Genomic DNA, 115,343 nt, shown 5'->3' on the forward strand with positions numbered 1-115,343 from the left:
CGGAAGCTAAGCCCTCCAGCGCCGATGGTACTGCACTCGTGAGGGTGTGGGAGAGTAGGACGCCGCCGGACAATCTTCCAGTCGAGGGCCGCCCCATCCGGGTCGGCCCTCGACTGCGTAGCGCCATTGGTGGCGCAATCAGGAAGGATGTACCTGTGAGTTCAGGACCGCAGGGCGGAGATCGTCCCCGTCGTTACGAAGACCGTACTGACGGTGCGGGCGGACGCGACCGCGGCCCGCGCCGCGACGACCGAGACCGGCCTCCGTACCGGGGAGACCGTGACAGCGGCGGCGCCCGAGGCGGATACGCCGGCGGCCGCGACTCTGGCTCCCGTGGTGGTGACCGGGACAGCTCGCGCTCCAGCGCCCCGCGTGACGGCGGTTTCCGCGGCGGCGATCGCCGTGACGGTGGCTTCCGCGGCGGTGACCGGGACGGTTCGCGTTCCAGCGCCCCCCGCGAGGGCGGCTACCGCGGCGGTGACCGGGACGGGTCGCGCTCGGGTGCTCCCCGTGACGGTGGGTTCCGGTCCGGACCTCCCCGCGAGGGCGGTTTCCGTGGCGGCGATCGGGACGGTTCGCGTTCCAGCGCCCCGCGTGAGGGTGGCTTCCGTGGTGGTGACCGTGACGGTGGTTTCCGTGGTGGTGACCGTCGTGAGGGCGGGTACCAGGGTGGCGACCGCACTCGCTCCGGCCCGTCGCGTGAGGGTGGTTTCCGCGGCGGCGACCGTGACGGTGGCTTCCGTGGTGGTGACCGCCGTGAAGGTGGTTTCCGTGGCGGCGATCGGGACGGTTCGCGTTCCAGCGCCCCGCGTGAGGGCGGTTTCCGCGGTGGCGACCGCGACGGCGGGTTCCGTGGCGGTGACCGCCGCGAGGGCGGTTTCCGTGGCGGCGACCGGGACAGTTCGCGTTCCAGCTCGCCCCGTGAGGGTGGCTTCCGCGGCGGTGACCGTGACGGTGGTTTCCGTGGTGGTGACCGCGATGGTGGTTTCCGTGGTGGCGACCGTCGTGAAGGCGGGTACCAGGGTGGTGACCGCACTCGCTCCGGCCCGCCGCGCGAGGGTGGCTTCCGCGGCGGCGACCGTGACGGTGGTTTCCGTGGTGGTGACCGCCGTGAGGGCGGTTTCCGTGGTGGTGACCGCGATGGTGGTTTCCGTGGTGGTGACCGTCGTGAGGGCGGGTACCAGGGTGGCGACCGCACTCGCTCCGGCCCGCCGCGCGAGGGTGGCTTCCGCGGCGGCGACCGTGACGGTGGCTTCCGTGGCGGTGACCGCCGCGAAGGCGGCTTCCGTGGCGGCGACCGGGACAGCTCGCGTTCCAGCGCCCCGCGTGAAGGCGGCTTCCGCGGTGGCGACCGCGACGGCGGGTTCCGTGGCGGTGACCGCCGCGAGGGTGGTTTCCGTGGCGGCGACCGGGACAGCTCGCGTTCCAGCGCGCCGCGTGAGGGCGGGTACCAGGGTGGCGACCGCACTCGCTCCGGCCCGCCGCGCGAGGGTGGTTTCCGTGGCGGTGACCGCCGTGAAGGTGGTTTCCGTGGCGGCGACCGGGACAGTTCGCGTTCCAGCGCGCCGCGTGAAGGCGGTTTCCGTGGTGGTGACCGCGACGGCGGGTTCCGTGGCGGCGATCGCCGTGAGGGCGGGTACCAGGGTGGCGACCGCACTCGCTCCGGCCCGCCGCGCGAGGGTGGCTTCCGCGGTGGCGACCGCGAGGGTGGTTTCCGTGGCGGTGACCGCCGCGAAGGCGGCTTCCGTGGCGGCGACCGGGACAGCTCGCGTTCCGGCGACCGCCGTGAGGGCGGGTTCCGTGGCGGTGACCGCGAGGGCGGCTACCGGGGCGGAGAGCGCACCGGCGGTTCCCGGGCCGACGAGCGGCCACGTCGCGAGGGGGAGTTCCGTCGGGACGACCGCGCGGGTGGCTCCGAGTCGTTCGAGGGCGGGCGCAGTTCGGCCCCGGCGTTGCCGGACGACATCGTCGCGACCGACCTCGACAAGGACGTCCGCGCCGAGTTGCTCTCGCTGAACAAGCCGGTCGCCGAGACGGTGGCCCGGCACCTGGTCGCGACCGGGCAGTTGATCGACGAGGATCCCGCCGAGGCGTTGGCGCACGCGCTGGCCGCCCGGCGGTTGGCGTCGCGCATCTCCGCCGTCCGTGAGGCGGTCGGTCTGGCCGCGTACCACGCGGGGGAGTGGCAGTCGGCGATCGCCGAACTGCGCACGTACCACCGGATGAGCGGGTTGCAGAGTCACCTGGCCGTGCTCGCGGACTGCGAGCGGGCTCTCGGCCGGCCGGAGCGGGCCATCGACCTGTTCCGGGGCGCGGACCGGGAGAAGCTGGACCAGGCCGTGGCGATCGAACTGTTGATCGTCGCCGCTGGGGCACGGGGCGACCTCGGGCAGAAGGACGCCGCGGTCGCGATGCTCCAGGTCCCGGACCTCACCAGCGAGGCCACCGTGCCGTGGACGGCCCGGCTGCGGTACGCGTACGCCGACGCGCTGCTCGCGGTGGGTCGGCGCGACGAGGCCCGCGAGTGGTTCTCCCGCGCCGCTGACGTGGACACCGAGGGCGAGACCGACGCCGCCGAGCGGCTGCTCGAACTCGACGGTGTGGTCATCGAGGGTGACGACGAGGACGAGGCCGCCGAGGAGATCGCCGCGGGCCCGGGCGCTCCCGGCGCGGTGCCGGCCCGACCCGACGCCGACCTGACCGGTGACGACGAAGACGACGACGAAGACGACGACGAAGACGACGACCAGGACGACGACGAAGACGACGACGACGAAGACGACGACCAGGACGACGACGAAGACGACGACGACCAGGACGGCGACGAGGACGACGCGGACTTCGACGACGACGAGGACGACGCCGCTGTCAGCCGTCCCGGCGACGACGAGGACTTCGACGACGAGGACGAGGACCGTCACCCCAGCGGAAGCGGCAACGCCGACGCGGGCACCGCTGGCGACAGCGGTGTGACGTCCGGCGACGCGGCGGACGGGGACACAGCGGACGGGGACACGGCGAACGCCGCCGGGACCGTGCCGGCCGAGGGCGACGAGTCAGGGTCGACGCGGCGGTGAGCGCGGGCGTGGGGGAGCGGCTGGTCGACGGGTACACCCTGGTCGTCTTCGATCTGGATGGCGTGATCTACCTGATCGACCGGCCGATCCCCGGCGCCGTCGAGGCGGTGGCCCGGCTGCACGCCGAGGGACGGGCGGTGGCGTACGCGACCAACAACGCGTCCCGCCGCTCCAGCGAGGTCGCGGACCTGCTGACCGGAATGGGTGTGGCGGCCCGGCCGGAGGAGGTCCTCACCTCCGCCGCGGCCTCGGCCGAGTTGCTGCGTGACCGGCTGCCCGCCGGCGCGTCGGTGCTGGTGGTCGGCGCGGAGGCGCTGCGCGCGGAACTGCGCGCGGTCGGTCTGACCCCGGTCACCCAGGCCGACGAGAAGCCGGCGGCGGTGGTGCAGGGGTACGGCCCGCAGGTCGGCTGGGCCGAGTTGGCCGAAGCGTCGATCGCGGTGCGGGCGGGTGCCATCTGGATCGCCACCAACACCGATCGGACCCTGCCCAGTGGGCGGGGTCCGTTGCCGGGCAACGGTTCGCTGGTCGCCGTGCTGCGGACGGCGCTGGAGCGGGACCCCGACGTGGTGGTCGGCAAGCCGGAACCCGCGCTGTTCGAGACCGCCGCTCGGCGCAGTGGCGGTGGGCGGAGCCTGGTGGTGGGTGACCGGCTGGACACCGACATCGAGGGCGCCTGTCGGGCGGGTTTGGACAGCCTGCTCGTGCTCACCGGCGTGCACGGCGTACCGGATCTGCTGGCCGCCGAGCCGCAGCGGCGTCCGACGTACGTCGCGAGGGACCTGGCGGGGCTGTTCGACCCGGCTGCCGCCGTGCGGGTCCCGGGCCCGGCGGACGCCGGCGGCTGGTCCGTGACCGACCGGGACGGCACGCTGGAGCTGGCGGGGACCGGTCGACAGCTGGACGCCCTGGCGGCGCTCTGCGCGGTGGCCTGGTCGGCGCCGGTGCCGGCGCTGCCGAAGATCCGTCCGGTGGGCCCGGACGCGGCCCAGGCGATGGAGAGCTTCGGTCTGACCGCTGCCGAGTGACGGCAACAGTTCAGAGCAGCTTGCGCAGCTTCAGCAGGTCGAACGGGTTGGCTTTGATCGACACCCGGCGGGAGGTCACCGCGTTGGTGACGTCCAGGTCGCCGCGGACCAGGGCGAGCAGGTCGTCGCTGGACGTGCTCAGCGCGATCTTGGCCTTGGGGTCGTCGCCGTCGGTCAGCTCGACCAGCCGGCCACCGGTGATCCGGCCGTGAAACGCGGTGTCCAGGTCGGTGATCCGGCAGGCCAGCGTCCGGTCCAGGTCGATCCGTTCGCGGACCGTCTCGGCGTTGCGATCCAACCGGGCGGCCAGCTCCTGCAACGCCTGGCGGCACTCGTCCACGCTGGCCACATCTCCCCCTCGCTGATCGCCACGCCGTCCTCGGCACCGTACCGCACGGACCGGTCCGGGGTGCCCGGTAGCGTGACACCTGCACACCCCGCCCCGTGGAAGGACTCAGGCATGCAGGACGCGTGGCGCGCCTACCTCGAGCTGGCCATGGGCCTGACGGAGGCGCCCCGGAAGAAGGCCCAGGACGTGGCACGTCGCCTCGTCGGCTCCGGCGGCGCGACCGCCGCCCAACTCCAGGCCCTCGGCGAGGAACTGCTCACCACCAGCGCCGCCAACCGGGAGGCGTTGACCAAACTGGTCCGCTTCGAGGTCGACCGGGCCCTCGGTGCGGTCGGTCTGGCCACCGCCGACGAGGTGGCCGAGCTGACCCGACGGGTGCACGACCTGGAGCGGCAACTGCGGGAGGCGCGGTCCGTCGACGCGTCGACCGTCGGCCCGACGGCAGCACCCGACCCGACTGCCGCCGCGCGGCCCGGCACCGGCCTCGTGCCGTCCGACGCCCCGGCCGGTGCGCCGGTCTCCGCGCCGGTGGCGAAGAAGGCGGTGGCGAAGAAGGCGGTCGCCAAGAAGGCCATCGCGAAGAAGCCGCCGGCGACGGTCAGCCGGACCGCCGACGAGGACGTTCCGACGCCGGCGGCGATGCCCGCCAAGAAGGCGGTCCGCAAGCAGCGGCCGGACGACGCCGAATGACCCGGCCCGGCCCACCGCCCGGCGGGTCTTTCCCGGCCCGCCCCGGCCCACCGGCGGGCAGCTCCTTCCCGGCCCGGCCCGGGCCGCCGGCGGGTGCCCGCCCCGGGCCGCCGCCGGAGTTCGGGGACGACGACGACACGCGACACCCGGCGGTGGACGCCGCCGTGCAGTCCCTGGCGAACGCGGCGACGCTCGCCCCCGCCGACCAGATCGCCCAGTACGAGGCGGCCTACGAGACGCTGCGGGAAACCCTCGCCACCATCGACCAGACCTGAGCGGGACGACCAGGCCTGAGCAGACCGGAGAACCACCCATGGCACGTCGTAACCGGCTGGACGCCGAACTCGTCCGGCGCGGTCTGGCCCGCTCCCGTGAGCAGGCCGCCGCGTTGGTGGAGGCCGGCCGGGTCCAACTGCGGGGCGTGGTCGCCCGCAAGGCGGCCGCGATGGTCGACCCCGCCGATCCGCTCCTGGTGACCGGTGCGGACCCCGCCGAGGAGTACGTCTCCCGGGGCGGGCACAAGCTCGCCGGGGCGCTGGCCGCGTTCGCCCCCGGAGGGTTGCGGGTCGCCGGGCGGCGCTGCCTGGACGCGGGCGCGTCGACCGGCGGGTTCACCGACGTGCTGCTGCGCGCCGACGCGGCCGAGGTGGTGGCGGTGGACGTCGGGTACGGGCAGCTCGCCTGGCCGCTGCGCACGAACGAGCGGGTCCGCGTTCTGGAGCGCACCAACGTTCGTACCCTCGACGCGGACACCATCGGCGGTCAGGTCGATCTCACGGTGGCCGACCTGTCGTTCATCTCGCTGCGGTTGGTGCTGCCGGCGTTGGCCGGCTGCACCCGCGACGACGGTGACCTGGCGTTGATGGTCAAGCCGCAGTTCGAGGTCGGCAAGGAGCGGGTCGGCGCCGGCGGTGTGGTCCGCGATCCGGAGCTGCGCGCCGAAGCGGTGCTGGATGTGGCCGCGGCGGCCGCGCGGCTCGGCCTCGGCCTGGCGGATGTGGCGGCCAGCCCGCTGCCCGGGCCGAGCGGCAACGTGGAGTTCTTCGTATGGTTGCGCCGGGGCGCACCACCGGCCGACCCGCAGCGGGTGCGGGCCGTGGTGGCGGCCGGGCCGGACGGCCCGACGACGACCGGCGACGTGCCGGACGGGGCGGCGGAGGAGGTCGCAGGGTGAACGCGCGCAGCGAGGGCACCGCGACGACACGCGGTTGTGGCGGGGCGACGGTGTCGCGGTGCCGCCCGGTCCAGGATGGGCGGGCGACCCGATGAGCCGGACCGCGCTGCTGGTGACCCACACCGGTCGTCGGCGCAGCACCGAGCACGCCCGGTCGGTCGCCGCCGACCTGATCGACGCGGGTTTCGAGGTACGGGTGGTCGCCGATGAGGCCGAGGACCTCGACCTGCCCGGCGTGGTGCCGGTCGGCGGCCCGCAGGCCGCCGAGGGCGCCGAGATCGTCTTCGCGCTCGGTGGGGACGGCACCTTCCTGCGCGCCGCCGAGCTGGCCCGGCCGGCGAAGGCGCCGCTGCTCGGCATCAACCTCGGCAAGGTGGGCTTCCTGGCGGAGGCGGAGATCGACGACCTGGACACCGCCGTCCGGGACGTCGTCGGCCGCAACTACACCGTCGACGAGCGGCTGACCCTGGACGTCACCGCCGAGTTCGACGGCGGGCCGACCATCGAGTCGTGGGCGCTCAACGAGATCAGCATCGAGAAGGGCGAGCGTGCCCAGATGCTGGAGCTGCTCGTCGACGTGGACGGCCGGCCGCTGTCCCGCTACGGCTGCGACGGTGTCGTCTGCGCCACCCCAACCGGCTCCACCGCGTACGCGTTCTCCGGTGGCGGTCCGGTGGTCTGGCCGGAGGTGGAGGCGCTGCTGCTGGTGCCGATCAGCGCGCACGCGTTGTTCAGCCGCCCGTTGGTCACGGCCCCGACGTCCACCTTCGTGATCACCGTGGACCCGTTCACCACCCTCGCCGTGCTCTCCTGCGACGGCCGGCGGGTCTACGACCTGCCACCCGGCGCCCGGGTGACGGTGCGCCGCGGCGCCCTGCCGGTGCGCATCGTGCGGCTGCGCCCCCGCCCGTTCACCGACCGGCTGGTGGCCAAGTTCGACCTCCCCGTGCACGGGTGGCGCGGCAGCCGCCGGTGACCGCGGCACACACTGTCGGTGGATGTGCGGTGTCCACCTGACGACATGTCGCCGCTGCGGCGGCTGGCGACTAGTGACCTGGTGACGCGCGCCGTCGCAGACTCCGATCGGCCCTCATCTACGGATGGTGGGCCTGGAGGAGTAGAGGAGCGCATCGCATGCACTGGTCCCCCCGCTGGCTCGCCGTCGGCGCGGTCGGCGCGTTGGTGGTCGGCGTCGCCGCACCGGCGTCCGCCGACCCGCCCGCCCGGCCCACCGGCCCGACGTCGGGCACGCCCGCCCAGCACGCACCCGTCCGCATCACCCTGATCACCGGCGATCAGGTCGATCTGGTCCAGGCGGCACCCGGTCGGGTCGCCGCCACCGTCCACCCCGGCCCGGGGCGCAACCGGATCACCTTCCAGACCGTCGAGGCCGACGGCGGGTTGCGGGTGCTGCCCAGCGACGTCGTGCCGTACCTCTCCGCCGGGGTGCTCGACCCCGACCTGTTCGACGTCCAGGAGTTGGCGGCCGACGGGTACGGCGACGCCGCGCAGGCCACGTTGCCGCTGATCGTGCGCTACCAGGAGCCGGCCGCCGGACGGGTCAGGCCGCTGGCCGGCGCCACCGGCGCGCGTCCCCTGGGGAGCATCAACGGCGCCGCGATGCGGGTCGGCAAGGGCGAGCTCGGCGGTCTGTGGACGTCGCTGCGCGGCGCGCCCGGGCAGCGGGTCACCGCCGGCTCACCCGCCCGGCTCGGCGCGGGTGTCGCCCGGATCTGGCTGGACGGGAAGGTCCGCCCGACGCTGGAGCACAGCGTTCCGCAGATCGGCGCCCCGGCCGCCTGGGCCGCCGGCCGCGACGGTGCCGGCGTGACGGTGGCGGTGCTCGACACCGGCGTCGACGCCACCCACCCCGACCTGGCCGGTCGGATCGCCGAGGCGCAGGACTTCTCCGACAGTGGCAGCGCCCGCGACGGGCACGGTCACGGCACCCACGTGGCCGCTACCATCGCCGGCAGCGGGGCGGCGTCCGACGGGCGACGCAAGGGCGTCGCCCCGGGCGCGCGGTTGCTGGTCGGCAAGGTGCTCGACGACGCGGGCTCCGGCTACAGCTCGTCCATCATCGCGGGGATGGAGTGGGCCGCCCACTCCGGCGCGAAGGTGGTCAGCATGAGCCTCGGCGGCGACCCGACCGACGGCACCGACCCGATGAGCCAGGCGGTGAACGACCTGACCGCCGAGACCGGCGCGCTCTTCGTGGTCGCCGCCGGCAACTCGGGTGCCGCGCGTACCGTCGGCGCGCCCGGCGCGGCCTCGGCGGCGCTCACCGTCGGCGCGGTGGACCGCGCCGACAACCTGGCGGAGTTCTCCAGCCGGGGCCCGCGCCTCGGCGACAACGGCCTCAAGCCCGAGATCACCGCGCCGGGTGTCGGCATCATCGCCGCCCGGGCCGCCGGAACCGCCATGGGTACGCCGGTGGACGACGCCTACACGACCGCGTCGGGCACCTCGATGGCCACCCCGCACGTGGCCGGAGCGGCGGCGATCCTCGCCCAGGAACACCCCGACTGGTCCGCCGTGAAGCTCAAGGACGCGCTGGTCAGCACCACGAAGGCGAACCCGGCGTTGACCGTCTTCGAGCAGGGCGCCGGCCGGGTCGACGTGGCCCGCGCGCTCGGCCAGCGGGTGTACTCCTCCGCCACCGCCGACTTCGGTCGGCTCAGCACCGGTGGCGCGACGGTCGAGCGGACTGTGACGTACACCAACGGCGGCACCACCCCGCAGACCCTGCGGTTGGCCCTGGAGCTGCGCAACCTGGACACCCGCGCGGCCGAGACCGACGGGGTGGCGGTCGGCGGCACCGAGGTGACGGTGCCGGCCGGCGGCAGCGTCGCCGTGCCGCTGCGGGCGGACCCGGCGAAGCTGGACCGGGGGGTGCACGGCGGGTGGCTGGTGGCCACCGGCGCGGACGGCGTCGCGGTGCGTACCGCCGTCGCGCTGACCCTCAGCGGCCCGCTGCACACCGTCACCGTGAAGGCGCTGGACATGAAGGGTCAGCCGGGTCTCGCGTCGGTGCTCACCCTCTTCGGTGAGCAGCCCGAATCCGACTGGCTCGGCTGGGTCGGCGGCGAGGTGCAACTCCAGGTCGAGGAGGGCCCCTACCTGGTCGAGGCGTTGATCGAGCACGGTGCCCCACTGGACGAGCAGATCACCCTGGTCACCGACCCGGAGCTGCTGGTCGACCGGGACCTCACCGTCGTGCTCGACCCGCGCAAGGGCACCCCGGTACGGATCGAGACGCCGAAGCCGACCGAGCAGCGGTCGACGATCAGCTTCTACGAGCACCGGGTCTTCGGCAACGGCCGGCAGGTCGACCACGGGGTGATGACCTACAGCACCATCCAGCAGGTCAACGTCACGCCGACCCGCCCGGTCCGCCAGGGCGAGTTCGAGTTCGCGTCCCGCTGGCAACTGGTCGCTCCGATGGTGGACGCGAAGATCAGCGGGGTGTCCGGACCGCTGGACATCAACCTGCTGGGCTACTCGCCGGCGCCGGCCGACCGACGCAAGCTGCCGCTGGTCTGGGCCGGCACCGGCACCCCCGCCGAGCTGACCCGGGTACGCGGCGCCGCGGCACTGCTCACCAGCAGCCCGGACGCCTCGGAGGAGGAGCAGATCGCGGCCGCGGCCGCCGCCGGCGCTGCCGTGGTGCTGATCGTCCGGCCGGCGGACTTCAGCGCGTGGACGGTGTGGCAGCCGCTCGGGGAACGGCTGCCGATCCCGTCGATGGTGGTGGCCAACGACGACGGGCAGCGGCTGATCGCGGCGGCCCGGAAGGGCCGGGCGACGCTGGACCTGACGTTGACGGTGGACAGCCCGTACCTGTACGACGTGTGGCAGGTGTCGAAGGGTCGCGTGCCGGAGCGGATCACGCACACGGTCACCGGGAAGAACACGGCCGAGGTGACCGCCAGCTACGGCGACGTCGGCGGTACGCCGTGGGCCAGCGAGCAGCGGTTCGGCTGGCGTCCGTGGCAGGAGACCTCCTGGAACGACGACCAGCGCCCGGTGCGTACCGGCACCACCCGCCAGGAGTTCGTCAGCGCCGGGGACAACTGGTGGCAGCACCAGGTCCTGCACAAGGTCACCTGGTCCTGGGGGCGGCTGCTCGGCGGGCTCACCCAGCAGCCCCGGCAGTACGCCGCCGACGACCGGGTCGCCGAGACCTGGCACGCTCCGGTGATCCGACCGGCCGTGCCGGCCGGCGGCGGTGTCCCGGTACCGACCCGTACCGGGGACACCTTGAACCTGCGGGTGGCCGAGTTCGTCGACGCCGACGGGAACTTCAGGGAGGCCGGCGGCAGCGACGAGTCGGACACTGTCGCGATCCGGGTCAGCCGCGACGGGCAGCAGATCGCCGACCTCTCCGGCGGGTGGGCGCCGGTGCCCACCACCGCGAAGTCGGCCCGCTACCGACTGGACCTGACGACGCAGCGGTCCTCGGACGAGTGGCGCTACGGCACGCGGACCGACACCGCCTGGGAGTTCACCTCGGCCCGGCCGGCGGGCGACGCCGCCACGCCGTTGTCGCTGCTGCAGGTGGACTACCGGGTGCCGGCCGACCTGTCCGGCACGGTCCGCGGCAACCGCTCACACCAGGTGGGGCTGACCCTGCGGCAGCCGGCCGGGGTGCCGGCGCCGACCGGCACCAGCGTCCGGGTGCAGGTCTCCTTCGACGGGGGCGTCACCTGGCGCACCGCGCCGACGAAGGGGTCGGGCACCCGGTACACCGCGACAGTGCCGGCGGGGCGCGGAACGGTGTCGCTACGGGTGCACGCCGCCGACCGGGCCGGGAACACCGTCGACCAGACCGTGCTCCAGGCGTACGGGCTGCGCTGACGCGGCGTGGGCGGGGCGGCCTGGCCGTCCCGCCCGGTCGGCGAGGGTCCGCCGTCGGGGTCGACGGCGGGCCCTCGCGGCGTCAGAGCCAGCCGCGGCGGGCGACCTGGAACGCCAACCCGGGCCGGGTGTCCACGCCGGCGGCGGCCATCAGGTCGGCGATGCGCCGTTGCACGGTCCGTCGGCTCACCCCGAGCTGGGAGGCGATGGACTTGTCCGGTACGCCCGCCACGAACAGCGACAGCAGCCGCGCCTCGTCGGCGTCGGGCTGGTAACCGTCGCCCGGATGGCACTCGGGCTCCGGCCGTCGACCCTCGGGGGCCGCGACGGCGAGCGGGTCGTCGAGCCGCAGCCGGGTGGCCACCCGCCAGTGACTCTCGAAGAGGGCGAGCAGGGCGTCGAGCAGTTGACTGCGCCCGATCACGGCGGCGCTCGGTTCGCCGCCGGCACGGTCGGGCACCAGCGGGCAGATGGCGGTGCGGGCGTCCACGATGGCCAGTCGGACCGGCAGCCGGTCCAGGACGCGGGCCTGCTCGCCGGCGGCGACGCCCTTGGCCAGGTCGGCCAACGCGCCCGGCTCCAGCAGCAGGTCACGCTCGTAGATGGCCCGGTAGCTCACCCCACGGGCCAGCGCGTCGAACTCCTCGACGTTCTCCGGGCCGGCCATGGCCAGGGGATTGGCCCGGCAGAACCAGAGCACCTCGGTACGCGCCGAGTTCTGCAGGTCACGCAGGCGGTCCCGGAGGACCCGGCCACCGGTGATCACCTCCACGAGGTGGTCGACGTGGTGCCGGCGCAGCCCGGAGCGGTACTCCTCGGCCAGTTGGGTGACCAGCCGGCGGGCCGCCTCCAGGTCCTCCTGGCGGCGCAGCAGCGTCCCGCCGAGGGCGACGTCCGGGGCGGTCGGGCGCAGCGGGGCGTCCGGGTCGTTGTCGGTGGGCTGCACGAGGCCCTTGCCGCGCAGCGCCTCGACCTGGGCGACGACCTGCTCACGGGGGCGGTGCAGGCGATGGACCAACTCGTCGATGCGGGCCGTGGTGAGCTGGAGCAGGCAGCGGTAGAGCTCCTCCTCAGCCGGGGTCAGGCCGATCACGTCCAACACGGGGCAGAACTGTACGTCGGCCGGGTGCGGGCCGTGCCCGGGCCCGTCGGCTGGTCAAGTGTCGGGCCTCGCGTCTACTGTCGGTGGCTGTGCTGGAAGAGCTGCGCATCACCGGGCTGGGCGTCATCGAGGACACCACGCTGCCGTTGACCGGCGGCATGAACGTCATCACCGGCGAGACCGGTGCGGGCAAGACGATGGTGGTGACCGGCCTCGGCCTGCTCTTCGGCGGCCGGGCCGACGCCGGGCGGGTCCGCGCCCAACCAGGCCGGGCGGTGGTGGAGGGGCGGTTGCGGCTGCACGGGCGGGTCGCCGACGCCGTGCACGCGCGGATCACCGAGGCCGGTGGCGAGCCCGACGAGGACGGCACGGTGCTGCTGAGCCGCACGGTCACGGTGGAGGGGCGCTCGCGCGCCCACGTCGGCGGCCGGAGCATGCCGGTGTCGATGCTCGGTGAGGTCGGCGAGCAGGCGGTGGCCGTGCACGGTCAGTCCGACCAGTTGCGGCTGCTGCGCCCGGCCGAGCAGCGGGCCGCACTGGACCGGTTCGCCGGCCCCGCGCACGAGAAGCTGCTCGACGCGCTGCGGGAGGCGTACACGGGGTGGCGTCGGGTGGTCGACGACCTGGCCGACCGGCGGCGCAACGCCCGTGAGCGCAACCAGGAGGCCGACCTGCTGCGGCTGGGCCTCGACGAGATCACCCGGGTCGATCCGCAGCCCGGCGAGGACGACGAGCTGAAGACCGAGGCGCAGCGGCTGGAGCACGCCGAGGGCCTGCGGACGGCCGCGCAGATCGCCCAGCAGTGCGTGGCCGGTGGCGCGGAGGCCACCGACGAGACCCCGGACGCGGCGGCACTGCTGGGCACCGCCCGGCGGACCCTGGAGGCGCAGTCCGGCACCGATCCGGCGCTCGGTGAGCTGGCGGCCCGCCTGGAGGAGGCGGCCACCCTGGTCACCGACGTGTCCGCGGAGCTGTCGACGTACCTGGCGACGCTGGACGCGGACCCGGCCCGGTTGCAGCACGTCTACGAGCGGCGGGCGGCGTTGCGCGCGTTGACCCGCAAGTACGCCGACGACGTGGACGGGGTGATCGCCTGGGCTGACCGGGCGCGCACCCGACTGTCCGACCTGGACATGTCCGACGACGTGTTGGACGAGTTGGAGCGGGAGGGTCAGCGGCTCGCCGTCGAGGTGGCCGACCTCGCCGGCCGGGTGTCCGCCTCCCGGCAGGAGGCGGCGATCCGCTTCGCCGACCAGGTCACCGTCGAGCTTGCCGGGCTGGCCATGCCGCACGCGCGGATCGAGGTGGCGGTGCTGCCCCGTCCGGCCGGTCGCGCGGAGCCGACGTTGGCGGTCAACGGCGTCGAGGTGGGTGTCACACCGGACGGCGGTGACGAGGTGGAGCTGCGGTTGCTGGCCCATCCGGGCGCGCCGTCGCTGCCGTTGCAACGCGGCGCCTCCGGCGGTGAGCTGTCCCGGGTGATGCTCGCCATCGAGGTCGTGTTCGCCGGCTCGGGCGGCCCGCCCACACTGGTCTTCGACGAGGTCGACGCGGGGGTCGGCGGTCAGGCGGCGGTGGAGATCGGCCGCCGGTTGGCGCGGCTGGCCCGCAGCCACCAGGTGCTGGTGGTCACGCACCTGCCGCAGGTGGCCGCGTTCGCCGATCGGCACCTGGTGGTGGCGAAGGACACCGGCGGCGCGGTGACGACGAGCGGGGTGCGGGTGGTGGAGGACACCGAGCGGGCCCGGGAGTTGGCGCGCATGTTGGCGGGTTTGCCCGATTCGGATCTGGGTATCGCCCACGCCGAGGAGTTGCTGGCGGTGGCCGCCAAGGAAAGGCGGTTGTGACGCCGCGTATTGTGAGCGCAAGCACACCGGCTTGTGCCGGTGTGTGCTTCCCTGGGTAGGCGGCCCTGCTCAGGCATGTCGCGACAGAAAAGCCTGCCTCACATGCCAGGATGGTCACGATGCGTCTACCCACGTTGCGCCGGAACCGGAACTCCGAACCGGGCAGAGTCCTCGGCACCGCGCGCCTTGATCGCCGGACGAAACGCCTGGTCGGTCGGCTGCGACCCGGTGACATCGCGGTCATCGACCACGTCGACCTGGACCGGGTGGCGGCCGATTCGCTGGTCGCCGTCGGGGTCGCGGCGGTGCTCAACGCCAAGCCGTCGGTCTCCGGCCGTTACCCGAACCTCGGCCCGGAGGTGCTGGTCGCCGCCGGCATTCCGCTCCTCGACGACCTGGGTGAGGGCGTCTTCGAGCGGATCCGCGAGGGCGACCAGGTGCGCATCGAGGGCAACACGGTCTTCGCCGGTGACGAGCCGGTGGCCCACGGCAGCCTGCAGGACGCCGAGACGGTCGCCAAGGCGATGGCTGACGCCCGGGAGGGTCTGTCGGTGCAGTTGGAGGCGTTCGCCGCCAACACGATGGACTACCTGCGCCAGGAGCGCGACCTGCTGCTCGACGGTGTCGGGGTGCCCGACATCGAGACCCAGATCCAGGGTCGCCACTGCCTGATCGTGGTGCGCGGCTACGACTACAAGGCCGACCTGGACGTGCTGCGCCCGTACATCCGGGAGTTCAAGCCGGTGCTGATCGGCGTCGACGGTGGCGCGGACGCGCTCGTCGAGGCCGGCTACACCCCCGACATGATCATCGGCGACATGGATTCGGTCACCGACGACGTGCTGCGCTGCGGCGCCGAGGTGATCGTGCACGCGTACCCGGACGGTCGGGCGCCCGGCCTGCCCCGGGTCAACGGCCTCGGTGTGCCGGCGATCACCTTCCCGGCCGCGGCGACCAGCGAGGACCTGGCCATGCTGCTCGCCGACGAGAAGGGCGCCTCGCTGCTCGTAGCGGTCGGCACCCACGCGACACTTGTCGAGTTCCTGGACAAGGGTCGAGGCGGGATGGCCTCGACGTTCCTGACCCGGCTGAAGGTCGGCGGCAAGCTGGTCGACGCCAAGGGGGTGAGCCGGCTCTACCGGCAGAGCATCTCCGGCTCGTCTCTGCTGCTGCTGGTGCTGTCGGCGATCGCGGCGATGGCGTCCGCGGTGGCCGTGTCGACAGTCGGGAAGGCGTACCTGGGCGTGGTCGCCGAGTGGTGGGACAATTTCGTGTTCCAGCTGTACCGGCTCTTCTAGTTCCCGACCGATCAAGAGGCTGCAAGCGTGATCAACTTCCGCTACCACGTGGTGTCCCTCACCGCGGTCTTCCTGGCTCTGGCGATCGGCCTGGTGGTCGGCACGGCCGCCCTCAACGGCCCGGTCGCCGACTCGCTCGAGGGGCAGGTCACCGGGCTGCGCAAGGACAACCAACACTGGCGCCAGACGGTCAGCAACATGGAGAAGCAACTCGCCCTGGAGGAGGAGTTCGCCGAGGAGATCTCCCAGGTCGTCCTGCCCGGCACCCTCACCGGGCGGCGGGTGGTGGTGCTCAGCCTGCCCAACGGCCGTGACCACACCGAGGGCGTGCTCAAGAAGCTCCAGCAGGCCGGGGCCACCATCACCGGTCAGGTCGACCTGCAGGACAAGTTCATCAACCCGGACAACAACTCCAACCTGCTGGAGTTGGCGGTCACCGCGGCCCGACCGACCGCGCAGACCACCGGCCTGCCGGGCAACGGGCACGGCGTGGAGACCTCCAGCGCGCTGCTGGCCAGCGTCCTGCTGGACCGGGCCCAGGGCGTCGCGCCGGTCAGTGACGCCGACCGGCGGGCGGTGCTCGCCGCGTACAACAACGCCGGTTACCTGACCACCGACAGCAACAAGGTCACCGCCTCGGCGGAGGCCGTCGTCGTGGTCAGCGGCCAGCCGTACGTCGACAAGGACTCCGACAAGCGGGACGAGTCGGTCGTCAAGATCGCCGAGCAGTTCGACCGCACCGGGTCGATAGTGGTGGCCGGCAACGGTTCCGTCGGGGGCAACCTGGTCGGCGTGGTGCGCGGCGACCCGGTGCTCACCCAGACCATCTCCACGGTCGACAACGCCAACACGGTGCAGGGGCAGGTGGTGACCACCCTCGCCCTGGTGGAGCAACTCACCGAGAAGAAGGCCGGACAGTACGGCGTCGGCGACAACGCCCCGTCGCTGCTGCCTAGACTGCCCCAGTGAGCGAACGACGTACCCCCGTGTCCGGATCCGACCAGGCGGCGCGTGACCGAGCGAGCGAGGTGGCGGCGTGAGCGCGCTGGGTCGGCTGTTGATCGCCGCCGCAGGTGCCGCGGCGGCCCGCTACGCGCTGCGTGAGGTGCGTACCTCACCGGCCGGGCCCGCGTTGGAGCGCACCAACTTCCGCGGCCGCACGGTCAGCCTGGCCGCCGGCCCGGCGCTCGCCGCCGGCGCTGCCGCCGCCGGCGCGTTCGGTGCCACCGGCGGTGCCGCCGGTGGTGCCGCACTGGTCGCCGGGCTCGGTGCGGGCGGCGTCGGGCTCTACGACGACGTGGTCGGCGCGCGCCCGGAGCAGAAGGCCGCCAAGGGTTTCGCCGGGCACCTCGCCGCGCTGCGTGAGGGACGCATCACCGCCGGTCTGGTCAAGGTCGTCGGGGTGGGCGCCGCCGGGCTGGGCGCCGCCGCGCTGCTCGCCGCCGACCCCCGGGTCGCCGCGCACCCGCGCCGGCAGCGGCACCGGGCGTTCGGCCGGGGGGTCGACGTGCTGCTCGGTGCCGGCGTGATCGCCGGCACGGCCAACCTGCTGAACCTGCTCGACCTACGACCGGGCCGGGCGATCAAGTCCGGTCTGCTGCTCGCCGCGCCGCTCACCGGCGGCCCGCAGGGTGGGATCGCCGCCGGTGCGGCCGGCGCCGCCGCCGGCCTGCTCCGCGACGACCTGGCCGAGGACGTGATGCTCGGCGACAGCGGCGCCAACGCGCTCGGGGCGCTGCTCGGCGTCGCGCTCGCCGCCCGCACCGGTCCACTGGGCCGCGCCGGTCTGCTCGCCGTCCTGGCCGGGCTGACCGCCGCCAGTGAGAAGGTCAGCTTCACGGCGGTGATTCAGCGGACCCCGGGGCTCCGCGAACTCGACGCACTGGGCCGACGCGCCGACTGACGTGAACAGACCGGCACCCCTCGCCGGCGCCGGCCGGCTGGCCGGGGCAGCCGCGCTCATCGCCGTCCTCACCGTCGCCAGCCGACTCGCCGGCTTCGGCCGTACCGCCGTGTTCACCTGGGTGGTCGAGCAGAGCGACCTCGGCGGCATGTACGTCATCGCGAACACGGTGCCGAACATCGTCTTCGAGATCGTCGCGGGTGGGGCGTTGGCCAGCCTGGTCGTGCCGCTGCTGGCCGGGGCGGTCGCGGCGCAGGACCGGCGGGCGGTGGCGGCGACCACCGGCGCCCTGCTCACCTGGACGGTGAGCCTGCTGGTTCCCCTCGCCGTGCTCGTCGCCGTGTTCGCCGACCCGATCATCTCGCTCATCAGCGAGGGACGATCGGCGGCGGAACTCGCCGCCGGCGCCCGGATGTTGCGCGTGTTCGCCCCGCAGCTGCCGCTGTACGGGATCGGCATCGTGCTCACCGGCGTCCTGCAGGCGCACCGACGTTTCGCCTGGCCGGTCATCGCGCCGTTGCTGTCCAGCCTCACCGTGGTCGTCGTCTACGTGGCCTTCGGCGCCGCCCAGGGACGGGGGGTGTCCGTCGCCCAGGTCGGCCGCAGTGGCGAACTGCTCCTGTCCGGCGGCACCACGCTGGGCGTGGTGGTGCTGTCGCTCTCGCTGCTGATCCCGCTGCGGGGGCTGCGGCTACGGCCCCGGTTCGGGTACGCCTTCACCGATGACGCCCGGGCGCGGATCGGCGGACTCGCCACGGCCGGCGCGGTGACGGTGGCCGCGCAGCAGGTGGCGCTGCTGGTGGTGCTGAACCGGGTCTCCGGCGGCCCCACCGGCTCCCCGCAGGTGTTCAACCTGGCCCAGGCGATCTACCTGTTGCCGTGGGCGGTGCTCGCCGTGCCGCTGGCGGTGGCGTCGTACCCCACCCTGGCCACCGCCAGCGCCGCCGGTGACGAGGACGGCTACCGGCGGACCCTGTCCAGCGCGGTGCGGGGCGTGCTGCTCTTCAGCTGCCTGGGCGCCGCGGCGTTGATCGGTACCGCGCGGCCGGTCGCTGCCCTCTTCTACCCGGACAATCCGGCGTCCACCGCGGCGGCCATCATCGGATTCGCGCCGGGTCTGCTCGGCTACGGCGTGTTCGCGATCCTGTCCCGCGCGCTGTACGCGCGCGGCGACACCCGGCCGGCGACCGTGGCGATCACACTCGGCTGGCTGGTCGTTCCGGCGGTGGCGCTGCCGTTGACGGCACTGCTCCCCACCGCCGACCGGGTGCTCGCGGTGACGTCGGCGAACTCGGTGGGGATGCTGGTGCTCGGTGCCCTGCTGCTCCTGGCGGTGCTGCGCGGCGCCGGCAGTCGCGCCCTCGCCGGCGCGGGGCGGGCCGGGGCGGCCGGTGGCCTCGGCGGTGTGCTCGCCGGGCTCGCCGGGTGGGGCCTCACCGGTTGGCTCGCCCCGTCGGACGGCGGCACCCCGACGATCGCGGCGGCGTTCGGTCAGGGCATGCTGTCCGGGGTTCTGGTTGGGGTTGTGTTCCTCGCCGTGGTCTGGTTCGTCGACCGGCGGGACGTACAGCCACTGCTCGCCGGGGTGCTGCGGCGTCTGGGCCGGCGGGGGCCGTCCGGCGGTGCGCCGACACCGGGCGCGGACGCCGCGGAGCGGGGCGACGGGAAGGAGACGGCGACGCGATGACTGAGCCAGCTCTGCCCACCGGCTGGTCGGGCACCGTCGCGTTGGTGCTCGCGTCGAGCACCGGTGGCGTCGGCCAGCACGTCCGCTCGGTGGCCGGTGGCCTCGTCGCGGGCGGCACCAGCGTGCTGGTCTGCGGGCCCGCGGCGACTCAGGAGCAGTTCGACTTCACCGGTGTCGGTGCGCGTTTCGCGCCGGTGGAGATCCCGGCCAGTCCGACTCCGGCCGACGCCCGGGCGGTGCTCGCCCTGCGTAGGGTGCTCGCCGCCGCCAGCGTCGACGTGGTGCACGCGCACGGCCTGCGGGCCGGGTTGGTCGCCGTGCTGGCCCGCCCCACCGCCCCGCTGGTCGTCACCTGGCACAACGCGGTGCTCGCCGGGGGACTGCGCGGCGGGGTGTCCCGGCTCGTCGAACGGGTGGTGGCCCGGGGCGTGCGGGTGGCGCTCGGCGCTTCGATGGACCTGGTGCGACGGGCCGCCGAGGTGGGCGCCACGGACGCCCGGCTCGCCCCGGTCGCGGCGCCGACGTTGCCCGCGCCGCGTCGACGCCCGGCGGCGGTACGCGCCGAGTTCGGGGTCCGCCCGGACCAGCCGCTGATCGTCTCGGTCGGTCGACTGCACCCGCAGAAACGCTACGACGTGCTGATCGACGCGGCGGCCCGCTGGCGTACCCGTACCCCGCCGCCGGTCGTGGTGATCGCGGGCAGCGGGCCGGCCTACCTGCCGCTCGCGGCACGGACCTCCGCCGCCCGCGCGCCGGTGACCCTGCTGGGGCACCGTACCGACGTGGCCGACCTGCTCGCCGGCGCGGACCTGGCGGTGGTGACCAGCGACTGGGAGGCGCGGCAGCTCTTCGCTCAGGAGGCGCTGCGCGCCGGTGTTCCGCTGGTGGCCACGGCGGTCGGTGGGCTGCCGGATCTGGTCGGTGACGCCGCCACGCTGGTCCCCGCCGGTGACGTGGACGCTGTCGACGCGGCTGTACGCGCGTTGCTGGACGACCCGGCGGCGCGGGCGGAGTTGAGCCGGCGCGGCGTCGAACGGGCGGCGACGTGGCCGACCGAGGCGGACACCGTCGCCACGCTCGTCGCCCTCTACGCCGAGCTGGCCGGGAGTCCGGGTGGCCCGACGGCCGCCCCGGGCTCCGACGCCCCGAGAACGGGACACCGGTGATGCTGCGCCGAATCGCCCCCGCCCTGTTGACAGTGCTCGTGGTGGCGTTGGGCGTCACCGCGCTCGCCGCCCGCCCACCCCAGGGCACCCCGCAACGCACCGCCGACTTCGTGGTGCTCGCCGGGATCGCCGGGCTGCGCTGGGAGGACGTGGATCCGCAGCGCACCCCGACGTTGTGGCGGATGGCCCAGGACGGGTCGATCGGCTCCCTGTCGGTGCGCTCCGCCCACCGGCCCACCTGCCCGGTGGACGGCTGGCTGACGGTGGGCGCGGGCAGCTTCGCCGCCTGGAACGGCAGCCGGGCGGCCGGTGGTTGCCCGGCGGCGGCGGTGACGGTGGAACAACCGGACGGCATCGGCGCGAACCTGCCCGACCAGGAGAGCGTGGTCCAGTACAACCAGCAGCGGTTGCCCTGGGGGGCGCTGCCCGGCTCGTTGTCGGAGTCGGTGCGGTGTTCCGTCGCGGTGGGCCCGGGCGCGGCAGTGGCCGCCGCCCGACCGTTCGGCCGCGTCGACCGGTACGCGTCGGCGCTGCCGGCCGATCCGCGGCCGCTGCTCGGCTCCTGTGTGCTGAGCATCGTCGACCTCGGCACGGTCGGGGGAGCCGACCCGGCGACCCGCGCCGCTGAGGCCCGCGCGGCGGACGCCGAGCTGGCCCGGGTGCTGGCGGCGCGACCCCCACGGTCGTTGGTGCTGGTCGCCGGGATCTCCGACACCACCCAGCCGTCGCGGCTGCACGTGGCGGTCGCCGACGGGCCGGGCTGGGAGCGGGGGTGGCTCACCTCGGCCAGCACCGGCCGCGACGGGTACCTGCAACTTGTCGACCTCGCGCCGACCGCCCTCGCCGCGTTGGGCCGGCCGATGCCGGAGCGGCTCTTCCTCGGCCGCCCGGCGATCAGCACCGGCGACCGTCCGACCGACCTGGCCGAGGCCATCGCCGCGCCGGCGAACGCCGACCGGGAGGCCGCCGCCCAGCGTGCGGTCTCCGGTGGGTTCTTCGCGCTGCTCGCCGGGGTGCAGGTGCTGCTGGCGCTCGCGATCCTGCCGCTGCTGCGCCGGGCCCGTCCGCATGCCGGCCCGGCCGGTCCGACGCCCGTCTCCGGACGGATCGTGGCGGTGGTCGAGCTGCTGCTGGTCGCCGCGGCGTTGACGGTGCCGGCGGCGCTGCTGGCCGACGCGGTGCCCTGGTGGCGCGGCGAGCACCCCGGGTGGATCTTCGCCGGGGTGACGGCGTTGCTGGTGGCCGCCGGCACCGCGGCGGTGCGGTTCGCCCCCGGGTACGCGAACACCCTCGGGCCGGTCGGCGCGGTGGCCGGCCTCACCACGCTCGTGGTCGGGCTGGACGTGCTCACCGGGGCTCGACTCCAGCTCAACGGCGTGGTCGGCTACTCGGCGTTGCAGGGTGGCCGCTACGCCGGGCTGAGCACCGTGGGGCTGGGAGTGTTCCTCGCCGGCGCGTTGGTCACCGGCGGCTGGCTCGCCCAACGGGTGCACCGGGGTTGGCGGCCAGCGGTGATGGTCGCGGTGGGTGGTCTCGCCGTGGTGGTGGTCGGCAGTCCGTACCTGGGTGCCGACCCGGTCGGCGCGATCGCGCTCACCGCCGGGGTGAGCGTCGCCGCCGTGATCAGCGCCGGCGGCTGGTTGACGATCAGCCGGTTGGCCTGGGCCACCATGGCCGCGCTGGCGGTCGGTATCGGGTTCGCCGTGGTGGACCTGCGGCGTCCGGCGGGGGAGCGGGGCAGCCTGGGCCGGTTCCTCTCCGCGCTCGGCGACGGCACCGGCGGGTTCGCCGTGCACCGGTCCAGCACGGAGAACTTCGAGACGTTGGTCAACAGCCCGCTGACGGTGCTGGCGCTGGCCGGCGGGTTGCTGGTGTGGTTCGCCCTGTTGCAGCCGTGGGGTGGGCTGATGCGGCTGTTCGGCATCTACCCGGCGGTCCGGGCGGCGCTGGCCGGCACTGTGGTCGCCGCGGTGCTCGGTGGGGTGCTCGACGGCGCGGCACTGGATGTGATGGGTGCTGCCGCCGCCCTGGTGGTGCCGATGGCGGCCCTGGCGTCGCTGCGGGTGCTCGGGCACGCCGCGGACCGGACCCGCCCGGCACCGGCCCGTTCCCGGGCCAACGGCGCCGAGGACGAGTCGGGGCCGGGTGGGATTGGCCCGGTCGACGGGGGCGAGGGCCCGACCGGCGGTGGCGGACCCCTGGGTGCCGCGCACCCCGCGCCGATCGGCGACCCGCCGACGGGCACGCCGGCGACCGTCACCCGAGCGGGCTCGGACGCTCCGGGGGAGCACGGTGGGGACGCCGACGACCCGGCCGGGCCGACCGCGAGCGGGTCGACGCCGGACGGCACGCCGCCGGTGCCCGTGCCGCCCCGGCAGGTCTCCCGCTCATCGACGGAGGTTGCCGCGTCCTGAGCGCCGGGCCTCGTCCGGATGTCCCGCAGGTGGCGCAGCCGGGGTGCGGCCTGCGGGTACCTGCCCGGGAGGTGTTACCGTCGAATCCCGTGGATCGCGTGATCACTTTGCTGATCAAGCACGGCGGTCTGCATGACCGCGACAGACGACACGGGAGCAGGCCTTGGCCCCATCAGCACGGACGACCAGGCACATTTTCGTCACCGGGGGCGTCGCCTCCTCGCTGGGTAAGGGCCTCACCGCCTCCAGCCTCGGCAACCTGCTGACCGCGCGCGGGCTGCGCGTGGTGATGCAGAAGCTCGACCCCTACCTGAACGTCGACCCGGGGACGATGAACCCGTTCCAGCACGGTGAGGTCTTCGTCACCGATGACGGCGCCGAGACCGACCTCGACGTCGGGCACTACGAGCGCTTCCTCGACCGGGCGCTGTCCGGCAAGGCGAACGTCACCACCGGCCAGATCTACTCCGACGTGATCGCCAAGGAGCGCCGCGGCGAGTACCTGGGCGACACCGTCCAGGTCATCCCGCACATCACCAACGAGATCAAGTCCCGGATCGTGGGGATGGGTGACCCGGACGAGGACGGCCAGCTCCCCGATGTGGTGATCACCGAGGTCGGCGGCACCGTCGGCGACATCGAGTCGCTGCCGTTCCTGGAGGCGATCCGCCAGGTCCGCCACGACCTGGGCCGCGACAACTGCTTCTACCTGCACGTCTCGCTGGTGCCGTACCTGGCGCCGTCGGGCGAGCTGAAGACCAAGCCGACCCAGCACTCGGTGGCGCAGCTGCGCAACATCGGTATCCAACCGGACGCGATCGTGCTCCGCTGCGACCGGGAGATCCCGGTGAAGCTCAAGGAGAAGCTGTCGCTGTACTGCGACGTGGACGCCGAAGCGGTCGTCGCCGCCCCGGACGCACCGAGCATCTACGACATCCCGAAGGTGCTGCACCGGGAAGGGCTCGACGCGTACGTGGTGCGCCGGCTCGGCCTGTCCTTCCGGGACGTGGACTGGACCAGCTGGGACGACCTGCTGGAGCGGGTGCACCGCCCCCGGCACACGGTCACCGTCGCGGTGGTCGGCAAGTACGTCGACCTGCCCGACGCGTACCTGTCGGTGAGTGAGGCGATCCGGGCGGCCGGGTTCGGTAACCGGTCGCGGGTGCAGATCAAGTGGGTGCCCAGCGACGAGTGCGTCACCCCGGCCGGCGCGGCGGCGGCTCTGGCCGGCGTGGACGGCATCCTCATCCCGGGCGGCTTCGGCGTTCGCGGCATCGAGGGCAAGATCGGCACCGCCCGGTACGCCCGGGAGGCCGGCATCCCGCTGCTCGGCCTCTGCCTCGGTCTGCAGTGCATGACCATCGAGGTGGCCCGGCACCTGGCCGGTCTGGACGGCGCCAACTCGGTGGAGTTCGACGAGCAGGCGACCCACCCGGTCATCGCCACGATGGCCGACCAGGAGGACATCGTCGCCGGCCGGGGTGACCTGGGCGGCACCATGCGGCTGGGCGCGTACCCGGCGACGCTGACCGAGGGTTCGATCGTCGCCGAGGCGTACGGCAGCACCGAGATCAGCGAGCGGCACCGGCACCGGTACGAGGTGAACAACGCCTACCGGGACGCGCTGACCAAGGCGGGCCTGCACATCTCCGGCACCTCCCCGGACGGCCGGCTGGTCGAGTTCATCGAGCTGGACCGCGGCCTGCACCCGTTCTTCGTGGCCACCCAGGCGCACCCCGAGTTGAAGAGCCGCCCGACCCGCCCGCACCCGCTGTTCGCCTCGTTCGTCAAGGCCGCTGTGGCGTACTCGCAGGCCGACCAGCTGCCGGTGGACCTGGACGCGGCGGCGGAGGCTCCGACGACGCGCAAGGCCGCCCGCAACGGCGCCGCGACGAAGGCGGCGTCCCCGTCGTGAGCGGGCGCAGCGAGCGAACCAGCAGGCTCAGTCGGGTGCCGCACGCCGGCGCCGCGCGCAGCGGGGCGGCGGCGTGAGCGGGCTTGAGCACCGCTACGAGGTGCGGTCCCGGCAGGAGCGGTACCAGGGGCGCATCTTCGACGTGGTCACCGACGAGGTGAGCATGCCGGGCGGTGGGACGGCGCTGCGGGACCTGGTCCGGCACGTCGGGGCGGTGGCCGTGGTGGCGCTCGACGACGCCGGCCAGGTGGTGCTGATCCGCCAGTACCGGCACCCGGTCGGGCGGCACCTGTGGGAGCTGCCGGCCGGTCTGATGGACGTCTCCGGCGAGGAGTTGCCGGCGGCGGCGCTGCGGGAGCTGGCCGAGGAGGCCGACCTGACCGCCGGGCGGGTCGGCGTGCTGGTCGACCTGCACAGCTCGCCGGGGTTCACCAACGAGATCGTCCGGGTGTTCCTGGCCCGGGACCTCGCCGACGTGCCGGCCGACGAGCGGCACGAGCGCCACGACGAGGAGGCCGACCTCCAGGTCGTCCGGATCGACCTGGACGAGGCGGTCGCCATGGTCCTGGCCGGTGAGGTCACCAACGCCGCCGCCGTGGCCGGGCTGCTGGCCGCCGCCCGCGCCCGGGACACCGGCTTCACGCGGCTGCGTCGGGCGGAAGCGCCGCTGCCACGCTGAGGCGTCCCCCGCCGGTCCAGCCGGCGGGGGAGTACGCGCGAAAGGGGCCCCGCGGTCAGCCGCGGGGCCCCTTGTCGCTGTCCGGTCCGTCAGTCGCGCAGCGGACGACCCTGCGCGTCCGTGCCGCCGTTGACCAGGATGAGGATGCCGTCGATGAGGCCCCAGATGCTGCCGACGCCGCAGGTCACCACGCTCACGACGAGCTGCAGCACGCCGGTCTTGACGTCACCGATGTAGAACCGGCCGGCCCCGAAGAAGCCGAGCAGGATGCCGAGGACGCCCGCGACGATCTTGCTCTTGTCGGAAACGCCCTGGGGGTACCCCGGCTGGGGGTAGCCGGGCTGATAAGGAGGAGTGGTCATGGCCGGACACCTTAGTGATCCACTCGCCGGCTGTCCGCACCGCCACCCGGCAGATGGGACGATAATGGTGGAACACTGTCCTGTCGGCTGAGGTGACGCTCGACCGCTCGATCCGGGCGGTGCCCTGACACTTCGTCAGGACACCCGCGCACCGGATGCCACTGTGCTGGCTCTCGGCGGCGTCGGGCGCGCCTAGACTGCCGCCGCGGGACCGGTGTACCGCGGTGGCAAAGGGGCCGCCGCGGCACCGAGCAGTCGGGGGAGAGCAGCCCCGAAGAGAGGTGTCTGCATCGTGAAGGTCGGAATCCCACGCGAGGTCAAGAACCACGAGTACCGCGTGGCGATCACGCCAGCGGGCGTCAACGAGTTCACCCGCAGCGGCCACCAGGTCTTCGTCGAGTCCGGCGCCGGGGTTGGCTCCAGCATCACCGACGAGGAGTTCGCCGCCGCCGGCGCGAAGATCCTCGCCACCGCCGACGAGGTCTGGGAGACCGCCGAGCTGGTGCTCAAGGTCAAGGAGCCGATCGCCGAGGAGTACCACCGGATGCGCGAGGGGCAGGTGCTCTTCACCTACCTGCACCTGGCCGCCTCCAAGGAGTGCACCGACGCGCTGATCGACCGCAAGGTCACCGGCATCGCGTACGAGACCGTCGAGCTGCCCGACCGGTCGCTGCCGTTGCTCGCCCCGATGTCCGAGGTCGCCGGCCGGCTCGCCCCGCAGGTGGGCGCCTTCTACATGATGCGCACCGGCGGTGGGCGCGGTGTGCTGCCCGGCGGTGTCTCCGGCGTGTACGCGGCCAAGACCGTCGTCATCGGCGCCGGCGTCTCCGGCATGAACGCCGCCGCCATCGCGCTGGGCCTGCAGTCCGAGGTGCTGCTGCTGGACAAGAACGTCGCCCGGCTGCGGCAGGCCGACGCGATCTACCGGGGCCACCTGCAGACCGTCGCGTCCAACGCGTACGAGGTGGAGCGGGCCGTGCTCGACGCCGACCTGGTCATCGGCGCGGTGCTGGTGCCCGGCGCGAAGGCCCCGACGTTGATCTCCAACGAGCTGGTGTCCCGGATGAAGCCGGGCAGCGTGCTTGTCGACATCGCCATCGACCAGGGTGGCTGCTTCGAGGACTCGCGCCCCACCACGCACGCCGACCCGGTCTACAAGGTGCACGAGTCGATCTTCTACTGCGTCGCGAACATGCCCGGCGCGGTGCCGAACACCAGCACCTACGCGCTGACCAACGTCACCCTGCCGTACGCCCTGGAGCTGGCCAACCAGGGCTGGCGCGAGGCGCTGCGCAACGACCCGGCGCTGGCCCTGGGCCTGAACACCCACGCCGGTCAGGTCACCTACGGCCCGGTCGCCGAGGCGCACGGCATGGACGTGCTGCCGCTGGCCGACGCGCTGGCCTGAACGGTGGCGGCCGAGCGGTAGCGAGCCGAGGAGCATGGCACTGACCGACGACTTAGCCGGCGCCGGCGTGGGCACGGCACCCACGCCGGCGCTGCGCCGTGCCGTTCGCGGCTACCTCGACCACCTGACCGTCGAACGTGGCCTCTCCGCGAACACGCTCGCCTCGTACCGGCGGGATCTGGACCGTTATCTCGCCACCCTGGTCGACGCCGGCGTCACCGACCTCGCGTCGGTCGGCGCCGGCCTCGTCGAGACGCACCTGGCGCGGCTGCGGGCCGGCGACGACGCGCACCCGCCCCTCGCTGTCTCCTCCGCCGCCCGCGCCGCCAGCGCGGTCCGCGGCCTGCACCGCTTCGCGCTGCGTGAGGGCCTGACCGGGGCCGATCCGAGCCGCGACGTCCGCCCGCCCACGCCGCCGCGGCGGCTGCCCCGGGCACTGCCGGTCGACGACGTGGTCCGGCTGCTGGAGACCGCCGGCCCGATCACCGCGACCGGCGACGACGCGCCCCTGGCGCTGCGCGACCGGGCGTTGCTGGAATTCCTGTACGGCACCGGCGCGCGCATCTCCGAGGCGGTCGGCGCCGCCGTGGACGACCTCGACACCGACGAGGGCACGGTGCTGCTGCGCGGCAAGGGCGGCCGGGTACGGCTGGTGCCCATCGGCGGGTACGCCGTCGACGCGGTCCGCGCCTACCTGGTCCGGGCCCGCCCCTCGCTGGCCGCCTCCGGCCGGGGAACACCAGCGGTGTTCCTCAACGCCCGCGGCGGCGCGCTGTCGCGCCAGGGCGCCTGGGGCATCCTGCGCCGCGCCGCCGACCGGGCCGGGCTGCCCGTCGACGGGGCCGCCGCCGTCTCCCCGCACACCCTGCGCCACTCGTACGCCACCCACCTGCTCGACGGCGGCGCCGACGTCCGGGTGGTCCAGGAACTGCTCGGGCACGCCTCGGTGACCACCACCCAGGTCTACACGTTGGTCACCGTGGAGCGGTTGCGCGAGGTGTACGCCACCGCCCATCCCCGCGCCCGGGGCTGAACCGGTCGCGGTCGGCGCCGACACGCCGGGCCGGTGCCGAACCCCCTGCTGGTCGGTGGCGTACAGTCGGCATCGGCGCGGACCTCCTGGAGCGACACGACCGGGGTGCGCAGCGGCGCCGCGAAGGACGTCGGACGGCTCCGACGCCGGGTGGGTCGTCGGGAGGGGGCAACGAGCACATGGCTGGCAACGGTGACCGTGCCGAGACCTGGACGTCGGAGCTCCGCGAGCAGCAGGCCACGCTCGGCGCGGATCTCGGTCCTGCGGACCCGGCTGCCTACACGATGCGCAAGCCCATCCCCGAGCCGATGCCGACCGACCGGCACGGCCCCGCGCGCATCATCGCGATGGCCAACCAGAAGGGTGGCGTCGGCAAGACGACCACCACCATCAACCTGGGCGCGGCCCTCGCGGAATACGGCCGCAAGGTCCTGCTGGTCGACTTCGACCCGCAGGGCGCCCTCTCGGTGGGCCTGGGCGTCAACCCGCACAACCTCGACCTGTCCGTCTACAACCTGCTCATGCAGGACGACGTGACCGCCGAGGACGTCCTGATCAAGACCGACGTGGCGGGCCTGCACCTGCTGCCGGCCAACATCGACCTCTCCGCCGCCGAGATCCAGCTCGTCAACGAGGTCGCCCGGGAAATGGCCCTGGCCCGGGTCCTGCGCACCGTCCGCAAGGAGTACGACTACATCCTGATCGACTGCCAGCCGTCGCTCGGCCTGCTGGCGATCAACGCGCTGACCGTCGCGCACGGTGTGCTCATCCCGCTCGAATGCGAGTTCTTCAGCCTGCGCGGTGTGGCACTGCTGCTGGACACCATCGACAAGGTGCGCGAGCGGCTCAACTTCGACCTGGAGCTCGAAGGCATCCTCGCCACGATGTACGACAGCCGCACCACGCACTGCCGCCAGGTCCTGCAGCGGGTGGTGGAGGCGTTCGGCGACAAGGTCTACCAGACGGTCATCACCAAGACGGTGAAGTTCCCCGAGTCCACCGTGGCCGGTGCCCCCATCACGACGATGGACCCGGCATCCTCCGGGGCACGTAACTACCGTCAGCTGGCCCGCGAGGTGATCGCCGCCCAGTCGGAGCGGTAGCCGGAACGCCCGGTGCCCGCCTCGTGGACTACGGTCGTCCGGTGACCGCGCCACCCATCGACCCACCCGAGACCGCCACCGCGGCCGTGGTCGACGGTGGGCAGCCCGCCGACCCGGCCGCCACCGGCTTCACGGTGCGGCTGGCCAACTTCACCGGCCCGTTCGACCTGCTGCTGCAACTGATCGGCAAGCACAAGCTCGACGTCACCGAGGTGGCCCTGCACACGGTCACCGACGAGTTCATCGCCTACATCAGGGCGATGGGCGACAACTGGGACCTGGACGAGGCCAGCGAGTTTTTGCTCATCGCCGCGACCCTGCTCGACCTGAAGGCGGCCCGCCTGTTGCCCGCCGCCGAGGTCGAGGACGAGGACGACCTCGCCCTGCTGGAAGCCCGGGACCTGCTCTTCGCCCGACTGTTGCAGTACAAGGCGTACAAGGAGGCGGCGGCCCACATCGCCGAGCTGGAGGCCGTCGGCGGCCGACGGTATCCGCGCGCGGTCAGCCTGGAACCCCGCTACGCCGAGGCGTTGCCCGACCTGGTGCTCGGCATCGGCCCGCAGCGGCTGCTGAAGCTGGCCGTGAAGGCGATGACCCCGAAGCCGGTGCCGGAGGTGTCCATCGCCCACGTGCACATGGTCCGGGTCAGCGTCCGGGAACACGCGGCCATCCTCACCGCGCGACTGCGCCGGGCCGGCACGGCCACCTTCTCGCTGCTCTGCGCCGACTGCGAGGCCACCCTCGAGGTGGTGGCCCGGTTCCTCGCGCTGCTGGAGCTGTACCGGGAGGGCCTGGTGTCGTTCGTGCAGGAGCAGGCCCTGGAGGAGCTGACAGTGCGCTGGACCGGCCCGGCCGACGGCGACACCGAGCTGCACGTCGACGAGTACGCCGGCACCCCGGCGGACGACGCGGAGCCGGCCGGGATTGCGGTTGCGCCTGCGCCGGGTGGGCCCGCGCCGGTGCTGGCCGCGCCTGAGTCGGCGGGCGTTGGGCCCGCGTCGGTGGGGGAGGCCGGCGGGCCGGACGGGACGGAGACGACGGAGGGTGCGCGGGATGAGTGACGAGGAACGCCGGGACTCGCTGGCCGACCAGGCCGCCGCCTGGGTGCCCCCGTGGGCCCGCCCGCGCCCGCCCGCCACTGACGCGCCCGCGCCGCCGGACGAGCCGGCCGCGGACACCGACGAACCCGGAGCGGCACAGCCCCGACCCGAGGCCGAATCCGCCGCCGGTCCTGGCGAGTCGGATGCGGTCGGCTCGGCCCCGGCGCCGGGCGATCCGCATGAGCGCGGCCCCGACGACCCGCGCCCGACTGAGCCAGACCCGGACGGGGCCTCTAACGAGGTGGACCTGACGGCGCCGGACCTCGGCGCGGTGACGGAGGACACGGCGGGGGAGTCGGGCGCGGCGGGGGACGTACCCCGGCGGCAGTCGGCGGGGCGGCGGCGGGCGACGGCCGCGCCGGAGCCCGCGCCCGAGCTGTCCGACGCCGAGCTGCGCGGCGCGTTGGAGGCGATCCTGCTGGTCGTCGACGAGCCGGTCAGCGAGCTGGTGCTGGCCCAGGTGCTGGACCAGCCCGCCGAGCGGGTCGGGCCGATGCTCGACGAGATCGCCGCCGGCTACACCACGGCCGGGCACGGGTTCGAGCTGCGCCGGGCGGCCGGCGGGTGGCGGCTGTACACCCGGCCGGAATACGCTACGTACGTTGAGCGGTTCGTGCTGGACGGGCAGTCCGTGCGGCTGACCCAGGCGGCGCTGGAGACGCTCGCCGTGGTCGCCTACAAGCAGCCGGTGACCCGTTCGCGAATCTCAGCCATCCGGGGTGTGAACTGCGACGGGGTCATCCGTACGCTGGTCACCCGTGGCCTCGTCGAGGAGTGCGGCACCGAACAGGACAGCGGGGCGTTCCTCTACCGGACCACCACGTTGTTCCTGGAGAAGCTCGGGCTGAACACCGTCGACGAGCTGCCGCCCCTCGCACCCTTCCTGCCCGACGACGTAGAAGAGCTTGCTGATGCGACCCGATAACCGTGTCCCCAAACCCGACGCCCCCGTGTTCGAGGGGGCTGAGCGCCTGCAGAAGGTGCTCGCCGCCGCCGGCGTGGGTTCCCGGCGCGCCTGCGAAGACCTGATCTTCCGCCGCCGGGTCACGGTGGACGGGCGGGTCGCCAAGCTCGGCGACAAGGTCGACCCGGCCAAGGCCGTGATCCACGTCGACGGAGAGCGCCTCCAGGTCGACACCCGACTGGTCTACGTGGCGATGAACAAGCCGCGCGGGGTGGTCACCACCATGGCGGACGACAAGGGCCGCAACGAGCTGGCCGACTTCATCGGCAGGCGGCTGGACCAGCGGGTGTACCACGTCGGGCGGCTCGACGCGGACAGCGAGGGCCTGCTGCTGCTCACCAACGACGGCACCCTCGCGCACAAGCTCATGCACCCCTCGTACCAGGTGCTGAAGACCTACCTCGCCGAGGTGGTCGGCCCGATCCCGCGCAACCTGAGCAAGCGGCTCCTCGCGGGCGTCGAGCTGGAGGACGGGCCGGTCACTGTCGACTCGTTCAAGGTGGTCGGCACCCTGGGCAAGAGCGCCCAGGTGGAGCTGAGCCTGCACGAAGGGCGCAAGCACATCGTCCGGCGGTTGATGGACGAGGTCGGGCACCCGGTCACCCGTCTGGTGCGTACCTCCATCGGTCCGATCCGGTTGGGCGACCTGCGCACCGGGCGTCTGCGGCGCCTGACCAACGCGGAGGTCGCGGCCCTGTTCCACGCGGTGGGTGACTGACCCCCGAGTTCGGGGTACGGCAGCCGGTAGGCTCCACCGACGGCCAAGACGCGGTCGCCCGGGTGGCGTGGGTCGCTCCGGCGGCGTCGCGCGCGGGTTCGCCAGACGACCCGGGCATGATTGATGACGATTGAACAACCGCTTGCGGCGCCAGCTCACCGGGCGATCCGTGAGGTACGGGCTGAGGAGGACACGGTGGAGGAAAACGTACGGTTCGGGCGATGTGTGGTCGCTGTGGATGGGCCGTCCGGTTCGGGGAAGTCAACCGTGTCGCGGCGGCTCGCCGCCGCCCTCGGTGCGCGCTACCTGGACACCGGGGCGATGTACCGGGCGATCACGTGGGCCGTGCTGCGCTCCGGCGTGGACCTCACCGACGCCGCGTCGGTGGCGAAGGTCGCCGGCGAGGTCGACCTGCGCATCGGCACCGACCCGCAGGGGTACGGCGTGACCGTCGACGGGGTCGGCGTGGACGCGGAGATCCGTGGCGCCGAGGTGACCGGAGCGGTCTCCGCCGTCGCCGCCGTACCGGCTGTTCGTGAGCTGCTCGTCGGCCGGCAGCGCGAGATGATCGCCAACGCCGGTCGGATGGTGGTCGAGGGCCGCGACATCGGCTCGGTCGTGGCCCCGGACGCCGACCTGAAGGTCTTCCTGACCGCGTCCGAGGCGGCCCGTGCGGCCCGGCGCAGCGCCGAGGACGCCGCCGACGTGGCGGCCACGGCCGCCGACCTGGCGCGGCGGGACCGCCTCGACTCGACCCGCAAGGTCAACCCGCTGGCCCAGGCGCCCGACGCGGTGGTGCTGGACACCACCGAGCTGGGCATCGACGAGGTCGTGGCGCGGATGCGCGACCTGCTCACCGAGCGGGGCGTGGCATGAGCGAGCGGAGCGAGCGAATCATCGGGCTCGGCGTGGTTGTGCCTCATGGCGCTCCGGAGCGAAGCGGAGGAGTGGCATGAGCGAGCGGAGCGAGCGAATCATCGGGCTCGGCGTGGTTGTGCCTCATGGCGCTCCGGAGCGAAGCGGAGGAGTGGCATGAGCGAGCGGAGCGAGCGAATCATCGGGCTCGGCGTGGTTGTGCCTCATGGCGCTCCGGAGCGAAGCGGAGGAGTGGCATGAGCGAGGGTTCCTGGGTGGAGCTGCGGGAGCCCGACGTCGCCGTCGAGGAGCCGAGCGGCCCGCAGCCGGTGGTGGCCGTGGTCGGCCGTCCCAACGTGGGTAAGTCGACGCTGGTCAACCGGATCATCGGCCGCCGGCAGGCGGTCGTCGAGGACGTTCCCGGCGTGACCCGCGACCGGGTCCCGTACGACGCGCAGTGGAACGGCCGGGCGTTCACGGTGGTGGACACCGGCGGTTGGGAGCCGGACGCCAAGGACCGTGCGGCGGCCATCGCGGCGCAGGCCGAGACGGCTGTCGTCACCGCCGACGTGGTGCTCTTCGTGGTCGACGCGATGGTGGGCTCCACCGACGTCGACGAGGCCGCGGTGAAGATGCTGCGGCGCAGCGCCAAGCCGGTGATCCTGGTGGCCAACAAGGCCGACAACAACTCCATCGAGATGGAGGCCACCTCGCTGTGGTCGCTGGGTCTCGGTGAGCCGTTCCCGGTGTCCGCGCTGCACGGGCGCGGCTCCGGCGACCTGCTGGACGCCATCCTCGCCGCGCTGCCGGAGGCACCGGCGATCGTGGAGAACCGTCCGCGGGGGCCGCGCCGGGTGGCGCTGGTCGGTCGGCCGAACGTGGGCAAGTCCAGCCTGCTCAACCGGTTCTCCGGTGAGGAGCGGGCGGTCGTCGACTCGGTGGCCGGCACCACTGTGGACCCGGTGGACAGCCTGGTCGAGATCGGCGGTCAGACCTGGCAACTGGTGGACACCGCCGGGCTGCGCAAGCGGGTCGGCAAGGCCAGCGGCACCGAGTACTACGCCAGCCTGCGTACCGCCGGCGCGATCGAGGCCGCCGAGGTGGCCGTGGTACTGCTGGACTCCAGCGAACCCATCAGCGAGCAGGACCAGCGGATCCTGTCGATGGTGACCGAGTCGGGCCGGGCGTTGGTCATCGCGTTCAACAAGTGGGACCTGGTCGACGCCGACCGTCGGTACTACCTGGACAAGGAGATCGACCGGGAGTTGCGCCGCATCCCCTGGGCGATCCGGTTGAACCTGTCGGCGATGACCGGCCGTGCCGTCGACAAGCTGGCCCCCGCCCTGAACAAGGCGTTGGCCAGCTGGGAAACCCGCGTACCGACCGCGCACCTCAACCAGTGGCTGACCGCGCTGGTGCAGGCCACCCCCCACCCGGTGCGTGGTGGACGGGCACCGCGGATCCTGTTCGCGACGCAGGCCGGTGTGGCCCCGCCACGGTTCGTGCTCTTCACCACCGGCCCGCTGGACGCCGGCTACCAGCGGTTCGTCGAGCGCAAGCTCCGCGAGGAATTCGGGTACGAGGGCAGCCCGATCGAGATCTCGGTCCGCCCGCGCAAGAAGCTCGGCCCCGGCGGCCGAGGCAAGGCGCACGGCTGACCCCTTCCAGTTCTCCCTGAAAAATGCCGGATGGCCTCCCGCCATCCGGCATTTTCCTGCCCACCCACCACCCCACCCTCCTAGGAAGCTTTAGGGGTTGTGGGGTGGTTCGCCTGCCCCGCAACACTGGTGGGGCCTGTGTGGGGGACCCGCAACCGCTGCGCTAAGCTGTACCGGCTGCCGCGGGGGAAACCACGCGGGGGCGGGACGTGGCGCAGCTTGGTAGCGCACTTGACTGGGGGTCAAGGGGTCGTCGGTTCGAATCCGGCCGTCCCGACAGACAAGAAGCCCTGACCAGCGGAAATGCTGGTCAGGGCTTTAAGTTTGTCTATGGGGTTTTGAACCGCCCCCCCGAAACCCCCCATTTACCGGGGTCGGGAACCAGGTTCGTCATCCCTGCGCATCGTTGGGCAGTGCGGGTGTGGGGCGGCGCCTGCGGTCGGTGCCGAGTCGCTCGAGGATGTCCGAGACGTCCGGGGCTTGGGCGGGTTTGGCGATGTAGTACGTGGCGGTGACCTCCTCGCTGGAGTGTCCGAGCTGTGCCGCGGCGCTTTTCGTGTCGGTCTCTTTTTGATGAGGGTGGCGACGGTCTTGCGGAAGGTGTGGGGGGTGACCCAGGCGAGGTCGGTGTCGGCGCGGGCCTCACGCCACTGGCGGCGGACGTTGTTGGGCGACAGACAGGTGCCGCGCCGGGAAGCGAAGATCGCGTCGTGGGGGTTGTCGGCGGCGACGAGCTTGCGGGCCATGATCATGCCGACGGCGAACCGGGGTAGGGCGACCATCCGCCCCGCGATTGTCTGCCGGTGGCATGGACGTTGCAGACACTGTGTCGGTGAACGTCGCTTCCCGGACGCCGGCATTTCCGGCGGCCGTTGCGGAGGTGGCGGGGAGAGGGTTGCCGATGTTTCCCACCGTCGCAGCCCGGGGTCGATGACCGGTCAGCCGAGGCGGTGGGCTCGGCCGAGGAGGTATCGCCGTTCGACCTGGTTCTCTGTCAGGGCCGCTGCTTCGCGGTACCGTGCCGCCGCGCTGCTCGGGTTGCCGGTCATCTCGAGCAGGTGGGCGCGCACGGCGCGTTCCCGTTGTCGGGTCAGGGGTTCCTGATCGAGCTGGTAGCGCCGGTTGAGGTCGTCGAGCAGCGCCAGTCCTCGGGCCGGCCCGTAGGCGTGGGCGACCGCGACCACCCGGCTCAGACGTACCGGCGCGGTCGGGTTGAGCCTTTCGAGCCACAGGTACAGTGCCGCGATCTGTGGCCAGTCCGTCTGTTCCGGCGACGTGGTCGCGGCATGCACGGCGGCGATCGCCGCCTGTAACTGGTACGTGCCGATCTCGCGTCGGTGCCAGACGCTGTCGATCAGTTCCGTGCCCTCGCGGATCAGGGCGGTATTCCACTGTGTCCGATCCTGCTCGTCGAGCCGCACCAGCTCGTCGCCGTCGGTACGGGCAGTGCGCCGCGACTCGGTGAGCAGCATCAGTGCGAGCAGGCCGATCACCTCGGGGTCGTCCGGCAGGGAGTCGCGGAGCATGCGGGTCAGCCGGATCGCTTCGCGGGTCAGGTCGATGCGGGCGAGCTCGTCGCCGGTGGAGGCCGTGTAGCCCTCATTGAAGATCAGGTACAGCACCTGCATCACGGCGTTCATCCGACTGTCCCGATCGGCGTCGGTGGGCGGGGTGAAGCGGGCGCCGGCACGGGCCAGTTGCTGCTTGGCGCGGCTGATCCGCGCACCCATGGTGCTCTCGGTCGTCCCGTGGGCGTGTGCGATCTCCGCGGTCGTCAGGCCGCCGACCGCGCGCAGAGTGAGCGCCACCTGGGAGCTGGGGCTCAGCGCAGGATGGCAGCACAGCAGCAGGAGCGTGAGACTGTCGTCGGTCTCCAGCGGAGGGTGCGCCTGGCGGGCCGGGTCCTGCATCGCCAGCTCGGTCATGCCCGCGTGCTGCTCGCGCCGGCGTCGGGCCTGGTCGGTGCGGAGCAGATCGACCATTCGCCGGTAGCCGATCCGGATCAGCCAGCTGCGCGGGTTCTCCGGCACGCCGTTGGTCGGCCACGTCCGGCTCGCGACGAGCAGTGCTTCCTGTACCGCATCCTCGGCGATGTCGAAGTGGCCGAAGCGCCGCACCAACGCGCCGAGCACCTGCGGCGCCTCCGTGCGCAGCAGGTGCTCGACGTCCGGCGTCACGCCGGGTCTGCCGTTCTTGTGCCCTCCCGGTTTGTCGCTTCCGGATGGCAGCATTCAGCTGAATCGGTCATGCCGCGAAGTCCGTGCCCATGATCGGCCGGATCTCCACTGGTTCTCCCAGCACCTCGACCATCCTCGAGACGATCTCGACGGCGCGTTCCTGGCTGGCCACGTCGATCACCGCGAAGCTGGCCAGGACCTCCTTGAGCTCGATGAATGGCCCGTCGGTCGCCACCACGCCGGCCGGGCTCTTGCGGACCGTCGTGCTGATGGCCGGGTGGCCAAGACCCTCGCTGCTGACGAACTCGCCGGTCTTGATCAGTTCCTGTTCGAACTGCTGGTACGCGGCGAACGCGGCCAGCGCCTCCTTGGACGGGGTGTCGGCGGTCGCGGCGTCCCAGGCGGCGGCCGGCGTGTAGCTGAGCAGCAGATACTTCATGGTCATCCTTGTTGTTGCGCGGGAGATCACGTTACGCCGGTCAGGACGAACGGTGCAGGGAGAGGGCGAGGACCGTCGTCCAGGTGAAGGCGACCAGGCCGTTCACGGCGATCTGGATGCTCATGTGGCTCGGCGACATGGGCAGCAGCAGGATGAGCGCGGCGACGCCGTTCAGCACCGCCGGCAACGCGGCCCGACGACGGACGTGGCGGACGGTCAGCACGATGGCGGCGATGGCCAGTGCGGTGAAGGCGATGGCGGCCGCGGCCGAATGCGCGATGCTGTGCCAGGACATCTGGTCGACCGGCCCGTCGGGGGTCCCGACCGGGAAGCCGCGCTCCGGATCCATGGTGAACACGCCGGCCGCGACGAGACCGGCACCGAAGATCCCGACGAAGATCGGCAGCACACGCCGGCCGGTTCCCTCGGTGAGCGTGCGCCGGATACCGGCGGCGAGCGCCAGGCCGCCGAGACCGGCGAGCACGAACGTGGTGATCTGGATCCAGCCGAGGCTACCGGTGGCGAGCTGGCTGATCGGGTGCCGCGTGATGTTGTAGCCCTCACGAGTGAGCATCTGCGTCACGGCCGAGGCGAAGAAGACCGGCCCGGCAAGGGCGCCGGCGAGGAGCAGCCGGTCAGACGAGCGGCGGACGGCGGGAACGGTGGCGGCGACGGGGGCCATGACTTCCTCCTTGGTGAGTTCCTGCCGCTACCTCGTGGCCGATCCGGGGATTCCGACACGACCACGATGTGACCTGAGTTACGCCCAGTGGGTGTCAAAGCGTGGGTGCCGCCTTCGAGGTACCGGCAAGCATCCACCAAGGAGGACACGATGTCTGAGAACACCGAGCCGAGCGTCGAACTGCAGGCCCTGGACCGTCTGGTCGGCACCTGGTCGGTGACCGGCGGCGCCGAGGGAACCGTGCGGTACGAGTGGATGGCCGGCCGGTTCTTCCTGCTCCAGCACGTGGAACTCAGCCAGTTCGGGCAGCCGGTCACCGGCTTGGAGGTCATCGGACACCTACACCCGTTCGGCGAGCCGGTCGGTGCGGACGTGGTGTCGCGGTTCTACGACGCGGCCGGCAACACTTTCGACTACGTCTACGAACTCGTCGGCGACAAGCTGACCATCTGGGCTGGCGCGAAGGGCGGTCCCGCCTACTACGAGGGCACGTTCAGCGCCGACGACACCACGGTTACCGGCGCATGGACCTACCCCGGTGGAGGCGGATACGCCTCCACCATGACCCGGATCTGACATCGGAAGGCCACGCCGACCTGAACGGCCGGAGGCAGTGTTCCGCGCGCATCTCGGAGGTCATTGCTCTCCGGCCGATTCGGCCTACCGTTCCCGGCCTTACCCGTGGAGGACCCAGGGCCGAGGCCAGGGTCTCGTGCCAACAGGTACTGCATACCCGCCAGTTCTTTCGCAGCCACGCCACCACGACCTATGCGGGGATCCCCGGATAGCACCACCGTGTGTCCTCGCTCCACTCCTCGCGCAGCGGCGTCGGGGTCATCACCTCGCGCAGCAGCATCGAGCAGCCGGCTGGTGTCCTCGCCGAGCACGCCCTTGGGGATGCGGATGAGCAGCACTCCGCCGTCGAGGACGCGGCCCATGTCGAAGCTCGACTTCGGGTAGCGCATGGTGCGTTTGACGAAATCGCGCAGTAGGAACGCGCGCAGCCGGGCGAGGACCGGTCCGATGACCTGCGAGCGGAGGCTGTCGTTGAGGCTGTCGTACCACTGCCAGAAGCCGCTGAGCCCGGCCGGGTCGTCGAGGTCCACCGTCATCGCCGAGCGGAATTGGGGGCTGTTGAGCAGCGGGGGGATGTGCTGCAGGGTGACGTTGTTGTGGCGCAGCAGAGTCAGGCAGGCCACTCGCATGACGTCGTCCATCCGCGGCCCCCACGCCTTGGCGAAGATGTTCCCGAAGATCGACACGAGGTTGTCGACGACCAGGTCGGGGTCGTCGCCTTCGAGGGGGTTCAGCGTCGGCGGGTTGTCCTGGTCGGGGTCGAAGAGCACGACGCGGTCGGCGATGCCTGCGGGGAGCCGGTCGAGGATGTCCAGGACGAGGTCGCCGTGCGGGTCGATGACGACGGTGCCGCGGCCTGCCTTGATGTCGTCGAGGGCCATGTTGACCAGCAGGGTGGTCTTGCCGGAGCCCGTGGAACCGATCACATGCAGGTGATACCTCGCGTCCACCACCGACAGCCCGACACTGTGGCCACCGATTGCGGCGTCGCCGAGCATCTTCACCCCACGCCCGCCGCCGGGGACGGCGACCGGTGCCGGCATGGACGCGGCCCGCGCCCGGTCAAGGCCGGGCACGGCGAGGTCCTGCGGCAGGGCGGCGAGGGCGGCGAGTTCCGGTGCGGAGATGAGGAATCCGGGTCCGAGGCGGCGGGCGGCGAGGACGGCCACCGGGGCGGGCATTCGGGCGCGGTGGGTGAGCCGGTTGCGGCCGGTGTGGATGGCGAACGCCGAGGCGAGGGTGTCGGCGATGCCCCGCAGCCGGCCGGTCGGGTCTGTGCCGGGGCGCCGGGTCCCCGAGGCCGCGACCCGGTCACGGAGCCGCTGCCGGGTGTCAGCGAAGTCGCGATGCCAGCCCGGCGGCGCGGAGCCGTTCTGCTCGGGGTCGTATGCGGACAGCCAGTGCAGGTGAAGCGCACTCAGTTCCCGCAGGTCGCTCAACCCGCGCGAGGTCCAGCTGATGAACCTTTACCAGACGAAGGGACGTGAGGCCGACGCAACCGTCGTGGTGTTGCGGGAGGGGGACTTCATGGGCTACGAGTCGGAACCGTGCGGATTCTCGCGGCAATAGGGATTCTTGACGCCTGGGTTCCACTGCCTGAGCGCCCGGATCGGCTTGGTGAACGCCGCCGTCTCGGTGGCTTCGAGGTCGTCAACCAGCGGTCTGCGCGTTTGACGGGTGGCGGCTGTCGTTCGCGCACGAGGTGGCTTGCTCACGATCAGCCAGTCGCGGGGATTCGAGTAGCGCTGCGGGCGAGGGTGAGCACAAGAAGTGCAGCGATCGCGAAGCCTGCTGCCGTGAGCGGGAGGGCGCTCACTCCGGCGGTGGTGAGGATGGTGCCTCCTGTCGCGGCTCCGATGGATACCCCGAGGTAAGTGCCGGAAGTGTTCAGCGCCAAGGCTTGCCCGGAGACAGGACCGGCGAGGTGGTGCAGGCGGGCTTGGATTGCTGGCGAGTTCCAGAACGCCATACCGCCCCACAGCGTCGCCGTGACCAGCACGAGCGGCAGTGGAGCGGGCCTGGCTGTCCAGAGCACCCAGAGCACGACCATCGCGGCGACGATCGTACCGATACCGATCAACAGGGTTCGGTCTGCGCCGAGGCGGTCGGTGGCGATTCCACCGAGCCAGATGCCCGCGATGCCTGCGATTCCGGAGAGGCTGAATGCGAGTGCGCGTTGCTCAATGCCTGCTGTCGTGGTCGCGGACAGATATGGGGCGAGGTAGGTGAGCATCATCATCGAGCCGGTCATGAGCAGGCAGTTCGCCAGCAATCCGAGTGAGATCTGAGCCCGCAGCAGGATGCGGAACTGATCGGCCAGCCGTGGCGCGCCGTCGGTTTCCTCGCAGCGGGGCAGGGTATCGAGCAAGAGGATGAGGACGAGAGTACCGGCGAGGGCCATCGTCGCGAAGGTGGCTCTCCATCCGAGGGTGCCGCCGATCCAGGTGCCGAACGGCACCCCGGCGGCGATCGATCCGGTGACGCCGAGCGAGACGATGGCGATGTACCTGCCAACCTTCTGCGGTGGTGCGTGGCGTGCGGTGAACGCGAACAGCGCCGGGGTCATCGCCGCGGCCGCGAGCGCAGCAGCCACGCGCAGCGTCGTCAAGACCGCGAACGACTCCGTGGTCGCTGCGCCGATGTTCGCGGCGATGAAGACCAGTAACGCGGTCGTGAACAGTCTTCGGCGAGGCACGTCCGCGAGGACGACGGCTGTGACCGGTGCTGCGATGGCGACGCTCAGGGAAAACACGGTGATCAGTTGCCCGGCCTGGCCTTCGTTGACTTCCAGATCGGCGGCGAGTTCGGGCAGGACTCCGGCGATCACGTAGTCGTCGGTGTAGAGCACGAACGCGGCGGCGAGCAGGGTGAACAACCAAGCAGGCATACGCACCATTTCTCGGGAGGCTTGATGAGTCATCCGCTCGTGCGGTCCTGTTCGGGACCGATGGTAGCCGCGATCGTTTCCGCGACGAGTCTGCTTGCGGCGGCGTCAAGGTGGATGCCGTCGCGGTGAGTTGTGACGCCTCGTTCGGTGACATCGAAGATGTCGATGAGCGGGAGGCTGTGCTGCTCGGCGACGCGACGCACGATCGGCGCGACCTCTTCCGCGACGATGCGTTCGGAAACGGCGCGGCGATTGGAGAACGCGACCGGCGGCGTCAGGAGGTAGACGGTCGACGTGCCGTCGGCGCTGTAGCGGGCGGCGAAGTCGGCGAGTTCCGACTCGTACGCCTTCGCGTTCCAATTGTCGCCTCGTGCGTCATTCGTTCCCAGCATGATGAGGACGATGTCGGCGCGCGCTCCTAGAGACGCCTCGGCGAATCGGTTCGCGGCATAGGGCCAATCACCGTTGCGCTGAAGTGTGCGCCGATTCAGTCCGTAGTTGAGCACCTGGTACCGGTCGCCGAGCATCTGGGCGAGCTGGGCCGGATAGGACCATCTGTTGCGGCCCTTGAGCAGCACACCTGCGCCATAGGTGTTGCTGTCGCCGATCGCCGCGACGGTGATCTTGCCGGTTGCCGGGCGCGGGACGGGAGGATGCATCGTCCGCCGGGCAGCGAAGGCGACGCCCCCGACGATGAGGAGAAGAACGGCGGCGGTGATGAAGATCAGCATGAGCTTCCCTGTGTGTTCGTGTGCCGTTGCGGACGTTGGCGGAGGACTTGTTCGCCGGCGTCGACGTAGGACGTGAACAGGTCCGTGATGTCGCGAGGGCGGTCCGCCGCTTGAGCGTTCTCGGTGAGTTCCTCGGCAGCACGCAGCGTGCGGGTGAAGGTACGAGTGCGCTGATGGCTGGCGGCGAGGAGCTGCTCGAATCCGTCGGCCGCTTCGACGAGGAAGCGACGACTGCCCGGCTGTGGGATCGTGCGGACCAATCCCCATGACACGAGTTCGCGGATCGCCGTGCTCACGCGCCGGAGCTGAGCGACAGGGCGGCGCGCAACATGACGACGACAGCGGAGAGCATCCTGTGTGAGCATCCCGAAAGCCGACTACCGCGTCATCGTGCGGCTTGGGGATGCGAGGGCTCGCGCCCACCATCGGGAGCTGGGCCTCTTCGACTAGTTTGCTCATGCGGGCGGGGACGGGCTGGGTTCGGGAATGTGCTGCCTTGACCCCGGAGTCCTGAGCGGGAGGTCGCTGACATCCTGGTGAGCCGCGATCACTGCTCTCAAGGACCATCGACCCGTCACAGACGACCACCGACCTCGCGCAATCGGGAGTCCTGGTGCTCCCCGGTTCTGTGCTCGAAGAGGGCGATACCTGCGGTGACCGAGACGTTCAAGGACTCCACGTTCGAAGCCATAGGGATCGAGTATCGGTATGTGGTCAGCGCATCCAGTTCACGCGACACTCCCTCGCGCTCACTGCCCATCGCGAGCGCGAGACGTTCTCGCGCCGTGCGGATCGAGCTCAGCGGTTCGACAGCATCGGCCGAGAGCGCGGCGAGCACGAGCCCCTCCTGCCGAATGAACTCGGCGCATTCCGCGCGAGTCGCGAGCACGACAGGGGTCGCGAACACCAATCCGCGACTGGCGCGGATCAGGCGGCGATCCCATATCGTGCGCAGGCCGCTGTCGACCAGCACGATGCCCGCCGCGGCGAGCGCGCAGGCCGTCCGCGTGATCGCTCCGATGTTGCCGACGATCCGCACCCCGTCGAGGATGATGATGTCACCCGTCGTTCCGATCAGGTCGCGGAGTCTGGGACGTCTCGGTGCACGCGCCAGCGCAAAGGCGCGCGAACGCTTCTGCTCCCCGAACAGCGTTCGCGCCACACTGTCGTCAAGGACGTAGCGCGGCACGTCTGCGTCGATGCCGGCGAACGTAGAAGGGTCGGCGGAGGCCGAGAGGTACAGGGTGTCCACCTCGACCCCGCAGGCGATGGCCTGCTCGATGTTCTCCAGATCGTCGAGGACGAAGATGCTCGGTCTCTCGGAGCGGTTGCGCAGCACGTCGGCGATGCGCCGAACGACCGGGTGGCGTGTGCTGTCGATCGCCTGCACCGTCGCCGGTTCACGCGTCTCGCTTGCAATCGTCGCTGCCTCCATGCGCAGAAGCGTGGGCCCTCACGCGACGTCGGGGTCAAGATGCGGGAGGGCGCGCGCCTACTCCCACCGAGCGTTGGCAGGATCGACGCCGTGGCGCAGCGCGTTTGCATCGATGACTTCGGAAAGCCACGAGGAAAGCTCTGGTTCTCGCGCGTCGAAGTAGGCGCTGAATCGTGCGTCCTGGACGTAGCGCTGTCCGAGGCACACCTGCATCGAATGGGTGCAGGCGAAGAGTTGACCGATCATCTCTCGATGCTGCTCCGCTAGGTCGTTGGCCTCATCGCTGCCGGGTGCGACACCAGAGCGTTTCGCTGCCGCGAGTTCCGAATACAGGGCATCACCATTGGCCTGCATCCGTCTCCGGTCGTCCTCCGAGAACACCGCCGCGTTCCGCTCGAACTGCGCCCACTCGTCGGAGTCTCCCCAGCGTTCGCGTGCTTCTTCCGCCCAATCCTCACGCCAGCCCTGACCGAAGATCTCCGCCTGCTGCTGCGCGGTGAGCGTGGCTCCCGCCGTGCTCGATGCCAAGACCTGATCGACGGCGTCAGCCATCTGCCGAAGCCTCGTGATCCGCTCTTCGAGCAGTCGCCGTTGCTGCTGAAGCTGTTCCGTCTCGTCCACAGCGGGATCGTCTAGAAGCGCGGCAATCTTCGTCAGGGCGAACCCGAGTTCCTGGTAGACGAGCACTCGATGGATGCGCCCTACGTCTACGGCTGAATATGCCCGATACCCTCCCGGCGTGCGGCCTCGGGGCTGAACCAGACCCACTGCATCCCAATGATGCAAGGTCCGCACGGTAACGCCGACAAGTGACGCCACATCACCGACCGTCAGTTCCTGCGACACCTGCTCAAGCGCTGCCTCATCGGTCTGACCCCGGAGCCAAGGCGTCATCGACTCCGGCACGTTCACATCCACTCTCAGTTCCCTCCCGATCCGCGCTACCTGAGGCTACTGCGCCCTCCTATTTTCCCATCCTCAACGTCGCTTCACAGCACCAGCCTGTTCCTATGAACAGACGCGCGCTACGTGTGCATAGCTGGGCCTGTCACATGCTGCGTCTTGCCCCGTCGCAGCGCGGGTCGGTGCGGCGGGTCTCGTGCTCGAACGGGTCCTGTAGTTGCCGTTCACCCCGTCATGCCTGCTCTCGTGGCAGCGAGCGTCGAGGCGACGGGCCGTGGTGACGGCGACGGTGAGTGACTCGACCGTCAAAGTCACCGGGTGATGCGATCCGGCCGGGGCCTGGATCGGGCCGCTCCACCGTCCCGAGCCGTTCCAGGCGGGCACCCCTGCCTCGGTGGCGACGCTTGCGCCGACTTGGTGCCCGTGCAGGGCTAAGGCGAGCAGAAGCCGTTCCACCGATTCCGGGGTGGGAAGAACCAGTCGTTTCGTGGCCCGATTGAGGTGATCTCCAGCAGTGCGGTGGGTGGTTCCGTCGTGGCAGATCCGTTCGCCACATCCGGTAGTCCGGGTTGTTGGGATACCACTGCCGCCGCGACCTGGTTCAGCGCCTGGACGTCGGCGGACGTCACCCATGGGGCATGACGGCGTTCGATCGAGTAGTCGTGCAGCGGGCTGCGGGCAGTGCGATACGACTCGACACTCCACGAGTCCTTGGCACGCATCGGACAGGCGCACGCTGTTTCCTGGTGACGGCACGTCCCCGATGGTGGGGGAGCGAGGCGCGGTGGGACCCACCACTGTCATGTCTGCCGGGCCCCCGTTCACCCCCCCCGAAAACCTCCGTCTGCCGATGACAATCAGTGACAAGAAAGCGGTCGGTGTTTGATCGTGTATGTGCAGCTCAACGCCTATTTTTGACAATCAACGACAAGCTCGATTTGGTTACGGACGGCAATAAGGGGTCGTCGGTTCGAATCCGGCCGTCCCGACCGAGTGACCTGAAAGGATGGAGATCCTTCCAGGTGTCGGCGATAACATCCGGTGACGGATGATCTTTGTTGGCGGTAACGGCGTGGATGGTTGGCCGTTGACGTGCCTGCTGCACAACGCTCTGACCTGCCGCTTCATTTGCGTCCTGGATGGAGCGGCAGGTCTGCTCTTGATTGCGCGTCAAGCGCTGCAGACGTCGTCGGCTGTCGCTGCATCGGGCGGCCGGATGAGCCTTCGATTTGCGGCAGGACCGCCAGTTGGCCCCTGGTCCTTGCCGTAGTACTCCAGCCGTACCTGGTGGAGTTGGAGTCTTCGCTGGTAGTGGGCTGGTTTGGCGCGGTATTGGTGTCGGCGTCGCCCTCATGGCCATCGATCTGTGTGGTCGACGGGTCGGTTGGTGGTGATCAGGTGTGCCAGGAGACGTCGGACCTCGCCGAGGGGAGGGGTATGAGGCCGTGATTGGATTCGGCGCCCCGTTTTTGGCGTGGGCGGCGGTGACGGCGAGGTAGGCGTGGGCGCACAGAGCGAGCGTCATGTGGCGGTACCAGCGTCGTATCGACGCCTGGAAGCACTCCTCGATCGCCCGCCGGGTCCCGGTGGTACGGATCAGGTCTTCGTCCTGGATGCCGGCCAGGCCGAAGCCCACGGCGAGGGCACGCCCAACATCACTTCGTGTTGGTGTCGATGGTGTAAACCACGTCTGGCCCGACGTCGTGGCGGGTGATGCCGGGTACGTCGGGGATGTTGAGCAGTGGTTCGTATGGGGTGCCTTGGACCCGGTCGCGCAGCAGGACGACGCTGCGGATGCCGAGCTGGTGCAACTGATCCAAGGCCGGCTGGCTGGGGAAGGTCGTCATGACGTCGCGGATCGCCTGACGGTTGGGTGTGGTGTAGCTGGCCGCACCGTTGACCATGGCGGGAAAACCGTCGGTCGACCACAGTAGGACGTGGAGGTCGATGCCGTCGTTGGATGGCAATACCATGATCGGGGCGTGCGCGGAGGCTAGCGCCATCGCGGCCGGTTTGGCTGGGGTTTGGGGGTGGTCCAGGTCAGGCAGGCCCTCAGCGAGCACGAGGACCAGCAACGGAACGGTCAGTAGCCGTGCCTCTCCCACCGACCATTTCGGCTTGGCGCCCCTGCGAGCCACCTCGGCCAGGTGGGTAACCAGGCCGGCCGCGAGGATGGCCAGGCAGAGAGTGGGCCACAAGATCAACCGGCCTGGTGTACGGGATCCATCGAACCCGGGCACGTAAAGATAGAGCAGGCGGTAGATCGGCCCGTTCGTGCCCAGCGCGAGCAGCACTCCGACGACCGTCCCAAGCAGCAGCAGAAGCCGTTGCGTCGGTGACCAGCGGGACAGGAAGAGGCCGGCGAAGGCCAGTAGATACAGTGCGTACCCGCACAGCAGCACCTTCTCAGTCGGTGCCCCACCAAGAGCGATGCGGGCGTCGTTGTGCAGGGTGCCCCAGGGCAGGGAGGACTGCGGCGCCACGAGAAGTCCGCGCAGTGTCGGAGAGAAGTACGCGACGTAGTCCCAGTCCCGGGTGACAGTTGGGTTGAGCTCGCGGACTTGTTGGTACGCGTAAGCGAAGTATCCGGTCACCGCGGTGAAGACCAGCCCCCCGATCAGATCACTGACGATCAGCCGGAGGCCAAGGCGTGGCCGGTGGATCAGCCAGGCTGTCAGTGTGATCAGGGAGAGGGCGGCGAGGACGTATACGAATCCCAGCCCCACGCCGAAGCCTAGGCTGACCTGCCAGGCCGCGACCAGCCAGCCAGCGAACGCCCATCCCGGCCGGACTCGTTCGGGAAGGTAGCCGCGGGTGAACGAGAGTCCGTGGCCGCGCGCCAGCATCGCCAGGGCCAGAGTGATGCCACCGGTGGAGAGAATATTCAGATGGCCGGCGTGGCCGTAGCGCCAGGGCGCGTAGGCGAGGGCAGCCCCGGCTACCGCGGCGGCGACCTGATTCGCGCCAAGTTGGCGCAGGAGCGCGTAGCCGCCGAGGAAGGCGAGCGCGAAAGCCAGCACGAACAGGATGTTGTAGCGCAGCACGGCGCCGACTACACCGCTGCCTATCAGCCCTGCCGGGGCATAGCCGAGCAGGCTGTCGTTCAGGGCCAGACCGTACTTGTCGGGATAGAAAGCGTTGGTATCCCACAGGCCACGCAGGCCGTGGGTGAGAGCGTGGCCACCCCATCCCACCAGCCATGCTTGGGCCGTCGGGTCACCCGCGTCACCGACGATGGTGTGGGCCGGGTCGGCGATCGGCGCAGTCTTGGCGCCGGCAGTCGTCGCGCGAAGCGCGTACGGCGGAATCAGCCAGATCATCGCGACAGCGAGGAGCACTGAACCGAGGCCCACGATGCTCAGTTCCCGCCGATGGGCCCCACGTGTCAGCCAATTCCTCGTGCCTGAACCGGCATGCGCGAGTCGGCCATTTTTTCCAAGCTCGCTGAGAGTGGCGGCTGATGTGGGGCCTCCTGCCGGTGGCTCTACCTGCGTCATCACATTGACCCTCACTGTTGAACCGCCGCAGTAAATCATGAGCAGGGCGGCGCATAGAGTCAAGACCTCGATCAATGCCGTTCTGGTAGCCAGGACTTACGCTGTTTATCAAGGCGTCTTGTCACGCAGGAGTCGCGATCGGTGTAGCGGCGCATCTCGCCGCTTCCGAAACAGGACAGGCCAGGGTTGCCGCAGGCCCTCGCCCGGGTTCCGGACCCGCGGGACGCCGGCGGCCGGATCCATTCGCTGCCGGGACTGCTCGCGATCGCGATCGCGGCGGTGGTTTCGAGATCGAGCCGCGTCGCGGAGATCGTCGAATGGGCCGCCGACCTGCCGGACGCGGCGTGGGATCGTCTCGGTGCAACCCGCGACGCGTTTACCGTTGCCCGGCGGGTGCCTGACGACAGCACCCTGTCCCGGGTACTGACCGGTATCGACGCCGGCGCCCTCGATACTGCGGTGTGCCGCTGGCTGCTCAGCCGGGCGGTTCTGACCGGGGCCGGCAGGCGAGTGATCGCGGTCGACGGCAAGACACTGCGCGGCAGTGGGCCGACCGGGACCCAGGTGCACCTGCTGACCGCACTAAACCAGGCAGGCGGTGGTCGGGTCGGTGAAGTCGGCTGACGGTTGCGCTGACCGAGGAAGGGCTGCCACAGATTCGGTCAGCACCCATGCCGTGAGGCAGGCGCCACACGGCGGCAGGGCCAGCGGGGGCGAACAGACCTGGCGGGATTCTGTGTGGCACCCCCGTTTACCCCCCCGGAAACCCCCGCCCAATCCTTGACGAAGGGTGACAGGGAGTGATGAGCGCCTGGCGGTGTCTCCGCAGCTCAGCGACCACTTTCGGCAAGCAATGACAAGCTTGGTTCGGTTACTGTTGGCAACAAGGGGTCGTCGGTTCGAATCCGGCCGTCCCGACGCAGGTCAGCGGGTTGATCCGGAAATCGGGTCGACCCTTTCGCCGTTCTGGGGGCCAAGATCAGCCGTACATCAGGCGATGATCGGCCGGCGCTGTCCACGGGGGCCGCCGGCCGAGCCGCATAGCTCCGCCAGGAGGGCGTCCACTGCGGGCCGTTGCGGCGTGCCGCCGAGGGCGCGAGTGACTGCGAAGATGCGTCGCTCGGTGACCGGCTCGACCAGCGCAGGTCAGAGTGGGTGCAGCTTCCTGCGCGAAGGCGTCAGCCTCGGCGCCCCGGTCTCAGGAACGACCCATGACGTGCACGGCTCTTGCCCGCCCCGAGTTGCCGCATTTCGCGGCAGCGTGTCCTCCATTGTCGGCAGTGCGGTCCTCAGGTCGGTGCGGCGAAGCGGATTTCGTGTGACGCTTTGGGGGCGAGTAGGTCCAGCAGCTCGCTGCCCTCGGTGGTCAATGCCTCGCGGTCGGCTGCGGACAGTGGTTCGAATGGGTGCACGGTCAGGGACGCCGCGCCTCGTGCCGTGGCGATCGTCCAGGTTGCTGCGGTGAAGCCGTCGAGGAGTACCAGGCGGGGGACGGGACCGTGCGGGACAAAGTTCTGCTGGCGGAGGCCGTCGGTGACCACCCTGGACCGGTCGTGGTGAGACAGCAGCAGGTTGTCGAAGTCGTACAGGTACCGGGCAGGCGCGCTGACCTGGGGGTCCGGTCGGGGTGCGTCGGGTAGGTCGAACAGTTCGACGCCGTTCTCGTCGCGGAACGTGGCCAGGCGGGGCCGGAGCCGGTCGAGCACCTCCGCCAGCCGGGTGAGACCGCACCAGGTCTGCGCGTCGCGTACGGTCGCCGGGCCGAACGCGGCCAGGTATCGCAGGAGCATCTGGTCGATCGGCTGGTCGGTGCGCAGCGGCGCGCCGACCCACGATTCGAGCGGCGCGTGGACGGTTCGGCCACTGGCGCCCCACACGCCGCGCGGCGGGGTTTGCACGACCGGCAGCAGGTTGCGAACCGCGTAGGCGAGGCTGGCGGGGTTCCGATCTGGCCACCGCTGAGCCAGCAACCGGCCCAGTTCGCCCGGGGTGCGCGGCTGCTCGTCGAGGAGTTCCCGGCCTGCAGCGACGAGTTCTGCGGTATCCAGTCCGCGCATGGACCGGCCGTGTGTGTGGTTGGTGAACAGGTCGCGGTCCAACGCCGGCTGTACGAGCGGGCGTAGCGCCAGCGCGTCGGACGCGCTGACGAGATGGACCGTCGAGCGCATGAGAGCGATCCGCACTACCCGTCCTTGCGTGAGCAGCGCCCCGATGTCCTCGGGTCGGCACTCGGTGAGCCGGGTCCACAGCCCCACGTACCAGGTGTGCGGGGTCTGGGCCTGCAGGCCGACGAGGTGCTCGATGGCCTGCAGCGGAGTGAGGTCGGCGCGGCGCAGGAGCAACTGCCGGTCGAGGGTGGCGCGGTTGAGGGCGCGGCGGGTCAGGGTTTGCACGGGTGGCCTTCCCGGAGGGTTGAGATCAGGGGTACGCGCGGCGGGCGTACCTGCTGGGTGTGGGTCAGTGGAGTTGGCGGACGTAGCCACGGATGTCGCTCACCAGCAGGTCGGGGGCGCCGTGCGCGGCGAAGTGGCTGCCCTTGTCGTCCACGTGCCAGGACACGATGTTCTTGTGGTCCCTTTCGGCGAACCGGGCGGCGACTGGAAGTCCCAGGCGAGGTTCGCCTTTTCGCCGACCCCGACCCGCAGTGCTGGTCACCCTGAAAAAGGGTGGCTCGCCGGCCCGTCCCGCCCTACTTTGCACGTGGATCCTTCTTCTCCGACCCACTCACGGAGGGACTTCACCCCGCGTGACGCCGCCTGCTCTTTAGCCCTGACACCTTCCCCGTGCATCGGTCGCCGACGTCGCCGTCGGCTCCTCTCCCATGCCTTCCGTCAGGTCTTCAGAGGGATCATGTCTACGCATCCTCATATCGTCTCGTCCTGGACCCATCGGCGCACGCCCCCTGCCCTGCTCGCGTACCGCTGCGTCCACTGCCATTCCGGCCTCGTCGGCACCGGCGACGGCAAGTTCCGCGTCAATGCCACCAGCGAGCTTTTCGACATCCTGCTCCTGGGCACCCGCGTTTCCTGCGCCCGCACCAGCACAATCACGGTCCACGATCGCGTCCCGGTCCGTTACCTGGATCCGATCCATCTAGAGGGCTACTCCGGCAACTCCTCTCGCCATGGGCCAGCGCTCGGGCGAAAGTCGAGGTGGCCTTGCCCCGGACTGCATCACACGGCGGCCCGCGCGCGGTCGTTCGTGACCGGGCGCGAGCGAAGATCAGGGCCGGCTCGATACCGGCGACGAAGGTGAACGGGGGGATGCAGGGGAGCCTGTTGCAGAAACGATCCGGACTGCCCTGAGTGGATGCACCTGAAGGGGAGTCCGGACGGGACCGGGGCTTCGCCAGGCCGTACACCTCAACCGCTCCGCCGCGAGGGACCACCCGACGGCGTCGAGTCGGACAAGCACAAGGCTCTCAAGGACCGGCTCGCGACTGTCTCCGACCGGGCCGGCTTCTGGGGGCCCGCTCGTCGACCGGCAAACGGGTTGCGGACGTGCTGGTGCGCGGTGAGGGTGCCCTTCTGCTCGGGCACGAGCCGCAGGTGTCGGGCGTCATGGCCCGGTACGTCCGCTACGCCGACCATCACCGTTGGCAGGACCTCGCCGGGCTCTTCACACCGAACGGCACCTCCCGAACCACCCTCTCAGGTCGTGGAGGCCGGGGCCGTCTCGCGGACCAGCGTGACAGCGCTGTGGTTGGCGGCCGGAATGATCAGCGCTGATGCGACGAGCGCGGCGACGGCGATGCCCAGCCATCCCCAGAAGCCGAAGGCGATGACCAGGCCGGAGAGCGCCGCCGGGCCGATGATGTTCTGCGTGATCACGTGCAGGTCGAACGCACCCAGGTACTCGCCCTGAGCGTGCTCGGGAGCGAGGCCGAACGCGAGCCCCCAACCGGAGGCGGCCTGCATCACCTCGGCCACGGAGAGGATCAGCACGGCGGCGACGATCGCCACGGACGCCAGGACCACGTTGTCGTCGAGCGCGGTCACCGCCAGGACCGCGCAGCCGCCGGCCAGCCAGTAGCCGGAGCGCCGGGCGAGCCGACCGGCGCCGTGCACGGTGTCCGCGCCCCGGCTGGCCCGTACCTGGAACAGGATGACGAACGCGGTGTTGACGATCAGCAGCAGAGGAATCAGGAAGTGCGGCAGGTCGGTGCGGTTGAGCGCCCAGAGCGGCATCGTCACCAGGATGATGCTGACGTGCGAGGCGAGGATCGTCGAGATGCCGATCACCGCGAGGAAGCGTGGGTCGCGGACTGCGGCGAAACGCCTGAAGCCCACCGGTGCGGGACGCGGCGGCACGTCGGGCAGGCGGGTGACGAGGAGCGCGGCGCCGGCCATCAACGCGGCAGTGGTGAGGGGGATCAGCACGAGCAGCCGTTGGCTGAGGGCGGCGACGGCCGCCACGCCGATACCGATGCTGAATCCAATGTTGAACACCGACCGCATCATGGCCTTGAGCTTTACCCGCTCCTCGGCGGGCACGAGGTTGCCGATGAGGGCGCCGTTGGTCGGGCCGGTGCCGTACTCGAGGAAGCCGACGGTGACCACCAGCGCGAAGAAGGCGGTCGCGCTGTCGACGAGGCTGTAGAGCCCGAATCCGACCGCCAGCGCGGCGAACAGGATGACGAGCAGGCGGCGGGCGCCCACCCGGTCGGCGATCACACCGAACAGGACCGACGAGAGGAAGGCGGACAGGCCGGCGGCCGACAGGCCCAGGCCCACCTGCCGGGCGTCGAGTCCGACACGCAGCGTGAAGTAGACGATGCTGCCGCTGAGGAAGACTCCCTTGCCGATGGATTCGGCCAGTCGGATCGCGATCAGCTTCCTGCGGAGCGGGTCGGTCGGTACCAGGCCGGCGACAACGTCCGTCACTCGTGACAAGGGCATGGGTCAATCCTGGCGGCGGCGGTGTCCGGCGGACAGGGCGACAGGTGTAGTGCGTACGGGACGACGTCCCGGATCGGCCGGGAAATTCTCCCGTGGACTCCAGGGGCCGGCGGCACGTCGACCGTCTGTGAACGGTCCGCTGTGGACGGCTTCGTCAGGGCCAAGACGGAAAGTCTGGTTCGGTTTTTCGATGCGTCAAAAGGCTGACCGAGCCCGTTCCCGGGATCACTTCTTGTGTTGTTCTGTTGGCCGTGAGTAGATGTTCATCACGACGCGGGGTCGGCGCTACCGCGGCGTTTCCCCGCGCGACTAAGACACCGCGGGCCGTTCGGACGGGGTGAGGTGGATAGATGGTCAGCGTTGGCTCGGTCTCGGAACTGACTCGGAACATGAGGCGGTGTCCGGAGGAAGTCGCGGCGGAGACACAACCCGACGCGGTGACGGTGGTCCTGGCCGACGCTCAGCCGGTGGTGCGCAGGGGCCTGCACGCCCTGCTGTCGCCGTCGGCTGAGGTCGCCGTGACAGGTGAGGCGGCGTCCGCACGGGAGGCGTTGGCGCTGGCCACCGCCACACGTCCCGACGTGCTCGTTCTCGACGTCGAGCTGCCGGGGTTCCAGGCGGGGGTGACGATCCAGGAGATCAACCGGGTGTCGCCCTCGACAGCGGTGCTGGTCTTCACCGCGGTCGAGGACGAACACGCGATACTCGCGGCCATGTGGGCGGGCGCCCGGGGCTACGTGCTCAAGAGCTGCCCGGGCGACGGCATCGTCCGGACGATCCGGGGCCTCGCGACGGGTGAGGTCATCCTCGGCCCACGGGTGGCCGACAAGCTCATCGGGCAACTGAGCCTGGAGCCCCGCAATCAGCAGCTCTTCCCGGAGCTGACAGCCCGCGAGCGGGAGGTGCTGGAATTGATTGCCTCGGGTATGCGCAACGTGGCGATCGCCGCGAAGCTGAATCTGTCCCCGAAAACGGTCAGCAATCATATTTCCATCATCTTCAGCAAATTGAACGTTTCTGACCGGTACGAGGCGATCGAGGTCGCCCGCCGGGCGCGGTTGGGGCGCCCCGGGCCGCCCGGCTCCCATTCACCAGTGGTGCGTGGTGGCAGCGTTCTGCTGACCGGCAGGCGTGGTGTCGTGGCGCCGGGCGCGGCCGCGTACGCCGGCGTGCGGTCGGTGCGGGGGTGAGCGGGATGAGCCTGGACCTGGACGCGATCGCCAACCGACTGGAGCCACGGTTCGGCCGGGCCGCGCACCGCTGGGTGGGCACGCTGCGCCAGCGGCTCGACGACCTCGTCGAGCAGTGGGAGTTAACTCTCGGTGACCCGCTCAAGTCCGGCAACTCCTCGGTGGTGTTCCGGTGCGTAGGCCCGCTCGGCGACGCGGTGCTCAAGCTGTCCCCGGACAGCTACGCCGTGCGGGAGGAGGTAGACATGCTGCGCCAGTTCGCCTCCAGCGGACGGGTGCCGGCGGTGCGGGAGTCGGCCAAGGGCGCCGTCCTGCTCGAAGCGATCCACCCCGGCACCCTCGTGGAGAAGATGCCGCAGCCGCCCTCACCGCGGGAGTACGCCGCCTTCCTCACCGATCTGCACGGCGCGGGCGACCCGGCTGCCGCTCCCCGTCAACTGGCGGACTGGATCGACGTGCTGTTCAACTCGGCGACGCGCCGGGGCGCCGACCTGAGCGGGTCCAAGCGGCTGCGCGACGACCTTTTCGCGGTGCCCACCGACACCGTGCTGCTGCACGGGGACCTGCACCTCGGCAACGTGCTCAATGGCGGAGGCAGGGGCCTGGTGGCGATCGACCCGATGGCGTGCGCCGGTGACCCCTGCTTCGACGCCGTGGACTACGTGCTGGAGGGTCTGGACCGCGCGGAGATGGTGCGCCGCCGCGACGAGCTGGCGAGCGCCGCCGGCATCGACGTGGGCCGGCTCGACGCCTGGTGCCGGGTGACGGCCCCGATCGGCGCCGCGTACGTCAGCAATCCCTTGCACTCCGCCGAGCTGGCGGCCTTCGGGCGCGGCGAGTACTGACCGGCCGACCACCGCCCCGGTCTGACGGCAACCCGCGTCGGGCCGGGGCCGCGCCGTGCCCGGGGACCGAGTCGACGTGTCGCCGACGCGACCGGGAGCTTTTCCTGGTGGGGCAGGAGAACCTGCTCTGCCGCGCGGGACGTGCCGGGCCGCACGATCGGTGCATGGTTCGTACCGGTCGTGCTTCCTTCGCCCAGGAACGCCTCTATTTCCTCGATCAGCTCCAGCCCGGAAACCCGGCGTACGTGGTGGCCTTCGCGGTGCACCTGCGCGGTGCGCTGCGACCCGAGGCCCTTCGCGCGGCCCTGACCCGGGTGGTCGCCCGGCACGACGCGCTGCGCACCACGTTCGCGGTGGTCGACGGTGTCCTCACCCAGCGGGTGTCGTCGACGCCCGCTGTGGACGTCGACATCACCGCCGACGGGTGGGTCGATCGCGCCACCCAGGAGGCCCACCTGCGGACGCTCGTCGCCGAGCAGGCTCGGCAGCCCTTCGACCTCGCCAACGGGCCGGTGGTACGGGCCTACCTGCGCTCCTGGGGCCCGGACGAGCACGGCCTCGCGGTGCTCGTGCACCACATCGCCTGCGACGGGTGGTCGGTGGGTCTGCTCCTGCGCGACCTGGCCGCCGAGTACGACGCCGCTGTCGACGGGTCGGTGGCCGCCTACGAGGAGCCCGCCGAGTCCTACCTGGCGTACGCCGAACGGCAGCACGAGACGTGGCGACGGGACAGCTCGGGCCTCGACTTCTGGCGTGCGGCGCTGGTCGACGTGCCGCAACTGGCGCTGCCCACCGACTTCCCCCGCCCGAGCGTGCTCGGCACCACCGGCGCGGTGCTGCGCCGCCCGGTCGAGCCGGAACTGGTGCGGCGGCTGGGGGAGTGGGGGCGGGCGCGGGGCGTGACGCTGTTCGCGGTGACGCTCGCCGCGTACGCCTCGGTGCTGTCCCGGTACGCGCGCCAGGACGAGGTGGTGGTCGGCGTTCCGGTGGCGAACCGGATGGATGACGCCGAGGAGCGCCTGGTCGGCTGTCTGGTCAACACGCTGCCGATCCGGCTCGACGTGTCCGGCCGGCCGAGCTTCACCGAGCTGGTGGACCGGGCACGACGGACCAGCATGGCGGCCTTCGCCAATCAGGACGTGCCGTTCGAGCAGATCGTGCGGGCCACCGTGGGGGAGCGGCAGCTCAGCCACGCGCCACTGTTCCAGACCTCGCTGACGGTGCAGAACTTCCCGTTCGCGTTCCCCGAGTTCGCCGGGGTACGGCTGACCGAGGTCGACGTCGAGATCGACGTCACCAAGTTCGACCTGGGCCTGACCCTCGACGTCTCCACCGACGTGCCGTTCCTGCGCGCCGAGTACAGCACCGAGCTGTTCACGGCGGAGACCGTTGGCACGCTGCTCACGCACTACCTGACGTTCCTGCGGTCGATCGTCGACGAGGAGCAGCGGGAGCCGTCCATGGTGGACGAGGCCGAGCGGGCGCTGCTCACCGAGGGGGTGAACCCGCCGCTCGCGTCGGCGCCGGTTACGCACCCGTCGGTGCTGCGTCGCTTTGCCGAGCACGTGGCGGCGACCCCGGACGCGGTGGCCGTACGCCACCGGGACGTCGAGATCACCTACGCCGAGCTGGACCGGTGGGCCGGGCGGATCGCGGCGGGCCTGGCCGACCGCGGTGTTCGCCCCGGCGTCCGGGTGGGGCTGCTGCTCGGCCGTTCACCGGCGGTCGTCGCGGCGATCCTGGGCGTGTGGAAGCTCGGCGGCGTCTACGTGCCGCTGGACCCGGACTACCCGCGCCAGCGCCTCGAACTGATCGCCGCGAACGCCGGGATGGCGGTGCTCGTGGTGGACCCGGAGACCGCAGAGGCGGCCGCGGCGCTCACCCGCGACAGCGGGACGCCCCTGGCCGACGCGCACACCCTCGACGGAATCTCCGTGATCGAGGAGACCTTCCCGGGGCCGGACGACCCGGCGTACGTCATCTACACCTCCGGCTCGACCGGCGTACCCAAGGGGGTCCTGGTCGGGCACGGCGGCCTGGACGCGCTGAACAGCCCGACCCCGGCGGGCCTGGACGTCACGGCCGCCGACGTGTGGCTGGCGGCCAGCTCGTTCTCGTTCGACGCGTCGGTGTGGGAGATGTGGGGCGCGCTGACCACCGGCGCCCGGCTGGTCATCGCCGAGCGGGTCGACCTGGTGGACCGGGAACGGCTGGCCCGGCTGGTGCGTCGCGAGGCCGTCACCGTGCTGTTCCAGACCCCGGGCGCGCTCTACCGGTTGCTGCCGCCGTACCTGCGGGCGCTCGAGGAGGACGAGACCTCCCGCATCCGCTACGTCGTCCTTGGCGGCGAGGCGCTGAGCTGGTCGCGGCTGGCGTCGCTGATCGCCGACGCGCCGGGTCTGCAAACGGTGTTCGTCAACATGTACGGCATCACCGAGGGCACCATCCACGTCACGATCTTCCAGGCGTCGGCCGCCGACGTGCCCCGGGTCCCCGAGGGTGCCATCGGCGTGCCGTTGCCGTCGGCGCGCTGCTACGTCCTCGACGAGGACCTGCGGCCGACCGGCCTCAACGTGCCCGGCGAGCTGTACTGCGGCGGCGCGCTCGTGGCGCACGGCTACCTGGACAACCCGGAGCTGACCGAGGCGCGGTTCCCGCCCGACCCGTACGGCGGCGGGGTCATGTACCGCACCGGCGACGTGGTGAAGTGGGGTCTCGACGGGAGCATGGTGTACCTCGGCCGCAACGACACGCAGGTGCAGGTGCGCGGCTACCGCGTCGAGCTGGCTGAGGTGGAGGGGGCCCTGCTCACCCACGCCGCGGTGCGGTCGTGTGCCGTGGCCGCCGAGGACGACGAACTCGTCGCGTTCGTGGTCCACGGGATCGGCCCGGACGCCGAGCACGACCTGCGGGCGCACCTGCGCGAAACACTGCCGGCGTACATGGTGCCGTCGCGGATCCTGACCGTGGCGACCATCCCGCTCACCGCGCACGGCAAGGTGGACCTTCCCCGCCTGCTGGCCGACAGCCGGGCGGCACGGACGGTCACCGCGCCGTCGCGGCCACCGGCCTCAGTGGTCGGCACCGGGTTGGAGGAACGGATCCGGGCCTGCTGGGTCGAGGTGCTGCGGCGGCCCGACGTCGGGCTGCACGACAACTTCTTCGACCTGGGCGGCCACAGTTTCGCGCTGATCGCGCTCCAGCAGCGGATGTCCGAGGAGGGTCTGGACGTCTCGGTGACCGACCTCTTCCGCTGCGGCACGATCGCCGGCTGCGCGGCGGCGCTCCAGCACACCGCGCCCGTCGTCGCGGACCCCAACGCGGCGCAGCGCCGCCAGGGCCGCGCCCTGCTGGCCGACCGGCGGCGCAGCGTGCGAGCCGGCCGTGGCTGAGCTGGACGACAGCGCTGCGGTGGCGGTGGTCGGCATGGCCATCCGGGTCCCCGGCGCCGAACGCGACCTGGACCGGTTCTGGCGACACGTCCACGACGGCGTCGACGCCGTCAGCGTCTTCACGCCCGAGCAGCTCGTCGGTTGGGGCGTACCCAAGGATCTGGTGGAACGGTCGGGCTTCGTGCCGGCCCGCGCGGTGCTCACCGACGCGGACCGCTTCGACCACCGGCTGTTCAGCTACTCACCGTCGGACAGCGCCCTGATGGACCCCCAGCAGCGGATTCTGCTGGAGTGCGCCTGGGCGGCCCTGGAGCACGCCGGCCACCCGCCGGTCGCCGCCGACGGCAACCGGGTCGGGGTGTACGTCGGCACCGGGCTCAACGTCTACCTGCTGGACAACGTGTGGCCCAACGAGCGCGCGGTCGAGGCGGCCGGTGGCCTGGGCGTGATCATCGGCAGCGACAAGGACTTCGCCGCCACCCGGATCGCCTACAAGCTGAACCTTCAGGGGCCGGCGCTGACAGTGCAGACCGCCTGCTCGACGTCGCTCGTCGCGGTGCACCAGGCGACGCAGGCGCTGCTCACCTACGACGCCGACGTGGCACTGGCCGGCGCGGCCACCGTCGCCCCGCCGACCCGGCGCGGACACCTGCACGAGCCCGGCGGCATCTTCTCCGCCGACGGTCGCTGCCGCGCCTTCGACGCCGCCGCCGACGGGACGGTACCGGGCGACGGAGCGGGCGTGGTGGTGCTCAAGCGCCTCACCGACGCGCTGCGCGACGGCGACACCGTGCACGCGGTGATCCGTGGCTCCGCGGTCAACAACGACGGCGCCCGCAAGGCCGGCTTCACCGCGCCCGGTCCGACCGGTCAGGCCGCCGTCATCGCGGCGGCGTTGGAGGTGGCCGACGTCGACCCGGACACCGTGGGCCTGGTCGAGACGCACGGCACCGGCACCGCGCTCGGCGACCCGATCGAGGTGGCGGCGCTGCGGCAGGTGTTCGACTCCGCCCGGCCCGACCGGGCGCCCTGCGCGCTGGGCGCCGTCAAGTCGGTCGTCGGACACCTGGACACCGCCGCCGGGGTGGTCGGCATGATCAAGACGGTCCTGGCCCTGACGCACCGGACGATTCCTCCGATCGCGCACCTCCGTACGCCCAACCCGGCGATCCGACTGGACGGCTCGGTGTTCGAGCTGCCGACGACCGCCCGACCCTGGGCGCCTGTCGACGGCGTACGCCGCGCCGGGGTGAGCGCCTTCGGTATCGGCGGCACCAACGCCCACGTAGTGCTGGAGGAGGCCCCGCCAATCGCGGCCCGACCCCGCCGGCATGTCCCGCAGCTCGTCCTGGTCTCTGCGAAGACCGCCGCGGTGGCGCAGGAGAGCCTGGACCGGGTCACCGCGTTCGCGGCGGGAACCGCGCCCGGGGACCTGGCCGACCTCGCGTACACACTGCGGACCGGCCGCGCCGAGCTGCCCTGGCGGGCCGCCGTCCTGACCGGCGTGACCGACGGGGTCGCCCGGCTGCGCAAGGTCGACGCGACGGCTCGGGCGCGCGGGGTGGCGCTGCACCTCACCGGGGCCGGTGCGGTGACCGGCAACCGACCCAACTACGACGCCGACCCGGTGTACCGGCGGACCGTCGACGAGGGCGTCGCGCTGCTGCGTGGCCACGACCTGGACGATTCGGTCCGGGAACGCGGCGACCGGCTGCTGGCCTGCGTCGGCCTGACCCGGTCGCTACGCAGCCGGGGCGTCACCCCGCGCGCTCTGGCCGGTGACGGTGTCGGCGCGGTGGCCGCCGCCGTCGTGGCCGGGGTGATGTCGCTCGCGGACGCGCTGGCGCTGCTGCGCGACACCGACGACCCCGGGGTACGCCTGCACCCCGCCGCTCTGCCCCTGCTCATCGACGGGCGGCCCGACGACAGCGCCTTCTGGCGGGCCGCGGCCCTCCGTCCCCCGACGTCGACGCCGCCCCCCGACGTGCCCGACCCGGTGCTCTGGATCGAGGTCGGCACCAGCGTCACCCCGCACCTGGACGCCGACCAGCCGCCGCTTCCCGCCAACCGGCACGCCCGACTGCTGGCGACCGTCGGCGCGCTGTGGCAGCTGGGTCTCACCGACGCCTGGGATCCCGTGCACGACACCGGCCGCCGCCGGCTGCCCGCCCCCACCTACCCCTTCGCGGCCACCCGGCACTACCTGGACGCACCCGGAGCCGACCCGACCACAGAGAGGCGACACTGATGCGCGACGTACACGACCGGACCTGGGTGGCCGAGTTCGAGGAGCTGTGGATGGCGGTTCTCGGCGTCGACACCGTCGACGACGACGACGACTTCTTCGACCTCGGCGGCCATTCGCTCAGCGCGCTGCGGCTGAGCACCCTGATCCGCCAGGAACTCAACCTCGCGGTGATGTTCGGCCACGTGCTGGAGAACCCCCGCTTCGCCGACCTGCGCAAGGTCGCGAGCGAGGTGCCGCTGGAACGTCCGGCGGCGGAGACCGCCTGATGATCGCCCCCGACCTCGCCGCCTGGGCGCCGCTCGCCGCGCGGGTGCTCGGCGGCACCCCCGAACAGGTGAGCGCGGCGGCCGCCACCGAATCGTTCGTCGCTCTGGGCGGCACCTCGCTCCAGGCCATCGCCCTGGTCTCGCTGGGCCAGCGCGAGCTACGGGCGGACGTGGACAGCGCCCGCCTGCTGTCGGCGCTGCCGCTGGCCCAGGCCCTCGCCGGCGCCGTGGACTTCGTCGACACCGCGCCACCCGTCGTCGCGCGGCGGCCGGCAGAGCGGGAGTTGCTTCCGGGGCAGCGGTCCATGCTGGCCGCGCACCTGCTGGAGCGGGACGCGCCGTACCACCTGATGTTCACGGTGGAGGCGGACGGGCCCCTCGACCCGGCCCGGGTCCGGTGGGCGCTGCGCGAGCTGACCACCCGGCACGAGGCGCTGCGGACACACTTCGTGCGCGACCCCCGCCAGGCCCGGATCGTGCTGCCCGCGCCCTACGAGTCGCGTCTACTGCACCAGACGCTGCCCGACGACGACGCGGTACGCGCCGTGCACGACCTGTACGGCCCGGCCGCCGCGCGTCTGCTGCGCCCCTTCGCGCAGCCACCCGTGGTGTTCGTACTGACCCGAACCGGCCGGCGCGACCTGCTCACCATGCTGGTGCACCACACGGTCAGCGACGGCTGGAGCGTCGGACTGTTCGCGCGGGAGTTCGCCGAGTTCTACGCCGGGGACGGCCCGGCCGAGGCGGCCCCGTCGCCGGACTGGGTCGGCACCCGGCTCGCCGCGCAGGAGTCGTCCGGCGCGCTGGAGTCCGCTTTGACCCGGGTCACCGCGCGGCTGGACGGGGCACCGTGGACGGTGACGCTCCCCACCGACCTGCCGCCGGTCGCCGAAGCCGACGGGCGGGGCGCCCGACTGCGCTTCCACCTGGACGAGACGGCGGCGGAGGCGACGACCGGGTTGGCCCGGGAGTGCGGGGTGACCGTCACGTCGGTGGCCCTGGCAGCCTGGGCGTTGACAGTGTCCCGCCGCGCCGGTCTGGACGACCTGGTGCTCGGGGTGCCGGCGGCGGGCCGGTTCGAGGCGGGCATGGACCGCCTGGTGGGCCTCTGCACCCGGGTCGTCCCGGTCCGCTGCGCGGCGACCGACGACAGCACCGTCCGGGAGTTCGTCCGCGGGATCGCCGACGCCCTGGCCGCGGCGGTCGCCGACGCCGACGTGCCGTTCGAGAAGGTCGTCTCCGCGCTGGGCGCCGGCACCGACCCGGGACGGAACCCGCTGGCCCAGCTCGGCTTCGCCGCCCACCACGAGCTGGTGCCCGACGAGCTGGTGGTGGGCGACCGTACCTGGCGGGTGCACGAGAGCCACTGCGGCGGCGCGGTGTTCGACGCCCTGCTCTACCTCCAGTCGTGGTCGGATCGTCCCCGGTTCGCGCTGGAGTATGCGACAGCCCTGCTCACCGCCGCCGACGCCGGGGAACTGGTCGAGTCGTTCCAGGCGGCGGTGCGGGAGCTGGCCGCCGACCCGGACGCGACGGTGCGGGACGTCACCACGCTCTCGGCGGGTCAGCGCGCCCGGTTGCGCGAGCTGGGCTCGGGCGAGACGTACGACACCTCCGACGACGTGTGGCACCGGTTCGCGGCGTACGCGGAGTCGGCGGGCGCGCGGTCCGCGCTCGTCGACGCGCACACCGGGCTGACGCTCACCTACCGTGAGCTGCACGACGCCGCGGTCGAGCAGTCCCGTCTCCTGCACGGCCACGGGGTGCGTGCCGGCGACGCGGTTCTGGTGGAGGTGCCCCGCTCGGCCGCCGAGGCGGTCGCGGTGCTGGGTGTGCTGCGGCTCGGCGCGCACTACGTCGCGGTCGACCGGCACGCCACCGCCGAGTGGCGTACCCATCTGGCGGCGACCGTCGCGGCGCGGGCCCGCCTCGGTGTGGGCGAGCCCTGGCCGGGAGTCGTCGACTGTCCACTCGTCGAGCCGGGAACGCCGGTCGGGGCCGGTGCGGTCGAGGCCGCGCCGAGGGATCCGGCGCGGACCGTGTACGTCTCCTTCACCTCGGGCTCGACCGGGGTGCCCAAGGGCGTCGTCGTGCCGCACCGGGCGGTGCTGCGACTCGCGGACGACCCGGGGATGTTCGTCGACCGGCCGGGCATGCGGATGCTGCGGCTGTCCCCGCTGGCGTTCGACGCGTCCACCCTGGAATTGCTGGTGCCCCTGGCCACCGGCGACACGGTGGTGGTCTTCCCGCCGGAGGACCCGACGCCACGCGGGCTGGCCGACGTCCTGCGCACCGCCGGGGTCACCCACGCCTGGCTCACCTCGGGCGTGTTCCACCTGGTCGCCGACCACCGTCCGGACGCGTTCGTCGGGCTGCGGCAGCTGTTCACCGGCGGGGGAGTGGTGTCACCGCCGCACGTGCGCCAGGTGTTGCGGGCCTGCCGGGGCCTGCGCCTGACCAACGGTTACGGCCCCACCGAGAACACCACCTTCACCACCACGTACTCCGTCGAGCACGCCGACGCGACCCCGGACCCGCTGCCGATCGGCGGCCCGGTGCACGGCACCGACCTGTCCGTCGTGGACGCGTCGGGTCGCCTCGTTCCCCCGGGCGCCTTGGGTGAACTGCTGGCCGGCGGCACCGGCCTGGCCGACGGGTACCTGGGCGACCTGACCAGGACGGACGCCTCCTTCGTGCGACACGACGGGGCACGCCGTTACCGCACCGGCGACCTGGTGCGCTGGGGCGCGGACGGGCAGCTGCGCTTCCTGGGCCGCAACGACCGCCAAGTGAAGATCGCCGGACACCGAGTGGAGCCGGTCGACGTCGAGCGCCGGTTGCGGGCCCAGCCGGGCGTCCGCGACGCCGTGGTGTTCCCCACCGGTGACCCGACGACCGGCGTACGCCTCTGCGCGGCGCTCAAGCCCGACCCGGACGGCCTCGACGTGGCCGCCGTGCGCCGCGCGGTGGAACCCGACCTGGCCCCCTACGCCCGGCCGCAGCAGTGGGTGACGGTGGCGGAGTTCCCGCTGGACCGCAACGGCAAGGTCGACCTGCAGGCGTTGGGAGCGCTGGCCCAACCGGCAGCGCCGCCGGAGACCTCGGCCGCGCTGGCGGACCCGCCGGCCCGGGTTCCCGCCCAGCGCTCGGCGTCGCTGGCCGAGTTCGAGGAGCTGGTGACGGACGCCTGGGTGGAGGCGTTGGGCACCGACGACTTCGACGTCGACGAGGCGTTCTTCGACGTCGGCGGTGAGTCACTGCGCCTGGCGATCGTGCGCCGGCTGCTCCAGGAGCGGCTGGCCGGCCGGACCATCCCGCTCACCGACCTCTACCGATTCCCGACCGTCCAGACGCTGGCCCGGCATCTGCACGCACAGACCGAGAGAGCAGGGGCACCCTCATGAACGACGACATCGCGATCGTCGGCCTGGCCGGTCGGTTCCCCGGCGCCGCCGACGTCTCGGAGTACTGGTCGAACCTGGTCGCCGGGAAGACCACTGTCAGTGCGCTGACCCGGGGCGAGCTGCTGGCCGCCGGGGTGCCCGCCGACCGGCTCGACGACCCGGCGTACGTGCCGGCGCGCGGCGTCCTGGCCGACCCGGACCTGTTCGATGCGGCCTTCTTCGGCATCACTCCGAGGGAGGCGGAGACGATGGACCCGCAGCACCGGCTGCTGATGCAGACGGCGTGGGCCGCGTTGGAGTCGGCGGGGCTCGCCACCGAGCGGCCGTTCGGCCGGGTCGGCGTTTTCGCCGGGGCCGGGTTCAACTACTACGCGCTGCACCACGTGTTCGCCCAGCCCGACGTCGTCGAGTCGCAGGGGCTGCTGTCGGTGGTGCTGGGCAACGAGAAGGACCACCTGGCCGCGAAGATCGCGTACCGGCTGGACCTGGGCGGACCCGCCATCACCGTGCAGACCGCCTGCTCGACGTCGCTGGTGGCGGTGCACCTGGCCTGCCAGAGTCTGCGCGGCGGCGACTCGGACGTCGCGCTCGCCGGTGGCGCCTGCGTGGCCGTGCCGCAGCAGGCCGGGTACCTCTACGAGACGAAGGGCATCATGTCGCCGGACGGCACGTGCCGGCCCTTCGACGCCACGGCCGACGGCACCGTGCCCGGCAACGGGGTCGCCCTGGTGGTGCTCAAACGCGTCGCGGACGCCCGCCGGGACGGGGACACCGTGTACGCGGTGATCAAGGGGTCGGCGGTGAACAACGACGGTGGGATGAAGGTCGGCTACACCGCGCCGGGCATCGCCGGGCAGGTCGACGTGCTGACCCGCGCGTACGCCGCCGCCGCCGTCGACCCGGCGACCGTGGGCTACCTCGAGGCGCACGGCACTGCGACCGAGGTCGGCGACGCCATCGAGCTGGCCGCGCTGACCGAGGTCTTCCGTCGCGGCGAGCGACAGTGCTCGATCGGCTCGGTCAAGGCCAATGTCGGGCACCTCGACGCCGCCGCCGGTGTCGCCGGTCTCATCAAGGCAGCGCTGGCCCTGCACTTCCGGCAGATCCCGCCGCTCGCCGGCCTGAAGCAGGCCCGGCCCGAGCTGCTGGACGGGTCGACACCGTTCATGGTGGACACCGTCGCCCGTCGGTGGGAGGCCGCCGACGGTCCGCGCCGCGCGGCGGTCAGCGCCTTCGGCCTGGGTGGCACCAACGCGCACGTGGTGCTGGAGGAGGCCGACGGCCCGATCCCGCCGGAGCCATCGGCCGCCGACGGCCCCGCCGAGCTGATCGTGCTGTCCGCGCGGACCCCGGAGGCAGTCCGCGAGGCCGCCGATCAGGTGCATGAGTACGTCCGGCAGCGCCCCGACCTGTCCCTGCGGGACGTCGCGGTGACGGCGCAGACGTACCGCCGGCACTTCCCGCACCGGTTGGCGGTGGCCGCACGGGACGTCCCGGCGGCGCTCGCCGGCCTGCGCCGGGCGCGGGTGCGCGCGGCGGTCCGCCGACCCCGGGTGGTCTTCCTGTTCCCCGGGCAGGGCGCCGAGTTTCCCGCCATGGCGCGGGGCCTCTACGACCACTACCCGTCGGCGCGGGCCGACCTCGACCACGGGGCGGAGCTGCTGACCCCGGTCCTCGGGCTGGACCTGCGGGACGTCCTTGTCGACGACGACCCGCACAGTGTCGTGCACCGCACGGACGTCACCCAGCCGGCCCTGGCCCTGTACGAGGTGGCGCTCGGCCGGCTGCTGCTGTCGTGGGGCGTCCGTCCGGCGGCGATGATCGGTCACTCGGTCGGTGAGTTCCCGGCCGCCGCGCTCGCCGGTGAGCTGGCCGACGACGACATGCTGCGCCTGGTCGCCACCCGGGGCCGGCTCATGCAGGACGCCCCGGAGGGTCACCTGCTGGTCGTGCTGGCGGGGCCACGCACCGTGGAGGAACACCTCGCGGGCCTGGACGCCCTCGACATCGCCGCCCGCAACGCGCCGGAGGTCACCGTCGTGGCCGGACCGCCGGCCCCGCTCGCCGCGTTCCGCGAACGCCTGGACGCGGCCGGGGTGCCCTGTCGGGGGCTGCCCGCGCAGCGCGCGTTCCACAGCCGGATGATGACCGACGCGGCCCGGCTGCTCGGCGTGGCGGCCGACCGGGTGCCCCACCGACCCCGCACCCTCCCGGTGGTCAGCAGCGTCGACGGCGCGCTGCTCGGCAGCGGCCAGGCGCGTGCCGAGGGCTACTGGGCGGCACAGTTGCGCAGCCCGGTGCGCTACCACGACGCCCTACTGACCGCGCTGGAGCTGCCCGACCCCGTGCTCGTCGAGGTCGGTCCCGGCACCGCGCTGACCGGCATGGCCCGGCAGACACCGCAGGGGCGGCGGGTGCCCGGGTTCGCCATACAGCCGCGACCGACGCCGCGGGCCGACGCCGCCGATGTCCTCGCCGCACTCGGCGGGCTGTGGACGGCCGGGGTGGCGGTGGACTGGCCGGCGGTGCGCGGCGACACCCCGGCGCGACGGGTGGCGCTGCCCACGTACCCGTTCGCCCGTACCCGCCACTGGCTGGAGGCGACACCGCCACCGGCCCCGGACACCGCCGAACCGTCGCCGCCTCCCGCGGCTACCGGGGAGAGCACGGTGGTGGGCGAGATCGTGGAGCTGTGGGGCCGGTTGCTCGGCTCGCCCGACATCGGGCCGGACACCGACTTCTTCACCGTCGGCGGTGAGTCCCTGCTGTTCATCCGCATGGTCAACCAGGTGCAGCGCCGCTTCGCCGTCCGCATCCCGATGGAGAAACTGTCCGCGCGACCCACGCCGCGCGTCCTGGCCGAGCTGGTGACCGCATGACCGACCCCACCGACCTGGCACACGCCGCAGCAGTGGCGGCCGTGCTCGCCCACCGCCTCTCCGGCGCGACGTCGGTAACGGTGCGCGGCCCGCACGGCGACCACACGCTGCGCGTGCACCCGGACACCACACTGACAGAGGTACGCGCGCAGACGCGGACACCGTCACCCGAGCTGTCCCCGGTGGACGTGGTGCTGGTGACAACCGGCCCACCGGGCGGGGCGGTGGGAACGGTGGGCCCGGTGCCGGTCTGGCTCGCCGGCGACCACTGTCATCCCACCCACCTCCAGGAACGACTGGACACCCTGAGCGGATGGCTCACCGACCATCCCGACCGCCCGGTGCGCGAGGCGTCGCTCGTCGGTCCCCGGGAGCGGGCCACCCTGCTCGGCTTCAACCCCGCGCCGACGCCGGCCCCCCGGACACCCGTGCACGAGGCGATCTGCCGGCAGGCGGAGCGCACCCCGGACGCCGTCGCGCTGCGCGGCGGGGGACGCGACCGCAGCTACCGGGACCTGCTCGACGAGGCAGCGGCGCTGACCGGGCGACTGCGCGCCGAGGGCGTGGGCCCCGGCTCGGTCGTCGCCCTGTGCACCGAGCGGAGCCCGGAGATGGTCGTCGCGGTGCTCGGTGTCCTGCTGGCCGGAGCGGCGTACCTGCCGCTGGACCCGTCCCATCCGAGGGCCCGGCTGGACCTGATGCTCAGCACCGCCGACGCCGCGCTGGCGCTCGCCGACGAGGAGGGACGGGCCGCGCTCGGCACCGGCGGAGCCCCGGCCGTTCCGGTGCGACCACTGGCCGGTGCCGACCTGCCTGCCTTGCCCGTCGACTGGCGTGGCTACCGCGCGCCGGAGGAGGTGGTGGACGGGTTGTCGTACGTCATCTTCACCTCCGGGTCGACCGGGGCGCCGAAGGGTGTGCAGATGACCCATCTGTCGCTGGCCAACCGGCTGGCGTGGATGCAGGAGGAGTACCGCATCGGGCCCGGCGACGTGGTGCTGCAGAAGACGCCGTACACCTTCGACGTGTCGGTGTGGGAACTGCTCTGGGCCTTCCTGGCCGGCGCGACGCTGGTCACGGCCGAGGCCCAGGCGCACCGCGACCCGCAGGAGATGGCCGCCGTCATCGCCCGCGAGGCGGTGACCACAGTGCACTTCGTGCCGTCGATGCTCGCCCTGTTCGTCGAGGAGCCCGGGGTCGCCGCGTGCGCAGCCCTGCGCCGGGTGATCTGTAGCGGGGAGGCCCTGCCGCCGAAGCTCGTCAACAAGCTCACCGCCACCCTGCCGACGGTGCGGGTGGACAACCTGTACGGCCCCACCGAGGCCGCCATCGACGTCACCGCCTGGCCGTGCCGCCGACCCGAACCGGACCCCACCGTCCCGATCGGCAGGCCGATCACCAACGTCACGGCATACGTGCTGGACGACGACGGTGCGCTGGCCCCGCTGGGCGTACCCGGGGAACTGGTGGTCGGCGGTGACTGCCTGGCCCGGGGGTACGCCGGACGGCCCGACCTGACCGCCGAGCGGTTCGGCACCGTGCACGTCGCCGGGCGTCCCCAGCGGGTGTACCGCACCGGCGACCTGGCCTGGTGGTCACCACAGGGGTACCTGAACTACGGTGGGCGCATCGACACACAGGTGAAGATCCGTGGGCAGCGGGTGGAACTCGGCGAGATCGAGTCGGTGCTGAACAGTCACCCGCTCGTCGCGAACAGCGTGGTGCTGCTCCGCGACGACCTGGGTGCGGCCCCGACCCTGGTGGCGTACGTGGTGACCGAGCGGCACGCCGACGCGGGCGACGTGGGCGAGGCGGCGCTGCGGGCGTTCCTGGCCGAGCAGCTTCCCGACCACATGGTGCCGCTGCGCCACGTGGTGCTGCCCGAGTTGCCCGCCACCGCCAACGGCAAGGTCGACCGCAGGGCTCTGCCCGCCCCGCCGGCCCGGGCCCGCCGGCCGGTACGGGTCGGGTCACCCTCGGCGTAGGGCGTCGGGGGCGGAGGAGTCCGCAACAGGTCCGAGGGATGTGGCGACGCGCTGCTCCACGGCCTGTGCGACCTGGACCGCGAGGAAGGAGTATCGCCCAGGTCCAGGAAGTTGTCGGTCTTGCCGGGTCAGGACGGAGTTGGCGTCGCCGATCCGAGGCGAGTTAAGGGAATCAGTCCCGTGATTGACGCCTGACGCTTGCGGTGAAGCAGGATCTTTCCGGATTGATCGTCGATATGCTGTTGGAGTGCCGACCACGCCTCCCGAGAAGGGGGTCATCTGGGAAGAACTCTTCTTCGACCTGGCCTTCGTGTTCGCGCTCACCCAGTTCTCCCACATGCTGCACGAGGATCACAGTTGGGCGGGCATCGGCCGGGTACTGCTTCTGTTCGTAACCATTTATTGGGCCTGGGTTGGCATCACGCTCTACACCGACCAACGCGACGTCGGCAACGCGCTGGACCGGGCTGGGGTCTTCGCCCTCGGGCTCGGCAGTCTGCTACTGGCCCTGACGGTCCCCGGCGCCTTTGCTGATCGGGGCCTGCTGTTCGTCGGTGTTTACCTGGCGATGCGGGTACTGCTGGCGGCATTGGCCTTGCGTACCCCAGGCGGCTGGCGATCTCCGGTCTTTCGCCCTTACGGGTCGGGTCTGGTGGCTGGTCCGCTGCAACTCGCGGGTGGCCTGCTGCACGGTACGGCGCGAATAGTGCTCTGGTCGATCGCGATTCTCGTCGATCTGTTCAGCACTACGCTCACCCGACGGACGCTCGACAAGGTCCGGGTCCGGCCGCTGCACTACACACACCGCTACGGACTGCTGATCATCCTGGTGCTCGGCGAGTCGGTGATCCAGGTCGGGATGGTAGCCGTGGACGAGCCGTTGACCCTCGCCCGGTTGGTCGCCGTATGCCTCTCCTACTCGCTGGTCTGCGCACTCTGGTGGGTGTACTTCATTTACGGTGTCCGGGCTTTCCGGCAAGCGGTGGCCCGGAGCGCTCAGCAGGCAGACATCCGCCGCTCCGTCATGATCTACGGTCACCTGCTGTTCAGTTTCGCGATCATCACGGTCGCCGTCGGCCTGTCCGAGGCAGTGACAGAGCCCCTCGAGCCGCCTCGGGCCAGCGAGGGGACCGTACTCTTCGGCGGCGCTGCGCTCTTCCTCGGCACCTTCGCCTACACCCACTGGCGGATCCACCGAAAAATCGCGCGACGACGGATCGGCGCGAGCGTGCTCTGCCTGATCCTGCTGCCACTAGCACACCTGGCGCCGGCCCTGGCCGCCCTGGCGACCCTGTTCGCGGTGGTCGCCGGAGTGAGTGTGCTGGAAGGGATCATCCTGCACCGCCGCCCGATGACCGGGGACCACGCGGCGGAGGGCCAGATGTGTAGCGACCCGGGTCACGCGGACAGAGGCCCCGTGGTGCGCGAATGACGCATCCCAAGCAGGCGACCAAGGAGTAGACCTCGACCTCGTGCCAGACGGCGCGTCACCATGGCCGCGCTACGGATCCACCGCTGCGGCGGTGCAGGCGGTATCCGAGCGGCACGACCCTCTCGTGCAGCTGTGTCAGGAGCCGGACACTCGCTTGCTAAACCCCCGACGCTGACAGTGAGGAAGTCACGGCTCTCCTGCTAGGAGCCGGTGGGGACATCCGTGTTGCCCACCTGGCCTACGACGCCGCGACGCCGTCCTCTCGACCTCGGCGCGCCAATGTCCTCACGACGTCACGGAATGCGGGACAGTACGCGTGCGCGTTGTCGTCGTCACGAGCCCCGGCTGGAGTGTCAGGGTGTGAACCGCGGCGCCACGTCGGCGAGCGCGTGGTCGAGGATTTCCAGGCCCAGGTCCAGCTCCGCGTGGCTGGAGGTGAGCGCCGGCGCGATGCGGAAGACGCCGCCCATGGCCGGCAGCTGCACCACGTTCATGTGCAGGCCCAGCTCCAGGCAACGTCCTGTCACTGCGGCGCCCAGCGCGTCGGCCGGTCGTTTCGACTCCCGGTCGCTGACCAGTTCGAGTCCGACCAGCAGACCGCGGCCGCGCACGTCGCCGACCACCGGGTGGCGCTGGCTGATCTCCTCAAGGCCCTTGCGCAGGTACGAGCCCAGGTGCGCCGCCTGTTCGTCGAGCCGGTCGGCTTCCAGCACGTCCAGGACCGTGTTGCCGACCGCGGCCACCAGCGGGTCCGAGACGTGCGTGGTGAAGAAGAGGAAACCGCGCTCGTGCGCCGTGTGCTCGATCTCCGGGCTGGTCACCACGGCGGCCAGCGGCAGGCCGGCGCCGAGCGTCTTGGACAGGGTCAGGATGTCCGGCACGACGCCGTCACGCTGGAACGCGTACCACTCTCCGGTGCGGCACAGGCCGGTCTGCGCTTCGTCGAGGATCAACAGCCCGCCCCGCTCGTGCACCTTGTCGCGCAGCGCCGCGAGGTATCCCGGCGGCAGGTCGATCACCCCGCCGGAGCTGAGGATCGGTTCGACGATGCACGCCGCCAGGCTGCCCACCGACTGGGCGTCGAACAGCTCGAACGCGAACTCCAACTGATGCCGCCAGTCCAGCTCGCCGCTGGGCAGGGTGAAGTCGGGCCGGTACGCGTTCGGCGTGGGGATCGCGAAGTTGCCGGGCGCCGCGGGCCCGTACCCCTTGCGCCCTGAGCTGTAGGTGGCGCTCGCCGCAGCCTGGGTCATCCCGTGCCACGACCGGGCGAACGAGATGATCTCGTGCCGGCCGGTGACCAGCTTCGCCATGCGGATCGCCGCCTCGTTGGACTCCGCGCCGGTGGTGAGCAGGAGGACCTTCTCCAGCGGCGCGGGCAGCGAGCCGGCGAGGCGGCGGGCCAGTTCGACCACGGGCCGGCTCAGCATGCCACTGAACAGGTGGTCGAGGGTGGCTGCCTGCCGCTGGATCGTGGCTACGACCGCCGGGTGGGAGTGGCCGAGGATCGCGCTCATCTGCCCCGAGGTGAAGTCGAGCAGGCGGCGGCCGTCGGCGGTGAAGACGAAACTGCCCTCGGCGCGGTCGATGATCTCACGTACGAAGCTGCCAGCGCCGCTGTAGCGGACCAGGTGACGATCGGCGTCGGACCAGAACGAATCAGCCATGGACCGACGCTAGGCAGTCCCGGATAGGTACGTCCATCGCACATTTTCGCTGTCGCTGTTAAGCGGAGCCGTACAGTCGGGGGTCATGACGCTGAATCCGTGGCGGCTGCGCCTGCTCGCCGACCTGGCGACGTTCGGCACTGTTCGGGCCGTTGCGCAGCGCGGCAACCTGAGCCCGTCGGCGGTGTCGCAGCAGCTGGCCACGCTGGAACGGGAGACCCGCACCGCGTTGCTGGAACGCACCGGGCGGCGGGTGCGGCTCACCGCGGCGGGAATGTTGCTTGCCGGCCGGGCTCGGGAGATCCTCGCGGCCATGGACGCGGCCGAGGCAGAGCTGCGCCACCTCGCCGAGGAGCCGGCCGGCACGGTCACCGTGGCCGCGTTCCAGAGCGCCGTGCAAGCCCTCGCCGAACCGGCGCTTGCCCGTCTCGCGACCCGACACCCGGACGTGAGCGTGGTGTTGCTGGAGTTGGAGCCGCACGAGAGCATGCCGGCGCTGCGTCGCGGCGACGTCGACCTGATCATCACGACCGCCGACTTCGCTGGCGCCGAGCTCTCCCCGGAGATCTACCTGGTGCCGCTCGCCACCGACCCGGTGGTGCTGGTGCTGCCCCCGGAGCATCCGCTGGCCAGCGCCGAATCGGTCGACCTGGAGGCGTGCGCGCAGCAGCGCTGGACGTTCGACGTCGCGGGCTCGTACATGTCCGAGCTGTCCACCCGGCTGTGCCGGGAGGCCGGCTTCGAGCCCGTGGTGATCTGTCGGTTCAACAACTACATGCTGGCGCTGCGGCACGTGGAGAATGGCCGCTCGATCACCATGCTGCCGAAGCTGGCGGTGGACCCGCGATACCGGGTGGTGACCCGACCGCTGAACCCGCCGCTGACCCGGCGCATCACCGCCGGGGTCCGGCGAGCGGCCGCGTCGCGCCCCGAGGTGACCGCCGTGCTCAACGCCCTGAGAGCAGGTGACTGACCTTTCGCCCGTCGGCGGAACTCCGAGGTCCAGTGTGGCGAACGCCGCCGCGACGTGGATCGATCTCAGTCGACCCGCGCGCGTTCCGCCTCGTCGTGCGCATCAGCGCCGCGGTCGAGGCCGCCATCAACCGGCTCGCGGCACCGACCGCGCGGTAGCCCCGGTGGCCGGGCTCATCGCATCGGGTGGCGCTTGGCGAACTCCCACACGATCGCGCTGGCGTCGGGGCCGGCGTGATCGGTGTAGCGGCCGTCGCCGTCCGGTCCCGGCCACGCGTGCCCCATGCCCTGGACGCGGTACGCCTCGACGACCGAAGAGCCGTCCGACGCCGTGATCGTCGAGTGCGTGTACGCGTGCCGACCCTCGGCGGCCGGCACGGACACCGTCTTCTCGGTCGGGTCGAGGCTGCCGTTGGGCAGCCCGTCGTCCACGAGGTCGCCCACCGCGGTCCAGTGGGCGACGAGGCGGGTGGCGACCAGGGGCGGCACGACCTCGTCCCGCTCACCCTGAATGATCAGCATCGGCACACGGCGGGCCCGCTCGCCCATCTGGGCCCAGGCCTGACGTGCCGTGTCCAGCGGCGACATCGAGCCCGGGTCGTCCGGGTCGACCTGGTTGAGCCCGTACTCCCCGCCGGCCACCGAGGTCACCGTGGCGAAGACGTCGGGGTGGGTGGCGGCGAGGATGACGGCGGTCCCCGCGCCCGACGAGGCCCCGGCGACGTGCACCCGCGCGGGATCCGCGTCGTACTCCTCGACCACCTGGCGGGCGACACCGGCGAGCAGCGCCGGCTCGCCGGTGTGCCGCTGTTGGTCCCGGGCGTCGCCGGAGTTCCAGCAGGCGATCACGTTGCGCGAGATCAGTTGTGTGGGATAGACGACGATGAAGCCCTCCCGGTCGGCCAGGCGGTTGAACTGCGTCGTGGACTTCATGGAGTTCCACCCGTAACCGGTCATCGCGCAGCCGTGGATCGCCATGACGACCGGCAACCCGGCCGTCCCGACCTGGTGGGGCGGAACGTGGACCTGGTAACGCTGCGACCCGGCGGCACCGGTGTAGACGTGGTTGCGGTCGCCGTCGTCCATCTGCCAGGGCAGGCCGAGTTGCAGGCCGGCGACGCCGAGGCTGGCGGCGGCCACGACGGTGACAAAGATGCCGGAGACGATCCGAAGCCATCGTCGTCGTGGACGACGCGGCGGGTGCGGCGGCGCGGTCACGCGGGCCTCCTTTTCCGTACGGGATCCAGCTCAGCTGGACGCGGTCGGGCTAACTTCGCGGAAGGACAGAGATGGCCACGACGGCGCTGTTGACGACGGTGGCCGTCACGGTGCGGGTCACGGCTGCCGCCGCGGCGTCGGCGCCCCAGTCGCCCTGTTCGAGTTCCTTGGCTCGGTTGATCACCGGTGCGGTCCACGGGATCTCGCGGTGGAACTGCGGGAGCGTCCCGCTCGCCGAGAGCAGCGCCGTGAGCGCGGCGACCCGGGCCTGCGGCCGCGCACCGTCCACGAGAACCTGCCGAACCTCGGCGAGCAGGCGAGCCCGTCGTTCGGTCCGGCCGTCGCGCAGGGCCGTCGTCCGGAACAGGCCGAGCACCTTGCGGGGCTCCTGGTCGATGTCGCCGCGCGCGACGAGCCGCTGCAGGACCGGCTCGCGCAGGACGGGACCGATCGCGGCCAGTGCCGTCTGCACCCCTCGGGGTTTCTCGGCGAGGTAGTCGTAGGCCGGGCGGAGGAGGCTGTCCGACGGTGGGTGACCCGGCACGCCGCTGACCCGCCCCCGGTCCGTCGTGGTCAGGTGCTCGCCGAGGGCGAGTTCGGCGAGGACGGCTCCACCGAGGACGTAGAAGAGGGTGTTCTCGCCGGCGATGGTCCCGGACCTGGGTTGGAACAGGAGCAGCAGGAGGTCTTCGACGAGGGTCGGGGTGTCCGAGCGGGATGCGGTGGTCATCGTCGGGGCTCCCAGCGGAAGAGGCGGGTGGCGAGGTTGACGGCGATGACGACCCAGCCGAGCGTGGGCGCGAGCAGGAGCAGGGAGTCGGTGACGGCGACGCCGCCGTTCCAGGCGTTCATGATCAGTTCGGTGGCCGCGCCGCCGGGCAGCAACCGCTTGAGCCAGGCGAGGTTCTCAGTGCCGGAGATACCCACCCAGGTGGTCACGGCGATCACCCCGAGGGTGACGGGGAGGGTGGTGACCTGGGCGTGTTCAGGGGAGTTCGTCAGCCCGGCCGTGGCCAGCGCCAGGCCGATCAGCATGGCCAGGGTCGCGAGGATCGCCACCACCAGCAGGGCGACGTTCGACGGTCCACCCGCGACCACGGCCAGGGCGGTGAGGATCGCGGCCACCTGCACCGCCGCGATGACGAGTACGGGCAGCAGTAGGCCGGCGAGGATGCCGGGGTCGCTCTCGGCGGTGGAGCGCAGCCGCTTGAGGAAGAGGTTCTGCCGCCGGGAGGCCAGGGTGGTGACGGCCGTGGCGTAGAGGCCGAACGCGGCCACGGTGAACGTGACGATCGCGGCGATGTAGCCGAGGCTCCCGAGGGCGGCGTACGTCTCGTGCTGACGCACGAAGAACGCGCTGACCGCGACCGGGATGATGAGGCTGGTGATCAGTATCAGTCGGTTGCGGAAGATCTGAATCAGTTCGCTGGACGCGATGGACAACACGGGTGAGGCTCCTTCGGGATGCGCGAATCAGTTGCTGATGGCGCGGAAGACGTCGTCGAGCCGGGTCGGCCCGGCCGCCAGGTCGCGCAGTTCCACGGCGTGGGCCTGCGCCCAGCCGAGCAGCAGGTGCAGGTCCTTCTGCAGCTCGAAGGACTCGACGGTGACCTTCCCGTCGGCGTCCACGTCGGCCTGCAGCGGTAGCGGCGGCACCGGTGTGGCGAGGGAGAAGCGGATCACGCCGGGGAGGGTGCGGGTCAGCTCGGAGACGGTGCCCTCGCGATGGAGGACGCCCTGGTGCATGAGCCCGATCCGGTCGGCGCGCTGCTGCGCCTCCTCCAGGTAGTGCGTGGTGAGCACGATGGTCGAGCCGTTCTCCCGGAGCCGGTCCACCGTCGCCCAGACGGCGTCGCGGGACTGGATGTCGAGGCCGGTGGTCGGCTCGTCCAGGAAGATCAGCTCCGGGGTGCCGTAGACCGCGGTGGCGAAGTCCAGCCGCCGTTTCTCCCCGCCGGACAGCTGCGAGACCTTGCGCCCGGCCCGGCCGGTGAGGTCGACCAGGTCGATCACCCGGTCGACGTCGTCGGTGCGCCGGGTGAGCCGGCCGATCAGGCCCACGGATTCACGGACGGTGAGGTCAGGGGAGAAACCGCTCTCCTGGAGCATGACGCCCATTCGGGGACGTGTCGCCTGCCGGTCGTCGGGGCGGTGCCCGAAGACGCGTACCGTGCCCGAGGTTGGCCTCCGGTGACCCTCGACGACTTCCAGGGTCGAGGTCTTCCCGGCTCCGTTGGTGCCCAGCAGTGCGTAGAGCTCTCCGGGGCGTACCTCGAAGGAAAGATCCTTCACGGCGTGGAAGTCACCGTAGGTGAGGTTCAGCCGTTCGACTTCGATGACTGGTGTGGTGGACATGCACCAATGACAGCGCGGGCGCGGCCGTCCCGTCAGTGGCGCCATGTCATCACCGCATGTGACGTGGTGTCACTGGTCGTGGCGTCCGGCTGGCCGATACTGGTCTGGTGACCGCCAGCTCACCGCGCTTCACCGAGTCGACGCAGGGAAGGCTGCGCCGGCTCAATCTCGCCACGTCACTTCCGCCGGTGGTGTTCGCCGCGGTGGTCCTGGTCTACACCGACACGCGTACCTGGTGGCACCTGATCATCCTCGCGCCGGGGGCCGCGGCGGCCCTGGTGGCCTTCGAACGGTGGACGGCCAACGACCTCGCCCGGGTCGTGCTGCCCTGCCTGGTCGTGGCCGCGGCGGTGTGGCCACTGGGAGTTCTGGTGAGCGGCAGCCCCAACGCCTACTGGGGGTTCTGCGCGGTGGGCTCCCTCGGCATGCGCGAGGTGCGACGGCACCGGAAGCTGGTGCTGGCCGGGCTGTTCGGCTATGTCGCGGCGGTCGGCGCGGCGCGGTTGCTGGTGCAGCGGGACGACATCGGCCACGTCCTGGTCACCTACGTTCTCATCCCGACCGTCCTGACCATGCTCGTGACGGTCTTCACCATCGTGGGCGAGCGGTTCTACGACCTCATCCGCGAGCTCGAACAGACCCGGGAACGTGAGGCGGAGCTGGCCGTGGTCCGGGAGCGCGTGCGGTTCGCCAGCGACCTGCACGACATCCAGGGCCACACCCTGCACGTGGTCAAGCTGAAGATCGCCCTGGCCCAGCGACTGCTGCTCCGGGACACCGCCCGGGTGGAGCAGGAGCTACGGGAGACGTACGCGCTGGTCAGCGACACCATCGCGCAGACCAAGGAACTCGCCTACGCACAACGACGGCTCAACCTCACCGCGGAGATCGAGAACGCGAAGAACCTGTTCGAAGCCGCCGGCATCCGGGTCCGGGTGACCCGGGAGGCCGAGGTCGACACCCGCGCCAGCGAACTGCTCGGCCAGGTGCTGCGCGAGACGACCACGAACATCCTGCGGCACGCGCAGGCCAGACAGGTGCAGATCACCCTCTCCGAGTCGGGCATCACCATCGTCAACGACGGGGTGAGCGCCACCGCGCCCCCGGAGCTGCGCGGGCTGGCGGCGCTGCGGCAACGGGTGGCGGGCGACGGAGGCGAGCTGACCGTGCAACAGCAGCAGGGGACCTTCCGGACGGCGGCGACGTTCCCCGCCGCGCGTGCCGAGACGGAGCGGGGTGACGGCCGATGACCACAATCGTGCTCGCCGACGACGAGGCGCTGCTGCGCACCGCTCTGGCCGCGCTGCTGCCGATGGAGGGCGACGTCACCGTTCTCGCCGAGGCGTCCGACGGCGAGACGGCGGTCGAGGCCACCCTGCGGCACGAGCCCGACGTGCTGGTCATCGACCTGGAGATGCCGGGCGTGGACGGTCTCGGCGCGGTCGCCGAGATCCGCCGTACGCGCCCGGAGCAGGTCGTCCTGATGCTGACCCGGCACGCTCGCCCCGGCGTGCTGCGCAAAGCACTGAAGCTCGGCGTCCAGGGCTTCGTCAGTAAATCCGCCGAGCCGGCGCACATCTCCTCGGTCATCGCCACCCTGCACGCGGGCAAACGCTGGATCGACCCGGACGTGTCCGCGCTTGCCGTCACCGAGGACAACCCCCTCACCGACCGTGAGGCCGACGTCCTGCGGGTCACCGGCGAGGGCTACTCGGTCGCCGACATCGCCGCCCGGCTCCACCTCGCCCCGGGCACCGTCCGCAACTACCTCTCCAACGCGATGCGCAAGACCCAGACCCGGACCCGCCACGAAGCGGCCCGCTACGCCCGCGAACACGACTGGCTGTGACCAGCGGGTGACCATGTCAGATCAGCATGGACACCGTCGTTTCCGTCTTCGACCGCATGCCGGATCCCTGCCACTGTCGAGTCCTGTCCGACCGGCGCGCCCGCGTCGGACCCACGACACCGACAAGGAGCGATCATGATTCGTGCGACACACCGTCTGGTGGCCGCGGCGGCAGTGGTGTCCCTCGCCGCTTGCGGCCCCGCCGATGCCGCCGAGCAACCGGCCGGCGACCCCGCCGCAACGGCCACCGCGTCCACCGCCGCCGACCCGAGCCCCGACTTCCGGCAGCTGGAGAAGAGGTTCGGCGCACGGCTGGGGGTCTACGCGATCGACACCGGCACCGGTCGCACCGTGCGGTACCGGGCCGACGAGCGGTTCGCGTACGCGTCGACGTTCAAGGCGTTGGCCGCCGCCGAGGTCCTCGACGAGACCACCGACAGCGAGCTGGACCGGGTGGTGCGGTACTCGGCGGACGACCTGGTGACCTACTCGCCGATCACGGAGCAGCACGTCACCGAGGGCATGACGCTGCGCGCGATCGCCGACGCGGCCGTGCGGTACAGCGACAACACCGCCGGCAACCTGCTGTTGCGCCAGCTCGGCGGACCGCAGAAGTTCGAGAAGGAACTGCGCGAGGTGGGGGACAAGGTCACCGATCCGGCGCGCTACGAGACCGAGCTCAACGAGGCGAGGCCGGGTGATCGGCGGGACACCAGCACCGCGGCGGCCCTGGCCGAGGATCTGCGGGCGTACGCCGTGGGAGACGCCCTCGAACCGGCGGACCGCGACGTGCTCAACGGTTGGTTGAGGGGCAACACCACCGGCGGCGACCTGATCCGCGCCGGTGTGCCCGACGGCTGGGTCGTGGGGGACAAGACCGGTGCCGGCGGTTACGGCACCCGCAACGACATCGCGGTGATCTGGCCTCCGAACCGCGCGCCGATCGTCCTCGCGGTGCTGTCCAGTCGCGCCCAGAAGGATGCCGACTACGACGACGCCCTGATCGCCCAGGCGGCCGAGGTCGTGATCGGCACGTTGTAGGTCCACCGACTCCGGTGACGCGGCCTGCTGGTCCTCGGCGCCGGCAACATCGCCATGGTGGTGCTGGTCTGGCTGCACGAGCGGCAAGCCCGGCCACCAGCGCGGACTAACCCCACCAGGGTAGGGTGCCCGTCCTCAGGTGATCGTGCAAACTCCGGGCGACCTGGGCCATCGTCGCCTCGCTGCCGGGCTGTGCGACGGCGGGCACCCGGGAGGCGGTGAGCGCGGCGACCGCGTACGACTGCCCGTCGGCATGATCCACCACCCCTACCTCGTGGCGCAGGTGCAGCAGCGTGCCGGTCTTCGACGACCAGCGGGACGCGTCAGAGGTGAAGTCGGGGGCGAGTCGCTGCCGGTGCAGGTTGTCCGCCAGCAGAGCGCGTACGCGGGCGGCGGTGTTCTCGTGGATCGTCGAGGGGCGCCAGAGGGCGTGCAGCAGGTCGACGAAGGCCCGTGCCGACCCGGCGTTGGCGCGGGTGACGTCGAGCTGGGCGACGGGATGGCCCTGCCCGGGCGTCGCCGCGCCGATGGCGAGGGAATGCGCCAGGTGCACGTCGTCGGGGCCGAATCGTTCCGCCGGCGTCTCGGCGAGGTCGCCGACCCGGTGCCGCACGGCGATGCCCTCGATCCCTAGTCGCCGCAGCTCGGCGCTGACCGCAGCCGGCGGGACGAGGTCGAACAGGGCGTCGGCGGCGACCCCGTCGCTGACGGCGGTGCTCAGGTAGAGCAGGTCGTCCACGGCGACCCGCGCGGGATGGCGGAAGCGACTGATCCCGGTCGGGCCTGGTGTGGTGATCCGACCGGGCGCGACGTCGACAGGTGTCGCCGGGTCGAGTTCCCCGCGCCCGACCCGCTCCAGCACGGCGACCGCCAGCGGCACCTTGACCAGTGACGCTGTCGGGTACGGGGTGTCGGCGTCGAAGCCGATCTCCTGGCCGGTGTCGAGGTCGCGGACGAGGAAGGCACCGCGTAGTCCTGCCTCGTCCAGCAGGTCACGCGCGTTGCGTACGACGGTGGTGGCGCTCATGTCGCAGTCCCTTCCGGCCGGTCACCGGTTGTGCCGTCCCCGGCCGCACCCAGGCATCGTGCGATGTCCGCGTACAGGACGGTGCGGAGCTGGTCGAGGTCCTCGCGTGCCCCGGCGGCGACGGCGTACCCCCGTACGAGTCGCAGGCCGGCGAGGGGGCACCAGTGCAGCCCGAAGTCGTCGGCCTGCTGACGGGAGCACAGCAGCAGATCGGGGGAGCCGAGGGCCGCCGCTGCGGCGTCGACCAGGGATGGCGCGATCGACACCTGGGCCGGTGCCAGACCAGTCGACTGGCCGGCGCGGGTCAGCGGATCCCGCAGGTGCGCGACGTCGTCCTCGGGCTGGATCAGGATCCGGCGGCGTGCCTGCGTTCGGGCGCGGCCGGTGCGCAGCGTCTCCAGGAACACCGTCGGTGCCGGGAAGGGGGTCCGGGCGGCCAGCCCGAGCGGCACCCGCCAGAGCGCCGTCGCCTCCGGAACCGCCACGATCCCGGTACCGACCTCAAGGGTCTGGCAGAGCCGTGCGCGCTCCTGCGGACCGGCCGGCCGTACCTCCAGGTGGATCCGCTGCCGTCGGGCGGCGGCCACCAGGGCGGCGAGGCGGTGCGGCGGGCAGATTTCGGGTACGGCCACCCGCAGCGGCCGCAACCGGGCCCGCTCGGCGTCGTCGGCCATGGCGTCGGCGAGGTCGACCAGGCGGCGCGCTGTCGGCAGCATGTCCTGCCCGAACGGGGTCAGGCGGACCGCGCGGGAGGTCCGGTCGAACAGCCGTGCCCCGAAGTGCTCCTCCAGGGCGGCGATGCGGCGGCTGGCCACCGACTGGGGGATTCCCGCTGCGGCGGCACCGGAGGTGAAGCTGCCGTGGCCGCTGACGGCGACGAAGGCCCGACACGCGGCGACGATGTCCATCCGCCGAACCTATACCCGGAACGCATGGACAAGGCCACAGGGATCATGATGGGCATCGTTCGGCGGCGCCCGAGCCGCCGGACCGCCCCGCATCGCCAGGGTCGGCGATACGATCCAGCAGGTGCCGAACCGGGAGGAGGGCGCAGGATGCGGACATCAACGTCGGCTGCCGCGATCCGGGTGCTGGTGACCGGGGTACGCGGCAAGACGGGCGCACCGCTGGCCGAGCTGCTCGTGGCACGGCAGGGCGTCGAGGTGCGCGGCGGCACCAGGGATCCGTCCGGTCCCGGCATCAACGGCGTCCAGCCCACCGCCTTCTCATGGGACGAACCGTCCGGTTGGGCGGCGGCGACCGACGGCGTCGACGCGGTCTACGTGGTCCGGCCGGACCGCGCGGACGCGCCGGAACTCATCGGTGCGCTGCTGGCCGAGAAGGCGCCCCGGACCAAGGTCGTGCTGCTGTCCGACAAGGACGGTGGCCATCCGGGCGCTGACCAGCCGGGGCCTGCAGGCTGGGCGCCCCGCGTCGAGCGCACGGTCCGCGACAGCGGGCGCCAGTGGACAATCCTGCGGCCGGGCTGGTTCATGCAGGTCTTCACCGACCCGCGCTTCTACCGCGACCAGATCACCGGTGCCGGCGAGCTGCCGTTTCCCAGCGGCGACGCTCTGGTGGCCTGGATCGACGCACGGGACATCGCGGCCGTCGCCGAGCGGGCTCTGCTCGATCCCGGGCACGCCGGTCAGACGTACCAGATATCCGGTCCGGAGGCCCTGTCGTTGCCGCGTACCGCGGAGTTGCTCTCCGCCGCGGTGGGACGTCCCGTGGCCCATCGGGACGTGACGATCGACGAGGCCGTTGCCGGCTCCGAGGGCTTCGAGCGAGACCTCTCCGCGCTGACGTTCGAGCGTGTCCGCGTCGGCGGCTTCGCCGACGTGACCGACACCGTCGAACACGTCACCGGGCGTCCGGCGCGTACGCTGCAGACCTTTCTCCGCGACGCCTTCCGCTCCTGAACCACGGTCCTGGCCGCCGACGGCCCGAGCTGCGGCGAAGGTCCCCTCATCCCGATGACGGCTTGGTTGCCGCCCGCGCCGCCCTTCGCCGCACGGAACCCGCCAGGAGCAGGACGGCCAGGACACCGCCGGCGCCGGGGCCGAGGATGGCCATCCACGACATCGACCGTCCGGTCCGCGCCTGATCGGCTTTCACCTGGGAGACCGGACGGTCGGGCTTCTTCTCGTCCGGGCCGACCAGGCGGCCGACCGACGCGTCGGGGGAGAGCGCGAAACCCCAGTTCAGCAGCGCCGCCGCCTCGCCCAGGCTGCCCAGCGGTGCGGTCTCCGCGCCGAGCAGGGTCACGGCGAGCCGTCGTCCGTTGCGCTCGGCCACCCCCACGTACGTCTGCCGTGCCAGGTCGGTGAAGCCCGTCTTTCCGCCGAGCGTCCCCGGGTAGCGGTCCAGCAACGTGTTGTCGTGGGTGAGGGAGAGGCCGGGCCGTCCCGGCCCGGCCGGTACCTCTGCCACCCGGGTGGCGATGTACCGCCGGAAGTCCTCGCGGGCGTAGGTGGCCCGCGCGATCAAGGCCAGGTCGTATGCGCTGGTGTACTGGCCGGGACCGTCCAGGCCGGACGGTGTCGCCGCGTGGGTCTGGTTCGCGCCCAGCCGGTGGGCCTCGTCGTTCATCGCCTGCACGCCGCCCTGCCGGCCGGTGCTGCCACCGCCGACACGGGCCAGCACGTTGGCGGCGTCGTTTCCCGACTTCAGGAGAAGCCCCAGCCACAGGCTCTCGATCGAGTACCGGCCGCCCGGCACCACCCCCATCACCGAACTGGCCGGATCGAGATCGCGCAGATCCGCCCGGGTCACCTCGACCACCTGCGTCGGGTCGAGGTGCGGCATCAGGGCCGCGGCGAGCAACATTTTCTGCACGCTGGCCGGCGTGCGGCGTTCGTGCGGTCCGCACCCACCCAGCACCGCGCCACTGTCGAGGTCGGCCACCAGCCACGAGGTGGCGGTCACCGCCGGGGCGTTCGACGCACCGGCCGGAATGGACAGTCCGGCAGTGGCCAGCGACTCACCGCCCACGGCCAGGTCGGCGGGGTCGACCGGCGGCGGAGACGGTGCGGGCGGTGGGGCAACCGACGGCTTCACGGCCGGGCAGGGCACGTACGGCGCGGCCAGTCGCGCCGGTGACGCGGGCACCACGGCGGGCGTGGTCAGACTGAGCGCCACCGCGACAATGCAAATGATGGTCACGTCAAAGGACCGTAATCGCCAATGATGCGGGCATGGCCCGGTCGCAGAAAGTGGTCCCGGGAGGGCGGGTATTCCCGGCCTTGGCCCGGACGGCACTGCTTCTATCGCCTTGTGCCGTTTCGCGCGGCTCCGAGGGCCCATGGGAACGGGCGTGCTAACGATGTTTCGCTCATTACGTCGAAACGGATGTGAACCGACGTCGCCGGCCTGTTCGTGTCATCAGGCGGATTCCGGAACAGCGGAAGTGAGGCGGAACCCTGATCCTGGATGTCCGTCAACGCTCATAACGGCCTTCCTCGTCGCGTCGTCGCCATGCCCGGCCGTTCAGTCACTGACCCTGCTGTGGGCCTGGTACACCAGGTCCTGGTACTCGGGGTGCCTGGCGATCCACCCCGCGATGAATGGGCAGGTGGCCAGGACCAGCAGGTGCGCGGCGCGCGCCTCATCGAGGGCGGTGCGGGCCAGTGCCGCCCCGACTCCCCTTCCCTCGTACTCCGGCGAGACCTCGGTGTGTACGAACGCGACGAGTTCCGTGGTACGGATGTACTGCGCGACGCCGGCGACCGTGGACTCTCCGTCGACGCGGGCCTCGTATCGCTTGGCCTCGGGGACGTCACTCACTCTTACTGCCATGTGCCCTCCAGGTGTCTTCAGCGTGGATCTCACGCCACGGTGGTCCGGTCTAGTGGGCCGACCCGTTATCAGGACTTGGTGGACAACGCGCCGCTGGACGTCGCCAAGCTGTGCGGGCTCAATCATCTCCGCGTCGTCTCGCTGAAACGCGGCGATCCCGCGGTCACCACCCAGTGTGCGGCAGCAATCGGCCGCGACCAGTGATACCGCGTCACATGCGGTGGTGACACGGTGCCCCTACCGGATCGGCAATGCCGCCGCGGGGCCGCCGGCTGCGGCCGTGCGCGGTCTGCCGGCCAGGCGCCTCGGCGGCCCAGCGCTGGCCTCGCCGCGGAGCGCACAGACGCCGACAGGTGACCGGCTCGGGCACAGAGTCACTGCCCGCCCAGGACGGCCGGCCATCGACTTCGATGACCGGCTCACCGAGAGGACCGCGCTGCGCGTCGACGCTGAGACCCAGCGATCGGCCCAGCAGCGCGGTCCTTCTCGTTGTGGCAGGGTCACGCGGAGTTGCGCCACTTGCGGCCGTGCCGGCCGATGAGCCGGTCGGCGTCGGTCGGGCCCCAGGAAGCGGCCTCGTAGGTGGGGATCGGCGAGTTGTCCTGCTTCCAGTTGTCGATGATCGGGTCGACGATCCGCCAGCACTGCTGCACCTCGTCGCTGCGGATGAACAGCGACGCGTCACCGATCAGCGCGTCCAGGAGCAGACGCTCGTACGCCTCCGGGGACTCCTCGACGAACGTCTGGTCGTAGGAGAACTCCATCGTGGCGGTGCGGACCCGGAAGGAGTGGCCCGGCACTTTGGCGCCGAAGCGCAGCGAGATGCCCTCGTTCGGCTGGATCCGCAGGATCAGTGCGTCAGCGTCGAGGCCGGTGAGCTGGTCGGTGGGGATCGGCAGGTGCGGCGGCCGTTGGAACTGCAGTGCCACCTCGGTGAGCCGGGCCGGCAGGCGCTTGCCGGTGCGTACGTAGAACGGCACCCCGGCCCAGCGCCAGTTGTCCACGTTGAGCCGCATGGCGGCGTAGGTCTCGGTCCGCGACAGGGGGTCGACGCCGGCCTCCTCGCGGTAGCCGGCCATCAGCTCCTCGCGGGTGCCGCCCCGGGTGTACTGTCCCCGGACCGCGGCCTCGGCGATGTCCCGGTCGGTAGGGAGCCGGATCGCCTGCAGCAGCTTCACCTTCTCGTTGCGCAGGCCCTCAGCCTCGAATGAGGCCGGTGGCTCCATGAGTGCCAGCGCGAGGACCTGGAGCACGTGGTTCTGCACGATGTCCCGCATCGCGCCGGCGTCCTCGTAGAAACCGCCGCGGCTGCCGACGCCGAGGGTCTCGGCGACGGTGATCTGTACGTGGTCGACCCAGGAGCGATCCCAGATGGGCTGGAAGATCGAGTTCGCGAAGCGCAGCGCCAGCACGTTCTGGACGGTGTCCTTACCCAGATAGTGATCGATGCGAAAGACCTGGTGCTCGTCGAACGCGCTGTGCACGACGCCGTCGAGCTCGCGGGCCGTGACCAGGTCGCGCCCGTACGGCTTCTCGATGACCAGGCGGGAGAAGGATCCTTCGCGTGGCTGGTTGAGCCCGACACCGGCCAGTCCGTTGATCACCGGCTCAAAGGCCCCGGCCGGGGTGGACAGGTAGAAGAGGCGGTTGCCGGACGTGCCACGCTGTGCGTCGAGCTCGTCGAGGGTCTCCACGAGCCGCTTGTAGGTCTCCGGGTCGTCGTAGCCGCCGGCCACGTACCGCACGCCGCCTTGGAGCTGGCGCTTACTGGCGATGGTGCGTTCGCCCAGGGCGCTCTCGGCGAACTGCTCGTCGGTCATCGGCGTGCGAGCGACGCCGACCAGCGCGAACTGGTCCGGGAGCCGCTCGTGTCGAGCCAGGCTCTCGACTGCGGGCAGCAGCTTACGTCGCGTCAGGTCACCGGAGGCACCGAAGATCACCAGCGTGGCCGGCGGGGCAGTCCGCTCCTGGATGAGCTGAGATGCGTGGTCCATGGTCTGCGTTCCTCCGGGCACAAGGGGTGTGGGGTTGGGGCTGTCGTGGTGTCATGCCAGGAATTGTGCGGCTATGGCGGTAGTGGCCGGGGGCCAGGCGGCCTGGCCCGTTGGTCGGGGAGCTTGAGCGTTGCACGCCGGGCTGACGGACAGGCGATTCGGTGGCGGTTCGGAGCGCTCTGCCGGCGTGCGAGGTGGTCGTACGAATGATCATGGACGGGCAGCCCATGGAGGTCAACGGGCTCGCCGCCGATGGCGCTCGCGTACCGGGGCCATGGCCGGTCGGCGGGAGCGGCGAAGATCCGGTCCATGGCGACTGCGCCGCCCAGGAACGTGACGCTCTTCCCGGTCACCAACGACCCGGCCAACGGCAACCCCCGGTGCTTCGGGCGGGAGGGGACAACCGCCAGGGCGGACCGGAGACCGGGCCGGGTCCAAGAATCGCTTCTGTCGTCATCAAGAACCTCTATATGAGGTACCGGATCGAGGTCAAGGTTCCGTGCCAGGTCTGACGGCGCGGCCGTCGGCGCCAAGGCTCCGATCATGCCCGAGACCGCGGCGCAGACCACGGCCAATCGGCCGACCGGGTGGTGCCACAGAGCCGGGGCTGTTCTGCTGCTCCGGAGAAGCTCGTCCCCGCCACCGGCCGTACCGGCAGTGCCCGCCGCCGTTCATCCAGACGGGCAGGCGGATCTCGGACAGTGCGATGCTCCCGGGCTGCTCTGATCCGCAGGATGCCGGGTAGCCCCCGGTCGCACCGGCGTCAGTCAGCCGCCGTCGCCGGCTGCTGGACGATCGGAGATGCTCATGACCAGCCCGTTGGGCTCGCAGCGGCACCGCCCCAGCGATGATGTCCGGCGGCTGCACACCGCGCTGCTGCGGATGCCCGTCGACATCGCCACCGACGAACTCGTCGACGCCCGGTACGGGCCGACCACCCGCCGCGCAGTTGCCGAACTCCAACGGGCGCACAAGCTGCCGGTGACCGGCGTTGTGGACGGGGCGACCCGGGACGCGGTGCAGATGGTGTTGGCCGAGCCGCCGTCCCGGTTCGTGGTGGTGGGCCGGGTGCGTTGGGCCGACGGGCGGCCGGCGAACGCGCTGACGGTCGACGCGTTCGACCGGGACCTGCGGCACGCCGAGCAACTCGGCGAGGCGAGCACCGGGGACGACGGGCTGTATCGCGTCGACTATTCGCGCGACCAGTTCACCCGCTCCGAGAAGCAGTCCGCTGACCTGTTCGTCCGGGTGTCCGCAGGCGATCGTCTCCTGTCCGACCCGCCGCTGAGCGCGGTGCTGTTCAACGCCCCCGAGCTGGCCGTGCTCACGGTGGACCTGTCCGGGGGCGGGGAGCGGGAACGCAGCGAGTACGAGCGGATCCTCGCCACGATCGTCCCGTTGCTCGGCGAGGTGCCGCTGTCGGAGCTGCGGCAGGACGACGAGGCCGAGGACGTGACGTTCCTGGCCGCCGAGACCGGACTGCCCGCGACGGCGCTGGCGCACTTCGGGGTGGCGCAGAAGCTGGCGGCGTCGTACAAGCTGCCGCCGATGTTCGGTTACGCGCTGCTCGCCGAGCGGACGCTGTTGACCGCGAGTCGTACCGGCGCCGCACTGGCCCGGTTCGATGTCGACCTGAACACCGAGCTGCGGCCGCTGTACTACGACATCGTCCTGCTCGACGAGGACACCGTCCGCAACGCCGTCGCCGACGCCGTGCGCCATCGGTACGTTCCCAAGGACCTGCTCGGCGAGCTGGACCGGATCCTCGAGATGCTGGCCCGGGTGCGGTCGGAGGCCGAGGAGTACGTCGCGCAGGAACGGCCGAAGGTGTTGTACGGGCGGGTGGAGCGGTTTCTCGTCGACGGGGCGCACGAGCGGGTGCAGAGTCTCCTCGCCACCGACGCCGCCGGTGACCTGCCCGGGCTGATCGCCCGGCTGGCCGACGCGGCGGTGTTTCCCGACCGGTCGGTCGCCGAGGCGGCCGGCGCGGCGAGCGTGCTGGCCGACGTGTTGGGCTACGACGAGGCGATCGTCGACCGGGTCCGCCACCGCGAGGGGATCGAGCGGGCGGCTGACGTACGCCGGCTGGCCCGGCTGGCCCCGGCGGACTGGCGCCGGGTGTTGGGGGACAGCACCGCTGATGTCCGGGTCGCCGGTCAGCCGGTCCGGCCGGAGCTGATCGACCTGCACGCCGGCGCGCTGGCCCGCAAGCTGGAGCGGCGTTATCCCACCACTGCCTTCACCGCGCAGCTCGAACGCGATGCGGGCGCCACGGTCGGGACCGCAGCCGACGCCGACCCGGCAGCCGACGCCGCGGGCGGGCGGGCCGACGGCAGCGGCGAGCGGGCCAGCGCGGCTGAGCGCGCCTTCGGTGGGCACCGGGACGTGGTGCTCGAACTGCTCACCGCGAACCCGGATTTCGACCTCGCGACCGGCAACGTGGAGCGGCTGCTGCGCGACCACCCGGAGCGGCTGCGCACCGGGCGACCGGCGCTCAAGGCCGCACAGCGGATCTTCAAGCTGGCGCCGACGTACCGGCAGACCACGGCGTTGCTGGGGGCCAACGTGCCGTCGGCGGCCCGGATCCACGCCCTCGGCGAGACCCGGTTCGTGGCCACCGCCGTGGACACCGGCCGGTTCACCGACGAGCAGGCCCGGTCGGTGTATCGCCGGGCGGTGGACGTGCATGTGGCGAGCGGGCTGCTGGCCGGCGAACTCCAGAGCGCGGCGCGGGCGCTGCCGGTCCAGGCGTTGGGTGGTTCGGCGGCTCCGGACCTCACCCCGGTCAGCGCCGACTTTCCCAACCTGGCCAGCCTGTTCCGGCTCGCCGACTCCAGCTACTGCGAACCGTGCCGCAGTGTGCACAGCGCCGCCGCGTACCTGGTGGACGTCCTTCAGTTCCTCGGCAACCGGCTGGTCACCGACGCCGACACGCCGGGTCCGGCTACCAAGGTCGCCCGGGACGTGTTGTACGGCCGCCGGCCGGACCTCGGTGACCTGGATCTGAGCTGTGCGAACACCGACCTTCCGCTGCCCTACCTGGACGTGGTGTGTGAGCTGCTGGAGGAGGCGGTGGCGCCGGACGCCGGTCTGGCGTTCGCCGGCCCGCTGAGCGGCGGCGTCGATCCGGTGGAGGCGCCGTCGGCCGGGCTGCTGAGCCTGTTGCAGGGCCGGGGTTGGCCGTTCACCGACCGGTCCCTGGTGTATGAGCCGGACCTGGCCGGGGCCCGCGTGGTACGGGACACCGGCGTGGTGGCCAAGGCGACCCCGGACGGGTCCGGTGGGTGGTTGGTGCGCCGACTGCGCCAGAGCACCGGCACCGCGGCGGAGTTGGCGGCCGCGCCGCAGTACGTGAACGGTGCCGCCTACACAGTGCTGGCCGGCAGCCGGTACGCGTTCGCCCTGCCGTTCGACCTGGCGCACGAGGAGACCCGCAGCTACTTCGCCCAGTTCGAGATCCCCCGGGCCGACCTGATGCGGGCGCTGCGGCGGCCGATCGGCCCGAGCGACGAGGCGATCGCGGCCGAGGAACTGGGGATCAGCGAAGCGCAGCGGAACCTGGTGGTGAATGCCGACCCGGGTGCGCAGGACGACATCTGGAACACCGCGCCGCTCGGCGCTCTGGGCGGCATCGCCCGGGTGGACAATTTCCTTCCTCGGGCGCGCCTGGACTATCGGGAGCTGACCGAACTGCTGGCGTTGGCCTGGGTCAATCCCGGGAACGTCATGTTCGTCAAGCACCTGGACACCGGGTCCGACCTCAGCGCGAAGCGGATCCAGCAGCTCACCGACGCGCGCCTGGACCGGATCCACCGGTTCCTGCGCCTGCTGCGCGCGGCGGCCTGCACCGGCTGGACGCCGCAGCTGCTGGACCGGGCGATCCGGGCCGACGCGCTGGGCGGTGGCGCACTGGACGACGACTTCCTGGTCACGGTGGCGGCGCTGCACCGGCTGGCGGCGCGGCTCGGGCTGCCGTTGCCAGTGCTGGTCGACCTGTTCGCGCCGCTGGACGAGTCGCGCTACGCCGAGGTGTTCCGCAACGCGGCGAACGGCCCGGTCCTCGCGGCGTTCGAGCCGGCCAACGTGCTCGCCAACGAGCAGGCGGAGCTGACCACACCCGGCTCGGGTGCTCTGCTGTCGGCGCACGAGGCGTACCTGGCGACCTGCCTGGGTGCCACGACGGCGGACACCGCGCTGCTGGTGGCCGACCTGCCGGCCCCGGCGATCGTCAGCAACGCCAACCTGCACGCGGTGTACGCCGGCACGCTGCTGGCCCGGGCGCTGGGGCTCACCGCCGCCGAGTACCTGATCATGAAGGATCTGATCGGGTCGGATCCGCTCACCGCACCGGCCACCGCGCTGGTCTTCGTCGAGCGGTTCGACGCCGCCCGGGCCGGCACCGGCATCCGCCCGGCGGATCTGCGCTACCTGCTCCGGCACGAAGCCGACGACCTGGCCGTGCGGGACCTGCCGGACGAGACGTTGACGGCGGTGCTCACCGGGTTGCAGGCCGCCTACCAGAGCGCGTACGCGAGCACCCGGCCCGCTGTCGACCCGGCGGCGCCGCCCGAGGAGAACCTGCCGGGGATGCGGGCCCTGCTGGCCACCGTGCCCGGAATGACCGAGGCGGACCTGGCCGGCTTCGTGTCCGTCGTGGACGGCAGTTGGACCGATGCGGCGGTTACCCCGGCGCAGTTCGTCGACGCGAAGCTCGCCGCCCTGGTGGACACCACACCGATAACGGCGGCGATCGTGGCCAACCCCACCGAGGCCCAGCAGACCACGCTGCTGCTGGCCATCACCACGGCGCTGTCCAGCTACGCGTACACCCGTACCAAGCAGGAGCTGGCGACGACGGCGGTGGCCGACACCTTCGGGTTCTCGGCGGACGCCGCCGCCACGGTGCTGGCCGGTGCGGAGCTGACCCGGCCGCTGCTCGCGGTCCTCACCGACGACGCGCTGGTGGACCTGGTGAACGAGCCGCCGGCGCCGCCGGCGGTCACCCCGGCCGGGTTCGACGAGCAGTACCGGGCCCTGCGCCTGCTGCACGTGCTGAGCCGGCTCGTCGACCACCTGACGGTGCCCGACGCGGACCTCGGTTGGCTGCTGACGAACGCCGCGCCGCTCGGCTGGCTGGCCCCGGACCGGGTGCCGTACCAGACCGGCCGGCCACCGGCCCCGTTGGCCGACTGGATCCGGTTGGCCGCCGGGGTCGAGCTGGCCCGTGCCTACCCGCCGGTGGCGAACCCGCTGGACGCGGCCGCGCCGTGGACGGTGTACGGGCTGTTCGACCTGGTCCTGGCGGCCGGCACCACCGCCGCGCAGGTCCACACCCATCTGGCGCAGCTCGGTGGTTGGGACGTCACCACGCTGGCCGACCTGGACACCCACCTCGAACTGTCGGCGGCGAACCTCACCGCGTACCGGTCGCCGGTGACGGTCCAGCGGGTGGCCGAGGCGCTCACAGTGCTACGCCGGCTGGGCCTGCCGGTAGCGGCGGCGGTGCCGCTGGGCCAGCCGGTCACCACCGCAGCGGGCGTGGTCACCATGCGGCAGGCCCTGAAGGCGCGGTACGCCGAGGCCGAGTGGCTCGGGGTGCTCCAAGGTGTGCAGGACCGGCTGCGGGTGGCCAAGCGCGACGCGCTGGTCGCGTACCTGCTGGCCGAGAACCCGGCGCTGCGCGACACCAACGACCTGTACGACAACTTCCTCATCGACGTCGAGATGGGCGCCTGCATGGCGACGTCGCGCATCGTGCAGGCGCACGCCACAGTGCAACTGTTCGTGCAGCGCTGCCTGTTGGGACTGGAACCGGACAGCGTCGCGGCGGTCACCGAGGACCCGGGTTGGGAGCAGTGGGACTGGATGGCCAACTACCGGGTGTGGGAGGCCAACCGGAAGATCTTCCTGTACCCGGAGAACTGGATCCAACCGGAGCTGCGCGACGACAAGTCGGAGTTGTTCAGCGAACTGGACGACCAGTTGCAGCAGGACGAGCTGACCGACCTGGCGGTGGAGAACGCCACCATCGCGTACCTGGAGAAGCTGGACGACCTGGCACACCTGGACGTGATGGCCTGCTACTACCAGCACGACAGGCATCTCATGCACGTGTTCGCCCGCACCCGGGGCGGTGACCCGGCGGTGTACTACCACCGGCAGTTCGAGCGGGAGCGGTACTGGACGCCGTGGCGGCGGGTGCCGCTGGACATCGCGGGTGACCACCTGCTCGCCTTCGACCGCAACAGTCGGCTCACACTGGCCTGGCCGGTCTTCACCGAGGAGACGGACACCTCGCAGACCTCCCAGATTCCGGACCCGGACGGCATCCCGCCGGGCGGCACGGAGACGGATCGGCCGCGCCGGCGGTGGCGGATCCAGTTGGCCATCGGTGAGCGGGCACAGGACCGCTGGCAGCCGAAGAAGATCTCCAAGGATGCGCTGTACTACCCCGCCAGCGGCTACCAGGAGGACCTGCCCTCGGCGAACGAGTTCACCTGCTTCGCGTACGCGGCCGGGGAGGCCGGCCAGGCGATCAGCGTGCTCACCGGTGTCGAGTTCGTCGGCTCGTTCGCGCTGACCGGCTGCCGGGGCTATCCGGAGCCGATGCCGGGCGGCGGTTCCGGCAGCCTGCTGCTGTCACCGGTGTTCAAGGACACCAAGCTGCTGGCCGAACGGTTCACCGAGCTGGTCTCCCGGACGCAGAACGACCTGGCGATCAGCACTCCGCTGATGGGCGCCTACCAGACGTTGGTGGCGCAGACGCCCGGCCGGTTCCGGGTGACGTACCCCATGCAGATGTCGTTGCTCGACTGGATCATCATGCTGCTGGGGATTTGGCAGAATGTCCGGGGCATCCAGGACCGCCGGCCGGTGCTGCCACTGGGCACCCTGATGCCGTACTTCTACGGTGACTACGACCGCGGTTACGTGATCATCCCGGGCTTCTACGACCGGCGCGCCGAGGACCCGACGGACCGGATCGAGAAGACGTACAGCGACGTGGACCAGTTCGTCCGCGACGTGCTGGCGCTGCTCACCGAATACCTGCGCCGGTACGCCGAGGATCCGGCGCACGACCTCGCTGCCGCCGTGCAGGCGATGACCCAGGACGCCGAATACCACCGGCTGGTCGCCGAGTTCAAGGTCTACGACACCCTCTCGTACGGGGTGAAGTTCGCTAACTTCTACCACCCGCTGCTGTGTTTCCTCCGGGCCACCGTCTACCGCTCGGGTGTGTCGGCGTTGCTGAGCCGGAGCACCCAGCTCACCAACACGGGGTTCGACTTCGCCGCCACCTACCAGCCGCAGCCGGTGGTCGTGTCGCCGTACCCGGTGGAGGACCTGGACTTCGCCGCTGACGGCGCGTACTCGGGCTACAACTGGGAGCTGTTCTACCACCTGCCGTTCGACATCGCGATGCGGCTCAACCGGGACCAGCGCTTCGCCGAGGCGCGCAACTGGTTCCACCACATCTTCAACCCGGTCGGCACGGCCGACGGCGCCACGGCCCCACAGAAGTACTGGGTCACCAAGCCGTTCTTCCAGACCGGGGCGCCCGAGCTGATCAGCCAGCGGATCGGCGACATTCTCACGGCGATCGCGGCGGACCCGTCGGGGGCCAGCATCACCGACCTGAAGTTCGCTGTGGAGCAGTGGCGGGCGAAGCCGTTCAACCCGCACGTGGTGGCCCGCAGCCGGCCGGTCGCCTACCAGTTGGCCGTGGTGCTCGGTTACCTGAAGAACCTCGTCGACTGGGGTGACCAGTTGTTCCGGCAGTTCACCAGGGAGTCCGTCACCCAGGCCACCCAGCTGTACATCCTGGCCGACAAACTGCTCGGGCCGAAGCCGAGCGTGGTGCCGCCGCTGGTCACTCCGGCTCCGGCCACCGTCAACCAGCTTCAGGCCTCTGTGGACCTGTTCGGCAACGCGCTGCTGGACCTGGAGAACCTGATCCCCGACCTGGACCTGCTGCCGCACGGCGGGGCCGAGCTGCCCAGCCCACTGAGCTACTCGGCGCTGTACTTCTGCGTCCCGCCCAACGAGGAGATGCTCCGGCTGTGGGATCTGATCGCCGATCGGCTGTTCAAGATCCGCAACTGCCAGAACATCGACGGGGTGGAGAGCATGCTCGCCCTGTTCTCACCACCGATCGACCCGGGGGCACTGGTCCGGGCCGCCGCCGCCGGCATGTCCGTCTCGTCGTTCCTGGCCGGGCTCGGCGCACCACTGCCGAACTACCGCTTCCGGGTGCTGGCCCAGAAGGCCACCGAACTCGTCGGGTACGTCGGCGAGCTGGGCGGCGGGCTGCTCGCGGCCATGGAGAAGCGCGACGCCGAGCAACTCGCCCGGCTGCGCGCCGGCCAGGAGATCGCCCTGCTCGACGCGGTACGGGCGGTCAAGCTCGCCACCATCGCGGAGGCCGAGGGCAACGTCGCGGCCCTGGAACTGAGCCGCAAGGTGGTGGAGGAGCGGCAACGCTACTACGCCGGTCGGCCGTACATGAACGCCTGGGAGATCACCGCCACGGCGCTGTCGGGGGTGTCGCTGCTCGGCGAGGCCGCGATCGCGGTGGGCTACATCCTGTCCGGCGGGCTGAAGCTGATACCTGACTTCACCACCGGCGGTGCCGGCTTCGGTGGCTCACCCACAGTGACCCTGACCATCGGCGGGGACAAGGTCGGCGCCGCCGCCGACTCGGCCGTGATGACCCTGGAGGCGATCGCCCGGGCGCTGGACAAGGCCGCCGGGATGGCCGCCAACCAGGGTGGCTACCGCCGCCGGATGGACGACTGGGAACACCAGGCGGCGCTGGCCGGCCTGGAACTGACCCAGCTCGACCAGCAGATCCTCACCGGGCGGCTGCACGTGGCTATGCTCACCGACGAGTTGGCGGCGCACGACCGGGAAGCCGACAACGCCCGGGCCACCGAGGAGTACCTGCGCGGCAAGTACACGAACACTGAGCTGTACCAGTGGATGGTGAGCCGGGCCAGCTCCGTCTACTTCGGGGCGTACCAGCTCGCCTTCGACGTGGCGAAGAAGGCCGAGCGGTGCTTCGCGCACGAGTTGGGCAGCGAGGCCACGTTCCTGCAACCCGGCTACTGGGACAGCCTGCGCAAGGGGCTGACCGTGGCCGACGCGCTGCGCCACGACCTGAAGCGGATGGAGGTGGCCTACCTCGACCGGCACAGCCGCGAGCGCGAGCTGACCCGGCACGTCTCGCTGGCACAGCTCGACCCGGCGGCGCTGATCGAGCTGCGGGCCACCGGCAGTTGCCTGATCAACGTGCCGGAGGCGCTGTTCGACCTGGACCACCCGGGGCACTACTTCCGCCGGCTGCGTACGGTCAGCCTGTCCATCCCGTGCGTGGCCGGCCCGTACACCCCCGTCACCGCGAAGCTGTCCCTGATCGCCAACCGGTACCGGACCGGCACCGCGGCCCGGCAGGGCGCCACCAGCGCCAAGGACAAGTACACCGAGGTGCCCGGCGACGACCGGTTCGCGTACAACGTGGGCGGGATCGAGTCGATCGCCACCAGCAGCGGCCTCAGCGACAGCGGCATGTTCGAGCTGAACTTCGCCGACGACCGTTACCTGCCGTTCGAGGGCAAGGGCGCGGTTGGCACCTGGCGGCTGGAACTGCCGACGGCGGTCCGTCAGTTCGACTACGACACCATCAGCGACATCATCCTGCACCTGCGGTACACCGCCCGCGACGGCGGCTCGACACTGCGCGGCCTGGTCGAGGACTCCCTACGAGAGGTGCTCAACGAGATGCTGGTCGACGCCGGCCGGACGGGCCTGTACCAGGCCTACAGCCTGCGCCACCAGTTCCCGGACGAATGGTGGCAGCTCACCCAGCAACAGAGCACCGAGCTCACCATCGGGCCGGAGCACCTGCCGTACCTGGCCCGCGATCACCAGCCGGTGGTGGACCAGGTGACCTGGTACGCGCGGGTGGACGGTGATCCCGGGACGTACGACCTCACGGTGGCCGGTGACCCGGTGACGTTGAACCGGGACGCTGACCTGCACCAGTGTGTGGGCCAGTCCGATCCGCTGGTGCTCGGCACCCCGGTCACGTTGGCGGCCGACCCGGACGGCCTCACCGACCTGGTCCTCCTGTTGCACTACCGGCTCGACGGCTGAGGGGGAGTGGTGACGACCAGCTATCCGGTCGGCGGCGGATCGTGGGGGCCGGGGCCCGGCTCCCGGTGGCGCGGCTCCGCCGACCCGACCGGCGCGGGCGCTCCCGACGCGGCGGGTGGGGCGCTCGGGCCGGGCGGGCCGACGGCCGACGCGGCCGGCACCGGCACGCCGCCAGCCGGTCAGGGCGCGGCCGGGCCAGGGCTCGGCGGACCGGCGATCAGCCTGCCCACCGGCGGCGGCGCGATCCGGGCCATCGGCGAGACGTTCGCCGCCCACCCGGTCACCGGGACCGGCGGCATGTCGGTGCCCATCCCGGTCAGCGGCAGCCGGTCCGGGTTCCAACCCGACCTGACGCTCAGCTACGACTCGGGCGCCGGGAACGGCCCGTTCGGCCTCGGCTGGCAGCTGCCCGTGCCGGCCATCAGCCGGCGCACCGACCGCGGCCTGCCCCGCTACGACGACACCGACACCTTCCTGCTGTCCGGCGAGGACGACCTCATCCCGGTGCCCGGCGGCACCCCGGTCGCCGGGCACACGGTGCAGCGGTTCCGGCCGAGGACCGAGGGGGCGTTCGCCCGGATCGAGCGGTGGACCCGGGACTCCGACGGTGACGTGCACTGGCGCACAGTGTCCGGGGCGAACCTGCTGGCCGTGTACGGCCGTGACGGCGACTCCCGGATCGGCCGGGGCGCGAAGGTGCACACCTGGCTGCTCTGCGAGACCCGGGACGACCGGGGCAACGCGATCACCTACACCTACAAGGCCGAGGACGCCGTCGGCGTGGACCTGGACCGGCCGCACGAACGGCACCGCACCGACCGGCACACCAACCGCTACCTCAAGTCGGTGCGCTACGGCAACGCGGTGCCGCTGCTGGACGCCGACGGTCGACGCCCGGTGGACCTGACGCCGGCCCAGATCGCCGACGCCGGCTGGTTGTTCGAGGTGGTGTTCGACTACGGCGAGCACGACCCGGACGACCCGCGTCCGGCTGACACCGGGGACTGGATTTGCCGGCCGGACCCGTTCTCCACCTATCGCCCGGGATTCGAGGTCCGCACCTACCGGCTGTGCCGCCGGATCCTGATGTTCCACCACTTCCCTGACGAGCCGGAGGTGGGCGCGGACTGCCTGGTCCGCGCGGTGGAGCTGGAATACGCCACCGGGCCGGTGCTGTCCACCCTGGTCGAGGTGACGCAGCGCGGCTACTCCCCGGCCATCGACGGCGGGCACACCAGCGCCGCACTTCCCCCGGTGACCTTCGAGTACATCCCGGCCACCATCGCAGCGACCACCCGGGAACTGGACCGGGACAGCCTGGCGAACCTGCCGGCCGGCGTGGACGGGCGGACCGAGCTGTGGGTGGACCTGGACGGGGAAGGACTCGCCGGGGTGCTGACCGGGCACGAGGGTGCCCTCTACTACCGACCGAATCTCGGCGCCGGCCGGATCGGCCCGGTCGCCGCGCTGCCCACCGTGCCGTCGCTGACCGACCTGGCCGGCGGACGCCAGCAACTGGTCGACGTGAACGGGGACGGGCGGATCGAGCTGGTCCAACTCGGCACCGTCCCGGCCGGCTTCGTCCGCCGCACCGACGACGCCGGCTGGTCCGATCTGCAACCGTTCCGCGAGCTGCCCGCCGTCGACTGGGCCAGCCCCGACCTGCTGCTGCTGGACCTCACCGGGGACGGCCGGCCCGACCTGCTGCTCACCGGGGACACCGTGCTGACGTGGCACGAGTCGCTGGCCGAGGTGGGGTACGGCCCGGCGCGACCCGCGCTCTGGCCCGCCGACGAGGATCGTGGCCCACGGCTGCTCCGCTCCGACGACCGGCAGAGCGTCTTCCTCGCCGACATGTCCGGCGACGGCCTCACCGACCTGGTCCGGGTCCGCGACGGATCCGTCTGCTACTGGCCCAACGTCGGCTACGGCCGATTCGGCGCCAAGGTCGAGATGGACGACGCGCCGTGGTTCACCGGGCAGGACGAGTTCGACCCCGCCCGGGTGCTCCTCACCGACGTGGACGGCACCGGCATGATGGACCTGTGCTACCTGGGCCGACGGGAGATCCGGCTCTGGTACAACCAGTCCGGTAACAGCTGGTCCGCCCCGGTCGACCTGCCCGACCTGCCGCATGTCACGCCCGACTCGACGGTGACGGTGACCGACCTGCTGGGCACCGGCACCGGCTGCCTGGTCTGGTCGTCGCCGCTGCCCGGCGACGCCTCCGGTCCGGTGCGTTACCTGGACCTGGCCGCCGACGGCAAGCCCCACCTGCTCACCCGGGTGGTGAACAACCTGGGCGGCGAAACCATCATCCGGTACGCCGCTTCCACCGCCTTCCAACTGGCCGACCGGCGAAACGGCCAGCCGTGGGTCACCCGGCTGCCGTTCCCGGTGCAGGTCGTCGAGCAGGTGGAACAGGTCGACCGGATCGCCGGGACCCGGCTGGTCACCGGCTACCGCTACCACCACGGGCACTACGACGGCGACGAGCGGGAGTTCGCCGGCTTCGGCATGGTCGAGCAGATCGACGGCGAGTCGTTCGTGGACCACGTGCTGGGCGTCGAGGCGGTCGACGGGAATCAGGACACTTCGCCCGAGCTGTTCCAGCCACCGGTCACCACGAAGACCTGGTACCACACCGGCGCCCCGGTCGACCTGTCCGCCGAGTGGTACGCCGGCCGGCACCTGCCCAGTGTGGAGCTGCCGGTCGGAGTCTCCGCCGCGGAGCTGCGGGAGAGCCGGCGGGCGCTGCGCGGCCTGCCGCTGCGGCAGGAGGTGTACTCGTACGACGGCAGTGCCGCGCAGGAACACCCGTACGGGGTGGTCGAGCAGACGTACCAGGTGCAGCGGCTGGACGCGCGGGTGTTCGTCGCCGTCGAACGGGAGGCGGTCAGCCTCTCCTACGACCGGGAGCCGGATGAGCCCCGGATCAGCCACCGGCTCAACCTGGTCCTCGGCCCGTACGGCACCGTCGTGCAGGCCGCCGCGGTGGTCTACGGTCGCACCACTCCCGACCCGGAGCTACCCGTCGAGGTGACCGTCGAGCAGCGGCGCCGCCACGTTACGTACGGCGAGCAGAGCTACACCCCGGACATCGACGACACGGTGCCCGTGCCGGCGTACCGGATCCGCACCGCGTACGAGGCGGTCGGCCACGAACTGACCGGGCTGGCCCCGGCCGGCCCGCTGTTCACCCGGGCCGAACTGCTCGCCGGGTTCGCCGCGGCCACCCCGATCGGGTACGAGGTGGTGGCCGACGGGGTCAGCGCGCAGCGCCGGTTGCTGTCCCGGTCACAGGTGCGGTTCCGGGACAACGCGTTGGCGCCGCTGCCGGCCGGGCAGTGGGACAGCCTGGGGCTGGGACACCAGACGTACCAGCTCGCCTTCACGCCGGCCGCGCTGGCTGCCGGCTACGGCACGGCGGTCACCGGCGTGGACCTGGCCGCCGCCGGATACGTGCAGCTCGACGGTGGCCCGGACTGGTGGATTCCCTCCGGCGAGCTGCGCTATCCCGCCGACCCAGCCGCGCACTTCTACCTGGCCAACGGCGCCCGGGACGCGCTCGGCCTGGCGACGGCGGTCACCTTCGACGACTACCACCTGCTCACCGAGCGGGTGACCATCGACCAGGCGGCCTGGTCGGTCACCACCGCCGTCAACGACTACCGGGTGCTGGGTCCGAGCCTCGTCACCGACCCGAACGGGCAGCGCCGCGCGGTGCGCTACGACGAGTTGGGCCGGGTGGTGGCCTCGGCGTTGCTCGGCCGGCCCGGCGCCGGGGACGGTGACACGCTCGACGATCCGACGTTGACGTTCACCTACGACCCGTTCAACTGGATGGTCAACGGCCAGCCCGCGTACAGCCGGGGCCGGCACCGGGAACGGCACGGCCCGACCAACACGCGCTGGCTGGAGAGCTACGAGTACAGCACCGGCACCGGTGGGGTGGCGATCACCAAGTCGCGGGTGCATCCCGGCAGGGCCCTCGAGGTGGGGGAGGACGGGGTGGCCGTCGAGGTGGACGCCGACCCACGCTGGGTCGGCACCGGCCGCACGGTGGTCAACAACAAGGGCAACCCGGTGAAGCGGTACCAGCCCTACTTCAGCACCACCCACGAGTACGAGGACGCGGCGGCGCTGCGCGAGATCGGCGCCACCGCGATCCGCTACTACGACCCGCTGGGTCGGGCCGTGCTGACCCGGTATCCGGACGGAACCCTCAGCCGGGTCGAGTCCACTGCCTGGTCGCACCGGTTGTTCGACGCCAACGACACGGTGCTCGACAGCCAGTGGTACGCCGAGCGGGGCAGCCCTGCCGTCTCCGATCCGGAACCGGCCGACCCGGCCGTCCGCGCCGCGTGGCTCGCCGCCGCGCACGCCGACACGCCGTCCGTGGTCCACTTCGACAGCCTGGGTCGGGCCGTCTACTCGGTGGCCGACCGGGGAGCCGGCCAGCGCTTCGGCGTACGCACCACCGGAGACCTCACCGGCCGGTCCTCGGACGGGTACGACGCGCTGGGCCGGCACATCGCCAGCGCGGCCACCGCCATGCACGGCGCGGGGGTGCGCTCGTGGAGCGCGGAGAAGGGCGAGCGGTGGGTGTTCCAGGATGTGCTCGGTGGGGTGCGCCGGATCTGGGACGAGCACGGCCGGACGTTCCGCACCACGTACGACGCCTTGCACCGGCCGGTGGGCGTGTACGTTCGGGAGTCCGCCGGCGCGGAGCGCTGCGTGCAGTACGTGGTCTTCGGTGACCGGCATCCGGACGCGGCGACGCTGGGCCTGCACGGCGTGCCCTACCTGGTGTTCGACCAGGCGGGCCAGGTGCGGGTCCCCGCTGTCGACTTCAAGGGCAACCCGCGGCGGGCCGAACGCAGGCTCGCCACCGATGACGTCGCCGGCCCGGACTGGTCGCCGGTGGCCGCCGCGCCCGACCACGCCGCGCTGCTGGCCGCCGCGGCGCCGCTGCTGGAGAGCGAGGTCTTCGGCACCGCCGCCGAGTACGACGCGCTCAACCGTCCGACACTGGTCACCCTGCCCGACGCCACCGAGCTACGACCGACCTACCTTGAGGGCGGCATGGTGGGCCGGCTCACCGCGCGGCTGCGTGGCCAGGGCGCGGAGGTGGAGTTCCTGTCCGAGCAGGACTACGACGCGCTGGGCCGGCGGCGGTTCGCCCGGCACGGCAACGGTCTGGTCACCGAGTACTTCTACGACCCGATGACGTTCCGGTTGGAACGGCTGCTCACCGCCGGGGTACGCGACCTGCGCTACACGTACGACCCGGTGGGCAACGTGACCCGGGTGGCCGAGCCGGGCGCGCCCACCTTCTTCGGCAACGCGGCGGTGCCGGCCGCCAGCGACTACGCGTACGACCCGCTCTACCAGCTGGTCCGGGCGAGCGGGCGGGAGTTGGCCGGGGCGCCGAATGACGCGATCCGCGACCACACCGACGTGCCGCCGGCCGGCAGCCTCACCGATGCCGGCGCGGTACGCGCCTACACCGAGGAGTACGAGTACGACCCGCTTGGCAACCTCACCGTGCTCCGGCACCGGTTCCGGACGCAGGCCGGGGTGGGTGCCGGCTGGACCCGGCACCACCGGTACGCGTACCAGGACGACCCGGCCGACGCCACGAACCGACTGGCCGCCACGAGCGTCCCCGGTGACGCCGACGGTGGTCCCTACTCGGCCGGGTACGCGCACGACGCCGTCGGCAACCTGACCGTCATGCCGCACCTGCCGGCGCTGGAGTGGAACGTCCGCGACCAGCTCAGCCGGGTCGACCTCGGCGGCGGCGGTGAGGCCCGGTTCGTCTACGCCGCGAGCGGGCAGCGGCTGCGCAAAATCGTGGACCGGCCGGGCAGCGTCCAACTGGAATGGATCTTCCTGGGCGCGGTCATCGTGTTCCGGCGGCGCAACCGGGTCACCGGCACCCTCCAGCACGAGCGCTGGACCACCACGATCGCCGACGACACCGGCCCGGTCGCCCAGGTGGACGTCAAGACCGTCGACGTCGGCGGCTTCGACCCGGCCAACCCGCTCGGCGTTCCGCTGATCCGCTACCAGCTCACCAACCACCTCGGCTCGGCCGCGCTGGAGACCGACGCGGCCGGGGTGATCATCTCCTACGAGGAGTACCACCCTTACGGCACGACCGCGTACCGGTACGGCCGGCCGGGCGTCGACCTCAGCCTGAAGCGGTACCGCTTCGGCGGGCACGAGGCGGACGACGAGACCGGCTTCTGCTATGCCGGGGCGCGGTACTACGTGCCGTGGCTGGGCCGGTGGGCGAGCACCGACCCGGGCGGCTTCGTCGACGGGGGCAACCTGTTCCGGTACTGCCGCAACAATCCCGTCGGGATGGCCGATCCGGCCGGGTTCAGGCCCACCACCGTCATGGGGCCGGAAACCCACGACATCTCCATCTCGGAGCCCCACTTCACCGGGTCCGAAAACCCCACGGTGGAGGACTTCCGCCGCTATCTCAGCAGCCACGGCGCGACCCTCGATCCCCGGATCAACAACAGCAACTCGGTCATCTACTACCAGCCCAACGTCACTCTCAACCTGGAGGGGGGCACCTGGTCCGAGCACCCGGGCGGCACCTGGGTGCTGCACGCCGTACTTCCGCCTCCGGCGCCGCCGCGACCGAGGCCGACGCCGCCTCCGCCGCCGCCGGAGCCGCCACCGGCCGAGCCGCCGCCACCCGCACCGGAGCCGCCACCCGAACCGCCGCCGGCCGCGCCGCCGGCCGATCCCGGTGGCGAGGCACCGGCCGCACCCGGCGTCACCGGTGGCGCTGCCGCGCACACCGCGCCCGCCGCCGAGAAGTTCATCTGGAACTTCAAGTTCAAGGGCGCCCGGGGGACGTTCCGCGGCAACATTCTCGAATGGCTGTACGGCGTGCCGTGGCGCGACCGCGGGGCGGACTTCGACCTGGAGACCGCCACCACTGTCAAGCAGGTCAAGTCGACCGACGATTACGGCAGGGCCGGTAACATCGCCCGGGAGGCGACCCGGGACGCGGACGCCGCGATCCAGGCCAACCCGAGCGGCACCATGGCCGGCAAGCGGTCTCAGGCCGTCATCGTCACCGAGACCGACGCGCCGGCCAGCGTGGGAAACGCGATCCGCACGGCGACCAACCCGGGACGGGGACGGAAGATCCCCGCCACCGCCACGGCGCCGGAGCACGTGCGCGGACTGCCGGGCCGGACCGGCATGGTCGGCAAGGGGCTCAGTGTCGTCGGGTTCGGCCTGTCGGCGTTCGCCCTGTGGGGCGACTACCAGCAGGGCGACTGGGAGATGGGCGTCGGTGACGCGTTCGGCGCGGTCGGCGGTGGCCTGGAGCTGTACGCCATCGCGGTGCCGGGCGCCACGGTCGCCACCGTCAGCGCGATGACCGCGGGGCTGGTGCTCGGTGGCATCGGTCTGGCCGCCGTCTCGTACGTCAGCATGAACCGGGCCGCCGAGGCTGGCGACACGCCGGGGGTGGTGGCCGGCGCCGTCGGCATCGGCGCGGGTCTGGCCATCGCCGCGGGTGCCATCGGCGTCGCGGCCGGCAGCGTGGTGATCGCCCCGGTCGTGCTCGCGGTCGGAATCGTCGCAGCCATCGGTGTGGGGATCTTCCACGCCGGCCGCTACTTCGACTGGTGGTGACCGACGGCGCATACCGGCACGCGAGCGGTCGAGGGTCTACGCCCGGAACCGTCGCCTACGGGGCGGCGACGGTTCCGGGCACGACTTCGTGTCCGGCGGGAGTGCAACCACCCGGCAGTGGCGGTGGCGGTAACGGTGCCGTGGCATTGACGTTCTTGACAGGCTCCAGATAGTACGGTTAACATCACCGAAACCTTGTTAGCGCTAACAGCTGCCCGTCGCTGATCCTCGCTCGCTGGGCGAGACCGAGCCCAAGAACGTGCGCGCTGAGCGCCCAGCTGGTCGAGCGGACCCGCCTCCTCCCACCCTTCTTGCCTATTCGAAGGGTGCCTCACACCCAGAACCGACCACGTGAAGTCGGTGGTCCGAAAAATCGGGCGACGGTGATTGTTGTTAGCGCTATCACGACCAGAAGGAAGGTGGGACCTGATGGTTATCGAGAGGGCCGCCGGGAAACGACGTCGAGGGTTGGCGGCAATTGGCCTCGCTCTCCTGGTGGGAATCGGGGTGGGTCAACTGGCACCGATCGTGCCGGCCGCGGCGGAGAAGCCCGTGCCGCCGGCACCGCCGGGCGTCGGACCGCAAACCCCGTCCGCCAAGGTGCCACTGGCCGGTGTCGACATGGCCCAGACGTACGTCAACCCGATCAATTTGCCGGGGATGGCGGTGCGCAACATCGTGGGGACGATGCCACCCACCGACGCGAACGTCGCGAACACGTCGCAGATCCCGGCCAGCTTGAACCTGGAGACGTGGACGGCAGCGTCCGGGCGGACGCTGGCGAGCCGATCCACAGTTGGCTTCAGCAGGATCTCGGAGAACTCCGCCCGCACCGGGGCGGACTGGTCCGCGCTGAACGTCGACGGGACCATCTATCTCTACGCGTCAGGTGCCATGCAGAACGCACCGAACAACAACCGCACCGTCTGGTCCACCACCGACTACCTCACGTGGACGCCCCACCAGATGAACCTGGGCCTGGTCGCGCCGACCGTCGTCCAGCTCGGCGACAAGTTCTACATGGCCGGCAACAACACGCCGGTCTATCAAGCCGACTCGCCCACCGGGCCGTGGACCAGCATGGGCAACTTCCTGCGCCCGACCGGCCAGACCCTGAGCGTCGGCGACGTGCAGTTCTTCCCGGACACCGACGGTCGGCTGTATCTGACGTACAACATCGGCTCACCGATCATGGGCGCCGAACTCGACCCGAACAATCCTCGCCAGCTCATCAGCGACCCGGTCGTGCTCTGGACCTTCGACCCGCGCCAGGAGTGGCAGCACATCGGTGACAACAAGGCCACCTACACACACGGGTACGTGGAGGGTTCGCAGCTGTTCAAGGTGAGGGACACCTACTACCTCTCGGTCGCGTCCGGTGGCACGGAGTTCACCACGTACGCGACCGGCGTGATGACCTCGGACAAACCGCTTTCCGGATTCAAGGTCACTCAGCAGAACCCGATCGGCTACGGGAACAACCACCCGAGTGCGGTGTACCCGAACGCCGGGCACGGCAGCTTCGTCCTCGACAACTCCGGAAACCTGGTGTTCTTCTACACCTATGTCATCGCCTACGAGGAGTTCTTCGAGCGGCGACTGGGCATGGACGTCTGCACCGTGATTCCCGCCGGTCCGAAACGGGGAGCGATCGACTGCGAGTTGTCCAACACGCCGCAACTGGCCCCGGGGAAGAAAATCTCGGGCCGGGACGACGTCGGGCTCTACAACGTGGCCACCAACAGCCAGGCGTACTGGGCAAGCAGCTATGCCCCCGGGCGTAACCCGTACTACGGATCGGACCGTTCCCTCTCCACGTGGTGGGAGCCGGCGGACAGCGACACCGCGCCCACGTACATCAGGGGCTTCGGGACCGTCTTCCACATCTCCGCCGCGCAGATCCAGTGGAAGGAGCTCGGGCGCACGTTCACCAGTGACAACGCCGTGCGGTACACGCTGGAGTACAAGGACATCCCCACCAACACGTGGCGGCCCCTGGTCGACAGGAGCACGAACACCACCGCGTACACGGCTGACTACGTCACCTTCGACCGGGTGCTGACGAACGCGGTCAGGCTGAAGGTCCTGGGTACGACCGAGAACGTCAAGGTCGGCGTCCACGAACTCAACGTGTTCGGCGAGAACTACAACCTGGTCGTCTCGAAGGGCATGATCACTCCGTAGTCCGGTCGCGGGGTCGAGCACGAGGGGAGCGGGCGGGATCCACTGATCCCACCCGCTCCTTCCTGCGCCGCCCTTCAGCGGTGCGGGTTCCTGGGCTGGCTACCGCACCGTCAACTTCTGGTAGTCGCCGGCGTGGGGCTGGTAGGTCGGGTTGCCGGAGTAGGCGACGTGGACCTGGTACGACCCGCGCCGCAGACCAGCGGTCGGCAACTCGACGACGGCCTTACCGTCCACCAGCGGCACGACCTGCACGGTGCCGCCGAAGGTGACGGTGACCTCGCCGGTCGGGGTCGGAGCGTTCTTCTTGGGCCCGCCCGTCGGCCCCACGCTCACGTTCAGCGTGAACGTGTCCCCGCGGACAACCGACGCCGGCGTGGCCTTCGCGTGGACCTTGACGGCGGCCGTACCGGAAGGCACCTCGAACGACGCCGTACCCTCCGACGCCTTCAGGTAGTCGAAGCCCAGGTATTCGGCCTTGACCGTCCGGGCACCCGCAGGCAGACCCGTCGGCAGCGTGACAGTGGCCGCGCCGTCGCTCAGGTGGGCGAGCGTCGACCACGAGCCGACACTGAGCCGCACCTGACCGCCGGTCTCGAACCCGTCGGCTGCCGTGACGGTCACGGTGGCCGTGGTCGCCTGGGCCCCGCTCGCGTACGGCTGGACGGCCACCTCGGTGGTGGTCGCGACGTCGCTGTTCGGGATCCCGCGGATGTCGTTCCACTCGCGCACGGTCAGCGGGATCACGGTGCCGTGACGCGGACGGACGACACCCGCGTTGGTCATCGTGATCGCCTTGGCGTTCCAGGTCGGCGCCTCGATGTTCTCGTGGCACGCGGCCTGGTACCCACCGCCGTTCGTGTACCGGTCACCCCAGAGGTAGAACTGGCCGGGGCAGGCGGTGTCACCGGGGTTGGCCTTGAAGATGACCGGTCCCTCGTACCCCTGGTTGGCGACCCACGTCGTGCGCCCCAGCGCCGGCGCGACCAACGTCCAGTTGTCGATGTTGCTGTCCAGGAAGTCGGTGTGCTTCTCCGAGAAGATGTCCGAGCCCTGGTTGCCGGCCTCGTTCTTGGTCACGCGGTAGTAGTTGTCGCCGACCCGGATCGCTGTCGTGTCGATCCGTGACAGCGGGGCCGGGTTCTGCCAGACCTGGGGAGCGGAGAACGTCTGGAAGTCCCGCGTCGTGGCGTACCACATCTGCGCGTTGCCCTGACCCGTGCGGTTCACCGGGTCGCTCCACAGCGACTGGGCCCAGAACACGACGTAGGCGCCGATCTCCTCCACCCACAGCGACTCCGGCGCGAAGGCGTTGCCCGCGTTGTCGGGCGCGACCTTCACGTGCCGCTGCGGGGTCCAGTTCACCAGGTCGTGCGACTCGAACACCTCGATGTACTGGGTGTCGTTGATGGCGTACCCGCCCTGGTCGTACCAGTTCAGGTCGGTAGCGATCATGTAGAACGTGTCGCCGTCGGGTGAGCGGACGATGTGCGGGTCACGAAGACCCTGGTCGCCCAGCTGGGAGATGAGTGACGGCCGACCCCCGGTCAGGCCGGTCCAGTCCAGCGCGGTGTTCCCGTTGGATGTCGCGAACATGATCTGCTCGCCGTCGGCGATCCCCTCACCCTTGAAGTACCCCATGAAGTACCGCTCGTACTCCTCGGAGCGCGGCATGGCGACGACGCGCACCGGGAACGACTTCGTCTGCGAGGTCGCGCTCTTGGTGATGGTCGCGGTCAGGGTGGCGGCAACATCCGCACGGCCGAAGGCCGGGCGGGTGACCACACCCGTCGGGGTGACGAGGTCGGTGGTCGACCGCCAGGTGATCGTGGAGCCGAACTCGCCCCTGGCGGCAAGGTCGAGGTTCCCGCGTACGTCGTTGGTGGTGTTCAGGGCCAGGTCGAAGGTGTCACGGTCGACAGCCTGCGCATCGTCGAACTCGGCCTTCACCACGACGGGGATGTCCCGCGTGCCGACCTCCTGGGCGCCCTTGCGGACAGTCGCCGTGAGCGTGGCTGTCGCGTCCGGCTGCCCCTGCGCGGGCCGGGTGATCCTGCCGGTCACCGCCACCTTGCGGGCGCTGGCGACGGCCGGCGGGGTGTGGACCGCGACGACCGACGGGTCGGAGCTCGTCCACGTGATGGTCGAGCCCGCCACGGAGCCCACCTTCGGCAGCGTGATGTCACGGACGATCGAACTGGTCAGGCCAAGATCGATGGCGTCGGTGTCGGCGCGGACTCCGTCGGAGACGGTCCGCTGCGCGAGGGCGAGTGTCTCGTCGAGACTGACCGCCCGGTCGTACACCCGGAAGTCTCGGATCGTCCCGCGGAACGAATAGTGGCCCGACGTCTGCGAGCGACCCAGGAAATTGCAGTTCGTCCCCGCGGCGTTCACCGAGGGCGGCGTGGTCAGGTTCGTCGACGTCGCGTGCAGCACGCCGTCGAGGTAGAGCCTGCCGGTCCAACTCGTACCGGTCGAGTTCAGTGACTGGGTGAAGGTGACGTGCGTCCACGCTCCCTCCAGCATGCGGACCCGGTTCTGCTGGAGGTTCGCCGGACCCACCGCGACGCGGAACCGCTGGGTGTTCGACGCGAAGATCGAGCCCTCGGCGCCGGTGTCAACGTCGCACGAGCCGGACTTGCGACCAAAACCCCACATCTGGTGCTCGCCGACGTTCGCCGGGTCAACCCAGACGTCATAGTCGACGGTGAGGTTGGACATGCCGGCGGTGATGTCGTTCGGCAGCTTCACATACGCGCCGTCGAGGGCGCTCTCGTAGGAGCCGGGGTTGAACCTGACACCCTCGCCGGTCAAGGTCGCCTTCTCGGGGTTCACCAGCGTGGCGTTCGCCGCCGATCCCGCGCTACCCGAGTTGACCAACGTCGTCCCACTGGTCTCGTCGAGCGCGAAATGGTGCACCAGACCGTCGTCGAGTTGCTCCTCGGCAGCGTGTGCGGGCACCGCCGCGGACGAGACCGAGAGCAGCGCACCCAGTGCCAGGACCGCGACACCTCTACCTCTCCGACTCAACCCGAGACGTGGCCTTCGCTGTCGCAGTCTCAATGGACCCTCCTTGACCGGTGGATGGCTCCCTCTGATGTGGACGGGGGTTGTTAACGCTAACTACGCTGTGCTGCCGGGTCAACGCAGCACGTCGTGGCCCGGCCCCACGGACTGCGTGGTTTGACGGTGGGCGCCCGGGGCGGCCTCACCCAGAGCGACGAGGAGATCCATCCCGCGCCAGAGACGACGACCGAGGCCAGGGCAGTGGCTAACCGGCGGCCAGGCCGCCCTCGTCGCCGGGCTCCGCTGGCCCGCGCGACACCGGTGCGGGGGGCGCCAGCCGCGCCGCAGGCGGCAGCGGTGAGGCATCCGGGCTGGCGCGGAATGCCTGGATGGCGAGCGCGGCGAAGCGCCGGGAGGCGGCGACCCTGGCGGTCGGCGACGGCGCGTGGATACCGCTGTTGGCCATGAGTACGAGGATGACGTCGTCCAGGGCGAAGTCGGGGCGCAGACGGCCGGCTTCCTTGGCCCGGCGGGCCAACTCGGCGATCGACCGGAGAGCGTATTCGCGGCGCGCGTCGAAATCCACGGCATTGGGAAACGTCGAGATCAAAGCCGCGGTGAAACCCCCATCGCGTGCGTTCAGTTCACACATCTTCTCAATGACAAGACAGAAACCGTGCCACGGATCCGGATCGGCGAGACCTTCGTCGACGACGGCGCGGCAGGCGTACATCTGCTCTGCGAAGGCCTCGGTGACCAACATCTCCTTGGTCGGGAACCTGCGGTACAGGGTGGCCGGCGCCACTCCGGCATGCCGTGCGACCTCCCGCATCGGCACGTCCAGACCCGCAACGGCGAAGACCGCGCGGGCGGCGTCGAGGATGCGCTCCCGGTTGTCCAGCGCGTCGGAGCGAAGGGTGTGAGACAAATGGGCGGTCACTGCTCTCACTTTAGCGAGGCGGACGGCGCAGGCGCGTTAGCGTCCCCGCACATGAGGGCTCTGCAATTTTCCCAGTACGGTCCCGCGAGTGTGCTTGCGGTCTCGGAGGCACCGGAACCGCACGCCGGACCCGGGCAGATCCGGGTGGCGGTTCGGGCTTCGGGTGTCAATCCGGCCGACACATACGTCCGCGCCGGCCGATTCCAGGAATGGATTCCGCTCCGCCTGCCGCACGTGCCAGGCGTCGACGCAGCCGGCGTGGTGGACGAGATCGGTGACGGGGTGACCACGGTCCGGCCAGGCGACGAGGTGTTCGGGATCACGGACTACGCCCAGATGGGCGGAGCGAACGCCGAATACGCCGTCCTGGCCGCGTGGGCACCGAAGCCGGCCGCCCTGAATTGGGAACAGGCGGGCGGCGCGGCCGGCAACATCGAGACGGCCACCCGCGTGCTCGACCTGCTGGGCGTGCGGGCCGGCACCACGCTGTTGATCGAGGGTGCGGCCGGCGGGGTCGGTACGACGGCGATCCAACTCGCTGTCGCTCGCGGCGCGGCCGTCATCGGCACGGCCAGCGACCGCAATCACGGCTTCCTGGCCTCGCTCGGGGCCATCCCGACCACCTACGGCTCCGGGCTGGCCGGGCGGGTCGACGCGCTGCTGCCCGGCGGAGTGGATGCGGTACTCGACTGTGCCGGCTCCGGCTCGATACCCGACCTGGTCCGGCTGGTCTCCGGCCCGGACAGGGTGGTGAGCATCGCGGACATCAACGCCCCGGCGTACGGCGTGCACCTGTCGCGCGGCTCTGGCCCCGGCGCGGACTCACCGGCTCTCGAAGGGATCGCCGCCGCCGGCGAACTCGCCGAGCGGAGCCGCTTCACGGTGCCGGTCGCAGCCGTCTTCTCCCTGGAGGAAGCGGCCGCCGCCCACGAGTTGAGTGAGTCCCGCCACGCGCGAGGAAAGATCGTGCTGAAGCCGTAGCGCGCCCCACCCGCCATTGACCCAGTTCGTGGGCCCGGGCTTCGCTCCTGGCCCACGAACTGGGTCACCTGAACAAGGGCGATCCGCTTCGGGTAGGGAGGACCCAGCTGGCGAGGACGTTCGACACCGGCGGTAGCGGCCACCGGTTTGCGGAACCCCTGGTGGCGGGCCGTACGCCCGGCGGACTCACTGGCCGAGCAGGGGAGAGGAACTGTCGTTCTCCTCGGGGTGGTCGTCCATGGAGTGCCCGCTCTGGCCAACGGAGCCGCCGCGACCGCGCAAGTGCCTGATGAGGAACTCGCCGGCATCCGCGAAGGCCCTCGCCTGGTTGTCGCGGCGAAGCAGGCCATGGCCTTCGTCTGGGAAGACCTCGTAGCGCACCTCGACGCCACGGGATCGAAGCCGCTCGACGATCTGATCGCTCTCCTGCCGTGGTACGCGAGGATCGTTGGCGCCCTGGACGACCATCAGGGGCGCTTGGATCCGGTCGGCGTGGGTGACCGGCGAGCGCGCCATCAGTCGATCCGCATCGGCTTCCGGGTCACCGATCACCGCGGCCACCAACGAGCGCCACGTCGGCGGTGACGCCTTGGCCAAGGTGACCAGATTGCTCGGTCCATAGAAATCGACACCGGCGGCCCAGTTCAGCTCCGACAGCCGGCTGAGGCACGACAACACGGCGAAGCCGCCGTAGGAGGCACCCATGACGCCGATGCGATTCGGGTCGATCCACTCCTGCGCCCGCAGGTACGCGACGGCGTCAGCGAGGTCGGTCAGATCGCCACCGCCCCAATCGCGGTTGACGAGGTCGGAGTAGGTGCGGCCGTAACCAAGAGAACCCCGCACGTTGGGAGCGAAGACGCCGATGCCATGTGCCAGGAGATACTGGTAGAAGCCGTCATGCATGTAGACCGGCAACTCCTGCCAGGCCGGACCACCGTGGATCGAGATCAGGACACCGGCTGGTTCCGGTCCTTCAGGACGGTAGAGATAGCCAGGGATCTGGCGGCCGTCCTGCGCCGGATAACGAACCAACGTCGGCTCCCGGAAGGTGGCGGGATCGGCCGCGACCGGCCGAACGTTGCTCAGCCACCTGAGCTCTCCAATCTCCAGATCAATCAGGAGAATGTTCCACGGTCGGGTTGCTGTGGACAGCCGCAGCACGACGAACCGCCCGTCGCCGGACACGGTGAGGCCGGTCCCCGTGCCAGCTGGCAGTTCCGGCATGCGGATGTCGACGCCGCTGACGAGGTCACGCCCGCGCAGTTGGGAGAAGCCGTCGACGTTGACGTTCCAGACCAGGACCCGGCCGTCCGCCGAGAGAGCGACCTCCTCCACATCCCAATCCGGGGTGTCCAGCCAGGTGAGGGCGCCGCTTTCGGCATCCATGGTCGCGAGCCCGGTGAACTCCCGACCGACGTTCGACAGCACCAGAAATCCGCTGCCGTCTCTCAGCCACGGCCCCAACCAGTAGGTCGCCACATCGTCGTACGGCGTCAACGATCGCGGTTCGGCACCGTCGACAGTTATGAGATGGACCAGGTGGTCGCTGTTGGTGGTCCGCCATTCGGCGAGGGTGAGCCGGGACCCGTCGGGGGACCAGTGCCCGGGGTAGACCCTGCCACCGCCGGTGTAGATCCGGCGTACCTCATCGGTCGACAGGTCGTGCACAAGCACGTCCTGGTCGGCCGGATTCCGGTCGTTACCGCAGTAGGCGATGAACCGGCCGTCGGGGGAGAACGGGTCGCCGAGGGCAGCCGAGTACTGCACGTCCGGCGCGTCGGTTAGCTGCACCGTGATCCCGCCAGCAGCGTCGACCCGGTACAGCTGCGTGTTCTCGTCCCCGCTGTCGTCGGCGAGGAACAACAGCCATTCACCGCCGGGATGCCATGCCACCCGACGGACCGTCGAGTCGGTGCCGGCGGTAAGACGTCGCGTGTCGCCAGTCGACAGTGCTTGGGTGACCAGGTTGAATTGTCCGTTGGCGTCATCGACGTAGGCGATCGAGTCACCATCGGGAGCGATCGCCAGTGTCGGCAGGAATCTCAAGCCTGACTGAAAGTCGCGGTATCCGGACACGTGGTGAATCCTAGACACTCGATGCACTCTGGCGGCGGCACCGACCAGGCCAGCTACCCGCCGCTCAGCGCACTGCGGCCGACATCGACACCCACGCCAGACACCTGCTGCCTGCCCTCAACGCCACCCGAACCTAACGGAGAGATGCCGCCATGACAGCGACTGAGCAGCACGCCAGCGTCCGATACATCGTCGATGACGTCCAGGCGGCCATCGACTTCTACACCACCCACCTCGGCTTCACAGTGCACACCAGCGCCGTGCCCGCCTTCGCCGACGTCGTACGCGGCCCGCTGCGGCTGCTGCTGTCCGGGCCGGCCAGCTCCGGCGCCCGCGCCACCCCCGACGACGCCGCGGACGCCGGACGCAACCGCATCCACCTCATCGTCGACGATCTGGATGCGGAGATCGACCGACTACGCGGCGAAGGGGTGTCGTTCCGCAGCGACGTGATCGCCGGCCCCGGCGGGCGCCAGATCCTGTTCGCCGACCCCGCCGCCAACCTCATCGAACTCTTCCAGCCCGCCGACCGCCCAACCGCACAGTGACCTCCACCCGGCGCGCGTCGAGGCGGTGACCCGCCGGTGCGCGGTGGATCCTGCCGGCGGGCGTCGGCGCTGCCAGGGGGTACGCGCTACCGGCTGTGGGGCCGGATGTTGTGGTTGAGGTGGAACACGTTGTGGGGGTCCCAGACCGTCTTGAGGGCGGTGAGCCTGGCGAGCTTGGCGGCCGGGTACGCGCGGCGTACCCCGTGTTGCCCCTCGTCGGCGGCGAGTGAGTTGACGTAGACGCCGTCGGCGTACGGGCCCAGTGCCGCTCCGGCACTGCGCGCCGCTGCCATCCGAACGTCGTCTTCGGCCGGATCGGTCCAGCGGGAGCCGGCGCCGAACTCGAACGCGGTACCGCGGTGACTGAACGCCGCGTCGGCATCCGCGACGTCAGCGATCGCGCCACCGTGCGCCTGCAGGCCGACGCCGGGCAGGTGGGTGCCGGCGTGCAGGTCTGCCGCACCGCGCAGCAGGAACGCCTCGATCGCGGCGGTGGGGAACCGCCGCAGGTAGTGCGCGCTGGAGTACCGGCGGTAGGCGTGGCCGCCGACGGTGTCGTCGCGTTGCTGCAACTGCAGGTATGACGGGGTGGTGACCCGCTCAGCGACCGGGCGCCCGAGGGCGCGCATCGCCGGCAGCAACCGGAGACCCGGTGCCGGGTCGCCGACCCACACGAAGCCGACGGTGGCGATGGGGCCGCTGGCAGTGTCGTGGACATCAGCGGTGAAGGTCGCCTCCCGTGGCGCGACGGCGTTGAGGTCCCGCCAGCCTTTGAGCACCGGCACGGCGTCCTCGGCGCGGAAGTCGAACTCGGTCACCAGGGTCCGCGTACCGATGTGGTGCAGGTGGAAGTCGAAGTCGGTGACGATGCCGAAGTTGCCACCCCCGCCGCGCAGGCCCCAGTAGAGGTCGGGGTTCTCGGTTCGGCTCGCGGTGACCACCTTCCCGTCCGCGGTGACCATCGTGTAGGGGAGTCAGCCAAGGTACGGCGGAAACCGGCAATAGGCTGAGCGGTTCTTGCATTTGCGCTGGTTAGGGCTGTGGGCCCCCGTGTGTGATCGATCCGGATCGGCGGCATAGTTGATCTTTTGGTACGTTCCTCGATCCGTATGGGTTGATCTTCGCGGGTCTGGGGTTGTGGCGTGACGTCGATCGAGCGGACCGCGTATCCGCGGTTCAAGCGCTTCCTGTCGGCCCGGGAGTTGCATGTGTTCTACACGCCGCAGCCAGAGGAGGTCGCGTGGGCGAGTGGGCAGGTGCGCTCGGACAGTCATCTGCTGGCGTTCATGGTGCAGCTGAAGTGCTTCAACCGGATGGGGTACTTCCCGCGCCTGGGTGATGTCCCGGAGGCGGTGGTGGCTCACATCCGCCAGGATCTCGGGCTGGGTGAGGACGTCGCCGCGGTGTACGACTCGGATCGGACTCGGGGCCACCATCGGATGCTGATCCGCCGGCGTAGCGAGGTCGTGTCGGACATGCCGGCGGCCCGGGCGGTGGCGGCCGCGGCGATCCGGGAGGCGGCGGGGCGCAAGAACGACCCGGCCGACTTGATCAACGTGGCGTTGGAGAAGCTGGTCGAGGGCTCTTTCGAGCTGCCGGGGTACTCGACGCTGG

The 115,343-nt window shown here is 71.3% G+C and carries 76 protein-coding genes, 1 tRNA gene, 1 rRNA gene and 3 pseudogenes (1 of these 81 running past the window's edge); 50 read left to right on the forward strand and 31 right to left on the reverse strand.

The features are described 5' to 3' along the window. Positions 1 to 71, forward strand: a 5S ribosomal RNA gene (gene rrf / locus ACX27O_RS17975); the annotation flags it as partial. Positions 72 to 161: 90 nt separating this feature from the next. Here rrf and ACX27O_RS17980 read toward each other — a convergent pair. Beyond that, on the reverse strand, positions 162 to 2,048 hold the full coding sequence (locus ACX27O_RS17980) for a hypothetical protein (protein ID WP_458939761.1): 1,887 nt from the start codon (positions 2,046 to 2,048) through the stop codon (positions 162 to 164). Between ACX27O_RS17980 and ACX27O_RS17985 the strand changes: the two are divergent. Together ACX27O_RS17985 and ACX27O_RS17990 are read left to right on the forward strand one after the other, a co-directional pair. Then, a pseudogene (locus tag ACX27O_RS17985) lies at positions 2,037 to 2,697 on the forward strand (tetratricopeptide repeat protein); the annotation flags it as partial. The gene ACX27O_RS17980 and the pseudogene ACX27O_RS17985 sit on opposite strands and share 12 nt — an antisense overlap. Positions 2,698 to 3,073: 376 nt before the next feature. Further along, positions 3,074 to 4,105 carry an HAD-IIA family hydrolase gene (locus ACX27O_RS17990; protein WP_030334916.1) on the forward strand — a complete coding sequence of 344 codons (1,032 nt, stop codon included), beginning with the start codon at positions 3,074 to 3,076 and terminating at the stop codon, positions 4,103 to 4,105. A 10-nt stretch (positions 4,106 to 4,115) separates the two neighbouring features. On the opposite strand, the gene ACX27O_RS17995 is transcribed toward ACX27O_RS17990, so the two are convergent. Further along, a complete protein-coding gene (locus tag ACX27O_RS17995) occupies positions 4,116 to 4,454 on the reverse strand; it encodes an SCP2 sterol-binding domain-containing protein (protein WP_030334914.1) in 339 nt (112 codons plus the stop codon). A 111-nt stretch (positions 4,455 to 4,565) separates the two neighbouring features. On the opposite strand from ACX27O_RS17995, the gene ACX27O_RS18000 reads away from it, so the two are divergent. From ACX27O_RS18000 to ACX27O_RS18020, 5 genes are all read left to right on the forward strand, one after another. Continuing rightward, positions 4,566 to 5,144 (forward strand): phasin family protein, encoded by a 579-nt coding sequence (locus ACX27O_RS18000; protein ID WP_458939762.1) that lies wholly within the window; start codon positions 4,566 to 4,568, stop codon positions 5,142 to 5,144. Continuing rightward, positions 5,141 to 5,419, forward strand: a complete 279-nt coding sequence (locus ACX27O_RS18005) for a hypothetical protein (protein ID WP_357639950.1) — start codon at positions 5,141 to 5,143, stop codon at positions 5,417 to 5,419. The genes ACX27O_RS18000 and ACX27O_RS18005 overlap by 4 nt, the downstream gene beginning before the upstream one ends. A 38-nt stretch (positions 5,420 to 5,457) precedes the next feature. Then, positions 5,458 to 6,318, forward strand: coding sequence for a TlyA family RNA methyltransferase (locus ACX27O_RS18010; RefSeq protein ID WP_357639947.1), 861 nt, complete (start codon positions 5,458 to 5,460; stop codon positions 6,316 to 6,318). Positions 6,319 to 6,409: 91 nt separating this feature from the next. Next, entirely contained in the window at positions 6,410 to 7,294 is an 885-nt protein-coding gene (locus ACX27O_RS18015; RefSeq protein ID WP_030334907.1) for an NAD kinase, read from the forward strand. Between the two features lie 158 nt (positions 7,295 to 7,452). Beyond that, positions 7,453 to 11,175: a S8 family serine peptidase gene (locus tag ACX27O_RS18020; RefSeq protein WP_458939763.1), complete on the forward strand. Its 3,723-nt coding sequence runs from the start codon at positions 7,453 to 7,455 to the stop codon at positions 11,173 to 11,175. An 82-nt stretch (positions 11,176 to 11,257) separates the two neighbouring features. On the opposite strand, the gene ACX27O_RS18025 is transcribed toward ACX27O_RS18020, so the two are convergent. Beyond that, positions 11,258 to 12,277: a helix-turn-helix domain-containing protein gene (locus ACX27O_RS18025; protein ID WP_030334903.1), complete on the reverse strand. Its 1,020-nt coding sequence runs from the start codon at positions 12,275 to 12,277 to the stop codon at positions 11,258 to 11,260. Positions 12,278 to 12,366: 89 nt separating this feature from the next. Between ACX27O_RS18025 and recN the strand changes: the two genes are divergently transcribed. The 9 genes from recN to ACX27O_RS18070 all read left to right on the forward strand — a co-directional run bounded on the left by recN (position 12,367) and on the right by ACX27O_RS18070 (position 25,186). Then, positions 12,367 to 14,124 carry a DNA repair protein RecN gene (gene recN, locus ACX27O_RS18030; RefSeq protein ID WP_030334901.1) on the forward strand — a complete coding sequence of 586 codons (1,758 nt, stop codon included), beginning with the start codon at positions 12,367 to 12,369 and terminating at the stop codon, positions 14,122 to 14,124. Positions 14,125 to 14,243: 119 nt separating this feature from the next. Further along, positions 14,244 to 15,422, forward strand: coding sequence for a putative cytokinetic ring protein SteA (gene steA / locus ACX27O_RS18035; RefSeq protein WP_030334899.1), 1,179 nt, complete (start codon positions 14,244 to 14,246; stop codon positions 15,420 to 15,422). A 27-nt stretch (positions 15,423 to 15,449) separates the two neighbouring features. Then, positions 15,450 to 16,391: a copper transporter gene (locus ACX27O_RS18040; protein WP_030334897.1), complete on the forward strand. Its 942-nt coding sequence runs from the start codon at positions 15,450 to 15,452 to the stop codon at positions 16,389 to 16,391. A 67-nt stretch (positions 16,392 to 16,458) separates the two neighbouring features. Further along, entirely contained in the window at positions 16,459 to 17,325 is an 867-nt protein-coding gene (locus ACX27O_RS18045) for a hypothetical protein (protein ID WP_358130381.1), read from the forward strand. Between the two features lies 1 nt (position 17,326). Further along, positions 17,327 to 19,012, forward strand: a complete 1,686-nt coding sequence (gene murJ, locus ACX27O_RS18050; protein WP_458939764.1) for a murein biosynthesis integral membrane protein MurJ — start codon at positions 17,327 to 17,329, stop codon at positions 19,010 to 19,012. After that, positions 19,009 to 20,178: a glycosyltransferase family 4 protein gene (locus ACX27O_RS18055; protein ID WP_458939765.1), complete on the forward strand. Its 1,170-nt coding sequence runs from the start codon at positions 19,009 to 19,011 to the stop codon at positions 20,176 to 20,178. The genes murJ and ACX27O_RS18055 overlap by 4 nt, the downstream gene beginning before the upstream one ends. Then, positions 20,178 to 22,592 carry a hypothetical protein gene (locus ACX27O_RS18060; protein ID WP_458939766.1) on the forward strand — a complete coding sequence of 805 codons (2,415 nt, stop codon included), beginning with the start codon at positions 20,178 to 20,180 and terminating at the stop codon, positions 22,590 to 22,592. The genes ACX27O_RS18055 and ACX27O_RS18060 overlap by 1 nt, the downstream gene beginning before the upstream one ends. Before the next feature lie 163 nt (positions 22,593 to 22,755). Further along, complete coding sequence (locus tag ACX27O_RS18065; RefSeq protein ID WP_458939767.1) at positions 22,756 to 24,507, forward strand: CTP synthase; 1,752 nt, start codon at positions 22,756 to 22,758, stop codon at positions 24,505 to 24,507. 73 nt (positions 24,508 to 24,580) lie between these two features. Continuing rightward, a complete protein-coding gene (locus ACX27O_RS18070; protein WP_458939768.1) occupies positions 24,581 to 25,186 on the forward strand; it encodes an NUDIX domain-containing protein in 606 nt (201 codons plus the stop codon). 89 nt (positions 25,187 to 25,275) lie between these two features. Here the strand turns inward: ACX27O_RS18070 and ACX27O_RS18075 are convergent, their stop codons facing one another. Beyond that, on the reverse strand, positions 25,276 to 25,614 hold the full coding sequence (locus ACX27O_RS18075; protein WP_051708703.1) for a TM2 domain-containing protein: 339 nt from the start codon (positions 25,612 to 25,614) through the stop codon (positions 25,276 to 25,278). A gap of 226 nt (positions 25,615 to 25,840) precedes the next feature. On the opposite strand from ACX27O_RS18075, the gene ald reads away from it, so the two are divergent. From ald to ACX27O_RS18120, 9 genes are all read left to right on the forward strand, one after another. Continuing rightward, complete coding sequence (gene ald / locus ACX27O_RS18080; protein ID WP_030334880.1) at positions 25,841 to 26,956, forward strand: alanine dehydrogenase; 1,116 nt, start codon at positions 25,841 to 25,843, stop codon at positions 26,954 to 26,956. A 34-nt stretch (positions 26,957 to 26,990) separates the two neighbouring features. Next, positions 26,991 to 27,989 carry a site-specific tyrosine recombinase XerD gene (locus ACX27O_RS18085; RefSeq protein ID WP_458939769.1) on the forward strand — a complete coding sequence of 333 codons (999 nt, stop codon included), beginning with the start codon at positions 26,991 to 26,993 and terminating at the stop codon, positions 27,987 to 27,989. Between the two features lie 179 nt (positions 27,990 to 28,168). Continuing rightward, positions 28,169 to 29,092 carry a ParA family protein gene (locus tag ACX27O_RS18090; RefSeq protein ID WP_030334877.1) on the forward strand — a complete coding sequence of 308 codons (924 nt, stop codon included), beginning with the start codon at positions 28,169 to 28,171 and terminating at the stop codon, positions 29,090 to 29,092. A gap of 41 nt (positions 29,093 to 29,133) precedes the next feature. Then, on the forward strand, positions 29,134 to 30,153 hold the full coding sequence (locus tag ACX27O_RS18095) for a segregation and condensation protein A (protein ID WP_458939770.1): 1,020 nt from the start codon (positions 29,134 to 29,136) through the stop codon (positions 30,151 to 30,153). Beyond that, on the forward strand, positions 30,146 to 31,117 hold the full coding sequence (scpB, locus tag ACX27O_RS18100) for an SMC-Scp complex subunit ScpB (RefSeq protein ID WP_458939771.1): 972 nt from the start codon (positions 30,146 to 30,148) through the stop codon (positions 31,115 to 31,117). The genes ACX27O_RS18095 and scpB overlap by 8 nt, the downstream gene beginning before the upstream one ends. Further along, positions 31,104 to 31,874, forward strand: a complete 771-nt coding sequence (locus tag ACX27O_RS18105) for a pseudouridine synthase (RefSeq protein ID WP_030334874.1) — start codon at positions 31,104 to 31,106, stop codon at positions 31,872 to 31,874. The genes scpB and ACX27O_RS18105 overlap by 14 nt, the downstream gene beginning before the upstream one ends. Positions 31,875 to 32,069: 195 nt before the next feature. After that, positions 32,070 to 32,750, forward strand: coding sequence for a (d)CMP kinase (gene cmk / locus ACX27O_RS18110; RefSeq protein WP_030334872.1), 681 nt, complete (start codon positions 32,070 to 32,072; stop codon positions 32,748 to 32,750). 236 nt (positions 32,751 to 32,986) lie between these two features. After that, positions 32,987 to 34,387, forward strand: coding sequence for a ribosome biogenesis GTPase Der (gene der / locus ACX27O_RS18115; RefSeq protein ID WP_030334870.1), 1,401 nt, complete (start codon positions 32,987 to 32,989; stop codon positions 34,385 to 34,387). A 203-nt stretch (positions 34,388 to 34,590) separates the two neighbouring features. Then, positions 34,591 to 34,664 (forward strand) — tRNA-Pro (locus ACX27O_RS18120). 88 nt (positions 34,665 to 34,752) lie between these two features. Here ACX27O_RS18120 and ACX27O_RS18125 read toward each other — a convergent pair. The 4 genes from ACX27O_RS18125 to ACX27O_RS18140 all read right to left on the reverse strand — a co-directional run bounded on the left by ACX27O_RS18125 (position 34,753) and on the right by ACX27O_RS18140 (position 37,685). After that, entirely contained in the window at positions 34,753 to 35,247 is a 495-nt protein-coding gene (locus ACX27O_RS18125; RefSeq protein ID WP_458939772.1) for a tyrosine-type recombinase/integrase, read from the reverse strand. Positions 35,248 to 35,325: 78 nt separating this feature from the next. Next, positions 35,326 to 36,564 carry an RNA polymerase sigma factor gene (locus ACX27O_RS18130; RefSeq protein ID WP_210864601.1) on the reverse strand — a complete coding sequence of 413 codons (1,239 nt, stop codon included), beginning with the start codon at positions 36,562 to 36,564 and terminating at the stop codon, positions 35,326 to 35,328. Positions 36,565 to 36,631: 67 nt separating this feature from the next. After that, the gene (locus tag ACX27O_RS18135; protein WP_030331021.1) at positions 36,632 to 37,003 is read right to left on the reverse strand and encodes a YciI family protein; all 372 of its coding nucleotides are present in this window, start codon (positions 37,001 to 37,003) and stop codon (positions 36,632 to 36,634) included. Between the two features lie 40 nt (positions 37,004 to 37,043). Next, complete coding sequence (locus ACX27O_RS18140) at positions 37,044 to 37,685, reverse strand: DUF998 domain-containing protein (protein ID WP_030331020.1); 642 nt, start codon at positions 37,683 to 37,685, stop codon at positions 37,044 to 37,046. A 150-nt stretch (positions 37,686 to 37,835) separates the two neighbouring features. Between ACX27O_RS18140 and ACX27O_RS18145 the strand changes: the two genes are divergently transcribed. After that, on the forward strand, positions 37,836 to 38,261 hold the full coding sequence (locus ACX27O_RS18145; RefSeq protein WP_030331017.1) for a hypothetical protein: 426 nt from the start codon (positions 37,836 to 37,838) through the stop codon (positions 38,259 to 38,261). A 281-nt stretch (positions 38,262 to 38,542) separates the two neighbouring features. Here ACX27O_RS18145 and ACX27O_RS18150 read toward each other — a convergent pair. The 7 genes and pseudogenes from ACX27O_RS18150 to ACX27O_RS18180 all read right to left on the reverse strand — a co-directional run. Beyond that, positions 38,543 to 39,562: pseudogene (locus ACX27O_RS18150) on the reverse strand (type IV secretory system conjugative DNA transfer family protein); the annotation flags it as partial. 416 nt (positions 39,563 to 39,978) lie between these two features. After that, positions 39,979 to 41,136 (reverse strand): MFS transporter, encoded by a 1,158-nt coding sequence (locus tag ACX27O_RS18155; protein ID WP_209444536.1) that lies wholly within the window; start codon positions 41,134 to 41,136, stop codon positions 39,979 to 39,981. Between the two features lie 41 nt (positions 41,137 to 41,177). Further along, positions 41,178 to 41,879, reverse strand: a complete 702-nt coding sequence (locus tag ACX27O_RS18160) for a GDSL-type esterase/lipase family protein (RefSeq protein WP_030331011.1) — start codon at positions 41,877 to 41,879, stop codon at positions 41,178 to 41,180. Further along, complete coding sequence (locus tag ACX27O_RS18165; protein WP_358127126.1) at positions 41,873 to 42,175, reverse strand: hypothetical protein; 303 nt, start codon at positions 42,173 to 42,175, stop codon at positions 41,873 to 41,875. The genes ACX27O_RS18160 and ACX27O_RS18165 overlap by 7 nt, the downstream gene beginning before the upstream one ends. Positions 42,176 to 42,453: 278 nt before the next feature. Further along, positions 42,454 to 43,314 (reverse strand): TrmH family RNA methyltransferase, encoded by an 861-nt coding sequence (locus ACX27O_RS18170; RefSeq protein ID WP_458939773.1) that lies wholly within the window; start codon positions 43,312 to 43,314, stop codon positions 42,454 to 42,456. Positions 43,315 to 43,371: 57 nt separating this feature from the next. After that, complete coding sequence (locus ACX27O_RS18175) at positions 43,372 to 44,232, reverse strand: MerR family transcriptional regulator (protein WP_209444534.1); 861 nt, start codon at positions 44,230 to 44,232, stop codon at positions 43,372 to 43,374. Positions 44,233 to 45,872: 1,640 nt separating this feature from the next. Then, positions 45,873 to 47,537, reverse strand: a complete 1,665-nt coding sequence (locus ACX27O_RS18180; RefSeq protein ID WP_458939774.1) for a hypothetical protein — start codon at positions 47,535 to 47,537, stop codon at positions 45,873 to 45,875. A gap of 363 nt (positions 47,538 to 47,900) precedes the next feature. Between ACX27O_RS18180 and ACX27O_RS18185 the strand changes: the two genes are divergently transcribed. Next, the gene (locus ACX27O_RS18185) at positions 47,901 to 48,338 is read left to right on the forward strand and encodes a transposase family protein (RefSeq protein WP_458939775.1); all 438 of its coding nucleotides are present in this window, start codon (positions 47,901 to 47,903) and stop codon (positions 48,336 to 48,338) included. Positions 48,339 to 49,003: 665 nt separating this feature from the next. Here ACX27O_RS18185 and ACX27O_RS18190 read toward each other — a convergent pair. After that, positions 49,004 to 50,107 (reverse strand): winged helix DNA-binding domain-containing protein, encoded by a 1,104-nt coding sequence (locus ACX27O_RS18190; protein ID WP_358127145.1) that lies wholly within the window; start codon positions 50,105 to 50,107, stop codon positions 49,004 to 49,006. 1,167 nt (positions 50,108 to 51,274) lie between these two features. Here ACX27O_RS18190 and ACX27O_RS18195 point away from each other — a divergent pair. Further along, on the forward strand, positions 51,275 to 51,442 hold the full coding sequence (locus ACX27O_RS18195; RefSeq protein WP_458939905.1) for a nuclear transport factor 2 family protein: 168 nt from the start codon (positions 51,275 to 51,277) through the stop codon (positions 51,440 to 51,442). On the opposite strand, the gene ACX27O_RS18200 is transcribed toward ACX27O_RS18195, so the two are convergent. Then, the gene (locus ACX27O_RS18200; protein ID WP_458939776.1) at positions 51,365 to 52,612 is read right to left on the reverse strand and encodes an MFS transporter; all 1,248 of its coding nucleotides are present in this window, start codon (positions 52,610 to 52,612) and stop codon (positions 51,365 to 51,367) included. The two genes, ACX27O_RS18195 and ACX27O_RS18200, sit on opposite strands and share 78 nt — an antisense overlap. Before the next feature lie 437 nt (positions 52,613 to 53,049). On the opposite strand from ACX27O_RS18200, the gene ACX27O_RS18205 reads away from it, so the two are divergent. The 9 genes from ACX27O_RS18205 (at position 53,050) to ACX27O_RS18245 (ending at position 70,253) form a co-directional block, all read left to right on the forward strand. Then, positions 53,050 to 53,802, forward strand: coding sequence for a LuxR C-terminal-related transcriptional regulator (locus tag ACX27O_RS18205; RefSeq protein WP_458939777.1), 753 nt, complete (start codon positions 53,050 to 53,052; stop codon positions 53,800 to 53,802). A 5-nt stretch (positions 53,803 to 53,807) separates the two neighbouring features. Beyond that, positions 53,808 to 54,647: an aminoglycoside phosphotransferase family protein gene (locus ACX27O_RS18210; RefSeq protein ID WP_458939778.1), complete on the forward strand. Its 840-nt coding sequence runs from the start codon at positions 53,808 to 53,810 to the stop codon at positions 54,645 to 54,647. Between the two features lie 164 nt (positions 54,648 to 54,811). Further along, entirely contained in the window at positions 54,812 to 58,039 is a 3,228-nt protein-coding gene (locus ACX27O_RS18215; RefSeq protein WP_458939779.1) for a non-ribosomal peptide synthetase, read from the forward strand. Then, on the forward strand, positions 58,032 to 60,287 hold the full coding sequence (locus ACX27O_RS18220) for a beta-ketoacyl synthase N-terminal-like domain-containing protein (RefSeq protein ID WP_210864594.1): 2,256 nt from the start codon (positions 58,032 to 58,034) through the stop codon (positions 60,285 to 60,287). Before ACX27O_RS18215 ends, ACX27O_RS18220 begins: the two co-directional genes overlap by 8 nt. Continuing rightward, positions 60,287 to 60,553, forward strand: coding sequence for a phosphopantetheine-binding protein (locus ACX27O_RS18225; RefSeq protein WP_458939780.1), 267 nt, complete (start codon positions 60,287 to 60,289; stop codon positions 60,551 to 60,553). The genes ACX27O_RS18220 and ACX27O_RS18225 overlap by 1 nt, the downstream gene beginning before the upstream one ends. Continuing rightward, positions 60,553 to 63,957, forward strand: a complete 3,405-nt coding sequence (locus ACX27O_RS18230; RefSeq protein WP_458939781.1) for a non-ribosomal peptide synthetase — start codon at positions 60,553 to 60,555, stop codon at positions 63,955 to 63,957. The genes ACX27O_RS18225 and ACX27O_RS18230 overlap by 1 nt, the downstream gene beginning before the upstream one ends. After that, on the forward strand, positions 63,954 to 66,836 hold the full coding sequence (locus ACX27O_RS18235; RefSeq protein ID WP_458939782.1) for a type I polyketide synthase: 2,883 nt from the start codon (positions 63,954 to 63,956) through the stop codon (positions 66,834 to 66,836). Before ACX27O_RS18230 ends, ACX27O_RS18235 begins: the two co-directional genes overlap by 4 nt. Further along, positions 66,833 to 68,821, forward strand: coding sequence for an amino acid adenylation domain-containing protein (locus ACX27O_RS18240; RefSeq protein ID WP_458939783.1), 1,989 nt, complete (start codon positions 66,833 to 66,835; stop codon positions 68,819 to 68,821). Before ACX27O_RS18235 ends, ACX27O_RS18240 begins: the two co-directional genes overlap by 4 nt. Before the next feature lie 247 nt (positions 68,822 to 69,068). After that, entirely contained in the window at positions 69,069 to 70,253 is a 1,185-nt protein-coding gene (locus ACX27O_RS18245) for a low temperature requirement protein A (RefSeq protein WP_458939784.1), read from the forward strand. A 353-nt stretch (positions 70,254 to 70,606) separates the two neighbouring features. On the opposite strand, the gene ACX27O_RS18250 is transcribed toward ACX27O_RS18245, so the two are convergent. After that, the gene (locus ACX27O_RS18250) at positions 70,607 to 71,920 is read right to left on the reverse strand and encodes an aspartate aminotransferase family protein (RefSeq protein WP_210862867.1); all 1,314 of its coding nucleotides are present in this window, start codon (positions 71,918 to 71,920) and stop codon (positions 70,607 to 70,609) included. Between the two features lie 85 nt (positions 71,921 to 72,005). On the opposite strand from ACX27O_RS18250, the gene ACX27O_RS18255 reads away from it, so the two are divergent. Further along, complete coding sequence (locus tag ACX27O_RS18255) at positions 72,006 to 72,893, forward strand: LysR family transcriptional regulator (RefSeq protein WP_030330966.1); 888 nt, start codon at positions 72,006 to 72,008, stop codon at positions 72,891 to 72,893. A gap of 173 nt (positions 72,894 to 73,066) precedes the next feature. Here the strand turns inward: ACX27O_RS18255 and ACX27O_RS18260 are convergent, their stop codons facing one another. From ACX27O_RS18260 to ACX27O_RS18275, 4 genes are read right to left on the reverse strand one after another with little or no spacing between them, the layout of a single operon-like run. Next, positions 73,067 to 74,110, reverse strand: coding sequence for an extracellular catalytic domain type 1 short-chain-length polyhydroxyalkanoate depolymerase (locus ACX27O_RS18260; protein ID WP_458939785.1), 1,044 nt, complete (start codon positions 74,108 to 74,110; stop codon positions 73,067 to 73,069). 49 nt (positions 74,111 to 74,159) lie between these two features. Continuing rightward, positions 74,160 to 74,840: a GOLPH3/VPS74 family protein gene (locus ACX27O_RS18265; RefSeq protein WP_458939786.1), complete on the reverse strand. Its 681-nt coding sequence runs from the start codon at positions 74,838 to 74,840 to the stop codon at positions 74,160 to 74,162. Further along, positions 74,837 to 75,556 (reverse strand): ABC transporter permease, encoded by a 720-nt coding sequence (locus ACX27O_RS18270; RefSeq protein WP_210864585.1) that lies wholly within the window; start codon positions 75,554 to 75,556, stop codon positions 74,837 to 74,839. The genes ACX27O_RS18265 and ACX27O_RS18270 overlap by 4 nt, the downstream gene beginning before the upstream one ends. 27 nt (positions 75,557 to 75,583) lie before the next feature. Beyond that, positions 75,584 to 76,465, reverse strand: a complete 882-nt coding sequence (locus ACX27O_RS18275) for an ABC transporter ATP-binding protein (protein ID WP_210858091.1) — start codon at positions 76,463 to 76,465, stop codon at positions 75,584 to 75,586. A gap of 107 nt (positions 76,466 to 76,572) precedes the next feature. Between ACX27O_RS18275 and ACX27O_RS18280 the strand changes: the two genes are divergently transcribed. From ACX27O_RS18280 to bla, 3 genes are all read left to right on the forward strand, one after another. Beyond that, entirely contained in the window at positions 76,573 to 77,715 is a 1,143-nt protein-coding gene (locus tag ACX27O_RS18280; RefSeq protein ID WP_458939787.1) for a sensor histidine kinase, read from the forward strand. Continuing rightward, positions 77,712 to 78,314, forward strand: a complete 603-nt coding sequence (locus ACX27O_RS18285) for a response regulator transcription factor (RefSeq protein ID WP_030330954.1) — start codon at positions 77,712 to 77,714, stop codon at positions 78,312 to 78,314. The genes ACX27O_RS18280 and ACX27O_RS18285 overlap by 4 nt, the downstream gene beginning before the upstream one ends. 132 nt (positions 78,315 to 78,446) lie before the next feature. Then, a complete protein-coding gene (bla, locus tag ACX27O_RS18290; protein ID WP_458939906.1) occupies positions 78,447 to 79,355 on the forward strand; it encodes a class A beta-lactamase in 909 nt (302 codons plus the stop codon). A 106-nt stretch (positions 79,356 to 79,461) separates the two neighbouring features. Here the strand turns inward: bla and ACX27O_RS18295 are convergent, their stop codons facing one another. Beyond that, positions 79,462 to 80,382 (reverse strand): serine hydrolase, encoded by a 921-nt coding sequence (locus ACX27O_RS18295; protein ID WP_458939788.1) that lies wholly within the window; start codon positions 80,380 to 80,382, stop codon positions 79,462 to 79,464. After that, positions 80,379 to 81,290, reverse strand: coding sequence for a helix-turn-helix domain-containing protein (locus tag ACX27O_RS18300; protein WP_458939789.1), 912 nt, complete (start codon positions 81,288 to 81,290; stop codon positions 80,379 to 80,381). The genes ACX27O_RS18295 and ACX27O_RS18300 overlap by 4 nt, the downstream gene beginning before the upstream one ends. Before the next feature lie 147 nt (positions 81,291 to 81,437). Here ACX27O_RS18300 and ACX27O_RS18305 point away from each other — a divergent pair, with 147 nt between their 5' ends. Further along, complete coding sequence (locus ACX27O_RS18305; RefSeq protein ID WP_458939790.1) at positions 81,438 to 82,304, forward strand: NmrA family NAD(P)-binding protein; 867 nt, start codon at positions 81,438 to 81,440, stop codon at positions 82,302 to 82,304. A gap of 46 nt (positions 82,305 to 82,350) precedes the next feature. Here the strand turns inward: ACX27O_RS18305 and ACX27O_RS18310 are convergent, their stop codons facing one another. Next, positions 82,351 to 83,547, reverse strand: a complete 1,197-nt coding sequence (locus ACX27O_RS18310; RefSeq protein WP_458939791.1) for a D-alanyl-D-alanine carboxypeptidase family protein — start codon at positions 83,545 to 83,547, stop codon at positions 82,351 to 82,353. Between the two features lie 324 nt (positions 83,548 to 83,871). Beyond that, a complete protein-coding gene (locus tag ACX27O_RS18315) occupies positions 83,872 to 84,180 on the reverse strand; it encodes a GNAT family N-acetyltransferase (RefSeq protein WP_285796014.1) in 309 nt (102 codons plus the stop codon). Positions 84,181 to 84,258: 78 nt separating this feature from the next. Here ACX27O_RS18315 and ACX27O_RS18320 point away from each other — a divergent pair, with 78 nt between their 5' ends. Continuing rightward, positions 84,259 to 84,384 (forward strand): hypothetical protein, encoded by a 126-nt coding sequence (locus ACX27O_RS18320; protein ID WP_377618701.1) that lies wholly within the window; start codon positions 84,259 to 84,261, stop codon positions 84,382 to 84,384. 296 nt (positions 84,385 to 84,680) lie between these two features. Here the strand turns inward: ACX27O_RS18320 and zwf are convergent, their stop codons facing one another. Then, the gene (gene zwf, locus ACX27O_RS18325) at positions 84,681 to 86,174 is read right to left on the reverse strand and encodes a glucose-6-phosphate dehydrogenase (RefSeq protein WP_458939792.1); all 1,494 of its coding nucleotides are present in this window, start codon (positions 86,172 to 86,174) and stop codon (positions 84,681 to 84,683) included. Between the two features lie 807 nt (positions 86,175 to 86,981). On the opposite strand from zwf, the gene ACX27O_RS18330 reads away from it, so the two are divergent. The 3 genes from ACX27O_RS18330 (at position 86,982) to ACX27O_RS18340 (ending at position 106,178) form a co-directional block, all read left to right on the forward strand. Continuing rightward, the gene (locus ACX27O_RS18330) at positions 86,982 to 96,326 is read left to right on the forward strand and encodes a Tc toxin subunit A-related protein (RefSeq protein WP_458939793.1); all 9,345 of its coding nucleotides are present in this window, start codon (positions 86,982 to 86,984) and stop codon (positions 96,324 to 96,326) included. Positions 96,327 to 96,335: 9 nt separating this feature from the next. Next, the gene (locus ACX27O_RS18335) at positions 96,336 to 103,994 is read left to right on the forward strand and encodes a SpvB/TcaC N-terminal domain-containing protein (protein ID WP_458939794.1); all 7,659 of its coding nucleotides are present in this window, start codon (positions 96,336 to 96,338) and stop codon (positions 103,992 to 103,994) included. Between the two features lie 429 nt (positions 103,995 to 104,423). Continuing rightward, positions 104,424 to 106,178, forward strand: coding sequence for a family 43 glycosylhydrolase (locus ACX27O_RS18340; protein ID WP_458939795.1), 1,755 nt, complete (start codon positions 104,424 to 104,426; stop codon positions 106,176 to 106,178). Between the two features lie 99 nt (positions 106,179 to 106,277). On the opposite strand, the gene ACX27O_RS18345 is transcribed toward ACX27O_RS18340, so the two are convergent. Then, on the reverse strand, positions 106,278 to 109,136 hold the full coding sequence (locus tag ACX27O_RS18345; protein ID WP_458939796.1) for an immunoglobulin-like domain-containing protein: 2,859 nt from the start codon (positions 109,134 to 109,136) through the stop codon (positions 106,278 to 106,280). A gap of 310 nt (positions 109,137 to 109,446) precedes the next feature. Further along, positions 109,447 to 110,121: a TetR/AcrR family transcriptional regulator gene (locus ACX27O_RS18350; protein ID WP_036411170.1), complete on the reverse strand. Its 675-nt coding sequence runs from the start codon at positions 110,119 to 110,121 to the stop codon at positions 109,447 to 109,449. A 51-nt stretch (positions 110,122 to 110,172) separates the two neighbouring features. On the opposite strand from ACX27O_RS18350, the gene ACX27O_RS18355 reads away from it, so the two are divergent. After that, complete coding sequence (locus tag ACX27O_RS18355; RefSeq protein WP_210864577.1) at positions 110,173 to 111,102, forward strand: NADP-dependent oxidoreductase; 930 nt, start codon at positions 110,173 to 110,175, stop codon at positions 111,100 to 111,102. Positions 111,103 to 111,288: 186 nt separating this feature from the next. Here ACX27O_RS18355 and ACX27O_RS18360 read toward each other — a convergent pair whose 3' ends face one another. Beyond that, a complete protein-coding gene (locus tag ACX27O_RS18360) occupies positions 111,289 to 113,181 on the reverse strand; it encodes a S9 family peptidase (RefSeq protein WP_458939797.1) in 1,893 nt (630 codons plus the stop codon). A 152-nt stretch (positions 113,182 to 113,333) separates the two neighbouring features. Between ACX27O_RS18360 and ACX27O_RS18365 the strand changes: the two genes are divergently transcribed. Continuing rightward, positions 113,334 to 113,729, forward strand: a complete 396-nt coding sequence (locus tag ACX27O_RS18365) for a VOC family protein (RefSeq protein WP_210864575.1) — start codon at positions 113,334 to 113,336, stop codon at positions 113,727 to 113,729. Positions 113,730 to 113,815: 86 nt separating this feature from the next. Here the strand turns inward: ACX27O_RS18365 and ACX27O_RS18370 are convergent, their stop codons facing one another. After that, complete coding sequence (locus ACX27O_RS18370; protein ID WP_458939798.1) at positions 113,816 to 114,691, reverse strand: BBE domain-containing protein; 876 nt, start codon at positions 114,689 to 114,691, stop codon at positions 113,816 to 113,818. Positions 114,692 to 114,871: 180 nt separating this feature from the next. Here ACX27O_RS18370 and ACX27O_RS18375 point away from each other — a divergent pair. Then, positions 114,872 to 115,343 (forward strand): annotated as a pseudogene (locus ACX27O_RS18375) (DUF4158 domain-containing protein) (its annotated part continues 134 nt past the right edge of the window); the annotation flags it as partial.

This window comes from Micromonospora sp. SD19 (assembly GCF_054462275.1).

What these genes read in the sequence shown, in the direction of transcription:
- ACX27O_RS18000 (WP_458939762.1), top strand. Translation starts at nt 4,566, where the DNA reads ATGCAGGACGCGTGGCGCGCCTACCTCGAGCTGGCCATGGGCCTGACG.
- ACX27O_RS18005 (WP_357639950.1), top strand. Translation starts at nt 5,141, where the DNA reads ATGACCCGGCCCGGCCCACCGCCCGGCGGGTCTTTCCCGGCCCGCCCC.
- ACX27O_RS18010 (WP_357639947.1), top strand. Translation starts at nt 5,458, where the DNA reads ATGGCACGTCGTAACCGGCTGGACGCCGAACTCGTCCGGCGCGGTCTG.
- ACX27O_RS18015 (WP_030334907.1), top strand. Translation starts at nt 6,410, where the DNA reads ATGAGCCGGACCGCGCTGCTGGTGACCCACACCGGTCGTCGGCGCAGC.
- ACX27O_RS18020 (WP_458939763.1), top strand. Translation starts at nt 7,453, where the DNA reads ATGCACTGGTCCCCCCGCTGGCTCGCCGTCGGCGCGGTCGGCGCGTTG.
- steA (WP_030334899.1), top strand. Translation starts at nt 14,244, where the DNA reads ATGCGTCTACCCACGTTGCGCCGGAACCGGAACTCCGAACCGGGCAGA.
- ACX27O_RS18055 (WP_458939765.1), top strand. Translation starts at nt 19,009, where the DNA reads ATGACTGAGCCAGCTCTGCCCACCGGCTGGTCGGGCACCGTCGCGTTG.
- ACX27O_RS18060 (WP_458939766.1), top strand. Translation starts at nt 20,178, where the DNA reads ATGCTGCGCCGAATCGCCCCCGCCCTGTTGACAGTGCTCGTGGTGGCG.
- ACX27O_RS18085 (WP_458939769.1), top strand. Translation starts at nt 26,991, where the DNA reads ATGGCACTGACCGACGACTTAGCCGGCGCCGGCGTGGGCACGGCACCC.
- ACX27O_RS18090 (WP_030334877.1), top strand. Translation starts at nt 28,169, where the DNA reads ATGGCTGGCAACGGTGACCGTGCCGAGACCTGGACGTCGGAGCTCCGC.
- scpB (WP_458939771.1), top strand. Translation starts at nt 30,146, where the DNA reads ATGAGTGACGAGGAACGCCGGGACTCGCTGGCCGACCAGGCCGCCGCC.
- ACX27O_RS18105 (WP_030334874.1), top strand. Translation starts at nt 31,104, where the DNA reads ATGCGACCCGATAACCGTGTCCCCAAACCCGACGCCCCCGTGTTCGAG.
- der (WP_030334870.1), top strand. Translation starts at nt 32,987, where the DNA reads ATGAGCGAGGGTTCCTGGGTGGAGCTGCGGGAGCCCGACGTCGCCGTC.
- ACX27O_RS18125 (WP_458939772.1), bottom strand. Translation starts at nt 35,247, where the DNA reads ATGCCGGCGTCCGGGAAGCGACGTTCACCGACACAGTGTCTGCAACGT.
- ACX27O_RS18135 (WP_030331021.1), bottom strand. Translation starts at nt 37,003, where the DNA reads ATGAAGTATCTGCTGCTCAGCTACACGCCGGCCGCCGCCTGGGACGCC.
- ACX27O_RS18140 (WP_030331020.1), bottom strand. Translation starts at nt 37,685, where the DNA reads ATGGCCCCCGTCGCCGCCACCGTTCCCGCCGTCCGCCGCTCGTCTGAC.
- ACX27O_RS18145 (WP_030331017.1), top strand. Translation starts at nt 37,836, where the DNA reads ATGTCTGAGAACACCGAGCCGAGCGTCGAACTGCAGGCCCTGGACCGT.
- ACX27O_RS18160 (WP_030331011.1), bottom strand. Translation starts at nt 41,879, where the DNA reads ATGCTGATCTTCATCACCGCCGCCGTTCTTCTCCTCATCGTCGGGGGC.
- ACX27O_RS18170 (WP_458939773.1), bottom strand. Translation starts at nt 43,314, where the DNA reads ATGGAGGCAGCGACGATTGCAAGCGAGACGCGTGAACCGGCGACGGTG.
- ACX27O_RS18180 (WP_458939774.1), bottom strand. Translation starts at nt 47,537, where the DNA reads ATGATCTGGCTGATTCCGCCGTACGCGCTTCGCGCGACGACTGCCGGC.
- ACX27O_RS18195 (WP_458939905.1), top strand. Translation starts at nt 51,275, where the DNA reads ATGGCCCGGTACGTCCGCTACGCCGACCATCACCGTTGGCAGGACCTC.
- ACX27O_RS18200 (WP_458939776.1), bottom strand. Translation starts at nt 52,612, where the DNA reads ATGCCCTTGTCACGAGTGACGGACGTTGTCGCCGGCCTGGTACCGACC.
- ACX27O_RS18210 (WP_458939778.1), top strand. Translation starts at nt 53,808, where the DNA reads ATGAGCCTGGACCTGGACGCGATCGCCAACCGACTGGAGCCACGGTTC.
- ACX27O_RS18215 (WP_458939779.1), top strand. Translation starts at nt 54,812, where the DNA reads ATGGTTCGTACCGGTCGTGCTTCCTTCGCCCAGGAACGCCTCTATTTC.
- ACX27O_RS18225 (WP_458939780.1), top strand. Translation starts at nt 60,287, where the DNA reads ATGCGCGACGTACACGACCGGACCTGGGTGGCCGAGTTCGAGGAGCTG.
- ACX27O_RS18230 (WP_458939781.1), top strand. Translation starts at nt 60,553, where the DNA reads ATGATCGCCCCCGACCTCGCCGCCTGGGCGCCGCTCGCCGCGCGGGTG.
- ACX27O_RS18235 (WP_458939782.1), top strand. Translation starts at nt 63,954, where the DNA reads ATGAACGACGACATCGCGATCGTCGGCCTGGCCGGTCGGTTCCCCGGC.
- ACX27O_RS18240 (WP_458939783.1), top strand. Translation starts at nt 66,833, where the DNA reads ATGACCGACCCCACCGACCTGGCACACGCCGCAGCAGTGGCGGCCGTG.
- ACX27O_RS18250 (WP_210862867.1), bottom strand. Translation starts at nt 71,920, where the DNA reads ATGGCTGATTCGTTCTGGTCCGACGCCGATCGTCACCTGGTCCGCTAC.
- ACX27O_RS18255 (WP_030330966.1), top strand. Translation starts at nt 72,006, where the DNA reads ATGACGCTGAATCCGTGGCGGCTGCGCCTGCTCGCCGACCTGGCGACG.
- ACX27O_RS18265 (WP_458939786.1), bottom strand. Translation starts at nt 74,840, where the DNA reads ATGACCACCGCATCCCGCTCGGACACCCCGACCCTCGTCGAAGACCTC.
- ACX27O_RS18275 (WP_210858091.1), bottom strand. Translation starts at nt 76,465, where the DNA reads ATGTCCACCACACCAGTCATCGAAGTCGAACGGCTGAACCTCACCTAC.
- ACX27O_RS18285 (WP_030330954.1), top strand. Translation starts at nt 77,712, where the DNA reads ATGACCACAATCGTGCTCGCCGACGACGAGGCGCTGCTGCGCACCGCT.
- ACX27O_RS18295 (WP_458939788.1), bottom strand. Translation starts at nt 80,382, where the DNA reads ATGAGCGCCACCACCGTCGTACGCAACGCGCGTGACCTGCTGGACGAG.
- ACX27O_RS18300 (WP_458939789.1), bottom strand. Translation starts at nt 81,290, where the DNA reads ATGGACATCGTCGCCGCGTGTCGGGCCTTCGTCGCCGTCAGCGGCCAC.
- ACX27O_RS18305 (WP_458939790.1), top strand. Translation starts at nt 81,438, where the DNA reads ATGCGGACATCAACGTCGGCTGCCGCGATCCGGGTGCTGGTGACCGGG.
- ACX27O_RS18315 (WP_285796014.1), bottom strand. Translation starts at nt 84,180, where the DNA reads ATGGCAGTAAGAGTGAGTGACGTCCCCGAGGCCAAGCGATACGAGGCC.
- zwf (WP_458939792.1), bottom strand. Translation starts at nt 86,174, where the DNA reads ATGGACCACGCATCTCAGCTCATCCAGGAGCGGACTGCCCCGCCGGCC.
- ACX27O_RS18330 (WP_458939793.1), top strand. Translation starts at nt 86,982, where the DNA reads ATGACCAGCCCGTTGGGCTCGCAGCGGCACCGCCCCAGCGATGATGTC.
- ACX27O_RS18340 (WP_458939795.1), top strand. Translation starts at nt 104,424, where the DNA reads ATGGTTATCGAGAGGGCCGCCGGGAAACGACGTCGAGGGTTGGCGGCA.
- ACX27O_RS18355 (WP_210864577.1), top strand. Translation starts at nt 110,173, where the DNA reads ATGAGGGCTCTGCAATTTTCCCAGTACGGTCCCGCGAGTGTGCTTGCG.
- ACX27O_RS18365 (WP_210864575.1), top strand. Translation starts at nt 113,334, where the DNA reads ATGACAGCGACTGAGCAGCACGCCAGCGTCCGATACATCGTCGATGAC.
- ACX27O_RS18370 (WP_458939798.1), bottom strand. Translation starts at nt 114,691, where the DNA reads ATGGTCACCGCGGACGGGAAGGTGGTCACCGCGAGCCGAACCGAGAAC.